The organism is Pseudomonas sp. S3_A09 (genome assembly GCF_054668065.1).
Genome location: NZ_CP162752.1, coordinates 5,302,329 through 5,417,671, shown reverse-complemented (window position 1 = coordinate 5,417,671; position 115,343 = coordinate 5,302,329). Strand labels below are relative to the sequence as shown.

94 protein-coding genes and 3 pseudogenes (2 of these 97 cut by a window edge) are annotated in these 115,343 nt (G+C 61.1%); 59 read left to right on the top strand and 38 right to left on the bottom strand.

The window, feature by feature from the left end; all coding sequences use genetic code 11:
- Positions 1 to 841 carry the 5' portion of a CDP-diacylglycerol--serine O-phosphatidyltransferase gene (gene pssA / locus AB4N92_RS25245; RefSeq protein WP_021491988.1) on the bottom strand. 503 nt of this gene lie to the left of the window's left edge, so 841 of the gene's 1,344 nt are visible here — the first part of the coding sequence; it begins with the start codon at positions 839 to 841; the stop codon falls past the left edge of the window.
- 125 nt (positions 842 to 966) lie between these two features.
- On the opposite strand from pssA, the gene AB4N92_RS25240 reads away from it, so the two are divergent.
- Both AB4N92_RS25240 and AB4N92_RS25235 read left to right on the top strand, forming a co-directional pair.
- Positions 967 to 1,530 (top strand): TetR/AcrR family transcriptional regulator, encoded by a 564-nt coding sequence (locus tag AB4N92_RS25240; RefSeq protein WP_021491987.1) that lies wholly within the window; start codon positions 967 to 969, stop codon positions 1,528 to 1,530.
- A gap of 53 nt (positions 1,531 to 1,583) precedes the next feature.
- On the top strand, positions 1,584 to 2,063 hold the full coding sequence (locus AB4N92_RS25235) for a nuclear transport factor 2 family protein (protein ID WP_021491986.1): 480 nt from the start codon (positions 1,584 to 1,586) through the stop codon (positions 2,061 to 2,063).
- A 32-nt stretch (positions 2,064 to 2,095) separates the two neighbouring features.
- Here AB4N92_RS25235 and AB4N92_RS25230 read toward each other — a convergent pair whose 3' ends face one another.
- On the bottom strand, positions 2,096 to 3,253 hold the full coding sequence (locus tag AB4N92_RS25230) for a PQQ-dependent sugar dehydrogenase (protein ID WP_010210611.1): 1,158 nt from the start codon (positions 3,251 to 3,253) through the stop codon (positions 2,096 to 2,098).
- A gap of 12 nt (positions 3,254 to 3,265) precedes the next feature.
- Positions 3,266 to 3,580, bottom strand: a complete 315-nt coding sequence (locus tag AB4N92_RS25225) for a hypothetical protein (RefSeq protein ID WP_010210612.1) — start codon at positions 3,578 to 3,580, stop codon at positions 3,266 to 3,268.
- A gap of 184 nt (positions 3,581 to 3,764) precedes the next feature.
- On the opposite strand from AB4N92_RS25225, the gene ku reads away from it, so the two are divergent.
- Both ku and ligD read left to right on the top strand, forming a co-directional pair.
- A complete protein-coding gene (gene ku / locus AB4N92_RS25220; protein ID WP_010210615.1) occupies positions 3,765 to 4,598 on the top strand; it encodes a non-homologous end joining protein Ku in 834 nt (277 codons plus the stop codon).
- 3 nt (positions 4,599 to 4,601) lie between these two features.
- Positions 4,602 to 7,061: a DNA ligase D gene (gene ligD / locus AB4N92_RS25215; protein WP_236267294.1), complete on the top strand. Its 2,460-nt coding sequence runs from the start codon at positions 4,602 to 4,604 to the stop codon at positions 7,059 to 7,061.
- A gap of 21 nt (positions 7,062 to 7,082) precedes the next feature.
- Here the strand turns inward: ligD and lpxO are convergent, their stop codons facing one another.
- Complete coding sequence (lpxO, locus tag AB4N92_RS25210) at positions 7,083 to 7,982, bottom strand: lipid A hydroxylase LpxO (protein ID WP_010210619.1); 900 nt, start codon at positions 7,980 to 7,982, stop codon at positions 7,083 to 7,085.
- 297 nt (positions 7,983 to 8,279) lie between these two features.
- On the opposite strand from lpxO, the gene AB4N92_RS25205 reads away from it, so the two are divergent.
- Positions 8,280 to 8,666 (top strand): TIGR03067 domain-containing protein, encoded by a 387-nt coding sequence (locus AB4N92_RS25205; RefSeq protein ID WP_010210620.1) that lies wholly within the window; start codon positions 8,280 to 8,282, stop codon positions 8,664 to 8,666.
- Positions 8,667 to 8,807: 141 nt separating this feature from the next.
- Here AB4N92_RS25205 and AB4N92_RS25200 read toward each other — a convergent pair whose 3' ends face one another.
- On the bottom strand, positions 8,808 to 9,620 hold the full coding sequence (locus tag AB4N92_RS25200) for a class I SAM-dependent methyltransferase (protein WP_044287142.1): 813 nt from the start codon (positions 9,618 to 9,620) through the stop codon (positions 8,808 to 8,810).
- 155 nt (positions 9,621 to 9,775) lie between these two features.
- Between AB4N92_RS25200 and AB4N92_RS25195 the strand changes: the two genes are divergently transcribed.
- The 3 genes from AB4N92_RS25195 to AB4N92_RS25185 all read left to right on the top strand — a co-directional run bounded on the left by AB4N92_RS25195 (position 9,776) and on the right by AB4N92_RS25185 (position 14,083).
- Positions 9,776 to 11,014, top strand: a complete 1,239-nt coding sequence (locus AB4N92_RS25195; protein WP_029529153.1) for an MFS transporter — start codon at positions 9,776 to 9,778, stop codon at positions 11,012 to 11,014.
- 142 nt (positions 11,015 to 11,156) lie between these two features.
- Positions 11,157 to 12,743 (top strand): ABC-F family ATPase, encoded by a 1,587-nt coding sequence (locus tag AB4N92_RS25190; protein ID WP_010210624.1) that lies wholly within the window; start codon positions 11,157 to 11,159, stop codon positions 12,741 to 12,743.
- Between the two features lie 164 nt (positions 12,744 to 12,907).
- Positions 12,908 to 14,083 carry an MFS transporter gene (locus AB4N92_RS25185; protein WP_010210626.1) on the top strand — a complete coding sequence of 392 codons (1,176 nt, stop codon included), beginning with the start codon at positions 12,908 to 12,910 and terminating at the stop codon, positions 14,081 to 14,083.
- On the opposite strand, the gene AB4N92_RS25180 is transcribed toward AB4N92_RS25185, so the two are convergent.
- Positions 14,077 to 15,114 carry an alpha/beta hydrolase family protein gene (locus tag AB4N92_RS25180; RefSeq protein WP_236267292.1) on the bottom strand — a complete coding sequence of 346 codons (1,038 nt, stop codon included), beginning with the start codon at positions 15,112 to 15,114 and terminating at the stop codon, positions 14,077 to 14,079. The genes AB4N92_RS25185 and AB4N92_RS25180 overlap by 7 nt on opposite strands.
- 228 nt (positions 15,115 to 15,342) lie before the next feature.
- A complete protein-coding gene (locus AB4N92_RS25175; RefSeq protein WP_010210629.1) occupies positions 15,343 to 15,954 on the bottom strand; it encodes an FMN-dependent NADH-azoreductase in 612 nt (203 codons plus the stop codon).
- 125 nt (positions 15,955 to 16,079) lie between these two features.
- Between AB4N92_RS25175 and AB4N92_RS25170 the strand changes: the two genes are divergently transcribed.
- Complete coding sequence (locus AB4N92_RS25170) at positions 16,080 to 16,988, top strand: LysR substrate-binding domain-containing protein (RefSeq protein ID WP_010210630.1); 909 nt, start codon at positions 16,080 to 16,082, stop codon at positions 16,986 to 16,988.
- Positions 16,985 to 17,341: an MmcQ/YjbR family DNA-binding protein gene (locus AB4N92_RS25165; RefSeq protein ID WP_042571187.1), complete on the top strand. Its 357-nt coding sequence runs from the start codon at positions 16,985 to 16,987 to the stop codon at positions 17,339 to 17,341. The genes AB4N92_RS25170 and AB4N92_RS25165 overlap by 4 nt, the downstream gene beginning before the upstream one ends.
- A gap of 384 nt (positions 17,342 to 17,725) precedes the next feature.
- Here the strand turns inward: AB4N92_RS25165 and AB4N92_RS25160 are convergent, their stop codons facing one another.
- Positions 17,726 to 18,109, bottom strand: coding sequence for a DUF1294 domain-containing protein (locus AB4N92_RS25160; RefSeq protein ID WP_010210632.1), 384 nt, complete (start codon positions 18,107 to 18,109; stop codon positions 17,726 to 17,728).
- A complete protein-coding gene (locus AB4N92_RS25155) occupies positions 18,106 to 18,936 on the bottom strand; it encodes an undecaprenyl-diphosphate phosphatase (protein WP_010210636.1) in 831 nt (276 codons plus the stop codon). Before AB4N92_RS25155 ends, AB4N92_RS25160 begins: the two co-directional genes overlap by 4 nt.
- A gap of 218 nt (positions 18,937 to 19,154) precedes the next feature.
- Here AB4N92_RS25155 and AB4N92_RS25150 point away from each other — a divergent pair, with 218 nt between their 5' ends.
- From AB4N92_RS25150 to AB4N92_RS25140, 3 genes are all read left to right on the top strand, one after another.
- Positions 19,155 to 20,789 carry a methyl-accepting chemotaxis protein gene (locus tag AB4N92_RS25150; RefSeq protein WP_021491978.1) on the top strand — a complete coding sequence of 545 codons (1,635 nt, stop codon included), beginning with the start codon at positions 19,155 to 19,157 and terminating at the stop codon, positions 20,787 to 20,789.
- A 104-nt stretch (positions 20,790 to 20,893) separates the two neighbouring features.
- Positions 20,894 to 21,457, top strand: a complete 564-nt coding sequence (pnuC, locus tag AB4N92_RS25145; protein ID WP_069673095.1) for a nicotinamide riboside transporter PnuC — start codon at positions 20,894 to 20,896, stop codon at positions 21,455 to 21,457.
- Entirely contained in the window at positions 21,454 to 21,972 is a 519-nt protein-coding gene (locus AB4N92_RS25140; RefSeq protein WP_021491977.1) for an AAA family ATPase, read from the top strand. Before pnuC ends, AB4N92_RS25140 begins: the two co-directional genes overlap by 4 nt.
- Positions 21,973 to 22,023: 51 nt before the next feature.
- Here the strand turns inward: AB4N92_RS25140 and ggt are convergent, their stop codons facing one another.
- Positions 22,024 to 23,748 carry a gamma-glutamyltransferase gene (gene ggt, locus AB4N92_RS25135; protein WP_236267290.1) on the bottom strand — a complete coding sequence of 575 codons (1,725 nt, stop codon included), beginning with the start codon at positions 23,746 to 23,748 and terminating at the stop codon, positions 22,024 to 22,026.
- 160 nt (positions 23,749 to 23,908) lie between these two features.
- Here ggt and AB4N92_RS25130 point away from each other — a divergent pair, with 160 nt between their 5' ends.
- Positions 23,909 to 24,556 carry a TetR/AcrR family transcriptional regulator gene (locus AB4N92_RS25130; RefSeq protein WP_021491976.1) on the top strand — a complete coding sequence of 216 codons (648 nt, stop codon included), beginning with the start codon at positions 23,909 to 23,911 and terminating at the stop codon, positions 24,554 to 24,556.
- A gap of 41 nt (positions 24,557 to 24,597) precedes the next feature.
- Here AB4N92_RS25130 and AB4N92_RS25125 read toward each other — a convergent pair whose 3' ends face one another.
- The 4 genes from AB4N92_RS25125 to AB4N92_RS25110 all read right to left on the bottom strand — a co-directional run bounded on the left by AB4N92_RS25125 (position 24,598) and on the right by AB4N92_RS25110 (position 30,424).
- On the bottom strand, positions 24,598 to 28,125 hold the full coding sequence (locus tag AB4N92_RS25125) for a molybdopterin cofactor-binding domain-containing protein (protein ID WP_236267288.1): 3,528 nt from the start codon (positions 28,123 to 28,125) through the stop codon (positions 24,598 to 24,600).
- A gap of 5 nt (positions 28,126 to 28,130) precedes the next feature.
- Positions 28,131 to 28,613: a (2Fe-2S)-binding protein gene (locus AB4N92_RS25120; protein WP_047543731.1), complete on the bottom strand. Its 483-nt coding sequence runs from the start codon at positions 28,611 to 28,613 to the stop codon at positions 28,131 to 28,133.
- Positions 28,614 to 28,785: 172 nt separating this feature from the next.
- On the bottom strand, positions 28,786 to 29,220 hold the full coding sequence (locus AB4N92_RS25115) for a MarR family winged helix-turn-helix transcriptional regulator (RefSeq protein WP_010210647.1): 435 nt from the start codon (positions 29,218 to 29,220) through the stop codon (positions 28,786 to 28,788).
- 151 nt (positions 29,221 to 29,371) lie between these two features.
- The gene (locus AB4N92_RS25110) at positions 29,372 to 30,424 is read right to left on the bottom strand and encodes a 2,5-dihydroxypyridine 5,6-dioxygenase (RefSeq protein WP_042571190.1); all 1,053 of its coding nucleotides are present in this window, start codon (positions 30,422 to 30,424) and stop codon (positions 29,372 to 29,374) included.
- A 308-nt stretch (positions 30,425 to 30,732) separates the two neighbouring features.
- Between AB4N92_RS25110 and AB4N92_RS25105 the strand changes: the two genes are divergently transcribed.
- The 6 genes from AB4N92_RS25105 (at position 30,733) to AB4N92_RS25080 (ending at position 36,811) form a co-directional block, all read left to right on the top strand.
- On the top strand, positions 30,733 to 31,866 hold the full coding sequence (locus AB4N92_RS25105; protein WP_010210651.1) for an FAD-dependent monooxygenase: 1,134 nt from the start codon (positions 30,733 to 30,735) through the stop codon (positions 31,864 to 31,866).
- Complete coding sequence (locus AB4N92_RS25100; protein ID WP_010210654.1) at positions 31,863 to 32,660, top strand: alpha/beta fold hydrolase; 798 nt, start codon at positions 31,863 to 31,865, stop codon at positions 32,658 to 32,660. The genes AB4N92_RS25105 and AB4N92_RS25100 overlap by 4 nt, the downstream gene beginning before the upstream one ends.
- Positions 32,661 to 32,674: 14 nt before the next feature.
- A complete protein-coding gene (locus AB4N92_RS25095) occupies positions 32,675 to 33,427 on the top strand; it encodes a maleate cis-trans isomerase family protein (protein ID WP_010210656.1) in 753 nt (250 codons plus the stop codon).
- A gap of 13 nt (positions 33,428 to 33,440) precedes the next feature.
- Positions 33,441 to 34,073, top strand: a complete 633-nt coding sequence (locus AB4N92_RS25090; RefSeq protein WP_044287083.1) for an N-carbamoylsarcosine amidohydrolase — start codon at positions 33,441 to 33,443, stop codon at positions 34,071 to 34,073.
- Positions 34,074 to 34,395: 322 nt separating this feature from the next.
- On the top strand, positions 34,396 to 35,706 hold the full coding sequence (locus AB4N92_RS25085) for an MFS transporter (RefSeq protein WP_460128549.1): 1,311 nt from the start codon (positions 34,396 to 34,398) through the stop codon (positions 35,704 to 35,706).
- A gap of 28 nt (positions 35,707 to 35,734) precedes the next feature.
- Positions 35,735 to 36,811 carry a nucleoside hydrolase gene (locus AB4N92_RS25080; RefSeq protein ID WP_460128546.1) on the top strand — a complete coding sequence of 359 codons (1,077 nt, stop codon included), beginning with the start codon at positions 35,735 to 35,737 and terminating at the stop codon, positions 36,809 to 36,811.
- Between the two features lie 64 nt (positions 36,812 to 36,875).
- On the opposite strand, the gene pdxR is transcribed toward AB4N92_RS25080, so the two are convergent.
- Complete coding sequence (gene pdxR, locus AB4N92_RS25075) at positions 36,876 to 38,303, bottom strand: MocR-like pyridoxine biosynthesis transcription factor PdxR (RefSeq protein ID WP_460128544.1); 1,428 nt, start codon at positions 38,301 to 38,303, stop codon at positions 36,876 to 36,878.
- Positions 38,304 to 38,434: 131 nt separating this feature from the next.
- On the opposite strand from pdxR, the gene AB4N92_RS25070 reads away from it, so the two are divergent.
- The 4 genes from AB4N92_RS25070 to AB4N92_RS25055 are packed head-to-tail and all read left to right on the top strand — an operon-like array spanning position 38,435 to position 41,146.
- Entirely contained in the window at positions 38,435 to 38,908 is a 474-nt protein-coding gene (locus tag AB4N92_RS25070; protein ID WP_010210663.1) for a carboxymuconolactone decarboxylase family protein, read from the top strand.
- The gene (locus AB4N92_RS25065) at positions 38,905 to 39,345 is read left to right on the top strand and encodes a GNAT family N-acetyltransferase (protein WP_042571192.1); all 441 of its coding nucleotides are present in this window, start codon (positions 38,905 to 38,907) and stop codon (positions 39,343 to 39,345) included. Before AB4N92_RS25070 ends, AB4N92_RS25065 begins: the two co-directional genes overlap by 4 nt.
- A complete protein-coding gene (locus tag AB4N92_RS25060; RefSeq protein WP_236267287.1) occupies positions 39,342 to 39,935 on the top strand; it encodes an FMN-dependent NADH-azoreductase in 594 nt (197 codons plus the stop codon). Before AB4N92_RS25065 ends, AB4N92_RS25060 begins: the two co-directional genes overlap by 4 nt.
- A gap of 59 nt (positions 39,936 to 39,994) precedes the next feature.
- Positions 39,995 to 41,146, top strand: a complete 1,152-nt coding sequence (locus AB4N92_RS25055) for a MalY/PatB family protein (protein ID WP_236267286.1) — start codon at positions 39,995 to 39,997, stop codon at positions 41,144 to 41,146.
- 189 nt (positions 41,147 to 41,335) lie between these two features.
- On the opposite strand, the gene AB4N92_RS25050 is transcribed toward AB4N92_RS25055, so the two are convergent.
- A complete protein-coding gene (locus AB4N92_RS25050; protein WP_003173733.1) occupies positions 41,336 to 41,551 on the bottom strand; it encodes a TOBE domain-containing protein in 216 nt (71 codons plus the stop codon).
- A gap of 317 nt (positions 41,552 to 41,868) precedes the next feature.
- Here AB4N92_RS25050 and AB4N92_RS25045 point away from each other — a divergent pair, with 317 nt between their 5' ends.
- From AB4N92_RS25045 to AB4N92_RS25035, 3 genes are read left to right on the top strand one after another with little or no spacing between them, the layout of a single operon-like run.
- Entirely contained in the window at positions 41,869 to 42,825 is a 957-nt protein-coding gene (locus AB4N92_RS25045; RefSeq protein WP_010210678.1) for an aliphatic sulfonate ABC transporter substrate-binding protein, read from the top strand.
- 10 nt (positions 42,826 to 42,835) lie between these two features.
- Complete coding sequence (locus AB4N92_RS25040; RefSeq protein ID WP_010210680.1) at positions 42,836 to 43,657, top strand: ABC transporter permease; 822 nt, start codon at positions 42,836 to 42,838, stop codon at positions 43,655 to 43,657.
- Positions 43,654 to 44,370: an ABC transporter ATP-binding protein gene (locus tag AB4N92_RS25035; RefSeq protein ID WP_047543719.1), complete on the top strand. Its 717-nt coding sequence runs from the start codon at positions 43,654 to 43,656 to the stop codon at positions 44,368 to 44,370. Before AB4N92_RS25040 ends, AB4N92_RS25035 begins: the two co-directional genes overlap by 4 nt.
- Positions 44,371 to 44,407: 37 nt before the next feature.
- On the opposite strand, the gene AB4N92_RS25030 is transcribed toward AB4N92_RS25035, so the two are convergent.
- The 3 genes from AB4N92_RS25030 to AB4N92_RS25020 all read right to left on the bottom strand — a co-directional run bounded on the left by AB4N92_RS25030 (position 44,408) and on the right by AB4N92_RS25020 (position 46,771).
- Complete coding sequence (locus AB4N92_RS25030) at positions 44,408 to 45,334, bottom strand: FecR domain-containing protein (RefSeq protein ID WP_047543716.1); 927 nt, start codon at positions 45,332 to 45,334, stop codon at positions 44,408 to 44,410.
- Positions 45,331 to 45,849: a sigma-70 family RNA polymerase sigma factor gene (locus AB4N92_RS25025; protein WP_010210683.1), complete on the bottom strand. Its 519-nt coding sequence runs from the start codon at positions 45,847 to 45,849 to the stop codon at positions 45,331 to 45,333. Before AB4N92_RS25025 ends, AB4N92_RS25030 begins: the two co-directional genes overlap by 4 nt.
- 292 nt (positions 45,850 to 46,141) lie before the next feature.
- The gene (locus AB4N92_RS25020; RefSeq protein ID WP_021491968.1) at positions 46,142 to 46,771 is read right to left on the bottom strand and encodes an LbetaH domain-containing protein; all 630 of its coding nucleotides are present in this window, start codon (positions 46,769 to 46,771) and stop codon (positions 46,142 to 46,144) included.
- Positions 46,772 to 46,884: 113 nt separating this feature from the next.
- Between AB4N92_RS25020 and AB4N92_RS25015 the strand changes: the two genes are divergently transcribed.
- Both AB4N92_RS25015 and AB4N92_RS25010 read left to right on the top strand, forming a co-directional pair.
- Entirely contained in the window at positions 46,885 to 47,850 is a 966-nt protein-coding gene (locus tag AB4N92_RS25015) for a threo-3-hydroxy-L-aspartate ammonia-lyase (RefSeq protein WP_236267285.1), read from the top strand.
- Positions 47,847 to 48,227 carry a RidA family protein gene (locus AB4N92_RS25010; protein ID WP_021491966.1) on the top strand — a complete coding sequence of 127 codons (381 nt, stop codon included), beginning with the start codon at positions 47,847 to 47,849 and terminating at the stop codon, positions 48,225 to 48,227. Before AB4N92_RS25015 ends, AB4N92_RS25010 begins: the two co-directional genes overlap by 4 nt.
- On the opposite strand, the gene AB4N92_RS25005 is transcribed toward AB4N92_RS25010, so the two are convergent.
- Entirely contained in the window at positions 48,215 to 48,841 is a 627-nt protein-coding gene (locus tag AB4N92_RS25005) for a helix-turn-helix transcriptional regulator (protein WP_236267284.1), read from the bottom strand. The genes AB4N92_RS25010 and AB4N92_RS25005 overlap by 13 nt on opposite strands.
- A 70-nt stretch (positions 48,842 to 48,911) precedes the next feature.
- Here AB4N92_RS25005 and AB4N92_RS25000 point away from each other — a divergent pair, with 70 nt between their 5' ends.
- From AB4N92_RS25000 to AB4N92_RS24990, 3 genes are all read left to right on the top strand, one after another.
- The gene (locus AB4N92_RS25000) at positions 48,912 to 50,009 is read left to right on the top strand and encodes a DSD1 family PLP-dependent enzyme (protein ID WP_236267283.1); all 1,098 of its coding nucleotides are present in this window, start codon (positions 48,912 to 48,914) and stop codon (positions 50,007 to 50,009) included.
- 286 nt (positions 50,010 to 50,295) lie between these two features.
- Positions 50,296 to 51,546, top strand: a complete 1,251-nt coding sequence (locus AB4N92_RS24995; RefSeq protein ID WP_005788524.1) for a ribonucleotide-diphosphate reductase subunit beta — start codon at positions 50,296 to 50,298, stop codon at positions 51,544 to 51,546.
- Positions 51,547 to 51,646: 100 nt separating this feature from the next.
- Positions 51,647 to 52,135 carry a DUF1289 domain-containing protein gene (locus tag AB4N92_RS24990; RefSeq protein WP_044287074.1) on the top strand — a complete coding sequence of 163 codons (489 nt, stop codon included), beginning with the start codon at positions 51,647 to 51,649 and terminating at the stop codon, positions 52,133 to 52,135.
- A gap of 77 nt (positions 52,136 to 52,212) precedes the next feature.
- Here AB4N92_RS24990 and mdeB read toward each other — a convergent pair whose 3' ends face one another.
- Positions 52,213 to 54,879 carry an alpha-ketoglutarate dehydrogenase gene (gene mdeB, locus AB4N92_RS24985; RefSeq protein ID WP_236267208.1) on the bottom strand — a complete coding sequence of 889 codons (2,667 nt, stop codon included), beginning with the start codon at positions 54,877 to 54,879 and terminating at the stop codon, positions 52,213 to 52,215.
- Positions 54,880 to 55,070: 191 nt separating this feature from the next.
- Between mdeB and AB4N92_RS24980 the strand changes: the two genes are divergently transcribed.
- The 3 genes from AB4N92_RS24980 (at position 55,071) to AB4N92_RS24970 (ending at position 57,810) form a co-directional block, all read left to right on the top strand.
- Positions 55,071 to 55,985 carry a class I SAM-dependent methyltransferase gene (locus AB4N92_RS24980; RefSeq protein WP_236267209.1) on the top strand — a complete coding sequence of 305 codons (915 nt, stop codon included), beginning with the start codon at positions 55,071 to 55,073 and terminating at the stop codon, positions 55,983 to 55,985.
- 149 nt (positions 55,986 to 56,134) lie between these two features.
- Positions 56,135 to 56,854 carry a phosphatidylcholine synthase gene (pcsA, locus tag AB4N92_RS24975; protein WP_010210698.1) on the top strand — a complete coding sequence of 240 codons (720 nt, stop codon included), beginning with the start codon at positions 56,135 to 56,137 and terminating at the stop codon, positions 56,852 to 56,854.
- A gap of 176 nt (positions 56,855 to 57,030) precedes the next feature.
- A complete protein-coding gene (locus AB4N92_RS24970; RefSeq protein ID WP_044287071.1) occupies positions 57,031 to 57,810 on the top strand; it encodes a TSUP family transporter in 780 nt (259 codons plus the stop codon).
- On the opposite strand, the gene nudC is transcribed toward AB4N92_RS24970, so the two are convergent.
- Both nudC and AB4N92_RS24960 read right to left on the bottom strand, forming a co-directional pair.
- Positions 57,778 to 58,611, bottom strand: coding sequence for an NAD(+) diphosphatase (gene nudC / locus AB4N92_RS24965; protein ID WP_137206270.1), 834 nt, complete (start codon positions 58,609 to 58,611; stop codon positions 57,778 to 57,780). The genes AB4N92_RS24970 and nudC overlap by 33 nt on opposite strands.
- 5 nt (positions 58,612 to 58,616) lie before the next feature.
- Positions 58,617 to 59,429 (bottom strand): crotonase/enoyl-CoA hydratase family protein, encoded by an 813-nt coding sequence (locus AB4N92_RS24960; RefSeq protein WP_137206272.1) that lies wholly within the window; start codon positions 59,427 to 59,429, stop codon positions 58,617 to 58,619.
- Between the two features lie 192 nt (positions 59,430 to 59,621).
- Here AB4N92_RS24960 and AB4N92_RS24955 point away from each other — a divergent pair, with 192 nt between their 5' ends.
- The 4 genes from AB4N92_RS24955 (at position 59,622) to AB4N92_RS24940 (ending at position 63,386) form a co-directional block, all read left to right on the top strand.
- The gene (locus AB4N92_RS24955) at positions 59,622 to 60,869 is read left to right on the top strand and encodes a chloride channel protein (protein WP_044287070.1); all 1,248 of its coding nucleotides are present in this window, start codon (positions 59,622 to 59,624) and stop codon (positions 60,867 to 60,869) included.
- Between the two features lie 97 nt (positions 60,870 to 60,966).
- On the top strand, positions 60,967 to 61,521 hold the full coding sequence (locus AB4N92_RS24950) for a UPF0149 family protein (RefSeq protein ID WP_460128530.1): 555 nt from the start codon (positions 60,967 to 60,969) through the stop codon (positions 61,519 to 61,521).
- A 186-nt stretch (positions 61,522 to 61,707) separates the two neighbouring features.
- Entirely contained in the window at positions 61,708 to 62,964 is a 1,257-nt protein-coding gene (locus tag AB4N92_RS24945; protein ID WP_010210707.1) for a 3-phosphoshikimate 1-carboxyvinyltransferase, read from the top strand.
- A 32-nt stretch (positions 62,965 to 62,996) separates the two neighbouring features.
- Positions 62,997 to 63,386 (top strand): hypothetical protein, encoded by a 390-nt coding sequence (locus AB4N92_RS24940; protein ID WP_010210708.1) that lies wholly within the window; start codon positions 62,997 to 62,999, stop codon positions 63,384 to 63,386.
- A 1-nt stretch (position 63,387) separates the two neighbouring features.
- Here the strand turns inward: AB4N92_RS24940 and AB4N92_RS24935 are convergent, their stop codons facing one another.
- Complete coding sequence (locus tag AB4N92_RS24935) at positions 63,388 to 63,987, bottom strand: NAD(P)H-dependent oxidoreductase (RefSeq protein WP_236267210.1); 600 nt, start codon at positions 63,985 to 63,987, stop codon at positions 63,388 to 63,390.
- Between the two features lie 69 nt (positions 63,988 to 64,056).
- On the opposite strand from AB4N92_RS24935, the pseudogene AB4N92_RS24930 reads away from it, so the two are divergent.
- Positions 64,057 to 64,649 (top strand): annotated as a pseudogene (locus AB4N92_RS24930) (TetR/AcrR family transcriptional regulator).
- 113 nt (positions 64,650 to 64,762) lie between these two features.
- On the opposite strand, the gene AB4N92_RS24925 reads toward AB4N92_RS24930, so the two are convergent.
- A complete protein-coding gene (locus AB4N92_RS24925; RefSeq protein WP_010210715.1) occupies positions 64,763 to 65,431 on the bottom strand; it encodes a GNAT family N-acetyltransferase in 669 nt (222 codons plus the stop codon).
- Between the two features lie 20 nt (positions 65,432 to 65,451).
- Positions 65,452 to 66,360 (bottom strand): LysR family transcriptional regulator, encoded by a 909-nt coding sequence (locus AB4N92_RS24920; RefSeq protein WP_154846843.1) that lies wholly within the window; start codon positions 66,358 to 66,360, stop codon positions 65,452 to 65,454.
- A 113-nt stretch (positions 66,361 to 66,473) separates the two neighbouring features.
- Between AB4N92_RS24920 and AB4N92_RS24915 the strand changes: the two genes are divergently transcribed.
- From AB4N92_RS24915 to AB4N92_RS24905, 3 genes are all read left to right on the top strand, one after another.
- Complete coding sequence (locus tag AB4N92_RS24915) at positions 66,474 to 67,688, top strand: MFS transporter (protein WP_236267211.1); 1,215 nt, start codon at positions 66,474 to 66,476, stop codon at positions 67,686 to 67,688.
- Between the two features lie 81 nt (positions 67,689 to 67,769).
- Positions 67,770 to 68,621: a CAP domain-containing protein gene (locus AB4N92_RS24910; RefSeq protein WP_236267212.1), complete on the top strand. Its 852-nt coding sequence runs from the start codon at positions 67,770 to 67,772 to the stop codon at positions 68,619 to 68,621.
- Between the two features lie 149 nt (positions 68,622 to 68,770).
- Positions 68,771 to 70,948, top strand: a complete 2,178-nt coding sequence (locus tag AB4N92_RS24905; protein WP_021491754.1) for a hybrid sensor histidine kinase/response regulator — start codon at positions 68,771 to 68,773, stop codon at positions 70,946 to 70,948.
- Between the two features lie 3 nt (positions 70,949 to 70,951).
- On the opposite strand, the gene AB4N92_RS24900 is transcribed toward AB4N92_RS24905, so the two are convergent.
- From AB4N92_RS24900 to AB4N92_RS24885, 4 genes are all read right to left on the bottom strand, one after another.
- The gene (locus tag AB4N92_RS24900; protein WP_021491755.1) at positions 70,952 to 72,118 is read right to left on the bottom strand and encodes a GGDEF domain-containing protein; all 1,167 of its coding nucleotides are present in this window, start codon (positions 72,116 to 72,118) and stop codon (positions 70,952 to 70,954) included.
- A gap of 51 nt (positions 72,119 to 72,169) precedes the next feature.
- The gene (gene glgB / locus AB4N92_RS24895) at positions 72,170 to 74,407 is read right to left on the bottom strand and encodes a 1,4-alpha-glucan branching protein GlgB (RefSeq protein ID WP_021491756.1); all 2,238 of its coding nucleotides are present in this window, start codon (positions 74,405 to 74,407) and stop codon (positions 72,170 to 72,172) included.
- The gene (treS, locus tag AB4N92_RS24890) at positions 74,404 to 77,751 is read right to left on the bottom strand and encodes a maltose alpha-D-glucosyltransferase (RefSeq protein WP_047543202.1); all 3,348 of its coding nucleotides are present in this window, start codon (positions 77,749 to 77,751) and stop codon (positions 74,404 to 74,406) included. Before treS ends, glgB begins: the two co-directional genes overlap by 4 nt.
- 141 nt (positions 77,752 to 77,892) lie before the next feature.
- Positions 77,893 to 79,875: an alpha-1,4-glucan--maltose-1-phosphate maltosyltransferase gene (locus AB4N92_RS24885; protein ID WP_236267213.1), complete on the bottom strand. Its 1,983-nt coding sequence runs from the start codon at positions 79,873 to 79,875 to the stop codon at positions 77,893 to 77,895.
- A 204-nt stretch (positions 79,876 to 80,079) separates the two neighbouring features.
- Here AB4N92_RS24885 and AB4N92_RS24880 point away from each other — a divergent pair, with 204 nt between their 5' ends.
- A complete protein-coding gene (locus AB4N92_RS24880) occupies positions 80,080 to 80,256 on the top strand; it encodes a hypothetical protein (RefSeq protein ID WP_010210726.1) in 177 nt (58 codons plus the stop codon).
- Here the strand turns inward: AB4N92_RS24880 and AB4N92_RS24875 are convergent.
- Positions 80,234 to 80,725: an MgtC/SapB family protein gene (locus tag AB4N92_RS24875; RefSeq protein WP_010210730.1), complete on the bottom strand. Its 492-nt coding sequence runs from the start codon at positions 80,723 to 80,725 to the stop codon at positions 80,234 to 80,236. The genes AB4N92_RS24880 and AB4N92_RS24875 overlap by 23 nt on opposite strands.
- 120 nt (positions 80,726 to 80,845) lie before the next feature.
- On the opposite strand from AB4N92_RS24875, the gene AB4N92_RS24870 reads away from it, so the two are divergent.
- The 4 genes and pseudogenes from AB4N92_RS24870 to AB4N92_RS24855 all read left to right on the top strand — a co-directional run bounded on the left by AB4N92_RS24870 (position 80,846) and on the right by AB4N92_RS24855 (position 84,420).
- A complete protein-coding gene (locus AB4N92_RS24870; protein ID WP_010210735.1) occupies positions 80,846 to 81,085 on the top strand; it encodes a DUF3203 family protein in 240 nt (79 codons plus the stop codon).
- A gap of 184 nt (positions 81,086 to 81,269) precedes the next feature.
- On the top strand, positions 81,270 to 82,679 hold the full coding sequence (ccoG, locus tag AB4N92_RS24865; protein ID WP_010210738.1) for a cytochrome c oxidase accessory protein CcoG: 1,410 nt from the start codon (positions 81,270 to 81,272) through the stop codon (positions 82,677 to 82,679).
- Positions 82,680 to 82,730: 51 nt separating this feature from the next.
- A pseudogene (gene mapR / locus AB4N92_RS24860) lies at positions 82,731 to 84,139 on the top strand (GntR family transcriptional regulator MpaR).
- Positions 84,140 to 84,222: 83 nt separating this feature from the next.
- Complete coding sequence (locus tag AB4N92_RS24855) at positions 84,223 to 84,420, top strand: hypothetical protein (RefSeq protein ID WP_236267214.1); 198 nt, start codon at positions 84,223 to 84,225, stop codon at positions 84,418 to 84,420.
- A gap of 11 nt (positions 84,421 to 84,431) precedes the next feature.
- On the opposite strand, the gene AB4N92_RS24850 is transcribed toward AB4N92_RS24855, so the two are convergent.
- The 7 genes from AB4N92_RS24850 to tpx form a co-directional block, all read right to left on the bottom strand.
- Positions 84,432 to 85,178: an SDR family oxidoreductase gene (locus AB4N92_RS24850; protein WP_044287062.1), complete on the bottom strand. Its 747-nt coding sequence runs from the start codon at positions 85,176 to 85,178 to the stop codon at positions 84,432 to 84,434.
- A gap of 54 nt (positions 85,179 to 85,232) precedes the next feature.
- A complete protein-coding gene (locus tag AB4N92_RS24845; RefSeq protein ID WP_047543196.1) occupies positions 85,233 to 87,329 on the bottom strand; it encodes a putative bifunctional diguanylate cyclase/phosphodiesterase in 2,097 nt (698 codons plus the stop codon).
- 278 nt (positions 87,330 to 87,607) lie between these two features.
- On the bottom strand, positions 87,608 to 89,017 hold the full coding sequence (locus AB4N92_RS24840) for an efflux transporter outer membrane subunit (RefSeq protein WP_226994555.1): 1,410 nt from the start codon (positions 89,015 to 89,017) through the stop codon (positions 87,608 to 87,610).
- A gap of 134 nt (positions 89,018 to 89,151) precedes the next feature.
- Positions 89,152 to 92,259, bottom strand: coding sequence for an efflux RND transporter permease subunit (locus AB4N92_RS24835; protein WP_021491763.1), 3,108 nt, complete (start codon positions 92,257 to 92,259; stop codon positions 89,152 to 89,154).
- Positions 92,256 to 95,357 (bottom strand): MdtB/MuxB family multidrug efflux RND transporter permease subunit, encoded by a 3,102-nt coding sequence (locus tag AB4N92_RS24830; protein ID WP_021491764.1) that lies wholly within the window; start codon positions 95,355 to 95,357, stop codon positions 92,256 to 92,258. The genes AB4N92_RS24835 and AB4N92_RS24830 overlap by 4 nt, the downstream gene beginning before the upstream one ends.
- A complete protein-coding gene (locus AB4N92_RS24825; protein WP_010210748.1) occupies positions 95,354 to 96,655 on the bottom strand; it encodes an MdtA/MuxA family multidrug efflux RND transporter periplasmic adaptor subunit in 1,302 nt (433 codons plus the stop codon). Before AB4N92_RS24825 ends, AB4N92_RS24830 begins: the two co-directional genes overlap by 4 nt.
- 232 nt (positions 96,656 to 96,887) lie before the next feature.
- The gene (gene tpx / locus AB4N92_RS24820; RefSeq protein WP_010210749.1) at positions 96,888 to 97,388 is read right to left on the bottom strand and encodes a thiol peroxidase; all 501 of its coding nucleotides are present in this window, start codon (positions 97,386 to 97,388) and stop codon (positions 96,888 to 96,890) included.
- Positions 97,389 to 97,546: 158 nt separating this feature from the next.
- Between tpx and AB4N92_RS24815 the strand changes: the two genes are divergently transcribed.
- From AB4N92_RS24815 to AB4N92_RS24765, 11 genes and pseudogenes are all read left to right on the top strand, one after another.
- Positions 97,547 to 98,836: a glycosyltransferase gene (locus AB4N92_RS24815; RefSeq protein ID WP_183701682.1), complete on the top strand. Its 1,290-nt coding sequence runs from the start codon at positions 97,547 to 97,549 to the stop codon at positions 98,834 to 98,836.
- Between the two features lie 72 nt (positions 98,837 to 98,908).
- Positions 98,909 to 99,856: an AraC family transcriptional regulator gene (locus AB4N92_RS24810; RefSeq protein ID WP_045792219.1), complete on the top strand. Its 948-nt coding sequence runs from the start codon at positions 98,909 to 98,911 to the stop codon at positions 99,854 to 99,856.
- Positions 99,857 to 99,979: 123 nt separating this feature from the next.
- Entirely contained in the window at positions 99,980 to 106,381 is a 6,402-nt protein-coding gene (locus AB4N92_RS24805; RefSeq protein ID WP_236267215.1) for a hypothetical protein, read from the top strand.
- A 272-nt stretch (positions 106,382 to 106,653) separates the two neighbouring features.
- Entirely contained in the window at positions 106,654 to 107,976 is a 1,323-nt protein-coding gene (locus AB4N92_RS24800) for an ABC transporter substrate-binding protein (protein WP_047543193.1), read from the top strand.
- Between the two features lie 177 nt (positions 107,977 to 108,153).
- Positions 108,154 to 109,047, top strand: a complete 894-nt coding sequence (locus AB4N92_RS24795) for a carbohydrate ABC transporter permease (protein ID WP_029529156.1) — start codon at positions 108,154 to 108,156, stop codon at positions 109,045 to 109,047.
- 10 nt (positions 109,048 to 109,057) lie between these two features.
- Positions 109,058 to 109,888 (top strand): carbohydrate ABC transporter permease, encoded by an 831-nt coding sequence (locus tag AB4N92_RS24790; protein WP_010210759.1) that lies wholly within the window; start codon positions 109,058 to 109,060, stop codon positions 109,886 to 109,888.
- 22 nt (positions 109,889 to 109,910) lie between these two features.
- Positions 109,911 to 111,014: an ABC transporter ATP-binding protein gene (locus AB4N92_RS24785; RefSeq protein WP_010210760.1), complete on the top strand. Its 1,104-nt coding sequence runs from the start codon at positions 109,911 to 109,913 to the stop codon at positions 111,012 to 111,014.
- Between the two features lie 18 nt (positions 111,015 to 111,032).
- The gene (locus tag AB4N92_RS24780) at positions 111,033 to 112,514 is read left to right on the top strand and encodes a mannitol dehydrogenase family protein (RefSeq protein ID WP_183701685.1); all 1,482 of its coding nucleotides are present in this window, start codon (positions 111,033 to 111,035) and stop codon (positions 112,512 to 112,514) included.
- 141 nt (positions 112,515 to 112,655) lie between these two features.
- Positions 112,656 to 114,137: a xylulokinase gene (xylB, locus tag AB4N92_RS24775; RefSeq protein WP_045792220.1), complete on the top strand. Its 1,482-nt coding sequence runs from the start codon at positions 112,656 to 112,658 to the stop codon at positions 114,135 to 114,137.
- A gap of 12 nt (positions 114,138 to 114,149) precedes the next feature.
- Entirely contained in the window at positions 114,150 to 115,088 is a 939-nt protein-coding gene (locus tag AB4N92_RS24770) for a carbohydrate kinase family protein (RefSeq protein ID WP_045792221.1), read from the top strand.
- A 143-nt stretch (positions 115,089 to 115,231) separates the two neighbouring features.
- A pseudogene (locus AB4N92_RS24765) lies at positions 115,232 to 115,343 on the top strand (hypothetical protein) (its annotated part continues 125 nt past the right edge of the window); the annotation flags it as partial.

Sequence of the window (115,343 nt, the reverse complement as noted above, 5' to 3'; positions counted from 1 at the left end):
TGATTTCGCGGGTGACCGGCAGCGGCAGGTTGAAGTACGGAGTACAGATGGTCAGCTGATGCTGGGCGCTGGCAATCAGTTCGAGGATCACCCGGTTCAGGGGGTTGTTCTTGCCGACCCCGAGCAAGGGGCTGACCGACAGTTGACCATTGGGCAACTGCCCCGCCGTGGTGTCGTAAGTCGCGTGTTTCAGGCGGCTGCGCAAATCGCCGATGTCGTTGCGCAGGCTACGGGTGGTGGGCGGATTGGGCAGGTCCAGGCGATTGACCGCCTTGGATGCCACCAGGCCGTGCTCCACCAGGTGCTGCATGGAATCGGCGAGCGCTTTGTTGTGGATCAGGTGGTAGCGGTCGAAACGGTACTTGTCGAATTTGTGCAAGTACACATTGTTCAGGCTGGCGCCGCTGTACAGCACCGAGTCATCGATCACGAAGCCCTTGAGGTGCAGCACGCCGAACAACTCGCGGGTTTGCACCGGCACGCCGTACACCGGCACTTCGCTGCTGTGGCGCTGGGTCATGGCCTGGTACCAGGCGCTGTTGCCGGGCTGCTTGCCGGCACCGATCAAGCCGCGCTGGGCACGCAACCAGTCAACCACCACCACGATGTCGAGTTCCGGCCGCGCAGCCTTGGCGGCGTGCAGGGCGTCGTAGATCTCCTGCCCCGCTTCGTCCTGCTGCAAGTACAGCGCGACGATATAGATGCGCCGGGTGGCCTGGGCAATCTTCTCCAGCAGGCAGCGACGATAAGCGTCTGCGCTGGACAGTACCTCAAGGGCGTCGGGACTGAGGGGGAAACCGCGCAGTTTGGGCAGCAGGGAGCGTTTGAAGAACGACGGCATAAGGCTCGCAATGGGTCGAATCCGAAGAGGCCCCGAGCTTACACCATGGGGGTGCTCAGGTCTCGCTGCGGCGCATGGAAAAATGTTAATTGACTATGAAGAACGATCGTTCTACTGTTAGCCACATGAACGAAATGAACCGCAATGAAACCCGCGACATTATTCTCGACGTTACTGAGAAGTTGATCTATCGCCATGGCATCGCCGCCACGGGCATGGACTTTCTGGTGAAGACCGCCGGTGTCTCGAGAAAAAGTATTTACCGCTACTTTGCCAATAAAGACGAATTGGTGATTGCCGCCCTGCAACGTCGCGATGAACGCTGGATGCAGTGGCTGCGCGATGAAGTCGAACGCCGTGAAGGCACGGGAGAACGCCTGCTGGCGCTGTTCAGCGCGCTCAAGGATTGGTTCGGCACCGCCGACTTCCGTGGCTGTGCCTTCATCAACACCAGTGGCGAAACCGGTGACCCACGCGACCCGGTGCGCCTGCTGGCCAAGGCCCATAAACAGAAACTGTTCGAGTACGCACTTGAACTGTGTCAAGCACATGGCACCCCCGACCCCGAGCGGCAGGCCGCGCAACTGCTGATCCTGATCGATGGCGCCATTACCGTTGCCCTAGTGATGGGCGATTCAACAGCTGCCGATAATGCGCAATGCATGGCGCGAACGTTATTGGGACTTTGAACCCGCTGGTAGGCGCAACTTCCGATAAACCTTATTCATTGAGGAACCGTCCAATGTCATCGACTGCAGAAACACGTCCGCCACTGCCGCCGTTCACTCGCGCGTCGGCCATCGAAAAAGTACGCCTGGCCGAAGACGGCTGGAACTCCCGCGACCCGCAGCGGGTGTCCCTGGCGTACACGCTGGACACCCAGTGGCGCAACCGCGCCGAATTCGCGCATAACCGCGAAGAAGCCAAAGGTTTTCTTACTCGCAAGTGGGCAAAGGAACTGGACTACCGGCTGATCAAGGAGTTGTGGGCGTTTACCGATAACCGCATCGCGGTGCGCTATGCCTATGAATGGCACGACGATTCGGGCAACTGGTTCCGCTCCTACGGCAACGAGAACTGGGAATTCGACGAGAATGGCCTGATGGCCAATCGTTTTGCCTGCATCAACGACCTGCCGATCAAAGAAAGCGAGCGCAAGTTCCACTGGCCGCTGGGCCGGCGCCCGGATGATCATCCAGGGCTGTCCGAGCTAGGGCTGTAAAACAGTTGGGGCCGGTTTGCCGGCCCCAACGCTTAGTCCTGGTTCAACCCCACTCGATACAGCACGCCATCCTCCTCATCCGTCAGTACATACAGAAAGCCATCCGGCCCCTGTCGTACATCGCGGATGCGCGCCTTCAGCCCACCGAGCAAGCGTTCCTCATGGATCACCTTGTCGCCATCAAACTGCAAGCGGATCAACTCCTGGGTGGCCAACGCACCAATAAACACGTTGTGCTGCCAGGGCTTGAAGCGATCCGCATCGTAAAACGCCATGCCGCTGATACCCGGTGATTTTTCCCACACGTGATGCGGCGGTACTGTGCCCTCCACCGTTTTGCCTTTGGCTTCGGGAATCGGTGTCAGCGAGTAGTTGATGCCGTGGGTTGCCAACGGCCAACCATAATTCTTGCCCCGCTCGATGATGTTGATCTCATCCCCCCCACGCGGCCCATGTTCGTTTTCCCAGATCGTGCCGCTCCACGGGTTAAGCGCCAGTCCCTGGGGGTTGCGCTGGCCGTAGGACCAGATCTCCGGACGTACGCCTTGCTGACCGACGAAGGGGTTGTCATCCGGTACGCGGCCATCCGGGTAGATGCGTACGACCTTGCCCTGCAGCTTGTCCAAGTCCTGGGCGGTCGGACGATCGTTGTTTTCCCCCAGGGTCACGAACAGGTAACCATCGCGGTCGAAGGCCAGGCGCGAGCCGAAGTGGTTGCCGGTCGACAGCTTGGGCTCCTGGCGCAGGATCACCTTGAAGTCGGTCAAGCCACTGAGGTCAGCCGCCAGGCGCCCTCGGCCCACCGCGGTGCCGGCGGTACCGTCCTTGCCGCCACCTTCGGCGTAGGACAGGTAGACCGTGCGGTCCTCCTTGAAGTCCGGCGACAAGACCACATCCAGCAAACCGCCCTGCCCTTTGGCCCAGACTTCAGGCACCCCCTTCAGTGGCGCGGACAGCTTGCCGTCGGGGCTGACAAAGCGCAGGTGGCCAGGGCGTTCAGTCACCAGGAAGCCTTGCTTGTCCGGCAGAAAGGCCACCGCCCATGGGTGGTCCAGGCCTTTGGCGATCGGCGTGGCGCTGATGCTGCCCTGTTCACTGGGGAACTGCTGGGCGTCGGCGGCGTAAGCTGCCGTCAACGGCAGCAGCGTGGTGGCGCAAAGGGCGGCTAGCAGGCTTTTGCGTAGAAACATAAGGCGGAATCCTTACCGGCGATTGCCGTTGGCATCATAAGTGGGGGCTTTGGTTTCGGTGGCTGGGCGGCTGGGCGCGGCATTGCGTTTGGGATAGCTATTGCCGATACCGCCGTTTTCCAGGGTCGGCGTGCGCGTAGTCGGCCCGGTCTGGATACCGCGGACCGCCGGAGCATTCTGTTGGGTACCCTGCATGCTATTGGGATTGGCCCGGTGGATCGGGCCGTTGTTGCCGTTGTTGTTACCGGGCAGGTTTTGCGCCTGGACCATAGGAACAAGGGCCAGACCCAACAACAGGGCTGCAACGTGACGCCTGCAACTGTTCATGACGAAGCCTCTCTGGGGCGAGGAGTACGTGCTTTCGATAACACGCTACGCCTTGGGTTCGGCTTTCGACACTAAATAGTTTCTCATCAGGTGTAACACGATCTGTCCGCGCATCTGACCGGAGAAACTTTTCCCGCCGCTTTCCAGTCACCAGAACACAGCCTCTTCGTAAGGAATCGCACTTATGCCACGGGCAATCTGGAAAGGCGCCATCAGCTTTGGCCTGGTACACATCCCGGTCTCACTGGTCTCGGCCACCTCCTCTCAAGGCGTCGACTTTGATTGGCTGGACAAACGCAGCATGGACCCGGTGGGTTACAAACGCATCAACAAGACCACCGGTAAGGAAGTGACAAAGGACAACATTGTCAAAGGCGTTGCGTTCGAGAAAGGCCGCTACGTGGTGCTCAGCGAAGAGGAAATCCGCTCGGCCCACCCCAAATCGACCCAGACCATCGAGATCATCGCGTTTGTCGCCAGCGACCAGATCCCATTGCAGAACATCGACACCCCCTACTTCCTCGCGCCGGATAAGCGTGGCGGCAAGGTCTACGCATTGCTAAGGGAAACCCTCAGGAAAACCCGCAAAGTGGCCCTGGCCAATGTCGTGCTGCACACCAAGCAGCACCTGGCGGCCTTGATGCCGTTGGACTCGGCACTTGTGCTGGTAATGCTGCGCTGGCCTGCCGAAGTGCGCAGCCTGGACGAACTGGAGCTGGGCAGCGACGTGACCAAGCCGAGCCTGGCCAAGGGCGAGCTGGACATGGCCAAGCGCCTGGTGGACGACATGAGCGCCGACTGGCAGCCCGACGACTACCGCGACAGTTTCCAGGAAAAAATCATGGCGCTGGTGGCCAAAAAGGCCAAGGCCGGCAAGATCGAGGATGTGGAAACCAGCAAAGACAGCGAAGAACGCAAGTCCGCCGATGTGATCGACCTGACGGAACTGCTCAAGCGTAGCCTGGCCGGCAAACCCACGAAGAAGCCTGCCGCGAAGAAATCCACCAAGGCCTCCTAAGTCATGTCCAAGCCCTTGAGCGAATACAACCGCAAACGTGATTTCGGGATAACCGCCGAACCGGCAGGCAGTGCGCCAGCAGGCAAACGCAAAGCCTCGGCGCTGTCGTTTGTGATTCAAAAGCATGACGCACGCAACCTGCACTATGACTTCCGCCTGGAGCTCGACGGCGTACTGCTCAGTTGGGCCGTCCCCAAAGGCCCGAGCCTGGATCCCAGCCACAAGCGCCTGGCCGTCCACGTCGAAGATCATCCCCTGAGCTATGGCGGCTTTGAAGGCAGCATTCCAGCGGGTCAGTACGGTGCAGGCGATGTCATCGTGTGGGACCGCGGCATCTGGCAGCCCCACGATGAGCCCCGCAAGGCCTACGCAGCCGGCAAGCTCAAATTCACCCTGGTCGGCGAGAAGCTCTCCGGTGACTGGGCGCTGGTGCGCACGCGCTTGAAGGGCAGCGGCGACAAGGAACAATGGCTGCTGATCAAGGAAAAGGACCCACAGGCGCGCTCGGCCGACGACTACGATATCGTCCAGGCCCAGCCGAACAGCGTGCTCAGCGATGCCTCAGTGGGCAAACCCAAGACGCGGGCCAAGGCCAGGAAAACCGCCCTCCCCGAGCAATTCACCCCACAATTGGCCACCCTGGTGGATCGTGCACCCGAGGGCGATTGGCAATACGAAATCAAGTTCGACGGCTACCGCATGCTCGCACGTATCCAAGCGGGTGAGGTGCGCCTGTTCACCCGCAACGGGCACGACTGGACCGAGTGTCTGCCGCGTCAGGTCAAGGCCTTGCAGGCACTGAAGCTCAAGGACAGCTGGCTGGATGGTGAGGTGGTCAGCCTCAATGGCGACGGCCTGCCGGACTTTCAGGCGCTGCAAAATGCCTTCGATATCGGCCGCAGCCTGGACATTGTCTACTACTTGTTTGACGCGCCCTTTCTCAATGGCGAGGACCAACGCCAGGCGCCGGTCGAGGAACGCCGCGCCGCCCTAAAGGAGGCACTGGCCGGTAGCCGCAGCACATTGCTGCGCTATTCCGAAGCGTTTACCGCGCACCACCGGGACATCTTTGAAAGCGCCTGCGACTTGGCCCTCGAAGGCGTGATCGGTAAGCGCCTGGGCAGCCCGTACGTTTCCCGTCGAAGTGCCGACTGGATCAAACTCAAATGCCGGCTGTCCCAGGAATTCGTGATCGTCGGTTACACCCGGCCCCAGGGTTCACGCAGTGGCTTCGGCGCGCTGTTGCTGGCGGTGAATAACGACACGGGCCTGGTGTACGCGGGCCGTGTGGGAACGGGTTTCGATCAGGCGGCGCTGAAAGCCATTTACGCACAGCTCACACCGCTGGAGTGCGAGACGTCACCCCTGGCGAAGCCACTGTCCAGCGCCCAAGCGCGTGGTGTGCATTCGGTCAAACCGACGTTGGTCGCGCAGGTGCAGTTTGCCGAGTGGACGCGCGAAGGCGTGGTCCGCCAGGCAGTGTTTGTCGGGCTGCGCACCGACAAGCCGGTGGCGCAGGTTGTTCATGAGCAACCACGCACGGTCCACTCAAAGAAGCCGGTGAAAAAAACCAGTCGCGATGTGAACATCACCCACCCAGACCGTGTGATCGATAAACAAAGCGGCACACAAAAACAGCAACTCGCGCAATTCTACGACACCATCAGCCAATGGATTTTGCCCTTCCTGCGCCATCGTCCTGTCTCACTGCTGAGAGCGCCCGAGGGTATCGAAGGCGAGCAATTCTTCCAGAAACACTCGGAGCGTCTGGCCATTCCCAACATCAAGCAATTGGATCAGTCTCTCGATCCTGGCCATGCACGCCTGATGGAAATCGACAACGTCGGCGCATTGATCGGCGCAGTACAAATGGGCAGCGTGGAGTTTCACCCCTGGGGCGCCACCTCGGACAAGATCGAAACCCCGGACCTGTTTGTGCTCGATCTCGACCCGGACCCGGCACTGCCCTGGAAAGCCATGCTGGAGGCCGCGCAACTCACCCTGTCGGTTTTGGATGAGCTGGGGTTGCAAGCCTTCGTCAAAACCAGCGGCGGCAAGGGCCTGCACCTGATCGTGCCGTTGGCGCGCCGAGACAATTGGGAGACCGTCAAGGCGTTCGCCAAGGGCATCGCCCAGTTCATGACCGAGCAGTTGCCCGAACGTTTTACCGCGACATCGGGCCCCAAAAACCGGGTCGGCAAGATCTTTATCGATTACCTGCGCAATGCCCGCGGTGCCAGCACCGTAGCGGCGTATTCCGTGCGCGCACGGCCTGGCTTGCCAGTGTCGGTACCGGTCAGCCGCGAGGAGTTGGAGGGGTTACGCGGTGCGCAACAATGGACCGTCGCCAATGTGCTGCAGCGCTTGAACGCTTTGAAAGCGGACCCCTGGGCGGGGTATGCCAATCGCCAGAAGATCAGCAAGAAGATGTGGGACAAACTGGGCGCCCATCCACCGGAATGAATGGCGCCCACAAAGCGATCCTCAGATCAGCAGGAAAATAGCTGCCAATCCAGCGAAGATCGCCCATTTTTCCAGGTAGTAGCGCGTACGATTGCGCTTTTTCAGTTCCTTGCCACGCAGGCGGATCTTGTACAGACGCGTGAAGGCGCGATTGAGCCCGCCGGTCTTGTCACCCGCATCGTTGGGCGAACCTGCAGCCGCCATCACGTTACGGCTGAACCAGCGGTTGAACGCAGCCGCCCAGCGGTATTTCATCGGCCGCTCGATGTCGCAGAACAGGATGATGCGGTTCTGCTGCGTGGTGTTTTCGGCGTAGTGGATGTAGGTCTCGTCAAACATCACCGGCTCGCCATCACGCCAGTAATAGTTCTCGCCATCCACATTGATGTAGCAGCCAGGATCGTTCGGGGTGTCCAGGCCCAAGTGGTAGCGGTACGAGCCGGCATAGGGGTCACGGTGGCGCACCAGCTTGGAGCCCGGCGGCAGCTCGGCGAACATCGCGGCCTTGATCGAACCGATGCTCTGCACCAGCTCAGTGGTGCGCGGGCACAGCTTCATCGCTGAAGGGTGACTGTCGCCATACCATTTCAGGTAGAAACGCTTCCAACCCGACTTGAAGAACGAGTTGAAACCCACGTCGTTGTACTGATCCGAGCGCTTGATCTCCCCGGCACGCATCAGGTTCTGGCCTTCCAGGCGAATTTCTTCCCAATGTTCCTGGAGCGGACTCAGGTCGGGAAAATCACTGGGTGACAGATACGGTCGGCTGGGCAGCTTGGAGAAGAGATAGAGAAAGCAGTTGATCGGTGCCAGGAAGGTCGAATGATCACTGAGCTGGCGACCCAGCTTGTGCCGCACCCGGCCGCGCAGATGTACATACGCAATCGAGGCAACGTAAAGAACAACAATGATGAGTTTCAAGGGATTTCGTCACACGTCAGAAGAGAACAGGCTGCTCCTGCGTGCCCACAACGGCCGAGGTTGGATAGCAGCACCTGAAATCACAATTCACACAGTCGGCACGACCCGTTTAGGTACAACGGGTTGATGGCCATTGGCAGTTATTTAGCCACAGGTTGTAACCAAAAGTTAACTAAGAATTGTGAAAAGCTGTCGCGTGAGTGTGTTGGGCGCAAGGGTCGACAAGTGTCAGCCTTGGCTATGCGCAGGCAACCATCCAGTGGTAAAAAGCAGCCCCAGCACCTAAAAGGAATGTGTATGCCCTCCCTGATAGACCCGGATGTTCAAGCCCTCCAAGGCGCCTGGGAGCAGACGTCATTGGAAGACAATGGCGTGCTCAACCCCGTCGACGCCCACAGCGCCCCCGGGGCACTGACCACGATTACCGACGACCGCTTTGAAGTGAGGACCACCTCGGGCGAAGTGTTGCTGGCGGGCCGATTCTCCCTCGACAGCAGCACCGTCCCTAAAACCATTACCTGGATCGATTCCATCGGCGAGGATGCAGGTAAGCACTTGCCCGCCAGTTATCGGCTCGACAGGGATGAGTTTGTTTTCATTGCAGCGGATGAAGGCATGCCCAGGCCGACCACATTCAGTACCGGTCCCGGGCAGACCATGCGCACGTTCGTGCGGCGCACCTGAGGGGCAGGCCCTACAAGTTTGCGACGGCATTTTCACGAAGCCTTCACTTTCGGACCTATAGGGTGAAACTTACCTACTCCAGTGAATCCCTTGGCCCGCCTCCCCTCGCGGGCCTTTTTTTGCCTGTGGCACCCCATGACGTTATCCGGGACGTTTGGTGGCGGTCAGCGTAAAACACATCGGCAATTGCGCAGGCTGGTGCTCGTACTGGTCGTACAGTTCTTCGCGGTTGGAGTGCGGATACTCCTGGAGGTTTGTGATCTGCAGGTCTGCGCGGATAGCGGCACTGACCACGTCGCCCAGGGTGTGCACGTACCAATAGGACGTTGGCCCGGCCACTTCGCCCTGCCCTTCGTAGACAATCGACTCCTGCAGCACAAACGGCTCGCGCTGAAAGTAGGAACTGGCCGGCAGGAAAGGGTTTGGCGCCCGTGGATCAAATACCTCCAGAAACGGATGGGTTTCATACATCACCAACGTGCCGCCGGGCTTCAAGGTGCTGGCAACATGACGCATGAACTGCTCCACATCCGGCATCCAGCCCAGCACGCCGATAGTCACCAGAGCGATATCGAAGCGCGCCTGCAAAGAGTGCGGCAACTGGTGGATATCACTTTCTATGAACTCAGGGTTGTGCGGTGAGACTTCGGCCAGTTCACGGGCCTGTTGCAGAAACGCCTGGGATTGATCCACGCCCACGACCGAACGCGCGCCCAGGCCGTACAACGAAAGGCTTTCCCGGCCATTGTTACAGCACAGTTGCACCACATCCTTACCGACTACCCCAACGTCTTGCAGCACGCCGGTAAGCGTGGGGTCCAGGCAAGAAAAGTCAGCGGCGCCGACACTGTTGAGCAGCACGTTCCAGGTGTCGCTGGTTTTGTGCAGGCTGGCGGATTGGTCCCAGGCGTCCTTGTTGCTGGCAATCGCCTGTTGAGCCGAGGGCATGTCCATTGCGTCTCCAGATATTCAATACAGCGGGGCTGCGAAAATAAGCCAAGTGCTCTCGGATTAAAACCCCGCGAAGCGGGCGAAACTTAACGCAGGCCCCACGGGTCATTATCGCAATGCGTGTTCTGCCCTTGAACGCCATCTCCGAAGACCTCGCCGTGGCCAAACACTCCGACCTGCGTAACGCCTTGTCCCTGGACAGCCTGAATTTCTTCCTCGCGGATGTGCGCGACGGCCTCGGCCCTTACTTGGCCATTTACTTGCTGGCCGTGCACAAATGGGACCCGGCCAGCATCGGCGTGGTCATGACCCTGGCCGGCATCGCCGCCTTGCTCACCCAGGGACCGGCGGGGGCGCTGATCGACCGCACCCGCAGCAAGCGCGCAGTGGTTGCGTTGGCCGCCATCGTGGTGACCGGCAGTTGCCTGCTGCTGCCCTTTGTCAGTTCCTTCAGCCTGGTGGCGTTGACCCAGGCCGCCAGCGCCGTCGCCGCGTCCGTGTTCGCTCCGGCAATCAGCGCAATCTCCCTGGGCATCACCGGGCCACGCGCGTTCACCCGCCGTACGGGGCGCAACGAAACATTCAACCACGCCGGCAATGCCGTCGCGGCGCTATTGGCCGGCGGCTTGGCGTATCTGTTCGGCCCAGTGGTGGTGTTCTACCTGATGGCCTTTATGGCGGTGGCCAGCGTCATCGCGATCAGTTGCGTGTCGGCTGAGGCCATCGACCATGACGTCGCCCGAGGTTTTGACCCGGAGCACCACACTGACCACGAACAACCCTCCGGTATCAGCGTGTTGCTGTCGAACCGCCCGCTATTGCTGTTCGCCATCTGCTGCGCCCTGTTCCACCTGGCCAACGCCGCAATGCTGCCGCTGGTCAGCCAGAAACTCTCACAGATCAATCTGCAGATGGCCACGCCGCTGACGTCGGCGTGCATCGTCGCCGCGCAATTGGTGATGGTGCCGATGGCTTGGCTGGTTGGGCTCAAGGCCGACATCTGGGGACGCAAACCCTTGCTGATGGCCGGGTTCATCATCCTGCCGCTGCGCGGTGTGCTCTATACGCTGTCCAGTGATCCCTATTGGCTGGTTGCCGTGCAGATGCTTGACGGCATCGGCGCGGGGATCTTCGGCGCGCTGTTCCCGGTCATCGTCAAGGACCTGACCCAAGGCACCGGGCGCTTCAACGTCAGCCTGGGCGCCCTCTCCACCGTATTCGGCCTGGGCGCGGCACTGAGCAGCAGCCTGGCCGGTTTCGTGGTGCAACAGGCCGGCTACAACGCCGCGTTCCTGACCCTGGCCGGCGTGGCGGCCCTGGCATTGGCGCTGTTGTGGCTGGCGATGCCGGAGACCTTGGCGAAACCTTCCTTCGCTAGACATACAACTGTCGCCTGACATATGCGACAATGCGCGCCAAATTCCAACACACATCCAAAATTTTCTGCTCAGCGACCGGGTTTCGCGCCTTGATGTCGCTGTTGACGCATGCCTGAAGGCGCCTGCCGACACGCTCGCAACCCATTGATAGGTAAAGTAATTGATCTCCACAGCTAACATCACCATGCAGTTCGGCGCCAAGCCGCTCTTCGAGAATGTCTCGGTCAAGTTCGGCGCCGGCAACCGTTATGGTTTGATCGGTGCCAACGGTTGCGGCAAGTCGACCTTCATGAAGATCCTCGGCGGCGACCTCGACCCGTCCGGCGGCCAGGTGATGCTGGAGCCGAACGTACGCCTGGGTAAACTGCGCCAGGACCAGTTCGCCTACGAAGAATTCACCGTGCTCGACACCGTGATCATGGGCCACGAAGAGCTGTGGAAGGTCAAGGCCGAGCGCGACCGTATCTACTCGCTGCCGGAAATGAGCGAAGAAGACGGCATGGCCGTGGCCGAGCTGGAAACCGAGTTCGCCGAGATGGACGGCTACACCGCCGAATCCCGTGCCGGCGAACTGCTGCTGGGCCTGGGTATTCCGTTGGAACAACACTTCGGCCCAATGAGCGAAGTGTCACCAGGCTGGAAACTGCGCGTATTGCTGGCCCAGGCGCTGTTCTCCGATCCTGAAGTGCTGTTGCTCGACGAACCGACCAACCACTTGGACATCAACACCATCCGCTGGCTGGAAAACATCCTGACCCAGCGCTCCAGCCTGATGATCATCATCTCTCACGACCGTCACTTCCTGAACAGCGTGTGCACCCACATGGCTGACCTGGACTACGGCGAGCTGCGCCTGTTCCCGGGCAACTACGACGAGTACATGACCGTGGCGACTCAGTCCCGCGAGCAACTGCTGTCGGACAACGCCAAGAAGAAGGCACAGATTTCCGAGTTGCAATCCTTCGTCAGCCGCTTCTCGGCCAACGCCTCGAAAGCCAAACAGGCCACTTCCCGTGCCAAGGCGATCGACAAGATCCAGTTGGCCGAAGTCAAGCCATCGAGCCGTGTGAGCCCGTTCATCCGTTTCGAGCAGAACAAAAAGCTGCACCGCCAGGCGGTCATCGTCGAGCGGATGGCCAAAGGCTTCGACGGCAAGCCTCTGTTCAAGGACTTCAGCTTCCAGGTTGAAGCGGGCGAGCGCGTAGCGATCATCGGCCCGAACGGTATCGGCAAGACCACCCTGCTGCGCACCCTGGTCAACGAACTGACCCCGGACGCCGGCAGCATCAAATGGACCGACGCCGCAGAGCTGGGCTACTACGCCCAGGACCATGCACATGACTTCGAAGACGACGTCACGCTGTTCGACTGGATGGGCCAGTGGACCCAAGGCGAGCAAATGATCCGTGGCACCCTGGGTCGCATGCTGTTCTCCAACGACGAGATCCAGAAGTCGGTGAAGGTGATTTCCGGTGGTGAGCAAGGCCGCATGCTGTTCGGCAAGCTGATCCTGCAAAAGCCAAACGTGCTGATCATGGACGAACCGACCAACCACTTGGACATGGAATCCATCGAAGCGCTGAACCTGGCGTTGGAGAACTATCCGGGCACGCTGATCTTCGTCAGCCACGACCGTGAGTTCGTGTCGTCCCTGGCCACCCGCATCATCGAGTTGAGCGCCACCGGCGTGATCGACTTCAGCGGTACCTATGATGATTACCTGCGTAGCCAGGGTGTGGTGTTTTAACAACAGCCATTCGTTTTTAGCTGCAAGCGGCAAGATAGAGCCCCGTCCTGTGTGACGGGGCTTTTTGCATGGGTATGCCGCACCCTCATTAATAGATAGCCTGCTTTCTTTTCCCTTGGGCCCTTGCCATGATGCACTCACCGCCCGCCCGCGAACGAGTGCCCATGTCTGCCGCCGCCCCCAGCTCCCTGTCGATCACCCTGCAGATCGTTTCCATCGTCTTTTACACCTTCATCGCGTTCATCTGCATCGGCCTGCCGATTGCGGTGATTCCAGGCTATGTGCATGAGCAACTGGGCTTCAGTGCCGTGGTGGCCGGAGTGACGATCGGTTCGCAATACCTGGCGACCCTGCTCAGCCGCCCCATGGCCGGGAGAATGTCGGATACCGTGGGCACCAAGCGTGCCATTGTCTTGGGCTTGGCAGGGATTCTGGTCAGTGGCGTGCTGACGTTCTTTGCGACCTGTCTACAGAGCATGCCTGCCTTGAGCCTGAGCATCTTGATTGTCGGTCGACTGTTGCTGGGCGTGGCCCAGGGTCTGATCGGCGTGGGCACCATCAGTTGGTGCATGGGCGCCGTCGGCGCCGAACACACGGCGCGCTCGATCTCCTGGAACGGCATCGCGTCCTACGGCGCCATCGCCATTGGTGCACCGCTGGGTGTGGTGATGGTGGCCGAATACGGCTACAACAGCCTCGGCATTGCGCTGGCGGTACTGTCCGCGCTGGGCCTGGTGCTGATCCGCAATAAACCCTCGGTGCCGGTGGTGCGCGGTGAGCGCCTGCCGTTCTGGGCGGTGTTCGGGCGTATCGCGCCATTCGGCGCCAGCCTGTGCCTGGCGTCGATCGGCTACGGCACCCTCACCACTTTTATCACCCTGTATTACCTTAATCGCGGCTGGGCCGGTGCGGCGTACTGCCTGACGGTGTTTGGCGTGTGTTTTATCCTGTCGCGGTTAGTGTTTATCTCTGCGATCAGTCGGTTTGGTGGCTTTCGTGCCGCAATCGCCTGCATGACTATCGAGACCCTCGGCCTGACGCTGCTATGGCTGGCACCGTCGACTGGCGTGGCGTTGATTGGCGCCGGGCTGACCGGTTTCGGCTTGTCGCTGGTGTACCCGGCGCTTGGCGTGGAGGCCATCAAACAGGTGCCCAACAGCAGCCGTGGCGCGGGGCTGAGTGCTTATGCAGTGTTTTTCGACTTGGCCTTGGCGATTGCCGGGCCGTTGATGGGCGCCGTGGCACTGAACCTCGGCTATGGCTGGATCTTCTTCTGCGCCGCGTTGTTATCGGTGACTGCGCTGGGCGTGACCCTTTTGCTCAAGCGGCGCGCTTACTGATCAGCCGTCTGCATTCCGGCGCGGGTGGATTGGCCGAGGGTGTGACTGAAAAAACGCCCCGCTTCGGAAATCAGGTCGCGGTGGATGCCCTCGCGGTCGACGCCATCGGCATCGGTGCAGATCGCCGGCATGGCCGCCAACTGATCACTGTCACACGGCGCCATGAACACGAAGTGCCCTGCCCCGGCTAACAGCTTGAAGTCCGGCGGTTCCGGCAGCTTGCGTGCAAGCGCCGCGGCGTTCTTGTCCACGGCCACCAACTTGTCGCCGTCGCCGCTGTAGAGCAGCACCGGCACATGCACGTCGGCCAGGGTGTGGCGGCCGAACATCAAACTCAACGGTGCCATCAACATCAACGCATGAATGCGCGGATCGGATTGCGGTTGCAGGTCGTGGCGGTCCACCACCAGTTCACCTTGAGTGGTGCAGGCGTCGCGATCTTCCGGCCGCTCCTGGCAGTAGCGGCGCAAGCGGTCGAAATCCGGCTTGGCACCCGCCAGGATCAACGCGGTTTCGCCGCCGGCCGAGTAACCGATCACGCCCACCTGGTCGACGTTGACGAACGGCGACAACATCGGGTCGCCCAAGGTCGCGGTGATCGCTTCGGAAATCTGGATGGGCCGGCCATACAGGTTACTCACCGTGCCCAGGCGGCTATGGTCCTTGTAGTTGTCGCCCGGGTGCAGCACCGCCACCACCACAAAGCCTTTGCGCGCCAGCGACGTCGCCAGGTCATGCAGAGCCAGCGGCGTACCCGTGTTGCCATGGGACAGCATCAGCATCGGAAAACGGCCGATGGCAATCCTGGCGTCTTCCGTGGCGGCGACGTGATAGGCGCCCAGCGGCGTGGTGTGTTCAAGCCCGGTGGAGGGATAAAAGGCAATGGCCTTCATCGGCTGCAAATCCAGCGGATCAAGGAACGTCATGCGATGAAAGCCCACACTCCAATGCGGGTGCGGCGCTGGCGCGGCGTGCACTGAAACCAGGCCACCGAGCAAGGAAAGAACCATAACCGCACAAAGACGCATCATGAGGATGTCCACCTTTGCTGCAAAAAAACCGGCATGTCGGGTTGAAAAGTCCATGTTCAAGGCGCTCGACCGGATGATAAACCCATGCGTGCATAACCTGGGCCAACGTATTGACCGCGGGTAAACGAAAAAAACTCCGTAGTCAGGTCGTTTTGAGGCGACCCAAATACAGAGTTTAGACGTCCCGTTTCATAATGAAACGGGGATCAGCACGGTTTTACCTAAGCTTTACGCAGCCGCGAACAATTGTTCGTTGATCAGCACATTGGCGTCGCTCAGGGACTTGCTGCGGAACTCGTCGCCATACGCCAGGCCGTGGGCGCGGACGAACTCGATGTCGGTGATGCCAAGGAAGCCCAGCAGCACTTTCAGATAATCTTCATGGGCCACACCGGTCGCTTGGCCGACATGCAGGCCGCCCGACGTCGACACAACGATGACTTTTTTGTTGCCGCACAGGCCTTCCGGACCCGCTTCAGTGTAACGGAACGTCTGGCCGGCGACGGCGATGCGGTCGATCCAGGCTTTCAATTGAGTCGGGATGGTGAAGTTGTACATCGGCGCGGCGATCACCACCGCGTCGGCAGCGAGGAATTCAGCCAGGGTCTTGGCGCTGAGCTCTGCTTCGTGCTGTTGCGCGGCACTGCGCTGGTCAGCCGGGGTACCCAGGGCGCCCAGGGTCGCGCCGGAAAAGTGGTTGAGGCCTTCGGCCGCCACGTCACGGTAGGTCACTTCCACGCCCGGCTCAGCCGCTTGCCATGCCTTGACCACACCAGCACTGAGCTGACGGGACGCCGAGTTGTCGCCGAGGATGCTGGAATCGATGTGCAACAGTTTCATGTGGGATCTCCGGTTGGGATCGTCAGGGGCGATCAGATGGTGGTGATGCTACGCATGAAACCAATAGCTGATAAGGCACCTGAAATGCGATAGTTTGTCCCACTGACAGGACAATAGGCTGACCCATGCAAGACCTCAACGACCTCTACTATTTCGCCAAAGTCGTGGAAGCCGGTGGCTTCGCTGCCGCCGGCCGGCTGCTGGGAATTCCCAAGTCGCGGCTGTCGCGGCGGATCGCCGAGTTGGAAGAACGCCTCGGCGCGCGCCTGCTGCAACGCACTACCCGCCAACTCACCCTCACGGCTGTCGGCGAGCGCTACCTGCGCCATTGCCAGGCGATGCTGCTGGAGGCGGAAATGGCCGATGAGGCGGTGGCCAGCATGTCCAGCGAGCCCCGTGGGAGGCTGCGCGTCAGTTGCCCGGTGGGCATGGCCCAGCACATCTTGCCGGAACTGGTGGCTGGATTTCTTGCGGCTCATCCCCAGGTGCAGCTGGAGATGACCCTGGTCAACCGCCGTGTCGACCTGGTCGCCGAGGGCATCGATGTCGCCCTGCGCGTACGCGAACTGGGCGATGAAGACCCGCTGCTGGTCACCAAGCGCCTGCGCCAGGCCCAGACCGTGCTGGTGGCCAGCCCCGCGCTCATGCTCGGTCGCCACGTGGCGACCCTTGAGGATCTCAAACAGTTACCGATCCTCGGCGCGCTGGAGGCGGATCGCCTGGTGCATCAACGCATTCTCGACCCTCAGGGCAACGCCCACGACCTGGCGATGGAGGCTCGCCTGGGTATCGACGATTTTATCGTGCGCAAAACCAGCGCCATCATGGGCCTGGGCTTCACCGTACTGCCGATGATGTACTGTGAAGAGGAATTGGCTAACGGCCGGCTGGTGCAACTGCTGCCGGAGTGGTCCTTGCCTGGCGGCTGGCTGCAAGCGGTTTACCCGCATCGGCGCGGTGTGCTGCCGGCGATCCGGGCCTGGATCGACTACTTGGAAGAAGGCTTCAAAGGCTGTGGAGACCGCTTGCTATGAAAATGACCGAAGAACAAGTCGCCAGTTTCTGCCTGAGTCTGCCCGGCGCGCGGGAAGACTATAAATGGGGCGGTGTGCGCGTATTTTCGATTGCCGGCAACAAGATGTTTGCCCTGCAGAACCTGCGCGGTGAATCGCTGGCGTTCAAGGTCGATAAGGAACTGTTCCTCGGCCATGTGGACCGCCCAGGCATCCACCCGGCGCCCTACCTGGCGCGCGCGCAGTGGATCATCATGAACACGCCCTACCCGCTGGGCGCTGATGAACTGCGTGGCTTGCTCCAGCGCTCCCACCAGTTGGTGGTCAGCAAGTTACCCAAGCGCACGCAGATCGGGCTGTTGCTGGGTGTTTGACGTGCTGTTGCACCCTAGGTATCTACATCAATTTTCGGTGTTGCGCCGGCCTGTGGCGAGAGAGCTTGCTCCCGTGACGGCCTGATAGTCGCCCGAGACCTATCCGATGTAAATCGATCAATAGGTGGGAGCTGGCTTGCCTGCGATTGCGGACTCCAAGCCGACCATGCGCTTGAGTTGGAATGAGTACATATCCATTCCGGCGGTAACCGCTACTTAGGGTTCCGCCCTTACGGCGGCTCACTTTTGGAAAGACCCAAAAGCAAGCAAACGGTCTTCGCCCTACCACTCGGCACCTCGCCTAGGCTCGGCGTGCCCTCACTCCGGCTTGAATCCGTGGGCCGCCGCACTGAGCCATCCTTGGCCCAGTGCGGATATCCGGGCCTAAAGCACTGAAACCAGTGTCCCCCCCAGAAACATCTGGTCCAGCCAGAACACTTGATGCAGCAGCACGATCACCCAGAACAGCACCTGGTAAGACACCTTGCGCGTCTTGTGGCGGAACACTTGCTGGGCAATCAACGCCCCCGGCCAGCCGCCCGCCAGTTCCACGGCGTGCAGGATGTTTTCCGGGGTGCGCCAACTGTCGGTACGGGCCTTGCGCTTGTCACTCCAGTAGAGGAAGAACGCGATCACGCTGACCACGCCATAGGCCGCCAGCGGGATCACGGTCTCGCCGCGCTGCCATACCAAGATTGAACCCAGTAACGGCGCTGCGCACAGCAGCAGGAAGATCGCCGCCTTCAGGCGTGGATGCTGGATCATCATGCCTTCGCGGCCGCCCAGTCGATCCAGCCGAACTGCCAGGTCGCCAGGATCAGTAGGCCGAATGCAATGCGGTACCAGGCAAACACGGCATAGCTGTGGCTGGCGATGAACTTGAGCAGGCCCTTCACCGCAATCATCGCGAAGATGAACGAGGTCACAAAGCCGATGGCAAACACCGGCAAGTCCGCAGGCTGGAACAGGTCGCGGTACTTGTAGCCCGAATACACAGCGGCACCCACCATGGTCGGCATCGCCAGGAAGAACGAAAACTCGGTAGCGGTCTTGCGCGACAGGCCAAACAGCAAGCCGCCAATGATGGTCGAGCCGGAGCGGGAAGTCCCTGGGATCATCGCCAGGCACTGGGCCAGACCGACCTTGAGTGCGTCTTTCCAGGTGATGTCATCCACGGTTTCGGCATGCACTTCATGCTCGCGGCGCTCGGCCCACAGCATGATGATGCCGCCCACCACCAGCGCCGTCGCCACGGTGATCGGGTTGAACAGGTAGTGGTGAATCAGGTCGGCGAAAATCACCCCCAGCACCACTGCCGGCAGGAAGGCGATCAGCAGATTGACGGTAAACCGCTGGGCCTTGCGCTGGGTCGGCAGGCCACTGACCACTTCGAAAATCTTGCCACGGAACTCCCACACCACTGCCAGGATCGCGCCCAGTTGGATGATGATATTGAACGCATTGAAACGGTCGCCGGTAAAGTCGAGCACGTCGGCGACGATGATCTGGTGGCCGGTGCTGGAAATCGGCAGGAACTCGGTAAGCCCCTCCACAACGCCAAGAATCAATGCCTGTATGGCGGTCCAAAAATCCATGCTTCCCCCAAAGGTCTTGCTCTATGGCAAGCCTTGTTGATCTTTTTAATGGTTCACTGACGACAAGATACGGTGTTGAGTTTCAACCCCGAGCTGCAAAAATCTTGTGAAATATCAGACAGTACTCAGGTTTTCCGAATGCAGGCCGAAAGCCTATCAGACGAGGCGGAAAAGTCGATGCAGCCCCACAATTATAAAAAGCACGGAGTGACAGGACCATGAACAGTTTGCGCAATATGTCGATCAGCCGACGCCTGTGGCTGATCCTGATAGTCGCCGTGCTGATGCTGTTGGCCCTGGGTATGCTGATGCTCAAGCAGATCCACGACGACCTGTACCAGGCCAAGCGCCAGCAGACTCAACACGTGGTCCAGACCGCCAGCGGGATCCTGACGTTTTATCACGGTCTCGAAACCACCGGCGTGATGACCCGTGAAGCCGCCCAGAAGCAAGCGTTGAGCGCGGTGCGTGGCTTGCGCTACGACCATGATGACTATTTCTGGATCAATGACCTCACTCCCGTGATGATCATGCACCCCGCCAACCCCAAGCTCGACGGCCAGAACCTCTCGGCCATCCGCGACCCCGATGGGTTTGCCGTGTTCAACGAGTTCGTGATCCTGGCCAAGGCCAAGGGCGCCGGCATCGTCAACTATCGCTGGCCGAAACCGGGCGCCGAAGCGCCGGTGGCCAAGACCTCGTATATCCAACTGTTCGAACCGTGGGGCTGGATCATCGGCTCCGGCGTGTACGTAGACGATGTGCAGGCCGAGTTCAGCAGCCAAGTCTGGAAAGCCTCGTTCATCGGCCTGGCTATCGCGCTGGTGATGGCGCTGCTGGTCTCACTGATCGCCCGCAGTATTGTGCGGCCGTTGCAAGCTGCAGTGAACGCCATGGGCAACATCGCCAGCGGCGAAAGCGACCTGACCCGCAGCCTCGACACCCATGGGCAGGACGAAGTCACCCAACTGTCCCGGCACTTCAACAGTTTCACCGCCAAGCTGCGCCAGGTAGTCGGCCAGTTGCAGGTGTGCGCCAACGCCTTGGGCCAATCCTCGCAGGAGCTGGGCAGCAACGCGACCCAGGCCCATGACCGTAGCCAGCAACAGTCCCAGCAGATGGAACTGGTGGCCACCGCCATCAACGAAGTCACCTACGGCGTGCAGGATGTGGCCAAGAATGCCGAACACGCCGCCAGCGAAATGCGCGACGCACAGGCCCAGGCCCAACAAGGGCAGGTGAATATCGACAGCAGCCTGCAGCAGATCGATCAGCTCTCCGGCACCATCAGTCAGGCGGTGGAAGTGATTCGCACCCTATCGGCAGAAAGCACCCAGATCGGCAGCGTGCTCGAAGTAATCCGCTCGATTGCCGACCAGACCAACCTGCTGGCCCTTAACGCGGCCATTGAAGCAGCACGCGCTGGCGAGCAAGGGCGTGGCTTCGCCGTGGTGGCCGATGAAGTGCGACTGCTGGCCCAGCGCACGCAAAAATCCACCGCCGAGATCCAGGGCATGATCGAGCGCTTGCAAGGCCACTCGGAAGCGGCGGTCAAGGTGATCAGCGACAGCCACAGCGCCTCACAGCTGACCATCGAACAAGCCGGCCAGGCCGGCGCCAGCCTGACCGCCATCGGCGAGTCACTGCGCAACCTCAACGGCCTCAACGCCTCGATTGCCAGCGCCACCCTGCAACAAGCGCATGTGGTGGAGGACATCAACCAGAACGTCACCGAGGCGGCCGGTTTGTCCCACAGCACGGCATTGGCGGCGGAGCAGTCGAGTGTGGCGAGTGCGCATTTGCGTGGTCTGAGCGAACAGCTCGACGGCCTGCTGCGTCAATTCAAGGTCTGATCCGGGGGTGAGCGGGCTAGCCCCGCTCACCCCATCAGTTAATTCCTACGCCAATCTTCTTTCGTTACAATCACCGCCCTCTCCCATTCTCCCAAGGAACCACCATGTCCGGGCTTGAACTGTTCGCCGCCGCCCTCGGGGTGATCGCTGTGTGGCTGACCGTCAAGCAAAACCCCTGGTGCTGGCCCATCGGCCTGGTGATGGTGTTGCTGTACACCTGGGTGTTCTTCGACGTGAAACTCTATTCCGACATGCTGCTGCAAGTGGTTTACGCCGCGTTGCAAGTCTACGGCTGGTGGCAGTGGACCCGTGCCGGCGAGGTCAAGCAAGGACGTCAGGTCACCAGCCTCGGTGTCCCGGCGATCATGGCCAGCCTGGCGGTGGGCGCAGTCGGTAGCCTGTTGCTCGGTGCCGCCATGGCCCAATGGACGGATGCTGCCCAGCCCTGGCTCGACGCCGCCCTTACCGGCTTCAGCCTGGTAGCGCAGATGTGGATGGCGCAGAAACGCGTGCAGTGCTGGCCACTGTGGATCGCCGTGGATGTCATCTTCGTCGGGCTATTCCTCTACAAAGGCCTGTACCTCACCGCCGCGCTCTACGCGCTGTTCACCGTGATCGCCGTGCAAGGCTGGCGCGAATGGCGCGCCGACCCGGCGTTGCACGCATGAAAGTGGTGGTACTGGCGGGCCCCGAATCCAGCGGTAAAAGCTGGCTGGCGGCGGAGTTGCAGGCGCATTTCGGCGGGTTGATGGTGGGTGAATACGTGCGTTATTTCATCGATCACCATCAACGCGACACTACCCTGGCGGACATCCCGGCCATCGCCCGTGGCCAGATGGCCTGGGAAGACGACGCCCGCGCCAAGCAGCCTGAACTGTTGATCCTCGATACACATCTGCTGACCAACAAGCTCTGGAGCCAGACCCTGTTCGGCGCCTACCCGGCCTGGCTCGACAGCGAACTGCTGGCCCGCCACTACGACCTGCACCTGTTGTTGTCACCGGAAGATGTGGAATGGACCGCCGACGGCCAACGCTGCCAGCCGGCACTGGCGGACCGCCAGGCATTTTTCCAGGAAAGCCTGGCGTGGATGCAGCAGCATCAGGAGACGGTTGTGGTGATCCGAGGGGACTGGGAAGCGCGTCGGAAAGCGGCATTCGCCGCAGTCGATAAAGTGCTGTAGGGGCGAGCTTGTGAGGTTTCGCGAGCACGCCCCTACAGCGATGAGCAGCGTTTAGTAGCCCAGCGACAGGCCCGTGTTACGACGCGGGTCATTTGCGCCGTAGAAACGGTTGTTACCCACCGGCTTGCCCCCCAGGGACGGCGCACCGACCAAAATCGCCGCCAAGTGGTTGGCATCCTGCGGACCGGCAAACGTGTGGCCCCAGATTTCGAGGATCTTCTGGGTGTCCGGGCTCACCGCGAAGGTTTCAAGGTTGGTGGTTTCCGGCATCCATTGCTGGTGGAAACGCGGGGCGTCCACGGCTTCCTGGATGTTCATCTTGTAGTCGATGACATTCAGGATAGTCAGCAAAGTCGCGGTAATGATGCGGCTACCGCCAGGCGTACCGACCACCATCACCGCCTTGCCGTCCTTGGTCACGATGGTCGGGCTCATCGACGACAGCGGCGCCTTGCCTGGAGCGATGGCGTTGGCTTCACCCTGGACCAGGCCGTACATGTTCGGCACGCCGACCTTGACGGTGAAGTCGTCCATTTCATCGTTGAGGATCACCCCGGTCTTGCTCGCCATCACGCCCGCACCGAACCAGTCGTTGAGGGTATAGGTGACCGACACCGCGTTGCCCCACTTGTCGACGATGGAATAGTGAGTGGTGTTGTTGCCTTCATGGGGCGACACACCCGGCTTGATCGCCTGGGAGTCACCGGCTTTTTGCGGTTCGATGGCGTCGCGCAGTTTCGCCGCGTAGTTTTTGTCCAGCAGGTGCTCAATCGGGTTCTTCACGAAATCCGGGTCGCCAAGGTAGCTGTTGCGATCCACGTAGGCATGGCGCATGGCTTCGATCTGGTAGTGCAGGCCCTGGGCCGAGTGATAGCCAAGGTCAGCCATCGGGTAGCCTTCGAGGATGTTCATGATCTGGCAGATCACCACGCCGCCGGAGCTTGGAGGCGGCGCCGAGACCACATGGTAGCCACGGTAGTCGCACTCGATAGGCGCCAGTTCGCGGGTCTTGTACTTGTCGAGGTCCGCCTGGGTGATGATGCCCTTGCCGGCCTGGCTGGAATCCACCAATGCCTTGGCGACCCACCCTTTGTAGAAACCGTCGCTGCCCTTGGCCGAGATTTCCTTGAGGGTCTTGGCCAGGTCTTTCTGCACCAGTTTCTGGCCGACCTGCATCGGCTGGCCGTTGTGCAGGAAGATCCCGCGCATGTCCTGGTCTTTCTCGAACTCGCCGGTAGCGGTGTGCAGCAGGTCGATATCACCCTGCTCCAGCTCGAAGCCGTTTTCCGCCAGTTTGATCGCCGGGGCGATGACTTGGGCGCGCTTGAGAGTGCCGTATTTGCTCAGGGCCAGCTCCATGCCCGAGACGGTGCCGGGCACGCCCACGGCCAAATGGCCCTTGGCGCTGAGGCCTTCGATGACATTGCCATCTTTGTCCAGGTACATATTGGCGGTGGCAGCCAGCGGGGCTTTTTCGCGGAAGTCAAGGAAGGTCTTGCGCCCGTCCGCCAGTTGCACGGTCATGAAGCCGCCGCCGCCCAGGTTACCCGCCGCCGGGTACACCACGGCCAGCGCGTAGCCCACGGCCACCGCCGCATCGACCGCGTTGCCGCCGGCCTTGAGCACATCCACGCCCACATGAGTTGCCAAATGCTGGGCCGTCACCACCATGCCATTTTCACCGCCCACCGGGGCCTGGGACGCGGCTTGCACACCACTGACCGTCAACACCAGAGCGGTGGCAATCAAGGTACGGCTGAAGGGTTGGTATTTCATCCATGGCTACTCTAGTTATTGAGACGCACCAAAATAGCCCGCCGCGGATTTAATCCCCAGCGCAATGGCGTTTTTATTACAGAACTTGTCGGTCATAGAACGGACGCGAAAAACCCCATGCTATATTTCGCGCCCTGACTGTCGTGCAAGGCGCTTTGATATGGCGATCAAGAAAACCGGTATCCGCGCCCAACAGGCTGACCAGACCCGCGCGCGTATTCTCCAGGCGGCGGTCAAGGTGTTCACCCGCGACGGTTATTCCGGCGGGCGGGTCGACAGCATCTCCAAGGAAGCCGACTCCAACGACCGCATGCTCTATTACTATTTCGGCAGCAAGGAACACCTGTTCGTCTGTGTGCTGGAGCACACCTACGAGCAGTTCAACCACGCTGAAAGCAAGCTCAAGCTGAACCTCGACGCACCGGAGCAGGCGTTGCGTGACCTGGTGGCGTTTATCTGGAATTACTACGTCAAGCACCCGGAGTTCGTGGCGATCCTCAGTATCGAGAACCTGCACCAGGGCAAGCATGCCCGGCAGTCCGGCGAGATGCGGCGGCTGTCGGGTGAAGCGGTAGGCGTGCTGCGGCCGATCATCGAGGCGGGTCAGGCCCAAGGCGTGTTTCGCCTGGATGTGGACCTCAAGCACGTGTATTTGATGATCGCCTCGCTGTGCTACTTCTATAACTCCAACCGCCACACGCTAAGTTCGTTCCTGGGCGAAGACCTGGCGGAAAAGGCGCAGCAGCAGGATTGGCTGGGGTTTATCAGTGATTTGGTGGTGCGGGGTGTAACACCGATTCCGCTGTAACAAGCCAGCGCCCCCATCTGCTCCTCATAGGCGTTGAACGATCAGTGCGTACCGGGGTTGGCGCGCAGGTGGGCAACCTTCTGTTCCAGCCCCTTCCACTGCGGCGCATTCGGCGCAAATTGCGCGCGCAGATACGCCGCCAGATCCGCCACCTGGCTATTGGACAAACTGTCCTTGAACCCCGGCATGTAACCCAGATCCTGGGTCGCCGGTTTGCTGATGCCTTGCAGAATCACCTTGATCAAATTATCCGGCTGGTCGCTGTGCACGTTGGTGTTGGTGGCCAACGACGGGCTCACCCCAAACAGTTTCGGTCCCAGGCCATCCGCATGGCAAGCCTTGCATGCACCTTCGAACACCCGACGGCCATCGGGATTCGGCACATTGGCCGCCGTAACCGCCGGGGCCTCGGCCGCCGCATCACCCTTGAGCGACGCCAGGTACACCGCCATCGCACGGATATCCGCCTTGGGCAGTTTCGACAACTCACTCACCACCGGCCCCATCGGGCCCGCTGCCACGCCATGGGCATCGGAATACCCGGTGCTCAGATAGGTAAACAGTTGGTCCTCGGTCCACGGCGTCGACGCGTTGGACAACCCATTGAGGGCCGGAGCCTCCCAGCCATCAACCGTACCACCGGCGAGGAACGACTTGCCGCCCTTCTCCGCTCCCATCAGGTTACGCGGCGAATGGCAGGCGGCGCAGTGGCCCAGGCCGTTGACCAGATAGTTGCCGCGGTTCCATTGTTCGCTGCGCTCAGGCTGCGGCGAGATCTCGCCACGCCGCAGGTTCAGGGCATTCCAACCCGCCATCAACGGCCTGATATTGAACGGAAAGCGCATGGCATTCGGCGTCGGCGCCTGGCTCACTGGCACCTGGGACATCAGGTAGGCATACAGCGCCTGCATGTCCGCCTCATTGATATTGCGAAACGCCGTATAGGGAAACGCCGGGTACAGGTTGCGCCCGTCTCGACCAATGCCGTCACGCATCGCTCGCTCGAACGCCGGGTATGACCAGGCGCCGATCCCGGTCTTCACATCCGGGGTGATATTGCTGCTGTACAGCGTGCCGAACGGCGTCTGCATCGCCAGCCCACCGGCATTGGTCGCGCCACCAGGCGCCGTATGGCACACCGCGCAATCGCCCACCGCCGCCAGCAACCGCCCGCGCTCCAGGGTCGCCTTGGACCAGGTGCCGGCGCTGGGTGGCGCTATCGGTGGAATTTCAGCGTGGAACGGCCAGGCCGTCGCCAGCACCGCGCCCAAGGTGGCAAACAGTGCGCCGAACCACCACTTCCGGCGTTTCTCAGGCGACTTGGCTGGCTCGCCCAGGGTGCCCGCATTCAATGCTGCCAGCACGCGTTCCGGGGTGATCGGCAGCTCGCGAAAACGGATGCCGGTGGCGTCATAGATCGCGTTGGCAATCGCCGCCGCACTGGGTACCGAGGCCGACTCACCGGCGCCCATGGGCGGCTGGTCCTGGCGCGGCATCATCATCACGTCGATCTTTGGCACTTCGGGGAACGTCAGGATCGGATAACCGCCCCACTCCTTACTCGCCACCGTCGACTCTTCAAACGTCACCCGCTCCTTCAACACACGGCTGGTGGACTGGATCACATTGCCGTGGATCTGATGCTGCACCCCGTCTGGGTTGATCATCATTCCCGAGTCATGCCCGATCACGACGCGGGTCACCGACACATCGCCGGTCTGCTTGTCGATCGCCACATCCGCCACCCACGCCGCCCAGGCCGCGCCGAAACCGGGGAACTTGCTGTGGATGTAACGCGCGTAGGCAAAGCCACGGCCACGCAGCAGATGGTCGTCGCTGGCGGTTTGCATCGGTGCGGTGCGCGGCGTCCAGTTGGCACGTTCGGCGGTGGATTTCACCAGGTCTATGGCGCGCTCGTCCTTGAGGTAGCGCAAGCGGTATTCCACCGGATCGACGCCAGCGGCGAAGGCCAGTTCATCGATATAGGACTCGTGGGCAAAGGTGTTGGGCAAGGCCGATACGCCACGCATCCATGAGGCGCGCACGATGGGCGCCATGTCGTTGATGGTCACGCGCATAGTGTCGATGTCATAGGGCGGAATCGAGGTGCGGTCGCCCATTTCGAACATCGCCGCCACCGGTTCCACACGTCCCGTCAGCAGCAATGCCAAAGTCGGTGCGCCATTGGACGGATAGCTGGTCTCAAAGTCGTAGGCGGCGATGCTGCCGTCGGCGTTGAGGCCACCGTCGACATCCATCAATTGTGCAGTGCCCTTGGGCTCCCATAGGTGTTCCTGTTCGCGGGTCAATTGCACGCGCACTGGTTTGCCGACGGCACGGGAGAGCAGCAAGGCATCGGCACACACATCGTCGGCGCAATTGCGCCCGTAACAACCGGCGGCCTCCAGGCGAATCACATCGATCAGCGCTTCATCACACGCCAACAACCACGCTAAGTCGGCCCGTAACAGGTGCGGGTTCTGGCTGCCCGACCACACCCGGCTGCCGGCTGGCGAGTAATCCGCCACACCGCAGGAGGGGCCGATCGACCCGTGCATCTGGTACGGCCAGAGATAACTGCGCGGCATGCGTTGGCTCGCGCCCCCCAGGGCTTCGTCGACATTGCCCTGATCCAGCACGGTGCGGCGTACGCGGGGATTGTCGCGGATAGCCTGTTCGACATCCGTCATGTCCGGTAACCCGTGGTTCCAGGGTTTCCAGTGCACCTGCAATTCACTGGCGGCCTTGACGGCCTGCTCTTCACGCAGTGCAACCACGCCGACAAAATCCCGGATCACCACCACCGCAACGATGCCGGGGACATGAGCGATAGACGATTCGTCCACACTCAGCAGGCTGTTGCCGACAAAGTCGCCGCAATCGAGCCCTGCGTACGGCGGACGAATGACCCGGCCATGGAGCATGCCCGGCACGCGCATATCGTGCACGTAAGTCAGCTCGCCAGTGGCTTTGCCGGGGATATCCACCCGAGCAGCGCCCTTGCCCACCAGGCGATAGTCCTCGATGGGTTTCAGCGGCGCATCACCGCTGATGCGCAATTGGTCATGCTGGCCGCTGACCAGTTCAGCATACGTCGTGGTACGCCCGTCTGCAGCGTGGATGACGCCGGCGTCGACCTTGAGGCTGGCAGTGCTGACACCCAGGCGCCCCGCCGCCCGCGCCAACAGGAAACGCCGCGCTTCGGCTGCCGCATTACGCAAGGGCACCGCTGATATCTGCAGGGTCGCACTGGCAATGGTTGCCCCCTGGTTGGGCACGCGCTCGGTATCGCCGAGCACCATCTTTACCTGCTCCATCGTCAGGTCCAGCTCTTCGGCGACGATCTGTGCCAGCGAAGTGCGGATACCGGTGCCCAGGTCCACATGACCATTGAACGCGTACACCAAACCATCATCGTTCACCGCAATAAACAGCCCCAGCTCCTTGGGCTTCACCGTAGGCGTGCCGCCCTTGGCCACCGGCCCCGAAGGCGGCAGGACATCGTCGATGATCAACAAAACGCCGGTCTTGGCCAGCCACTGGTCACGGGAAAGGGAAGTGTCGGTCATGGTCATCAATCCACAGTCATCAGGCGGGCCGCACGCAACACCGCGCGCAGGATTTCGATATGGGTGCCGCAACGGCAGAGGTTGCCCGACAGCTCGTTGCGCACCTGCGTTTCGCTGGGGTTGGGGTTGCGGTCGAGCAAGGCCTTGGTGGTCATGATCATGCCGTTGAGGCAGTAGCCACATTGCGCGGCCTGCTCGTCGATAAAGGCTTGTTGTACCGGGTGCGGCGCGTCGCGCGTGCCCAGGCCTTCAAGGGTGACAATCTCGCGGCCTACGGCCCCCGACAGCGGAAACACGCAGGAACGGGCCGCCACCCCATCGATGATCACGGTGCAGGCACCGCACTCCCCCAGGCCGCAGCCGTATTTGGGGCCATTGAGTTCCAGGTCATTGCGCAGCACCAGCAACAGCGGTGTGTCCGCCATGGCGCTGACGTCGCTTTTTCGCCCGTTGACTTCAAGCGTTACCGTGATGTGCTGGCTGATCATTCGCTTCGCCCGTAACAGTTGGTGAAGTAGGCACTACATGAAATAGTCAAAAAAAGCGTCGCGGACCTGAGGTCTCACGACACACTTGACTGATGAAGTGGCTACTACATCAACTCAGAGCAAATTCGGTGCCATATTCCTGTTTCACCCCCTTCTGCGGGGGTGTGGCATGTCAGTCCTGCGGGTCGTCGATCATCTTGCGCAACAGGAACAGCACCGCGACCCTTTCGGCCGGGTTGAGATTGCTCATGGTCAATTCGCTGATCTGCGCGGCGCGCGGCGCGGTCTGGGCGACCAGTTCGGCGCCTGCCGGGGACAGGTCGACCACCACTTTGCGTTTATCCTGCGGGTCGGGTTCCAGGCTGATCAATTCCTTGGCCTTGAGGCGCTCGACGATACCGCGAATGGTCGCCTGATCCACGGCAGTGGCCTTGACCAGTTCCGTCAGGGAGCTTGCACCGTGATCGCGCAGTGCACACAAGGTGACGAACTGCACGGCGGTGAGCTGCGAGTCGCCGACATTCTGCTGAAAGATCGCCAGGTGGCGCTGGTAGGCCTTGCGCAGCAGGTGGCCAACTTGTTCAGAAAAGACGTAGGAATCAGGCACGGCGGGGCTCGATGAGTGGCTGGCGATGGGGAAGCATGATGGCGGGCTTGCTGAACGGACTCAAGGCAATCGCTGAAGAAACCCTATCAAAATGTGGGAGCTGGCTTGCCTGCGAGCGCGCTCGCAGGCAAGCCAGCTCCCACCTGGATGTTCAGCGAGCCAGGGATTCCACGGGGGCAACCACATCCCCGGCAATCACCACCGCTTCATCATCCAGGTACACATCGCAATGACGCAGCGGAATATCCATATGGCACGGCGTCTTGCGCGTCCCGCCCACTTCGGTGTTCGGCCCGGTGGAGAACAGGAAATTGCCATAGAACGCCCGCGCATCCATGCACATGCCGTCGTTCTTGTCATGCAAGCCCATGGCCGTCCACTGTGCCCGTGGTTGCAGGCCCCAGCCGATATGAGAAATGCCGTACACCTCGGGATCGTTGAAGTACTTCATGTAATCACGCAGGTATTCGGCCTCGAAACCACCGTGGATCTTGGTAATGAAGCCCTTCTCGATCTCCAGGGTGATCTTCTCGCGGGTGTAGGTCTTGAACGGCAGCAAAATGTCGCCGATGTCCAGCACCAGCACGCCCTCGGCGGTTTCTTCGTTGGGCCAGGAGAACAGGAAGCCACTCGGCCAATGATCCCAGCGTCCAGGCTCGTCGGCAAAACCGTATTCCGTCACTGACGGGTATTGCCCCAAGGCGGCGCGGAAGTCGCTGCCAGCGCGGGACTTTACGTGAATCGAACGCGCCTTTTTCAGCAACTGCTCGGCCGCCAGCACGCGCACTTTGTCCGCTTCGGTGGGCAGCATGCGCGCCAGTACTTCCGGCGGTTCCACCGCCAGCAGAATGCGCGTGCCGGTCTTGAGAATCTGTTCCTGCTCCGGCGAGTGCAGCAGCATCATGGTGTCGACGATCAAGTCGGCGGCCTCCAGGGCACGCTGGGCGGCGATATTGCCGGTGAGCGCGGTGTCGCCGCAGTAGGCGGTCATGTCGTTGCCCATCGCCCTGGGGTGGTTGAACGACGGCAACTCCACCGCATACACCTTGGCTCCCAAGCGCTGCGCGGCGTCCATCGCGGCTCGCACGGTGCGGGGGTCCGAGTAATGGCTCTTGAGCACGGCGACGCTCTGGGTCGGGTCGACCTTGGACAACTTCAACACGTGCTCAAACATCTGGGTCAGTTCGCAATCGCTTACCGGCATTTTCCTGTCTCCTGTGGGCCTGCACCAAGTTCAGGCAGCACGCCTCACTCTAGTGCATTTTTTATAGCGTATACGCCATTTAATAACGATAAGACCCGAATTACAGTCAGACTGCAAGCGGCGCGCAAAAACGTTACCTATCGAAACATACCCAGTATTTACAGACACAATAACGTTACACAGGACAATTATGGCCAAAAAATAAATTTGCGAAGGCGGGCTTCCCATTTTAAAAAATGAGCGTATACACTTTAAAAACCTTGCGGACAGACGCCGCCGAAAATCAAAAAGAGAGAGGAACACGCCCCATGGGAAGCACTCAGAAAATCGCCATCGTCGGCGCGGGCCTGGGCGGCGCCGCCGCTGCCACCCTGCTACAGCAAGCCGGCTTCGACGTTGATGTCTATGAGCAAGCGCCGGAGTTTTCCCGGTTGGGCGCGGGGATCCACATGGGCCCCAACATCATGAAAATCTTCCGCCGCATGGGCATCGAAAAGCAGCTTGACCTGATGGGCTCGCACCCCGAGCACTGGTTCAGCCGCTGCGGAGAAAGCGGCGACTACCTGTCACGCATCCCCCTCACCGGCTACGGGGCGTCCTACATCACCGTGCACCGTGGCGACCTGCATGCGCTGCAGATGTCCACCCTCAAGCCCGGCACCCTGCACTTCAACAAACGCTTGGAAAGCCTTGAGGAAACCGACACCCAGGTACGCCTGACCTTCGCCGACGGTCAGGTGACTTACGCGGACATCGTGATCGGCGCCGACGGCATCAACTCCAAGATCCGCGAAGTACTGCTGGGCGTGGAAAAGCCGCTGTACAGCGGCTGGGTCGCGCACCGTGCGCTGATCCGTGGCGACCAGCTCGCCAAATACGACCTGAAGTTCGAAGACTGCATCAAGTGGTGGACCGAAGACCGCCACATGATGGTCTACTACACCACCGGCAAGCGCGACGAGTACTACTACGTGACCGGTGTGCCCCATGCCGAATGGGACTTTCAGGGCGCGTTCGTCGACAGCAGCCGCGAAGAGATGTTCGACGCCTTCCAGGGCTACCACCCCACCGTCCAAGCCCTGATCGAATCCACCGAAAGCGTGACCAAGTGGCCGTTGCGCAATCGCAATCCGTTGCCACTGTGGAGCCGTGGCCGCCTGGTGTTGCTCGGCGATGCCTGCCACCCGATGAAGCCGCACATGGCCCAGGGCGCCGGCATGGCCATTGAAGACGCCGCCATGCTCACCCGCTGCCTGCAGGAAACCGGCATCAGCGACTACCGCACAGCCTTTGAACTCTACGAGGCCAACCGCAAGGAGCGCGCGTCGCGCGTGCAGGCCGTGTCCAACGCCAATACCTGGCTGCGCACCCAAGAAGATCCGGCCTGGGTCTATGGCTATGACCTGTACGCCCAGGAACTGAAATCGGGGGTGGCCGCGTGAGTACCTTTCTCTACGGCGCCAACGTGCAGGCCAACGGTATTCGTCAGCACTACCTGCGTTATGGCGGCAAGGGCCCGGCGCTGATCCTGATCCCCGGTATTACCAGCCCGGCAATCACCTGGGGTTTTGTCGCCGAGCGCCTGGGGGCGCAGTTCGACACCTACGTGCTGGATGTGCGCGGTCGCGGCCTGTCCTCGACCGGTCCCGAGTTGGATTACAGCGCGGACACCTGCGCCGAGGACATTGGTGCCTTCGCCGATGCGCTGAACCTGGACAGCTACCACCTGATGGGCCACTCCATGGGGGCACGCTTTGCCGTGCGCAGTGCCGTCAAACACCCTGAAGGGGTGAAGCGCGTGGTGCTGATTGACCCTCCGGTCTCCGGTCCGGGCCGACGCGAATACCCGAGCAAGCTGCCATGGTACGTCGACTCCATCCGCCAATCCCTGGTCGGCATGGACGCGGAGGCGATGCGCGCCTTCTGCGCCACGTGGACACCGGCACAACTGCAACTGCGCGCCGAATGGCTGCACACCTGCTACGAACCCGCCATCGTGCGAGCCTTCAATGACTTCCACGCGGTGGACTTCCACCACGACCTGCCCCACCTCAAGGCCCCTGCCCTGTTGATGGTGGCCGGACGCGGCGGCGTGATCCTCGATGAAGACATTGCCGAGATCCAGGACCTGCAACCCGGCATCCAGGTCGCCCGCGTGCCGAACGCAGGACACATGATTCCGTGGGATGACCTCGACGGTTTCTTTCTCGCCCTCGGCGATTTCCTCGAACAATAACAATGGAGAGCACCATGCAGAAGCCTTACCGCATCGGCCAGATCGTGCCGAGTTCCAACACCACCATGGAAACCGAGATCCCGGCGATGCTCACCGCGCGCCAGGCGATCCGTCCCGAGCGCTTCACCTTTCACTCCAGCCGCATGCGCATGAAGCAAGTACGCAAGGAAGAACTGGCGGCCATGGACGGCGAGTCCGACCGCTGTGCCGTCGAGCTGTCCGACGCCAAGGTCGATGTGCTGGGCTACGCCTGCCTCGTAGCGATCATGGCCATGGGCCTGGGCTATCACCGCAACTCCGAACAACGCCTGCGCAAAGCCACGGCCGACAACGACGCCAACGCCCCGGTAATCACCAGCGCCGGCGCCTTGATCGAAGGCCTGAAAGTGATGGGCGCCAAGCGTATCGCGATTGTCGCGCCGTACATGAAACCGCTGACCGAGTTGGTGGTGAACTACATCCGCGAAGAAGGCTTCGAGGTGGTGGATTGGCGCGCCCTGGAGATTCCCGACAACCTCGAAGTGGCCCGCCACGACCCGGCCAACCTGCCGGCCATCGTCGCCGGGATGAACCTGGAAGGCGTCGATGTGATTGTGCTGTCCGCCTGCGTGCAGATGCAGTCGCTGCCGGTGGTGGCCAAGGTCGAGGCGCAAACCGGCAAACCGGTACTCACCGCCGCCATTGCCACCACCTACGCGATGCTCAAGGCCCTGGACCTGGAACCCATCGTTCCCGGTGCCGGCGCCCTGCTCTCCGGCGCCTACTGAGGGAAGTGAAACGATGAGCGAACAATCCGCCGACGCCAACTACCAGGGCGTGTGGGGCAACCGCATCGGCTTTGGCAAGAAAGCCGCGCTGCTGATGATCGACTTCATGCAGGGCTACACCACCGAAGGCGCGCCGCTGTTCGCGCCGGGTGTAGTCACGGCCGTGGCCGAAAGCGTGGAACTGCTGGCCACCGCGCGCCTGCACGGGATTGCAGTGGTGCACACCAATATCCGCTACCATCCCGGCCATTTCGTCGATGGCGGGATCTGGGTGAAAAAAGCCCCGGTGATGAAAGACATGGTCGAAGGCAACCCACTCGCCGCGTTCTGTGCCGAGGTGTTGCCACTGGACGAGGAAGTCGTCATCACCAAACAGTACGCCAGTGCGTTTTTCGGCAGCAGCCTGGCGCCGATGCTGCATGCACAGAGCATCGACACCGTGGTGCTGGCAGGCTGTTCCACCAGCGGCTGCATCCGCGCCACGGCGGTGGATGCGGTGCAACACGGGTTTCGCACCATCGTCGTGCGCGAATGCGTCGGCGATCGACACCCCGCGCCCCATGAAGCCAACCTGTTCGATATCGACAGCAAATATGGCGATGTGGTGAGCAAGCAGGAGGCGATGCGCAAGTTCAGGGAGCAATAAGACGTTATTAAGAACTGCGCCATAGAGCGCGGTCTTGCACAAAACTGAGGCCCGGCCTTGGAACGCATTCAAATGTGGCAACCGATCCCTGTGGGAGCCGGTCTGGCCCGCGATGCAGACGCTGCGGTGTATCAGTGACACCGCGCCGATGCCATCGCTGGCCAGCCAGCTCCCACCTAAGCCCGGTTTCCCTATGGATCGCCTCCAACAGGCCCTCCTCAGTCTTCTGACACTGCCTTTGGAAGTCGCTTCTACAGCACTCCGAAGTGCTGGAACAAAAGCGGCTGTATAAAAACCATAAGTCACCGCCAGGAGACACCCAATGCCCATTGCGAATGCAGCGCCCGCGACCACCGTCGCCGACCCGGTCAACACGCTTTACCACAAGATCACCTGGAAGCTGATTCCCTTCCTGTGCTTCTGCTACCTGGCCGCCTACCTGGACCGCATCAACATCGGCTTCGCCAAACTGCAGATGCTCGACCAATTACAGTTCAGCGAAACCGCGTTCGGTCTCGGTGCCGGGCTGTTCTTTGTCGGTTATATCCTGTTCGAAGTACCGAGCAACCTGGTGCTGGAACGGGTCGGCGCAAAGATCTGGATCGCGCGCATCATGATCACCTGGGGCCTGCTCTCGGCCTGCACCATGCTGGTCACCTCCACCATCCAGTTCTACATTCTGCGTTTTCTGCTCGGCGCTGCCGAAGCGGGCTTTCTGCCGGGTGTCCTGTACTACCTGACCACTTGGTTTCCCACCCACCGACGCGGGCGCATCATTGCGCTGTTCATGATCGGCCTGCCGCTCTCCAGCGTGATCGGTGGCCCACTGTCCGGCTGGATCATGGGCCACTTCGACCACATGGGCGGCCTGCGTGGCTGGCAGTGGCTGTTCCTGATCGAAGCGGTGCCCAGCGTCTTGCTTGGCGTGCTGACCTTCTGGGCCCTGCCCAACACCTACCAGCAAGCCAAATGGCTGTCGGATGAGGAAAAGGCCCTGCTGGACACCGAACTGCGCAAGGACGATGCCGAAGGCTCCGCCAGCAAGCACAGCTTCCGCGACGGCTTCTTCAACCTCAAGGTATGGATGCTCGGCGGTATCGACTTCTCGATCCTGCTCAGCGCCTACGCCATGGGCTTCTGGATGCCGACCTTCATCCGCAACGCCGGGGTCACCGACACGTTCCATATCGGCGTGCTCACCGCCTTGCCAAGCGTCGCCGCCCTGCTCGGCATGCTGCTGATCGGCGCCAGCTCGGACAAACACCGCGAACGCCGCTGGCACATCATCGTGCCGTTTTTCATCGGCGCGGCGGCCATGGCCACGAGCACCTTCTTCACCCATAACGTGGTGGCCACGGTGGTGCTGTTCGCGATTGCTTCGGCGGCGATCATCGGCGCCGTGCCGGTGTTCTTCAGCCTGCCGGCGACCTTTCTCAAAGGCACCGCGGCGGCCACCGGCTTCGCCCTGGCCTGTTCGGTGGCGAATATCGCCGGCCTGGTCAGCAACTCATTGATGGGCGTTGCGATCGACGTCACAGGCAGCAGCGCCGGTGCCTTGTGGTTTTTCGCGGGCTGCCTGATCCTCAGCAGCTTCCTGGTCATCGCCTTGCCGGCGAAACTGGTGAACCGTTGATAACAACAATTTTTTCGGAAGACTCACCATGCAAGGCTTCTTGAAACGCTGTGCGCTGCTTGTTGCGGTCGGTCTGTGTGCCGGCACCGCGCAGGCGGCGGAAAAGGTCATCTTCGATACCGATTTCAACGTACTCAACGATGACGGTCAGGCCTTCATCATGCTTGCCCAGTTGCATGCGCAAAAACGCATCGAGCTGCTGGGCATGACCCTGGTCAGCGGCAACGCCTGGGTCGATCAGGAGCAGGTCGACGCCCTGAAGGCCGTGGAACGCATGGGCGTGGATAAAGAGGTCGGCGTCTACTCCGGCGCCGCCTACCCGCTGCTGCACGACTACGCCACCTACGAGGCAGAAAAAGCGCTGTTCGGCTCCGGCTGGCCGGGGGCGTTCAAAAACCCGCGCCCCACATCACCCTCACAATTGGTCGCACCACCGGACGGCCTGGCCACCCACACGAAACTGCGCAAGGAGGCCGCCGCGCAGTTCATTGTCGACAGCGTGCGCGCCAACCCGCACCAGGTGACGATCCTCGCCGTCGGCCCGCTGACCAACGTCGCCCTGGCGATTCGTTCGGCGCCGGATATCGTGCCGCTGATCAAACGCATCGTGTACATGGGCGGCGCCCTGGAAATTCCGGGCAATACCACGCCGGCGGCGGAGTTCAACTGGTGGTTCGACCCGGAGGCGGCGAAGATCGTGTTGCGCTCGCCGATCGAACACGTGATTTTCCCCAATGATGTGTGCGAGAAAGTCACCTTCGACAAAACGGTGTACCAGCGCGTGATTGCACAGAAAGGCGCGATTGCCGACCTGTACACGCATGAGTTCGGGCCGTTGTTCGACAAGGACCCGAGCTACCACAGCTTCACCTGGGACAGCTTGCCGGCGCTGTACCTGGTCAACCCTGGGATCGTCACCGAATCCCGCGAGCTGTGGGTGGATGTGGACGCCACGTTTGGCGCGGACTACGGTCGCGCACTGGCCTACCCGAAAGGCGCGCCCGTGGGCACGCAGAAGGCCAAGGTGGTGTTCGGCGTGGACCAGAAGAAATTCTGGGATGGCTACGTCAACCTTGTGACCCTGCCGACACCGGTCAAGCACTGACCGGTTGCGCGCTCCCACCGTGCGTGGGAGCGCTGTTCTCGCAACCTGCCAGCGCGGGGCCGCCTTAGAGCCGACCGATTCTTTCTGACGAACCCGCCCCTGCAGTAGCCGTTGTTACCAGAGGAACGGATAGATACTCAGCAATCACCGCACGCAAAACCTGAGCAACCACCACAGCGTCCGAAGCAGAAGCCACATTCGTGAACCCCATCAACACCCCCTGCCCCTGCCCACCTTCCAACGTCCAGGCAGACAACGCCTTAACCCCCAACCCCGCCCGCTCAGCCGCCTCAGCCACCGCCCAATCCGGCACATCCACCACCAACCGCGCCAGCAAATTAATCCCTCCCGCTTGCTCATCCACCCGCAAGAACGCTCCGCAATGCAGCCGCAACGCCTCTACCAGATACCCCCGACGCTGCGCATACAACTGCCGCATCTTCTTCAAATGCCGAGTGAAATGCCCCTGCTCCAAAAAGTCCGCTGCGGTCAATTGCAACAACTGCGCACTCCGCTGTTGCAACACCCGAGCCCCCTGCTCAAACCTAGCCAGCAGCGCCGTGGGCACCACCAGACACCCCAACCGCAACCCCGGAAACAGCATCTTGCTGAAACTCCCGGCATAGATCACCCGATCATCCCCATCCTGACGCTTGAGTGCCGCCAATGGCTGCCCGCGATAGCGAAACTCACTGTCGTAGTCATCTTCCACCACCCAACTGCCCTGCTCCCGCGCCCACGCCAGCAACGCCCGTCGCCGCGCCGGGCTCAGCGCAACACCCAGCGGGCTCTGGTGCGCCGGTGTGACAACCGCCAACCGTGCCTCACGTCCGCGCGAAATACCCTGCTCAACATCCAGCCCATCACGGTCCACCGGTACCGGCACCAGCTCCACACCCTGATGAATCAACAACTGGCGCGCATGCAGATACCCAGGGTCTTCAAACCAGCACCGCTGCCCTGCCATCGCCAATGCTTCACACACCAGCGTCAGGCCCCCCGCGTATCCGGCACACACAAACACCTGTTGCGGCGTGCACTCCACGCCCCGGTACAACGCCAGGTAGCTGGCTATCGCCACACGCAGCGCCTGGGTGCCGCGCTCATCGCCCATCGCCAGGCTGTTCGCGTCGGTGCGGCGCACTTGCTGGGTCACCAGCCGCGCCCACAGCTTGCGAGGGAAAGCATCCAAGGCCGGCAGGCCCATTTGCAGCGGCAAAGGGCCCGAAGTCACTGGCAGCGCAGCCGGCATGGGTTTCATCGGTACCTGCGGCAGCGCCTCGGCAATCACCGTCCCCGCTTGCCCGCGCGCCTCGAAAAAGCCCTCGCTGACCAGCAACTGATACGCCGCCTCCACCGTGCCTCGCGCCACCTTGAGTTCCTGCGCCATCGCCCGCACCGAGGGCACGCGCTCGCCGGGGCGCAACTGGCCCTGATCGATGGCCTGGCGAAAGCGTCGGTAGATTTCCTGGTATTTGGGCAGTGACGACATCGCGATTGGCTCGACGGGAAGACAGCACGAAGTCTGATCATGTCCCAACCCACTTGTCCAATCATGCCCCTGTCCGCCCAGCCGACCCACCATGAAAATGGCGCATCCCTTCACCGTCACAAGGATCGCCCATGAACCACCGACTCGATTACGCCCAGGCCGCGCCCGCCGGCTACAAAGCCCTGGGTTCGGTGCACAGTTACATCCACGGCTGCGGCCTGGAAAAAGAACTGATCGACCTGGTGTACCTGCGCGTCTCGCAACTCAATGGCTGCGCTTATTGCCTGGACAGTCACTCCCGCGACTTGCTCAAGCTCGGCGTGAGCCTGGAAAAAATCATGCTGTTGGCCGCCTGGCGCGAAGGTCTGCCGCTGTTCACCCCACGTGAACGTGCCGCCCTGGCTTGGGCCGAGGTGGTCACCCCGGTGGCGCAAACCCAGGTGCCGGATGCGGACTATGCAGACGTCGCGGCGGCGTTCAGTGAGAAGGAAATCGCCGACCTGACCCTGGCCATTGCCTTGATGAATGCCCTGAATCGCGTCGCCATCAGCTTTCGCAAAGTACCGGCGGCGGTCAAGGCACACCTGGAGAACCAAAAACCATGAATGAACATGTCGAATTTGCCCAGATGGAAACCCAGGCCGATCTGATTGCCAGCTTCGCGGTGATGCAACAGCTGCGCCCTCACCTCACCGACGCCACGGCGTTTGCCGAGCAAATCCAGCGCCAACGGCAAAACGGCTACCGCCTGCTGGCCGCACGCGAAAATGGCAACGTGATGGGTCTGGCCGGCTACCGGTTGACCGAAAACACCCTGTACGGCCGGTTTATCTACGTGGATGACCTGGTGGTAGACGCCACATTGCAACGGCGGCGCCTGGGTGAACAACTGCTGGACCGGGTGCGCGAGGAATCCCGCGCCCGTGGCTATCGCTGGCTGGTACTGGACACCGGCATGCATATGGCCCTGGCCCAGCGCTTCTATTTCCGCCAGGGCCTACTGCCCCTGGGCATGCACTTTTCCCAGGACCTGAGCCAATGACCCGGGCCCTGCTCCTCAGTTTCAGCCCCCACGGCAAGGCCGCGCAGACCTTCAAACTGGCCCGTGCACTGTTGCGCGACCTGGTCCCCGACACCGAGGTGACCGAGCGCGACTATGGCAGCCAAGCACTGCCACCCTTGACCCGTGAATATGCCAACGCGCTGACCACACCCGGCGGACTCGGCAGCAGCGCCACGGCACTCTCGGAACAACTGATCGTTGAACTGGAGGCCTGCGACCTGCTGATCCTGTGCACTCCCGTGCATAATTTCACCGTGCCGGCGGCGCTCAAGACCTGGATCGACCATGTGGTGCGCATCCAGCGCAGTTTTACGGTGAATGAACAGTTCGCCAAAGTCGGCTTGCTGCAAGACCGGCGCACCTTTGTGCTGGTCAGTTCGGGTAACGCCCGCAAGGGTCATGAACCGGACTTTCTGACGCCGTACATGAGCACCATCCTGTCTACAGTGGGCATTCACGCGGTGGATTTCGTCTACCTGCCGGCCATGGTGCGCGGTGAAGAAGCCGTCAATCGCGCCCTGGAACAGGCACACCGGCAACTTGCGGTGGCAATCAGCTCTGGCCTATAAAAATAATGGCGCTAGAATCAGCGCCATTCCTGCACCTGACGCCTTGATACGAGCCCCCCATGAGCTTTGATTTCGACACGATCCACCCCCGCTTCGGCACCGGCAGCACCAAGTGGAGCCGCTACCCGCAAGACGTGCTGCCAATGTGGATCGCCGACATGGACATCGCCGCCCCACCCGCCGTGCTGCAAGCCCTGCACGCGCGCATCGACCAGCAGGTGCTCGGCTACAGTGTCGCCGGGCCGGATGTACGTGAAGCGATCACTGCCGACCTGTGGGCCAAGTACGCCTGGCGCGTGCAGCCGGATGAACTGCTGTTCCTGCCTGGCGTCGAGCCGGGTTTCAACATGGCGCTGCACGCGTTTGTCCAGCCGGGCCAGCCGGTGGTGCTGCAAACCCCCAACTACCGGCCGATCCGCCTGGCACCAGGCCACTGGAACCTGCCACGCATCGAAGTGCCCTTCGAGCAGGTCAACGGCGAATACCTCACGCCGATGCCCGCGATGCGCCAGGCATTGACCGGCGCCGGCGCGCTGTTGCTGAGCAACCCGCACAACCCCATGGGCAAAGTCTTCCCCCGTGAAGAACTGCTGGCCGTGGCCAACGCCTGCCTGGAAAACGGCGCGCTGATCATCTCCGACGAAATCCACGCCGAACTGTGCTTCGACGGCCGTCGCCACATTCCCACCGCCAGCCTCAGTCCCGAGATCGCCCAGCGCACCATCACCCTGATGTCGGCCAGCAAGGCCTACAACGTCGCCGGCCTCAAGACCTGCTTCGCGGTGATCCAGAACGCCGAGATCCGCGAACGCTTCAACAATGCCCGTTGCGGCATGGTCGACAGCGTCAGCCCTCTGGGCCTGGAAGCTACCCGCGCGGCCTACAGTCAGTGCAGTGATTGGCTCGACGCGCTGGTGCAGTACTTGCAGTCCAACCGCGACTACCTGCTCGACGCCGTGCAAACCCGCCTGCCTGGCGTGGTGATGCACGCACCGCAAGGTACTTACCTGGCCTGGCTGGATTGCAGCGCCCTGGGCCTGGACGATCCGCAGCAGTTTTTCCTGGAACAGGCCAAGGTCGGGTTGAGCGCCGGTATCGAGTTCGGTGATGACAGCCAGCAGTTCGTGCGCCTGAACTTCGGCTGCCCACGGTCGATGCTGGAAGAAGGCCTGCAACGCATGGAACGCGCCCTGCGCACCCGTCAGGCCTGACTCACAACTGTTCGCAACGAGTGCCGCACCCCTGCTGTTACTGTTTTTGCCGGCCGCCGCAACCGGCTACAGCAGGGGTTCCAAGGCACGCCGATGTTCAACCTGGAGGTGGCGGCCACACACCCGAGCCTCACCCACCAGGGGACTCAGGCCTGAAAAAGTCCAAGGCTTGCACCTATCAAGGTGTACTCACAACTTGGCGATGGACACTTCTGTCGATTTTACGAAGGCAATCACTTCACTGCCTACTTTCAACTCCAGATCACGCACCGAGCGGGTGGTGATTACCGAAGTGACAATGCCGGACGCGGTCTGTACGTCGATTTCCGACACCACTTCCCCCAGCAGAATTTCCTTGATCACGCCCTTGAATTGGTTGCGCACGTTGATCGCTTTAATGGTCATGTCGGCTTTCCTTTTGGTTGTTGGGTCAATCCGCACGAATGCCCAGGCCCTCAAAATGCGCCATCGACCAGAACATTAAAAGGAATATATAACTCTTTATTTATTCTTTATGGATATATGCGAACTGTTGCACCACCGACAGTGGATCAACAGTTTGCCTTCTCCCGCTACAACCACATTTCCCTAAAGCCCCGGAAACACACGTACAGGCTAGATGGCACAGAGACTGCATATTCCTGAAAAGCATGATGGAACATGCCATTTAATTTTTCTGAATATAAGAAAGCCTTCTCTCAATGCCTTGCCGGAGCTGTTCCATGAAACCCTTCACCCAACGCTTACTCGGCGCATGCGCCCTCGCCCTGTGCCTGCAACCACTGGCCCATGCCGCTGAAACCGACCCCGCTGAAGTCAATCTCGACTACGCCTATTACTCGCCCGTCAGTCTGGTGCTCAAGCACTTCGGCTGGCTGGAACAGGCCCTGCCGCACTCCAAGGTGGGCTGGGTATTGAGCCAGGGCAGCAACCGTTCCCTGGAATACCTCAACAGTGGCGGCGTGGATTTCGCCTCTTCCGCCAGCCTGTCTGCCGTACTCAGTCGCGCCAATGGCAGCCCGATCAAGTCGGTGTACGTCTATAGCCGCGCCGAATGGACCGCTCTGGTGGTGCGCAAGGATTCGCCGCTCAAGAGCGTCACCGACCTGAAAGGCAAGAAAATCGCCGCCACCAAAGGCACCGACCCGTACCTGTTCACCCTGCGCAGCCTGCAAAAGGCCGGGCTGAAAAAGGACGATGTGGAACTGGTGCACCTGCAACATCCGGACGGTCGTACCGCCCTGGAAAAAGGTGACGTGGACGCCTGGGCCGGCCTCGACCCGCACATGGCCGCCAGTGAAATCCAGGCCGGTTCGCGCCTGCTGTACCGCAACAAGGACTTCAACAGCTACGGCGTGGTCAGCGTCACCGAGCAGTTCGCCAAGGCGCATCCGCAGACCATCACCAAAGTACTCGGCGCGTATGAAAAGGCCCGCGATTGGGCGGTGAAGCACCCGGATGAATTCGCCAAGCTGCTCGCCGACGAATCCGGCCTGCCGTTGGAAGTGGCCAAGCTGCAACTGTCGCGTACCGACCTGAGCACACCCTTCCTGAACAGCAAGGACGTGGTGTCGTCAAAGGCGGCCGCACCGATCCTGGTGTCCGAAGAACTGGTGCGCAAAGGCGTGAACGTGGACCAGGTGATCGACCAGTTGATCGACACCTCGTTCGGCCACTAAGGAGCGCGTGATGACCAGCAAAACCCAAGCATTGCCCCTGGTCGAGCCGGTGGCGATCAATCGCAGTGCCTGGCCGAGGCGGCTCAAGGGCCTGGTGTTGCCGGTGCTGATCCTGCTGGTGCTGGAGGTGGTGGTTCGAGTGGGTTGGTTGCCGTCGTACCAGATGCCGGCGCCCAGTGAGATCGCCGTGACCCTCACGGACCTCGCCGAAGGCTCACTGTGGAAACACATCAGTGCCAGCCTGGGCCGGGTGCTGCTGGGCTTTGCCATCGGTGCCAGCCTGGCGCTGGTGTTTGCCGCCTGGGTGGGCTTGAGTCGTGAGGCCGAAGCCTACCTGGAACCAACTTTCGCCGGGCTGCGCTCGATTCCGAGCCTGGCCTGGGTGCCGCTGTTGCTGCTGTGGCTGGGCATCGACGAGACCTCGAAGATCGTGCTGATCGCCATCGGCGCGTTCTTCCCGGTGTACCTCAATGGTGTCGCCGCCATCCGCGACATCGATCGCAAGCTGGTGGAAGTCGGGCAAATGTACGGCTTCAGTCGGTGGCGCCTGGTGCGTCGCATCCTGTTGCCGGCCGCCCTGCCTGGCCTGTTCACCGGGTTGCGCAGTGGCTTGAGCCTGGCGTGGATGTTTCTGGTGGCGGCCGAGCTGATCGCGGCCACCAAAGGCCTGGGTTACTTGCTCAGCGACGGGCGCGAGACCTCGCGGCCGGATATCGTGTTGGCGGCAATCATCGTGTTGGCGTCGCTGGGCAAAGTCAGCGATGGCCTGCTCGCCACGCTGGAAAAGCGCTGCCTGGCCTGGCGCGATACGTTCCAGGGAGCAGGACAATGAGCGTGCAGCCACTGTTGGACATTCATGTAGCGCGTAAAAGCTTCGCCCACACCACCGTGCTGAAAGACGTGCGCCTGGCCCTGCAACCTCGGGAGGCCGTGAGCCTGCTGGGCCCCAGCGGCTGTGGCAAAAGCACCCTGCTGCGAATCGTTGCCGGCCTGGAAAAAGACTTTCAGGGCGAACTGCGCAGCCCCGATGGCGAAGTCGCCTTTGTGTTCCAGGAGCCTCGGCTGATGCCCTGGCTCACGGTGGAGCAGAACATCGGTTTCAGCGATGACAAGCACTACGACAAGGCCTGGGTCATGCAACTGATTGAGGAAGTCGGCCTCAAGGGATTTGCCCAGGCGCTGCCCAAGGCATTGTCCGGCGGCATGGCGCAACGGGTGGCGATTGCACGCGGACTGTATTCACGCCCGCAGGTGTTGCTGCTGGACGAACCCTTCAGTGCGGTGGATGCCTTCACCCGCATGAAGCTGCAGGACCTGCTGTTGCAACTGGCCAAACACCACGCGATCGCCTTGCTGCTGGTGACCCATGATGTGGACGAGGCGCTGTACCTGAGTGACCGCGTGCTGGTGATGGATAACCGTCCGAGCAGCATTCGCCAGGAACTCGCCGTGGACTTGCAGCACCCCAGGGACCGGCGTGACCCGATGCTGGCGCAATTCAAGGCACTGTCCTTGACCGAGCTGCAACGCGCCCACGTTATCTGATATCGCCTTCTTGGCCGCACCCCATTGAAAGGGGGTGTCAGGCCAGGGATTTGCGCGGTGTGAGGGTGACCCAATACCGCGTGCGTGCGTGCAACTCCAGCCCCAACGTCGAGGCCAGCAGGTTGAGGATGCGGTCGGTGTCGTCCAGGCGAAAACTGCCGGTCACCCGCAACGTTTCCAGGCTCGGTTCCCAACGTAACACGCCTGGCCGATAACGCTCGAGCTCCCGCAGGAAGTCACCCAGCGCCTGGTTCTGCGCAGTCAGCACACCGTCGCGCCAACCCAGCTGCACTACATCAAACGGCACCCAGGCCCCCAAGCCGCTGGCTTTCAGCGGCGCTTGCTGCCCGCCCTGCAGTGTCGTCATTTGACCGTTCAGGTCCCGCACCTGGACTGAGCCCTTGAGCACCGACACCAGACAACCGCTGGCCTGCTGCCTTACACACACATCGGCCTGGCTGACGCTCAACTCGCCGTAGCGCGTCCGCACGGTCACCGCCGCCGCGCCGGGTACGTTCAACGCCAACTCTCCGTCCACCAACGTGATGCGTCGCTGCGCCAGGTCCACGTCCACCGCCGTCGCGGTATTGAGCTGCAAGCTGCCGCCGTCGGCCAACGGGATGCGCTTGCGCTCGCCGGTCGCGGTGTGCAGGTCGGCACGCCAAGCCTCGATGGGCAGTTGACGGCTGATCAGCCAGGCGGTCGGCACCAATGCTGCAATTCCCAGGGCGCGCTTGAGCACGGCGCGGCGCCCAGGTTGCGGGCGATCGAGGCTGGCCATCGCCAGGGCCTGGGGCAAGTCGCTGAAACGCTGGCGCAAGGTCTGGGCTTTTTGCCAGGTCTGTTCGTGCTGGGGATGGCTGTCACGCCAATGCTGCAAGGCGGCGTGATCACGCTCGGTGGCGGCGCCGGATTCCAGCAGCGCCAACCACTGCGCCGCGGCGCGGGCAACGTCACGGCTCACAGGTCCACCAGCAGGCAATGTTCGTAAGCCTGGGCCATATAGCGTTTTACCGTGCGCTCCGACACGTCCAGGCGCTCGGCGATGTCCCGATAGCCCAGGCCTTCCAGTTGGCTCCACAGGAACGCACGGCGGACCAGCACCGGCAAGCCATCGAGCAATTCATCCAGGGCTTGCAAGGTTTCCAGCAGCAGCCAGCGTTGTTCGGGCGACGGCACGCAGGCTTCCGGCAGGCTGGCCAAGGCATTCAGATAAGCCTGTTCAAGACTGCGCCGCTGATGGAAATTCACCAGCAGGCGCTTGCCGACCGTCACCAGATAGGCCCGCGGCTCCTGCATCTGCGCGATCGGCTGAGCGCTGGCCAGCACACGCAAGAAGGTATCCTGGCTCAGGTCAGCCGCATCCCAGGCATTGCCCAGACGCCGGCGCAGCCAGCTTTCCAGCCAGCTGCGGTGGTCGCGGTACAGGCTCGACAAGGTCAGTTCGGGGGCGTGGGTCGGAACTACAACATCATTCATGGCGAGCGACCTGCGCGGCGCGAGTGAGTCTCAAATGAGATTAATTCTATTTAATATCGCGTCGACACACCATGGTCTTTTCAACATTGCCGCTTTAAACGATCTCTCGCCCGTTAACCATCGCGAGAGCGGATACTTCACTTATTGAAACCTCCTTGTTACAACATGGGAAAATCTGTAATCGTCGGTACAGATTCAAGAAGACCGCAGCTCTTCAGCCTCCGACTTAGATTCATGTAGCCACCACCAACGTCGTCAATCGTCTGGGCCTCGTGGAGGATGATTCCAGCCCTCAAGTGTATATGTCTGCATTGCTCTCGCAATCAAACACCCGCCCCCGGCCCACGACACTTCCAGCCTTTAGCAGCGCCCCCGGCGCCAACACTGCATTGGCGCCGATCCGACACTGGTCGCCGAGCAACGCGCCAAACTTGTCGCACCCCGTGCGCTGCAAGGTCCCGTCAACCCGTACCCGCACTTCCTTGTCATCGCGCTCGTTGCGGTAGTTGGCAACGATGCTCCCCGCCTCCAGGTTGATCCTATGCCCCAACACCGAATCGCCGACAAAATTGAAGTGCGCCAGCTTGCTGCCGCTGAACATGAACGAGGTCTTCAACTCGGCACCGGGACCGATGATGCAATGCTCATCCAGCCAGCATCCGCCCCGTAGCAGTGAACCACTGGCGATAAAGCAGTGGGCGCCGATGATCAGGGGTGGCTTGAGCAACGCGCCAGCCTCGACGGTGGCGGTACGGTGGATGGCGATTTCATCCTGGATGATGTACTCGTCGGCCGGGAGTCTGGCCAACAACTGGCGAACGACCGCAGGCGCCTGGGTTGCCAGTGCCCAGGGTGTAAGGTCAGCCCATGGCGCAAGGGCGGACCGGGAGAACTGGGCGATGTAGTCGGTGAGTCGAATCAACGTCGAATCCTCTAACGGTCAGAGAAGTTCGAAACGCTAGCATGGACATACGACACTTTACTATTTGTCTTTTTGTGGATATTTTATCCAGCATCAGACAACGAGGTCCGCTCATGCCATCGCCCACTTACCAAGACGTCATCGACGCCGCGCAACGCCTGGAAGGCGTTGCGCACGCGACGCCGGTGTTCACCTCGCGCACCCTCGACGCGCTGACCGGTGCACAGGTGTTCATCAAGTGTGAACACCTGCAACGTGCAGGCTCGTTCAAGTTTCGCGGCGCGTTCAACGCCCTGTCGCAATTTAACCCGCAGCAGCGCAAAGCCGGCGTGGTGGCATTTTCATCCGGCAACCACGCCCAGGGCATAGCGCTGGCGGCGCAGTTGCTGGGCATCCCGGCGACCATCGTGATGCCCACCGATGCACCGGCCGCCAAGGTTGCCGCCACCCGTGAATATGGCGCCAGCATAGTACTGTACGACCGCTTCACTGAAGACCGCGAGCAGATCGGCCGCAACCTGGCCACTGAACAGGGCCTGACCCTGATCCCGCCCTACGACCATCCGCACATCCTCGCCGGGCAAGGCACGGCTGCCAAGGAACTGCTGGAGTCCACCGGACCGCTGGATGCCTTGTTCGTTGGTCTCGGCGGCGGTGGCATGCTCTCGGGTACAGCGTTGTCGACTCGTGCCTTGTCGCCGGATTGCCTGCTGTATGGCGTGGAACCGGAAGCCGGCAATGACGGGCAGCGCTCGTTTCGCAGCGGCAGCATCGTGCATATCGACACGCCGAAGACCATTGCCGACGGCGCTCAGACCCAGCACCTGGGCAATTACACCTTCCCCATCATCCGTGACAACGTCAACGACATCCTCACCGTGTCGGATGCCGAGTTGGTGGCGGCGATGAAGTTCTTCATGCAGCGCATGAAAATGGTGGTCGAGCCTACTGGCTGCCTGGGCCTGGCGGCCTTGCTCAACGAAGCAGGCCGGTTCAAGGGCCAGCGGGTAGGCATTATCGTCACCGGCGGCAATGTCGATATCGAAAAGTACGCGGCCCTGCTCAGTGAGGCCTCATGAACAGCATCCACACTTCGACGGCTTCCCCGCCCGCCGGGCATTACGCCCAGGCCATCGCCCACGGCGACACGTTGTATATCTCCGGGCAATTGCCGGTCAGCTCGGACGGTCGGCATAACCTGTCGGCGACATTTGCCGAGCAGGCTCGGATCGCCTTGACCAATCTATTGCAAATCCTGAACGCCGCCGGTGGAACGCCGGCGGATCTGGTGAAGGTCACCGTGTATGTGGCCGGCGTTGAGCACTGGCCCGCATTCGACAGGGTCTACGCCGCCGCACTGGGTGAGCACCGCCCTGCCCGCGCCGTAGTGCCGGTGCCCGAACTGCATCACGGCTATCTCGTCGAGATTGAAGCGATAGCGCGTTACTTGGCGTAGGTGTAGACCGCCGCGCGCGAGACGCCCAGGTGCGAGGCCACGGTTTCCATGGCCCGGCGAATATCCAGGCAGCCGGAGTCTTTCAACTCCTGCATGAGTACACGTCGGTCCGCCGCCTTCAGCGCACGCGGGGTGGTGGCCAGGCGCGCTGCGAACTGGTCGATACGCGCACGGATGACATCGGCGCCGGATGGGTCCAGGGATTCGATGAGTTTGTCGCCGCTGACCGAGCCAAACTGTTCCAGCATGCCCTGCAAACCACGGAACAACGAGAGATCGACGTTCATGCATAAGGCCGCCACGTACTCGCCGCCAGCGCCCTTGATGCCGATCGACGTGCTTTTGACCTGGCGGCCGTCGCTGAACTGGTTCTGGTAATTGGCGATGACTTGCGGGTACCCGGGGTCGGCAATGCGCGCAAGGCCCAACTCGGTGGTCGGGTCGCCCGGCGCGCGTCCGGACAGGTTGTTATGGATCGCCAGAATCGAGTGCTGCGGGTCGCGCAAGTCGTGCAGCACCACTTCGCAGAACGGGCTGAAGGTCTTGCTCAAGCCTTCGGCGATCTGTTCGAGCTGGCTGATCAGGTGAGTATCGTTGGGAGAGGTATTTTTCATGCAAGACAACATATCCAGTCCTGGACAGGGCGTCAATTTACACCCTGCCCCTCATTGTGGAGCCCGCACCATGGAGACCCCTGCCGCCTTGATCGACAGCGTGAAAATGCAGCGCAATATCCAGCGCATGCAGCAGCGCGCCGACGCCCTGGGCGTGCAGTTGCGCCCCCATGTCAAAACCCACAAGTGCGCCGAAGTGGTGGCCGCACAAATCGCAGCGGGCGCCAGCGGCATCACGGTGTCGACGTTGAAAGAAGCCGAGTATTTTTTCGCGCTGGGTATCCATGACATCCTCTACGCGGTGGCCATGGCCCCGCACAAACTGCCCCAGGCCCTGACGCTGCGTCGCCGGGGCTGCGGCTTGACGTTGATCACCGACAGCTTGGCCGGTGCCCAGGCGATTATCGATTTTGGCCGCCAGCACGACGAAACCTTTGCAGTGATGATCGAGATCGATTGCGACGGCCACCGCACCGGGGTCAAGCCGCACGACCCTTTGCTGCTGGACATCGCCCGACTGCTCGGCGACACCCTCACCGGTGTGCTGACCCACGCGGGCGAAAGTTACGGCCTGGATACGCCCGAAGCCCTGCAAGCCATCGCCGAGCAGGAACGCGCCCGTTGCGTCGAGGCGGCCGAGCGGATTCGTGCCGCCGGCCTGCCCTGCGCCCAGGTCAGCGTCGGCTCTACCCCGACCGCACTCTCGGCCATCAGCCTGGAGGGTGTGACCGAACTGCGCGCCGGGGTCTACGCGTTCTTTGACCTAGTGATGCACAACATTGGCGTATGCAGCACCGATGAACTGGCCTTGAGCGTACTGACCACAGTGATCGGCCATCAGGCAGAAAAAGGCTGGATCATCACGGATGCCGGCTGGATGGCCATGAGCCGGGATCGCGGCACGCAATCGCAGAAAAAGGATTTTGGCTACGGCCAGGTCTGTGATGAGCGCGGTACGCCGATCGAGGGGTTGCTGTTGAGCAGCGCTAATCAGGAGCATGGCGTGGCGCATTTCCAGGGTGTGGATGTGGTCGCCCAATTCCCCTTGGGTACTCGGCTGCGCATCCTGCCAAACCACGCCTGCGCCACCGGAACCCAATTCGGCAGTTATACCGCGGTGTTAGCGAATGGCGACCTACAGGTATGGGAACGCCTGCGCGGCTGGTGATACACCGGTCACAGCCCGGCTTGGCGGCGATGGTGCCCGCAATGTCCATGCATGGTCCAAGGACCCAGGTGATGATCAGTGAAGATCGATGCCCGCTTGTGTCGTTGACCATCGTCACCACACACCATATAGTGTGCCCACAAACAGAACAGACCACTACATAGTGTGCAGTATCGGTATTTACCGACCACATTATGCGCAGTATTTCAATGCCTAGTAGCCTGCAAATTGCATATTTTTGGACGGGTTCACACGCCGTCAGAACAGATCAGGAAGGAGTATTTCAATGCTGAGTTGGGATGAAGTCGACAACGAAGACACCGGTGCAGCGGTGATCAAGGGCGCCAATGCCGGCCACGCCAGCGAAGCCAACATGGACCGTCTCGACGGCGCCGGCGCCGCCGCCGCGCTGGAAGCCCGTAACGTGACCGCCAACGACTCCGCCGCGATCATCCGCGCCAAGGCCGCCCTGGACAAACTCGACGTCGCCGAAGGCCTCGCCGAGCTGGAAGGCTCCGCCGCCCGCGTCGCCGTTGACGAAAAGCGCATGATCAACTGCCGCGCCGACCTCAACCAACTCGTGCCGTTCAAGTACGACTGGGCCTGGCAGAAATACCTCGACGGCTGCGCCAACCACTGGATGCCGCAAGAGGTCAACATGACCGCCGACATCGCTCTGTGGAAAAACCCCGAAGGCCTGACCGACGACGAACGCCGCATCGTCATGCGCAACCTGGGCTTCTTCTCCACCGCCGACTCCCTGGTCGCCAACAACCTGGTCCTGGCCGTGTACCGCCTGATCACCAACCCGGAGTGCCGCCAGTACATCCTGCGCCAGGCCTTCGAAGAAGCGATCCACACCCACGCCTACCAGTACTGCATCGAATCGCTGGCCATGGATGAAGGCGAGATCTTCAACATGTACCACGAGATTCCATCGGTGGCTAAAAAAGCCGCCTGGGGCCTCAAGTACACGCGCTCGATCTCCGATCCGAAGTTCGAAACCGGCACCGTCGAGACCGACAAGGAACTGCTGCGCAACCTGGTCGCCTACTACTGCGTCCTGGAAGGCATCTTCTTCTACTGCGGCTTCACCCAGATCCTGTCCATGGGCCGCCGCAACAAAATGACCGGCGTGGCCGAGCAGTTCCAGTACATCCTGCGCGACGAGTCGATGCACTTGAACTTCGGTATCGACGTGATCAACCAGATCAAAATCGAAAACCCACACCTGTGGGATGCCGAGATGAAAGAGGAAGCGACCCAGATGATCCTGCAAGGGACTCAGCTGGAGATTGAATACGCGCGCGATACCATGCCACGCGGTGTACTGGGCATGAACGCGGCGATGATGGAGGATTACCTCAAGTTCATCGCGAACCGTCGCTTGTCGCAGATCGGTCTTAAAGAAGAGTATCCAGGGACCACTAACCCGTTCCCGTGGATGAGCGAGATCATGGACTTGAAGAAAGAGAAAAACTTCTTCGAAACCCGTGTGATCGAGTACCAGACCGGCGGCGCGCTGAGCTGGGACTAACGTGTAGGAGCTGGCTTGCCGGCGATGGCGATCATGCGGGCGCCATCGCCGGCAAGCCGGCTCCTACAGGTTTGGTGTTGATACCCGTTAAATAGTTTTTATGCCCAATCAAACCATCAAGACGCCCTGCGTCGGCTTGTGTTCCACCGTTTACGGGGACTTGGTCTGCCGGGGCTGCAAGCGTTATCACCATGAAGTGATCCAGTGGAACGGCTACAACGCCGACGAGAAACAGGCGGTGTGGCTGCGCCTGGAGCAATTGCTGGTGCAGGTGATGGCCAGCAAGCTGGAGGTGTTTGATGCGCACCTGCTGCGTCAGCAACTGGAGAACCGCAAGATCCGTTTCGTCCCGCACCAGTCACCGTATTGCTGGGCGTACCAGCTGATTGCACGGGGTGCGCGGGTGATTTCCAAGCTGGATGCGTATGGGCTGGCATTGCTGCCAGAGTTTCGCGAACGCAGCCTGGCGGATCTTCGGGATGCGATTGACCGGGAGTTTTTCCTGCTGTCAGAGGCGCATTACGAGCGGTACATCGCCCCAGGTTTCCTGAAGGAAGCGTTTGGCCCCGCCCTGATCGCCACGCTCTGAAAAACACGGTGGGAGCCGGCTTGCCGGCGATGGCGACCTTACGGACGCCATCGCCGGCAAGCCGGGCTTTTACGGGTTCAGGCGTTCCAGGAAGCGTCGCGTTCCGCCTGCAGGCCGTAGCGCTCAATCGCCTGCTGACACACTTGCGGCGCCAGGCTGCCTTGCTCCGCCAACGCCGTCAGCGCTGCCAGCACCAGGTGATGGCGATCCACCTCAAAAAAATCCCGCAGCGCCGCCCGCGTATCGCTGCGCCCAAAGCCGTCCGTACCCAGTACGGTGTAGCGGGAACCCAAGTAAGAGCCAATCATCTGCGGCACTGCCCGCACATAGTCGGACACCGCAATCACCGGCGCGCCGTGGGGCAAGCATTCATTCACATGGCTGACCCGCGCCACTGCCTGCGGGTGCAAGCGGTTCCACCGTTCCACCTCCCGCGCATCCCGCGCCAGCTCGCTGAAACTGGTGACGCTGAACACCTCGCTCGCCACCTGCCAATCGTCCGCCAGCAACTGTGCCGCTGCCTGGGCTTCGCGCACCAGCGTGCCCGACCCGAGCAGGCGCACCTGGGCACCGGCCGCGCCTTGCAGGCGATACATGCCCTTGATGATCGCCGCTTCAACCCCTTCCGGCAGGCTCGGCTGCGGATAGTTTTCGTTCATCAGGGTCACGTAGTAGAACTCGTCCACATCCTGCTCCAGCATCTGGCGCATGCCGTGATCGAGGATCACCGCGAATTCCCCGGCGAACGCCGGGTCGTAGGCACGGCAATTGGGCACGGTGGCAGCGGTGAGGTGGCTGCTGCCGTCCTGGTGCTGCAAGCCTTCGCCCCCCAGGGTGGTGCGTCCGGCGGTGGCACCCAGCAGGAAGCCACGGGCGCGTTGGTCGGCGGCGGCCCAGATCAGGTCGCCGACGCGCTGGAAGCCGAACATCGAGTAATAGATGTAGAACGGCAACATGCGCAGGCCATGCACCGAATAGCTGGTCGCCGCCGCGACCCAGGAACTGATGGCGCTGGCCTCACTGATACCTTCCTCCAGGATCTGCCCGTCAGTGGCTTCGCGGTAGCTGAGGATCGAGCCAATGTCCTCCGGCTCGTAGCGTTGACCGACGCTTGAATAAATGCCGATCTGCTTGAACAGGTTGGCCATGCCGAATGTCCGCGCTTCATCGGCCACGATAGGCACGATACGTGGGCCCAGGGCTTTATCCTTGAGCAGGTTGGTCAACATGCGCACGAAGGCCATGGTGGTGGACATTTCCTTGCCGTCGGCGGCCGTGGCGAAGCCGGCGTATGCCGAAACCGCCGGCACGCCGACCGGGCTGGCGCCCTGACTGCGACGGGGCACGTAGCCGCCCAACGCAGTGCGGCGCTGGTGCAGATAGCGCAACTCCAGGCTGTCCTCGGCCGGTTTGAAGAAGCTCAGTGATTCGGTCTGTTCATCGGTCAGCGGCAACTGGAAGCTATTGCGGAAGGCGATCAACGCATCACGGTCCAACTTCTTCTGCTGGTGAGTGGTCATCTTGCCCTGCCCGGCCTCGCCCATGCCGAAGCCTTTCTTGGTCTGGGCCAGAATCACCGTGGGTTTGCCTTTGACCCGACGTGCGGCGTGATAGGCCGCGTGGATCTTGACCATGTCGTGGCCGCCACGCTTGAGACGGTCGATCTGCTCATCGCTCATGCCCTCGACCAGCCGGGCCAGGGATTCGCTCTGGCCGAAGAAGTGTTCACGGTTGTAGGCACCGTCCTTGGCGGCGAAGGTCTGGAATTGACCGTCGACGGTGTTGGACAAGGTGTTGACCAGCGAACCGTCAGCGTCATTGGCCAGCAACGCATCCCAGTCCGAGCCCCACACCAGCTTGATCACGTTCCAGCCCGCGCCGGCGAACAAGGCTTCCAGCTCATCGATGATTCGCCCATTGCCGCGCACTGGGCCGTCGAGGCGTTGCAGGTTGCAGTTGACCACCCAGGTCAAGTTGTCCAGGCCTTCGCGGGCGGCCAGGGTCAGGGCCGACATGCTTTCCGGCTCGTCCATCTCGCCATCGCCGAAGACGCCCCAGACGTGGCGGTCGCGGGTGTCCTGCAAGTTGCGATGCTGCAAGTAGCGCATGAAACGCGCCTGGAAGATCGAACTGATGGGGCCGATGCCCATGGATCCGGTGGGAAACTGCCAGAAGTCCGGCATCAACCACGGGTGCGGGTAGCTGGACAGGCCGCGTGCGCCATGCGCGGACCCGCCTATTTCCTGTCGATAGTGGGCCAGGTCGTGCTCGCTCAAGCGCCCTTCAAGGAACGCCCGCGCGTAGATGCCCGGCGCGGAATGCGGCTGATAGAACACCAGGTCGCCGCCAAACCCTTCGTTGCGCGCGCGGAAAAAGTGGTTGAAACCCACTTCGAACAAGTCCGCCGCACTGGCGTAACTGGCGATATGGCCACCCAGCTCGCCGTAGGCCTGGTTGGCGCGCACCACCATGGCCAAGGCGTTCCAGCGTACCAGCGAGGCCAAACGTTCTTCGGTAGCAAGGTCGCCGGGGAATGCCGGTTGCTGCGCCACGCTGATGCTATTGATATAGGGCGTGCCGTGGCGGGGTTTCCAGTCGATGTGCGCAGCACTGGCGTCTTGAGCCAGCAGGTCGAGGATCTGGCGCGCCCGCACGGGGCCGGCGTGGGTGACCAGGGAAGCCAGGGCGTCGCGCCACTCATCCAACTCTTGCTGATCAATCACCGCATTCGTGAAACCGTTCATGGGCACCTCCGGCGTTTTTTTCCAGTTTATGTCGGTGCTGGAGGATTTTTTGCCTGTTATCAGGCGTTCACCGTTGAATTTTGAGCATGAATCACTCCCAGGCTTCGTTTTACCAGCACGTTATGCTCCAGCAGGACGAAAGCCCGCAATTGTGTTTAAAATGCCGCCCGCTCAACGACCGACGCTTAACGATGACCCCAGACGTACTCGCCACCCTGCACACTCACCTGCTCACCGCCCTGGCGAACCCACCGGCTGAAACCCGTCGCCTGTTCCACGGCCGTGGCCGCTGCTGGCCGGGCCTGGAGCAACTGACGGTGGACTGGTTGCAAGGCGTGCTGTTGGTGGCGTTGTTCAAGGAGCCGGACGCTGCACAACTGGACGCCCTGAAACAGCTGCTGCAAACCGAGTTCGGTACGTACACCGTCGCCCTGCAACACCGCTACCTGCCGCAAAGCACCACTGAATGGCTGGCGGGCAACCCTGTCGACGAGCTGACCATTACTGAAGGCGGTCTGCGCTACCTGATCGACCTGGGTAAAAAACAGAACAGCGGGCTGTTCCTCGACATGCGCTACGGCCGCAACTGGGTGCGCGAGCAGGCCAAGGGCCAGCGCGTGCTCAACCTGTTTGCCTATACCTGCGGGTTTTCCGTGGCGGCCATCGAAGGTGGCGCGGACCACGTAGTGAACCTGGACATGGCGCGTGGTGCCTTGAGCCGTGGCCGTGACAACCATCGCCTGAATGGTCATGACCTGAGCAGAGTCAGTTTCCTGGGCCACGACCTGTTCAAGTCCTGGGCCAAAGTCACCCATAGCGGCCCCTATGACCTGGTGATCATCGACCCACCCTCGTTCCAGAAAGGCAGTTTCCTGCTGACCAAGGACTACCAGCGCGTGCTGCGCCGCCTGCCGGACCTGCTTGCACCACAAGGCACTGTATTGGCTTGCATGAACGATCCGGCCTTTGGTGAAGACTTCCTGATCGACGGTGTCACCCGCGAGGCTCCGGGCCTGCATTTTGTTGAACGGCTACAAAACCCGCCGGAATTTCCTGACATTGATGTGCAAAGTGGCTTAAAGGCGCTGGTGTTCCGCCAGGGCTGATGCCGAAACGTCCTACGCTTGCTACGCTAAGTGATACGCCGGGGTGGTGAACCTTCTTACCCCCTTCCCGGTCGATACCTGCATTCCCCGGCCAGACTCGACGGCGTCACGTTGTCGGCTGCCCCGTTTCACCTTTTGGAGAACCGCCCGTGATATCGACCCTGCATGTAGCCAGACTCAAAGCCTGGGGCGCCCACGGCTTTACCGCCACCGGTGTGGTATTGGCCTTTCTGGCTACCCTGGCGCTGCTGGAAAACTCACCCAAGGCCTGCCTGTTGTGGCTGGGCCTGGCGTTGGTGGTGGACGGTGTCGACGGTTCACTGGCGCGACGCGTGAATGTCAGCACGGTTTTGCCGAGCTTCGACGGTTCGGTGCTCGACCTGGTGATTGATTACCTCACCTACGTATTCATTCCAGCGTTGTTCATCTACCGCTACATCGACCTGCCGGACTTCACCCACCTGTTTGCGGTGTCGGTGATCCTGGTGTCGTCGCTGTTCTGCTTCTGCAACGTCAACATGAAAAGCAAGGACAACTACTTCGTGGGCTTCCCCGCCGCGTGGAATGTGGTGGCCTTGTGCGTCTATATCATCCAGCCGGAAGCCTGGGTCACCTTGCTGACGGTGATCGGCCTGGCCCTGCTGACCGTGACGCCGATGAAATTCCTGCACCCGTTCCGGGTGAAGCGTTTCATGCCGATCAATATCGCGGTGACCACGATCTGGCTGCTGTGCAGCTTTTTGATGGTGGTGGATTACCCGAATACCAACCCGTGGACGTTCGGGCTGTGGTCGTTAATGTCGGCTTACTTCCTGGGGATTTGTATCTGGCGCACGGCGCTGGAATGGATCGAAAAACGTCACGGTTGATCGCAGTTGAAGATGTGGGAGCGGGCTTGCTCGCGAATGCTGAGTGTCAGTTGGTACATCGGGTACTGATACACCGCATTCGCGTGCAAGCCCGCTCCCACATTTGGATTTGCGTCTAGCTGGCGAGTAAGATGGCGGCCTTTCGCTTAGCGCCCTGCCAATCATAAGCCCAGCCCATGCCCTTCGAACTCAGCGTAGACCTCACCACCCTCGCCATCCTGGCCGTTGTCGCCTTTATCGCCGGCTTCATCGACGCCATCGCCGGCGGTGGCGGTTTGCTCACCACCCCTGCGCTGCTCACCGCCGGTATGCCACCGCACTTGGTGCTGGGCACCAACAAGCTCAGTTCCACCTTCGGCTCGGCCACCGCCAGCTTCACCTTTTATCGCCGCAAGCTGTTCCATCCGCGCCAGTGGGTGCATGCCATCGTCGGCACGCTGGTCGGCGCCCTCACCGGCGCCGTAGTCGCCCACTACCTGCCCGCCGAAACCCTGAACAAGATGCTGCCGGTGATCGTGTTCGCCTGTGGCGTGTACCTGCTGTTTGGCGGCACGCCCAAGGCACCGCTGGACGCCGATGCGCCGATCAAGAAGAAATGGCAATCCACCCAGGGCTTCAGCCTGGGCTTCTACGACGGCGTGGCCGGCCCCGGAACCGGGGCGTTCTGGACCGTCAGCACGATGCTGCTGCACCCCATCGACCTGGTGAAAGCCAGCGGCGTGGCGCGCAGCATGAACTTCGTCAGCAACGCGGCGGCGCTGACGGTGTTTATCATCAACGGCTCGGTGGACTGGATCGTCGGCCTGGCCATGGGCATCTCGGTAATGTGCGGCGCGTTCTTTGGCGCACGCAGCGCGATCAGCGGCGGCGCCAAATTCATTCGCCCGGTGTTTATCACCGTGGTCCTTGGCCTGACAGTGCGCCTAGCCTGGCAGCACTGGTTCAGCGTGGCCTAGTCGACGGGCCAGGTAGAGGTCGATCAAGTAACGCGCAATCGAGCGAGAGGCCGGCAACGGCGGCAGGTCGTGGATGTTGAACCACTGCGCGTCCTCGATTTCGTCCGCCTGGGGCACGATGTCACCACCGGCGTACTCGGCATGGAAGCCCAGCATCATCGAATGAGGGAACGGCCAGCATTGGCTGCCCATGTACTGGATATTCTTGACCTCTACCTGCACTTCTTCGCGTACCTCGCGGATCAGACAGTCTTCGGCCGACTCGCCCGGCTCGGCAAAACCCGCCAGCGTGCTGTACACCCCCGTGACAAAACGTGGCGAACGCGCCAGCAGGATCTCGTCGCCACGGGTCACCAGCACGATCATGCTCGGCGAGATCCGTGGGTAGCTGCGCAAGTCGCAGGCCTCGCAATACATCGCCCGCTCGCGTGGCACCTGGACCATGGCCTGGCCGCAACGCCCACAAAACCTGTGTTCACGCGCCCAGGTACCGATCTGTGCCGCATACCCCAGCACTTTGTAAAGCGTGTGGTCGCCTTGCAGCATGAAGCCGCGCAGACCCTGCCAGCCGCAGCCCGGTACTTCAGCAGGGGCATCGAGTTCCAGCAGGTACACCGGTTCGCCATCAAGGTGGCCAATGCCGTGTTCGGCGAACACCGAGAGGTCCTGGCGCTTGAGCCACTCCCGGGGAAACAAGGGGCCATTGGTGTCGTGTAAAAAGCCCTCGCGGCTGCGGGCGACGGCCCAGCCACCGGGGGTGTCGTTGTCCAGCAACGTTGTGGTAATCCAGCCTGGGGTCATGTCAGTCAATCCACGAATTCGGGTTTCTGCTTACTCATGTGGGCCGCGATGGCCACGCGCAGGTCGTTGGATTGCAACATAGCCGCGTTCCAGGTGGCAACGTATTCCAGACCATCATTGACTGTATGGTCACGCATGTAGCTGATCATGGCCTTGGTGCCGGTGACGGCTATCGGCGACTTGACGGCGATTTCATGGGCGATTTCCATGACGCCGGCCAACAGGCTGTCCTGATCGGGATAGACGCGATTGACCAGGCCGATGCTGCGCGCCTCTTCAGCGCCAAACTGGCGGCCCGTGTAGGCAAGTTCGCGCAGCATGCCGTCGCCGATGATGCGCGGCAGGCGCTGCAAGGTGCCGACGTCGGCGGCCATGCCAATGTCGATTTCCTTGATGGAAAATTGCGCGCCCTCGGCGGCGTAGCGCATGTCGCAGGCGCTGATCAGGTCGATGGCGCCGCCGATGCAGTAACCCTGGACCGCCGCCAGCACCGGCTTGCGGCAGTTATCGACGGCATTGAACGAGGCTTGCAGTTCAAGGATCTTGCGGCGCAGCAGGCGCGCATTGCGGCCCACGTCCTTGCCGAACTCGTTGGCCACCGAGGCCAGCATCATCAGGTCGATGCCGGAGGAAAAATGCTTGCCTGCACCGCTAAGCACCACGGCGCGCACGGCGTCGGTGTCCTCGATCCATTGGAAGATGTCGATGATCTCGGTCCAGAACGCGGCGTTCATCGCGTTGATCTTTTCCGGGCGGTTGATCTGCACATGGGCAACGTTGCCGATGAGTTCGACGACAAAAGCGTGGTATTCGGACATGGCAGTGATCCCTGACTGGCGAGTGATAAGGCCCGAACTATAACAAGGGAACGTCACGGCACATCGGCCAAAAACGGGACAGGCCAATGTGATGGAATGTTGTGAGTGATCACTTCATGCAGCACCGATACATTTCACCCAAGGCGGCCGATTTATCGGCTATACAATCAGGGCCATTGCCTGGAGCCGCCTATGCCGACTACGTTTCGCTCAACCTTGATCCTGGCCCTGGTGGTCGTATTGACCGGTATCGGTGCCGGGTTGGGCGGGATGCTGCTGGCATTGCTCCTGCACGGTATTCAGCACCTGGCCTACGGCTATAGTCTCGACAGCCTGGTCAGCCATGAAACGTTCTTGCTGGGCGTCACGGCGGCTGCGCCCGAGCGGCGTCTGCTGGTGCTGGTGGTGTGCGGCCTGGTGGCGGGATTGGGCTGGTGGGCAATTTATCGCTATGGCCGGCCGCTGGTGAGCATCAAGCAAGCTGTCGCGGAAAAGATGCCGATCATGCCGCCCAAGACCACCCTCGCCCACGCCGTGCTGCAGATCATCACCGTGGCGCTGGGTTCGCCGCTGGGCCGTGAAGTGGCACCGCGGGAAATCGGGGCATTGGCCGCCACCTGGTTGTCCCTGCGGGCGCGACTCGACCCACAGATGCATCGCCTGCTCGTCGCCTGCGGCGCCGGGGCGGGTCTGGCGGCGGTCTACAACGTGCCGCTGGGTGGCGCGGTGTTTGTGCTGGAAGTACTGGTGGGCGCGTTCAGTTGGCCAGCGGCGGTGATTGCGCTGGCGACCTCGGCGATTGCGGCCTCGGTGGCGTGGATCGGGCTGGGTGCGCAATTACAATATGAGGTCCCGAACTTCGTATTGAGCCCTGAATTGATCGCTTGGGCGGTGGTTTGCGGCCCGCTATTCGGCGTGGCTGCGTACGCTTTCACCCGGCTCACCGGCAAGGCGCGGGCACAGGCTGCAAGAGGCTGGCGCTTGCCGGTGCTGGCATTGATCAACTTCACCATCATCGGCGGCTTGGCGATGGTATTGCCGCAAATCCTCGGCAATGGCAAAGGCCCTGCGCAGTTGGGTTTCGACAACGAGTTAAGCATCGGCCTGGCGGCTTTATTGCTGGTGGTCAAAGTGCTGATCACCACCAGCAGCCTGCGCGCCGGGGCCGAAGGCGGCTTGCTTACCCCCGGCCTCGCCAATGGCGCGTTACTGGCAATCATCCTCGGCGGCGCCTGGAGCCTGGCGTGGCCCGGCGTTCCCTTGGGCGCGTTTGCGATCATCGGCGCGGCGGCATTCCTGGCCGCCAGCATGAGCATGCCGTTGACCGCGATTGTGCTGGTGGCGGAGTTCACCCGAATCGACCACGACTTCCTGGTACCGATCATCCTGGCCGTGGTGGGTTCGATGTGTGTGAGCAAGCTGTGCCAACGGCGCTGGTAAAAACCCTGCAAAATGCTGGATAAAACCCGGCACACACGCCATCCTTCGCGCTTTAGGCCGCCCCATTCGCGGCGCTCGACGTTTAAAGGATATGCCCATGCACGCCCACCCCCTCACCCCTGCCGAATTCGAGTTCATCGAAAACACCCTGCTCAAGTACGGCGACGACCATTCGGTGCTGAACCTGGCCGAACTCGACGGCTACTTCACCGCCTTGGTGTCCAGCCCGGCGCAGGTGGATGTGGCTGAGTGGTTCCCGGCGATCTGGGGCGGCCAGAACCCGGAGTGGGACAACATGGATGAAGCGCAAACCTTCCTCGAACTGTGCGTGCGCCACATCAACACCCTGGCAAGCCAACTGGCCACCGATGCCCAGGGCTTCAAGGCTCGCTTCGACGAAACCGAACACCAGGGCCAGAACGTGACCCTGGCCGAAGAATGGTGTTTTGGCTACATCCGCGGCGCGGCCATCGGCAACTGGCCGGCACTGCCGGCAGAACAGGCAGCACTGCTGGAAAAAATCTCCTGGTGCGCCGAACAAGACAACTTCGAACTGCCCGCCGACCTGGACGTGCAAGCACACCAGCAACGCGTCAGCGAACTCGAACCGGCAGCACGAGCACTGCACGCGTATTGGTTGGCGAAGCGGTAAAGGACTGCTGGGCGTATCAGAGGGAGCGAGGCGCCTGCATCGCAGGCACGCCAGTTCCCACATACACCGAGTAAATATCAGCGGCCACGACCCCAAGCTCGACAAGCACGGCGTCTATGCCCGATTATTCCAGTCCGCCCGTCGGCCACTCCGTTCCACCTTGCCTTGAATCAGGAGCCTTGTACCTTGAGTTCGCAGAAAACCGTGACCGTTACACCGCCCAACTTCCCCCTCAATGGCAAGGTCGCGCCCCCCGGCTCCAAATCCATTACCAACCGCGCCCTGCTGCTTGCCGCGCTGGCCAACGGCACCAGCCGCCTCAGCGGCGCGCTCAAGAGCGACGACACCCGCCACATGTCCGTAGCCCTGCGCCAGATGGGTGTAACCATCGACGAGCCGGACGACACCACCTTCGTCGTCACCGGCCAAGGCAAACTGCAACTGCCGTCGCAACCACTGTTCCTCGGCAACGCCGGCACCGCCATGCGCTTCCTCACCGCTGCCGTCGCCACCGTGGAAGGCACCGTGGTGCTGGACGGCGATGACTACATGCAAAAACGCCCGATCGGCCCGCTGCTGGCAACCCTCGGCCAGAACGGCATCCTGGTCGACAGCCCCACCGGCTGCCCACCGGTCACCGTACACGGCGTCGGCAAGATCAAGGCCAAGCGTTTCGAGATCGACGGCGGCCTGTCCAGCCAATACGTATCGGCCCTGCTGATGCTCGCGGCCTGTGGCGAAGCGCCGATTGAAGTGGCGTTGACCGGCAAGGACATCGGTGCCCGTGGCTATGTGGACCTGACCCTGGACTGCATGCGCGCCTTCGGTGCCCAGGTTGAAGCGGTCGACGACACCACCTGGCGCGTGGCCCCCACCGGCTACACCGCCCACGACTACCTGATCGAACCCGACGCCTCCGCCGCGACCTACCTGTGGGCCGCTGAAGTGTTGACCGGTGGCCGCATCGACATCGGCGTGGCCGCCCAGGATTTCACCCAGCCGGATGCCAAGGCCCAGGCCGTGATCGCGCAGTTTCCAAACATGCAAGCCACGGTCGTCGGCTCGCAGATGCAGGACGCCATCCCGACCCTGGCGGTACTTGCCGCGTTCAACAACACCCCGGTGCGCTTTACCGAGCTGGCCAACCTACGGGTCAAGGAGTGCGACCGCGTCCAGGCCCTGCATGACGGCCTGAACGAGATCCGCCCGGGCCTGGCGACCATCGAAGGCGACGACCTGCTGGTGGCCAGCGATCCGGCCCTGGCCGGCACCTCGTGCAACGCGCTGATCGACACCCACGCCGACCACCGCATCGCCATGTGCTTTGCGCTGGCGGGGTTGAAAGTCGCGGGGATCCGCATCCAGGACCCGGACTGCGTCGCGAAGACCTATCCTGAATACTGGAAGGCCTTGGGCAGTCTTGGGGTTCAGTTGAGCTATTAAAGGGGTGGCGTCGGAATGGGGAGGCACTGCACATGACAATTCGCCAACCCTGCCCACCCGGCGCCTGCGTCTGCGACCGCGAGCAACTGCTGCAAGCGCCTGGTGCCGACCTGCGCATTCTCAACCTGACACGCCAGGAAGAGAAAAAACTGCTCGACCGGCTGGAAGACCTCAAGAGCCTGCAAGACCTGGAGCACATGCAGCAGCGGATGTACGAACTTTTAGGCATCCGCGTGCACGTGGCCCCCGGCCATACCGAGGTCAAGAGCATGCGCGGTATCCAGATCGTGATCGACGAGCTGCCGGGCATGTGCCGCAAGACCCGCCAATCCATCCCGGCAGCCATCCGCCGGGGCATGGAGAAACGTCCGGAAATCGCCTACCGCCTGCTTGACGCCCACGACCTGTTTCGCGAAGGTTGAATCAACCCGCCACGGTTTCGGTTTCGAACAGCCCTTTGCCCAAGGCCCTGGCCTCGTCCAGATGCGCCTGCGCCGCGCCGCTTTCCGACTCCAGCAACAACGCCGACGTCACCACCTGCGCGCCACAGTAATCAAAGATCCCGTAGTCAATTTGCGTGCGCATCGCGTTGGCGTAGCCGTGTCGATCAAACGCATCGGCGTCCGCTGCACCCAGCGCCAGCAGATGCACCCGCAAGTGCCGCAGCTTTTTCACCACCGGGGTGTCGGGGCCGTAATCGATGGCCCAGCCGTTGACGAAGACGCGGTCGATCCAGCCCTTGAGCAGGCCCGGCAGCGACCACCAATAAATCGGGAATGCCAGCACCAGCGCATCGGCGCGGTCGATGCGGGCCTGTTCGGCCAACACGTCGGCCGGAGGCGTGGCGCGGGTACGGTGCACTAAGTGATCGGCGGCGGCGTAGCGCGGGTCGAAACCTTCCGCGGCAATGTCGGCGATTTCGAAGGTGTGGCCCGATGCAGTAAGGCCGGCTGACACCTGCGCAGCCACGCTATGGGTGAGGGATTGCGGGTCGTGATGAGCAACAACGATGAGTGCGTGCATGACATTGACTCCCTTTGGGGTTAGCCTAGGCTTAAGTTACGATTAGTAAGTTACTTTTGGTATATAAGCATGTCGAGCAGCGAATCCACCTCCCCCGCCGTCGCCTGTCCCGTGAAGATCGCCTGCGCCAACTCTTGGAGGTGGCCTGGCAACTGGTGCGCGATGAAGGCACCGAAGCCCTGACCCTTGGCCGCCTGGCGGAGTTGGCGGGGGTGACCAAGCCGGTGGTTTACGACCATTTCGTCACCCGTGCCGGATTGCTGGCGGCGCTGTATGAGGACTTCGATGCGCGCCAGGATCAGGTCTTCGCCAACGCCATCGCGGCCAGTGGCGACACGCTGGACGAGCGTGCCTGGGTGATCGCCGAATCCTATGTGGATTGCGTGTTATTGCAGGGTTGGGAAATCCCGGGGGTGATTGCGGCCCTTAGCAGCTCGCCGGAGCTGGAAGCACTCAAGCGCCAGTACGAGGCGATCTTCCTCGATAAATGCCGCGACGCGCTGTCGCCCTTCGGTCGCGTGTCCCAGGCGGGACTGCGCGGCATGCTGGGCGCTGCGGAGGCGCTGTCCCAGGCGGCAGCCAGCGGCGAGATCAGCCGTGAAGAGGCGAAGCAGGAGTTGCTGGCGACCATCCTCGCGATGGTCAATCGCAGTCGCATGTGAATAACGTCTGACAGGCGAGGAATAAACCGGCACGGCGGGCGTGTCATTACCGATGACGGCGTTGGCGGCAACGGCAACCTCGCCAAGCCGTAAGGCCAATGCGGGATTGTCTTTCAGCCCCGATCCTGTAGAAACAGCTGCACCCGGCGCGCCAGTTGATCAAGGTGCCGATCGCGTTGTTTCTCGGCATCCACCATGGCGCGCTTGCCGTGCTTTTGCAGCAGGTAGGTATGAATCTGCCGCACTTCCAATGAGCGGTAGATCGACGCCACATCCAGCACGCCCATCAAGCCCTCCGTGCCGTAGTCCCGCGTGTTCATCAGCACCTGGGTACCCCGCGCGCCGCGCACTTGGAAACCCATGCCCTCGAACGCCGGCACCTTCTCCACTGAGCACGCCAGTTCCGCATGGGGATAGCGGCTCAACACGTCACCCATCATTGCGCGCGCCACACCTTGACGCCGGTAACCGACCTGTACCGCCATGAACGCAATGCCGCAGGCCTCCGGATCGTCCTTCACCGGCAGGTACAGGCAAAAGCCGATGAGTTTTTCCGCTTCCATCGCCACCACCAACTCGACGGCGATGCCTTTGGCGCCGTTCAGCGCCTCCAGGTAAAGATGCACCTCAAAGCCAATGGCATACTGGTAGATGTTGTACAACAGGTTGCTCGGCGGCAGCGCCACGCTGCTGATATCGGTGAGGTTGTCCACCACCATCTGCAGGATCTGAGCATTGATGGGCTCGGGGCACGGCGTGGTGTAGCGGGTAAGGCTGAACATGCAAATTCCTGGGTTTAACGTCAAGGCAGCGCCGATTGTACCTGTTGCAGCCCACACACCTCACGCAAACATCCGCGCAACCAGCGATGGGCCAGGTCGGCATCCAACCTGGGATGCCAGAGCATCGCCACGGTGAAGGTGGGCAACGTCAGCGGCAATGCAAAGCGGTGCAGGCCCTCGGTTTGATGGGCGGTGTAGCGTTCCGGCACGCTGGCGATCAAGTCAGTGTCTCGGGCCAAGGCGATGGCAGCGGCGAAACCGGCGACAATGGTAGTGATCTGTCGCGTGAGGCCCTGGGATTCAAGTAAGTCGTCGATCTGGCCTCGATCCTGGCCCCGTCGGGATACGTAGACGTGCTGACCTGCGGCATAACGCTCGACGCTGACGTCACCCCAGCTGAGGGGGTGGCCACTGCGCACAACGCCGACCAGGCGATCGCGAAACAGCGCCTGGGTCAGCACTTCCGGGCCGGCAGTGGGGTCGACCACCCCGGTCTCCAGGTCGACGCTGCCTTCGCGCAGCAAGGTGCTGTCCTTGTCGGCCTTGTGGATGAACCGCAAGCGCACGCCGGGCGCGTCCCTGGCGGCGCGGGCCAGCAATGCCGGACCGAAATTTTCGACAAACTCTTCGCTGGTACGCAGGGTGAAGGTGCGCGTCACCTGGTTCATATTCAGGGATTGCACGGGGCGCAGCACGGCATTGGCCTCTTGCACCAGACGACTGACCTGATCACGCAACTCCAGCGCCCTGGGCGTGGCCACCAGGCCGCGACCCGCGCGTACCAGCAAGGGGTCGCCGGTGGTTTCGCGCAAACGGGCCAAGGCTCGGCTCATGGCCGAAGGACTCAGACGCAGGCGTTTGGCCGCAGCCGCAACACTGCCTTCGGCGAGCAGCACATCCAGGGTGATCAGCAGATTGAGATCGGGCATCAGCACTCCTTATATGGCGTTGGGTGCACGTATTAACTGCACACCATGCGTCTTCCGCCATGTTAAGCCACACCGTAGATTTGTGACAGTTGCCTTCATTCAAGGAATTGTCCATGCAAAGCACCTCACGTGGCAGCCTCGTCAGCCTGTCCCTTTCCATGTTGCTGGCCTCCCTGGGCACCAGCATCGCCAATGTCGCGCTGCCCAGCCTGACACGGGCGTTTGATGCCTCTTTCCACGCCGTGCAATGGGTGGTGCTGGCCTATCTGCTGGCAATCACGGCGGTGATTGTCAGCGCCGGACGTCTGGGCGACCGGTTCGGACGGCGGCGGTCGTTGCTCGCCGGGTTGCTGCTGTTTGCCGTGGCGTGCGGGTTGTGCGGCATGGCGTCGTCCCTGGCGTGGCTGATTGCAGCGCGCGTCCTGCAGGGCCTCGGCGCAGCAGTGATGATGGCCATGGCCCTGGGCATGGTCGGTGACACCGTCACCAAGGCGCGTACCGGCCGGGTGATGGGTTTGCTGGGCACGATGTCGGCCGTTGGCACCGCGATGGGGCCCAGTGTCGGCGGCGTGTTGCTGAGTGTGTGGGGCTGGCAGGCGATCTTTCTGGTTGGCGTGCCATTGGGATTGGTGGCGGTCGCCCTTGCCTGTTGCTATTTGCCGGTTGATCGGCCCCACGCGCGCTCCTCGGCCGGCTCAGGTTTCTGGCCATCATTAAAAGATGCGTCGTTGCGCACCGGGTTGGTCATGAGTGCCCTGGTGGCCGCTGTGATCATGGCCACGTTTGTGGTCGGCCCGTTCTACTTGTCCCAAGGACTGGGACTCGATCCCGAATGGATGGGCTTGGTCATGGCGGTCGGCCCCTGCGTCGCGGCCATCACCGGCGTACCGGCCGGCAGGCTCACCGACCGCCTCGGCAGCCCGCGCATGACGCTGGCCGGCCTGGGCATGATGGCCTGTGGCGCCCTGCTGCTGGCCTGCGCTTGGGGTCTATTCGTCTATTTGGGCGCCTTGGTGATCCTGACCACCGGCTACAGCCTGTTCCAGGCCGCCAACAACACTGCCGTGATGGGCGACGTGGAGGGCGCGCGTCGTGGCACGGTGTCGGGCCTGTTAAACCTGTCACGCAACCTGGGGCTGATCGTCGGCGCCTGGGCATTGGGGGCGGTGTTCGCCTGGGCCAGCCCGGATGTCACCCGCGCCCTTCCCCAATCCGTGGCCTATGGCCTGCATACAACGTTCAGCGTGGCATTGGGCTTGATCCTGCTGGCCAGCGTGATGGCATGGCGCCGCTTTGCTGCTTTCAACGGCCTCCAGAACATCCATTGAGGCAAAAAAACAAAAAAGGCGTTGCGCCAGACCGGGTTACATCGCGCATCATGGGCACTTTCAAGCTCAAGGGTAACGTCCATGCGCGTTCTGTCATTGATGATGGGTCTTACGACGCTGGCCGCCAGTACGGTGTTCTGCGCCAGCGCGATGGCGAATGAAGAAAGTCAGTTGGTACAAGAGATCAACCAATACCGCAGCCAGGTGCAGCGCTGCGGCGGCCAGGGTTCCCAGGAACTGCCACCGCTGACCAGCGATACGCGGCTGGTGCTGCCGGCCACCAATGTCGGTGACCTGCAGCAGGCGCTGGCGCGGGCCGCGTACCCGATGGTCAACGTGCAGGCCATCAGCCTGTCCGGCCCCAAGGATGCCCAGGCAGCCATGAAGGCCGTGCGCGAAAGCTTCTGCCGCGTGGTGCTGGATCCACAATTTGTCGATATCGGCGTGAGCAACAGCGGCCAGGACTGGCGCATCGTGCTCGCCCGTCCACTGCTCACCAGCGGCCTGGGCGACTGGCAGACCGAAGGCCGGCAGGTGCTGAACCTGATCAACACCGCGCGTTCGCAGCCGCGCCAGTGCGGCACCCAGGCCTTTACCGCGACCACACCTTTGTCCTGGAACGAAGACCTGGCCAGCGCTGCCAACAGCCACACGCGCAACATGGCCAATGGCAATTTCTTTGACCACCTCGACCATGACGGCCGTACCCCTGGCGACCGTGCCGAACTGGCGGGATACATCGCGAAGAACATCGGCGAGAACATCGCCGCCGGCCTGGATACCCCACGCAAAGTCGTGGATGGCTGGCTGGCCAGCCCGGCCCATTGCGCCAACCTGATGAACCCGCAATTCCGTGAACTGGGCGCGGCGTATGCCATGGACCCGAAGAGTGATGCAGGGATTTACTGGACGGGGGTTTTCGGCGCGCAATAAGTCAATGTGCAGGTCGATCAAACGGTTGCAGCATCAAATCGCCATCTCATGGATAATGGCGCTGAACTTGGCAGCGGTCATTCCGGTCTGTTGATAGTTAACCTGACTTCAGGCGTTCGACAGGCGGTGGCAAACAAGGTGTTCTCGCGATGAATTGGCTGCAAAGCAGCAGCGACATGGCTGAGCGGGTTCGCCTGCATGATTGGGCAAGCTCGCCCCTGGGGCCGCTGGAGCAGTGGCCGGATGTGCTCAAGACCACCGTGGCGCTTTGCCTCGCCTCAAGCTTCCCCCAATCCATTGTGTGGGGGCCGCAGTTGACCATGCTGTACAACGACGCCTTCATCCCGATTCTGGGGGACAAGCCCTATGCGCTGGGCCGCCCGTTCAGCGAGGTGTGGCATGAGGCGTGGGCAGACATCGGCCCCATCGCCAATGCGGCGTTCGAGGGGCATGCCACCTACATCGAGAACTTCCCCCTGCTGATCGAGCGCGGCAACGGTTCCGAGCAGGCGTACTTCACCTTTTGCTACAGCCCGATCCGCGACCCTCAAGGCAGGGTCGTGGGCATGCTCGACACCGTTACGGAAACCACCGCCACCGTGTTCCTCGCCCGCCGCCTGGCCGTGCTGGATGCCGTGGGCAGTGCGGTGGCCAATGCCACCGACGCCGAAACCATCATGTCCACCACCACACGCCTGCTGGCTGAGCACTTGCAGGTGTCCAACTGCGCTTACGCGGACATGGACGCCGACGAAGACGGCTTCACCATTCGCGGCAATTGGGCGGCACCGGGCTCGCCCAGCATTGTAGGGCGCTACAGCCTCGCCTCGTTCGGCGCACGGGCAGTGCGGCAGTTGCGCGCGGGTGAGCCACTGGTGGTTGAGGACAACCGGGTGGAGTTCCCACCCGAGGAAGCCGCCAGCTATCAGGCCCTGGACGTCCTGGCGACGGTGTGTTTCCCACTGATCAAGGACGGCCGCCTGACCGCCTTGATGGCGGTGCATCACAAGAAGGCGCGCGTCTGGTCACCCTACGACCTGGCGCTGGTAGGCGAAGTCACCGAACGCTCCTGGGCCCATATCGAACGGGTACGCGCCGACGCCGCCGTACGCGAAGGCCTGGCGGCGTTCACCGAGCTGAATGCCACCCTCGAACAGCGTGTAATGGAGCGCACTGCCGCCCTCACCCAGGCCGAAGCCGCGTTGCACCAGTCGCAGAAACTCGAAGCCATCGGCCAATTGACCGGTGGCGTTGCCCATGACTTCAACAACCTGCTGACCATCATTCGCTCGTCGGTCGACTTTCTGCGCCAGCCCGGGCTTTCCGAAGAGCGGCGCCAGCGCTACATGAGCGCTGTTTCCGACACCGTCGAGCGCGCCAGCAAGCTCACCAGCCAACTCCTCGCGTTCGCCCGGCGCCAACCGCTCAACCCGGAAGTCTTCGATGCGGGCCAGCGGGTCAAGAACATTGGCGAAATGCTTGAAAGCGTCACCGGCGCACGCATCCACGTGCAGGTGCAACTGCCCGAGCACCCTTGCCATGTACGGGTGGACGCCAGCCAGTTCGAAACCGCGCTGATCAATATCGCCCTTAATGCCCGGGATGCGATGGAGGGTCAAGGCACCCTGACCCTGCGCGTGGTCACTGTCGAAGCAATGCCACGGATCCGGGGCGATGCGGAAGCCCGACAACCGTTTGTGAGCATTTCCCTGGCCGATACCGGCAGCGGTATTCCTGGCGACGCCGTCGAACGCATTTTCGAGCCGTTCTTTACCACCAAGGCCGTAGGCAAAGGCACCGGGCTGGGACTGTCCCAGGTATTCGGCTTTGCCAAGCAGTCCGGGGGCAACGTAGAAGTCGTCAGCACCCCAGGGCAAGGCTCGGTCTTTACGCTATACCTGCCAGAGGCGACGCCACAGGCGCTACCTGACGAGCAACCGCAGCAAGGCCCTGCGCCCACGCACGATGCCGCGCAACGCCACATCCTGATCGTGGAAGACAACCTCGAAGTGGGCCGCTTCGCCACCCAGATCCTCCAGGATCTGGGCTACCAGACCACTTGGGCCACCAACGCGGAGCAGGCCCTCGCCTTGGCCGGCACGGACGCCCTGGCGTTCGATGGCGTTTTTTCGGATGTGGTGATGCCCGGTATGACCGGCGTAGCCATGGCGAAAGTACTGCGGCAACGGCGCGCGGACTTGCCGGTGGTGCTTACGTCTGGCTACAGCGAGGAACTGGCCGACAGCGGTTACGAAGGGTTTGAGTTCCTGCCCAAGCCCTACTCCGCCGACCAGGTTGCCCGGGCGCTCGCCAAGGCGATGCCCTGAGCCCTACTCCGCCACTGCCACCTGATTGCGGCCCTGGGCCTTGGCGCGATACAGGGCCTTGTCAGCGGTGTTCATCAGGCCGTGCAAGTCCTGATCCTGCGCATGGGTGGACGCCACACCCAGACTGGCGGTCAACCCATGCACCGGCTCGGAGGCCAATCCCGAAATGGCCTTGATCAACTGCTCGGCAATATCCCGCGCGGTTTCCAGCGACGTATTGGGCAGCAACACAGCAAACTCTTCGCCGCCCAGGCGCCCGTACACATCGGCTTGGCGGAACGACGTGCTGATCACCCCGCCGATCTGACGCAACACCTGGTCACCAGCCTGGTGGCCGTAGGTGTCGTTGATTTCCTTGAAGTGGTCCATGTCCATCATCAGCGCACACAGCGGTTGCCGGTTGTGACGGCATTGGGCGTACAACACCTGGGCATGTTCAAAGAAGGCACGGCGGTTCATCAGGCCGGTGAGTTCGTCGGTCTGTGCGGCGCGGGTGGAAATGTTGTGGGCACGCTCCATCTGCCGGGTCAGGCGAAAGGCCTTCTCCAAAGCATCCGAGAGCTTGCGCGTGGCGCTGACGACAAAGGTGGAGAACACCAGCACCGCAACGGCTACGCCCACTTGCATCGACGACGGCTGGAACAGCAGCCATAGCGTGCACGGCAACAGCACCACGGCCATGGAAGCCAGCGTCATGTAGCGATAAGCCGAGTAACAGGACACGGCGCTGACCGACATGCCCACGGTAAACAGCATCACCAGCACCTGGGACAACCGATCATCGGTGGGCATCACCGCCAAGGCGCCGAGGCCCCAGGTTGCGGCAGACAGCAGCAACGTAACCCAGTAACGGCGTTCCCAGCGGTCTGGAGTGCGTTCGGCATTGGGGCAGCGAAACCACTTCATGAACATCATGATGCGAATCAGCGACGTCGCCGCCAATACCACCAGCCAGACCAAGATAACCTGATGGTCAAACCGCTCCCAGCACAGCCAGCACAGCATCACCGCAGCCAGGTAACTGCCGAATATCGCAGCGAATGACTGCCGGAACAGCTGGTGCAAACGATCGGTTCGCACCTGCTCCTCTATGAAGCAATCATGGTCCTGCCCACGCTCAAGGCCATTCATGAAATTCGCCCGATCCGACTGCCACGACAAAGGCGCCATTGTGGCACCCTGCCAGTAGTGCGGACAACAGAATCCAGCACGGTAGAGCCTTTAAAGCGGTTCCGGACGCAGAATCAGTACGCCAAGCGGCGGGAGATTCAACGACAGCGATACCGCCTGTCCATGGTGCGGCTCATCCTGGGTAAATATCTCCCCTCCATTTCCGTAATTGGAGCCGGCGTACATGTCCGCGTCGCTATTGATCACTTCGCTCCAGCGCCCGCTGAACGGCACGCCGACTTTATAACCCTCACGCGGCACCGGGGTGAAGTTGGCCACCACCAGCACTGGCCTGCCGTCCTTGCTCCAGCGCAGCCAGGCGTAGACGCTGTTGATCGCATCGTCACCGATCAGCCACTGGAAGCCTTGGGGCGCGTCGTCCTGCTCATGCAGGGCGGGTTCCTCGCGGTACAGGCGGTTAAGGTCGCCGACCAGCCTTTGCACGCCTTTGTGCTCAGCATACTGCAGCAAGTACCAATCCAGCTGCTGGTCGTGGTTCCACTCGCGCCATTGGCCGAATTCGCAGCCCATGAACAACAGTTTTTTGCCGGGGTGCATCCACATGAACGCCAGATAGGCACGCAGGTTGGCAAACTTCTGCCAGCGGTCGCCAGGCATCTTGTCGATCAGCGAATGCTTGCCGTGCACCACCTCATCGTGGGAGATCGGTAGGATGAAACGCTCGGACCAGGCGTATACCAGGCCGAAACTCAGCTCGTTGTGGTGATGGGCGCGATACACCGGGTCCTGCTGGATGTAATGCAGGGAATCGTGCATCCAGCCCATGTTCCATTTGTAGTTGAAGCCCAGGCCGCCCTGCTGGGTCGGCTGGCTGACGCCGGGCCAGGCGGTGGATTCCTCGGCGATCACCAGGGCGCCAGGCGCCTCGATGGCGACCACATCGTTCAGGTGACGCAGGAAGTCGATCGCTTCCAGGTTTTCGCGGCCGCCATGACGGTTCGGTACCCACTCGCCGGCCTTGCGCGAGTAGTCGCGGTAGAGCATCGAGGCCACCGCATCCACGCGCAGCCCGTCAATGTGGAAATGTTTGAGCCAGTGCAGCGCCGAAGCCAGCATGAAACCATGCACTTCGGTGCGGCCCAGGTTGTAGATCAGCGTGTCCCAATCCTGGTGGAAACCTTCCAGCGGGTTGGCATATTCGTACAGCGCGGTGCCGTCAAATTGCGCCAGGCCGTGGGTATCCGTGGGAAAGTGCGCCGGCACCCAATCGAGGATCACGCCGATATCGGCCTGATGCAGTGCATCGACGAAATAGGCGAAATCCTGCGGCGAGCCAAAGCGTGCCGTCGGTGCGAATTGTGACAAGGCCTGATAGCCCCACGAGCCGCCGAACGGATGCTCCATGATCGGCATCAACTCGATATGGGTGAAGCCCAGTTGCTGCACATAGGGAATCAGACGTTCGGCCAGCTCGCGCCAATTGTACTGGCGTGCCACTTCGCCCGCCTCGTCCAGCTCGGCCTGCCAGGAACCCACGTGCAATTCATAGATCGACAGCGGCGCGGTGGTCTTCTGCTTTTCCACCCGCGACTGCATCCATGCGTGGTCCTGCCAGTCGACCTGCAAGGGCTCGGCGACCTTTGACGCAGTGTCCGGCGGCAATTGGGTGGCCAGCGCCACAGGGTCGGCCTTGAGCGGCAGGATCCCGTTGGCGCCGAGCACTTCGTACTTGTAGGCGGCGCCCGGCTGCAGGCGTGGGATAAAGATCTCCCACACGCCGGAAGGATGGCGCAGGCGCATCGGGTGTCGGCGACCGTCCCAGATATTGAAGTCGCCCACCACCGACACCCGCCGAGCATTCGGTGCCCACACCGCAAAACGCACACCTTGCACGCCGTCGACGCTGGTCACCTGGGCACCGAGGCAGCTGCCAAGGTCGCGGTGATTGCCTTCGGCGAACAGGTACAGGTCCATTTCACCGAGCAACAGTTGCTGGAAGCTATAAGGGTCTTCCGTGATCTGCTCGCCACCCGCCCACTGGATTTTCAACAGGTACGCCTGGCGCGTGTGAAAGTGCCCGACAAACAGACCGGGCACCTGGCTCGCGTCCAGGCTACCGATCTGCTCGCCACTGTCGCGGGCCAGTACCTGGACACTCAACGCTTCAGGCAGGAACGCACGGATAAACTGGCCGCCGTGATCATCATCGTGTGGCCCGAGAATCGAGAACGGGTCATGGTGTTCGGCGCGTACCAGCGCTTCGACGTCCTTGGACGCCGGCAATGCCGTCAACTTCGGTTGCAGCGGTTCTTTATTTGTAAAGCTCATGACGTCTCCCCACCGCGTGCAGTTTTCGATATAGGCGCAAGCCCGCTCAACAGTCCGTGCAACCCTTGCAGGGGCACTGGCAACCAGGTCGGGCGGTTTTCCGCTTCGTAGGCCACTTCATACGCGGCCTTCTCCAGGCTGAACAACGTCAGCGCTGCGTCCTGGCCTTTGGCATCCTGCCAGTCATGCGCCAGTGTAGACGTAGCGGACTGATAGGCCTGGATAAAGGCCTGGCGTGCTTCTTTCAGGTAACGGTCAGTCACGCGTTTGCGCGCCTGGTCCGCCTCGGGCGAGTGATCCACCCCTTGTACATTCAAGGCCATGGCCGCTGCATAGTCGAAGGAACGCAACACGCCGCTCACATCTTTATACGGGCTGTGCTTGCCGCGTCGCTCATGCAGTGGGCGCGCCGGCTCACCTTCAAAGTCGATCAGGTAGGCATCGCCCTTGACCACCAGCACCTGGCCCAGGTGCAAGTCACCATGGACCCGAATACGCAATCCGCCGGCCGTGGCTTTCGCCAGGGCCTGCACATGGCTGGCGATGGCTTTTTTCTGCGCCAGCAATTCACTGACCAGCGCTTGATCCGCCAGGTTCAACTGGCTTTGATGAAGTTTGAGCAGTTGCAACGCGCGGTCCAATTGCGCGCCGACATCCTTGGCCCAGGCCTGGGTGTCCTTGACAGTGGTGACTTCCGGCTTGAAGTCCTTGTTGGTGGTTTTCGCGCCGAGCACCCGGTGCATCTCGCCCAGGCGTTGGCCAAGCAACCCGGCAAAGTCAGCCAACTCGCCGAGGGCGTTGTAGTGCTGTTCCTGTTCGGACATGGCTTCGGCCAGTTCGTCGCGGATCGCGCGCTCCAGGTTATTCTGGGTCCAGCCCCAGGCGTCGCCCTGGTTGCTCAAGTAGCCTTGGGCAATCATCAGCAGGTTGTCCTGGCCCTCGGCGTCGTGGCGAATCATCGAGCCCAGCAACGGCGAGATATTCGGGTAGCCGGCTTCGGTCAGGTAGGCGCTCATTTCCAGTTCCGGGTGCACGCCGGAGGCGACTTTGCGGATCAGCTTGAGCACCAGGCTCTCGCCCACCACCACCGAGCTGTTGGACTGCTCGGCCGACAGGTAGCGCACCTCGGACTCATCCGTCAGTTGCAGCTTGGCCAGGTGCGGGGTGGCCGCAAAGCGCAGCTCGCCTTCATGGGTGTTGAGCAGGGTACCCGCCTGCAACCCCTGGATCACGGCGCGGACAAAGTGTTCGAGGCTGAAGGCATCGGTCACCAACCCCACCTGACGCACGCGCCGCACACGGGCCAACGCCAATTGCTGCGGCAAGGCGCTGGTGAACTGATCTTCGCCGAGGAAACCGAACGGCAACTGATAACGACTGACCTGTCCACCGGCCGTCACTTCCAGTTCGCTGAGCAACACCGGGTGTTGCGGGTCGCCAAAGCGCACGCCATAAGCAATGCGCACGCTGTCGATGGCCGTGTCCTTGCCGGCGAACCAGCGGCGCTTGGGCAGCCAGGCTGGCAGCACGGTCTGTTCCAAAGAGGCGCGGCACGGTTCGTCCAGCAGTTCTTCCATACGCTTTTTCAACACCAGCGTGGTGAAGTCCGGCATGCTCTGGGCCGGCTCCACGTGCCAGCTGGGCATCTGGTTTTCCGGCGCCAGCACGAACCAATAAAAGCCATAGGGCGCCAGGGTCAGCAGGAAATTCAACTGGCCGATGGGCGGGAAGGCATTACCGCCCAGCATCTCCACCGGCACCATGCCGGCGAATGCCGACAGGTCCAGCTCGGCCGCCTGGGCACTGCGCGACACGTTGGCCACGCAGAGGATGATCTCGTTGCGCCCATCTTCGCCGGTGAATTCACGGGTATAGGCCAGGATGCGGCGGTTGCTCGGCGAGAGCATTTTCAAGCTGCCACGACCAAACGCCTTGGACTGCTTGCGCACCGCCAGCATGCGCCGGGTCCAGTTCAGCAGCGAATGGGGGTCCTGGGCCTGGGTCTCGACATTCACCGACGGGTAGCCGTATTGCGGGTCCATGATCGGCGGCAGTACCAGGCTGGCCGGGTCGGCGCGAGAGAACCCGCCATTGCGGTCGATGGACCATTGCATCGGCGTGCGCACGCCATCGCGGTCGCCGAGGTAGATGTTATCGCCCATGCCGATCTCATCGCCGTAGTACAGGGTGGGCGTACCGGGCATCGACAGCAACAGGCTGTTGAGCAGCTCGACTCGACGACGGTCGCGCTCCATCAACGGTGCAAGACGGCGACGAATACCCAGGTTGATCCGCGCGCGACGGTCAGCGGCGTAGTAGTTCCACAGGTAATCGCGCTCCTTGTCGGTGACCATTTCCAATGTTAGCTCATCGTGGTTGCGCAGGAAGATCGCCCACTGGCAGTTGGCCGGAATTTCCGGAGTCTGACGCAGGATGTCAGTGATCGGGAAGCGATCTTCCTGGGCCAGCGCCATATACATGCGTGGCATCAGCGGGAAGTGAAACGCCATGTGGCATTCATCGCCGTCGTCGCCCTTCTTGTCACCGAAGTACAGCTGCGTGTCTTCCGGCCACTGATTGGCTTCGGCCAGCAGCATACGGTCAGGATAATGGGCGTCGATTTCGGCGCGGATCTGCTTGAGCACATCGTGGGTTTCAGGAAGGTTTTCGTTGTTAGTGCCGTCGCGCTCGATCAGGTACGGGATGGCGTCGAGGCGCAGGCCGTCGATGCCCATGTCCAACCAGTAGCGCATCACCGACAACACGGCTTTCATCACCTGGGGGTTGTCAAAGTTGAGGTCGGGCTGGTGAGAGTAGAAACGGTGCCAGAAGTATTGGCCCGCGACTGGGTCCCAAGTCCAGTTGGACTTCTCGGTGTCGAGGAAGATGATGCGCGTGCCGTCGTATTTCTGGTCGTCATCCGACCACACGTAGAAGTCCCGTGCCGCCGAGCCGGGCTTGGCCTTGCGTGCGCGCTGGAACCAGGGGTGCTGGTCGGAGGTGTGGTTGATCACCAGCTCGGTGATCACCCGCAGCCCGCGCTTGTGCGCCTCGGCGATGAAGCGCTTGGCGTCGGCCATGGTGCCGTAGTCGCTGTGCACGCCACGGTATTCGGCAATGTCATAGCCATCGTCACGGCGTGGCGAGGGATAGAACGGCAGCAACCAAATGGTGTTCACGCCCAGATCGGCGATGTAGTCGAGCTTGGCGATCAGGCCGGGAAAATCACCGATACCGTCGTTATTGGAGTCGAAATAGGATTTGACGTGAACCTGATAAATCACCGCGTCTTTGTACCAGAGCGGGTCTTTGATAAAGGTGGCAGCGTTGGGTTTCTTCGCCATTGGAAACTCCTGAAAACACTAAAATTCTGTGGCCGGAATACGATCCAGTGCGGGCGCTGGCTTGCTTGCGATAACGGTCTGTCAGTACCTGAACTGACACATCGCAATCGCAGGCAAGCCCGCTCCCACCGGGGATCTCCATCAGGCTGGGGAATGGCTGATACGCCAGATTCCAAAGGGCATCTGTGGGTCCAGTCGCGTCCACTGGTTCTTGCCATACCAGGTCCAGCGATGGCCGTTCATCAAGTCTTCGCCCTGGGTCTGGGCGTCGTCCGGCAGGCCCAACTCCCATAGCGGCAACTCGAAATGGGCTTCCTGGGCGTTGAATGGGTCAAGGTTCACGGCCACCAGGATGAAGTTGCTGCCATCCTCGCTGCGCTTGCCGAAATACAGGATGTTGTCGTTCCAGGCGTTGTAGAGCTTGAGCCCCAGGTGCGTCTGCAGCGCCGGGTTCTGCCGGCGGATGCGGTTGAGCTGGGCGATCTCGGCGATGATATTGCCGGGCGCCGTGTAGTCCCGTGGGCGGATTTCGTATTTCTCCGAGTCCAGGTATTCCTCTTTACCCGGCACCGGGGCCGATTCGCACAATTCGAAACCTGAATACATGCCCCAGAGCCCTGAGCCCATGGTGGCCAGTGCCGCACGGATCAAGAAGCCGGCACGGCCGGATTCGTGCAGGAAGGCAGGGTTGATGTCCGGCGTATTGACGAAGAAATTCGGCCGGTAGCACTCGCGCCACGGTGATTCGTTCAGCTGCGTCAGGTATTCGCTCAACTCGGCCTTGGTGTTACGCCAGGTGAAATAGGTGTAGCTCTGGGAATAGCCGACCTTACCCAGGCGCGCCATCATCGCCGGGGTGGTGAAGGCTTCGGCGAGAAAAATCACCTCGGGGTACTTGGACCGGACATCGCTGATCAGCCATTGCCAGAACGGCAGCGGCTTGGTGTGGGGGTTGTCGACGCGAAAGGTCTTCACGCCCTCTTCCACCCAGCCCACCACGATGTCGCGCAGTTCCGTCCACAGGCTCGGGATGGCATCTGCGGCATAAAAGTCGACGTTGACGATGTCCTGATACTTCTTCGGTGGGTTCTCCGCGTATTTGATCGTGCCGTCCGGGCGCCAGTTGAACCAGCCGGGATGGGCCTTGAGCCATGGATGGTCCTGGGAACACTGGATCGCGAAGTCCAGGGCAATCTCCAACCCATGCTCGGCGGCCGCCTGGACCAGGCGACGGAAGTCATCGCGACTGCCCAGTTGCGGATGGATGGCTTCATGGCCACCCTCCTCGCTGCCAATCGCGTAAGGGCTGCCCGGATCGTCCGGGCCGGCGGTCAGCGAGTTGTTCTTGCCCTTGCGGTGGCTACGCCCGATCGGGTGGATCGGCGGGAAGTACAGCACGTCGAAGCCCATGTCATGGATCATCGACAGCCGCGAGTGCACGTCATTAAAGGTGCCGTGACGCGCAGGATCGTCAGTGATCGAGCGTGGAAACAGCTCATACCAGCTGGCAAACAGCGCCGCCTCACGCTCCACATCAATCGGGTAAACCGTGCTGATGCTCAAATAGGCGCGATGATCGGCCTGGGTCATCAGGTGTGCACTGTCTTCGTGCAGGAACTGCGCGACCTGCTCGGTTTCCAGCAGCCCGGAGAGTTCATGGTGCAGCAACATCAGGCGATCGCGCAGCTCATTGTAACTGCGCTCGGCGGCTTGCAGCACCAGGCTACGGCCTTCCTGCAACTCCAGGCTGACCGGCACGCCGGCCTCATGTTTCTTGCGTAGCTCATAGCAAAAGCTGGCGAAGGTATCGATCCAGGCCTCGATGCAGTATTCGTGAGGGCCTTGCTGGGTCACGGTAAACGTGCCCTCCCAGCCGTTGTTGCCCACGTCGGTCATGACCACGCTGTGCCAGCTTTCATCCTGCAGCGGGCGCCAGCGGATCAGCACGGCGAGCTTGTCATGGCCATCGGCGAACACTTTGCTGGTGACATTGACCTGTTGGCCGACCACGGCCTTCACGGCAAATTCGCCGCCATCAATCACGGGGGTGGTGCTTTCGATCGCAATCCTGGGCAGCAACAGTGCCTGGGACAGTGGTAACAAAGATTCTATTTCAGCAGTCATCGAGCATCTTCCCCTTACGCCCTGTGGACGCTCTTTGCTTGATCCGAATTCTGAGGCGGCCGCGCTCTTCCTGAGCATGACCGTAATAGGTCCGAGCCTGGGCTCCGGTTAAAAGTTCAGCTGGATATGCCGCCATCGGGCGGGGAATCAATTCGCCCCGGCGGCTGTCCACCGATAGAGCAAAGCACAAAGGAGGCCACACCGATGAATATCCCGATCCCGGCAGAAACGCCGGACCCGAATATCGACAAACCGACCCTGCCGCCCACCGAACCGCAGCCCATTCCGGAAAAAGAACCACCCGAAAATGAGCCACCGCCGGTGGAGGAACCCCCTACGACCATGCCGCCAGTGATCGTCAGTCCTTCTCGAAACGCTTGACGATCTTCGGCATCACGCTGAACACCACCAAGGCCAGTAACGTACTGAGTACCGCTGTCGATTCCCGGCCCAACCCGGCCGACACCCCGATCGCAGCGGTCATCCACAAACCGGCTGCGGTGGTCAGGCCTTTGACGTGGCCCTCTTCATCATCCTTGCCCTTGATGATCGTGCCCGCGCCCAGGAAGCCGATCCCCGCAATCACACCCTGCACCACCCGGCTCATGGCATCCGCCTGGTTGCCGGACATTTGCGGCACCATCACAAACAAAGCCGCGCCCAACGCCACCAGCATGTGGGTGCGCACCCCGGCGGCCTTGCCCTTGCTCTCTCGCTCAAAGCCAAGGATGCCGCCCAGGGTCGCCGCGATCAGCAGGCGCACGGTGATCTGGGTGAGCTGCTTGGCGTCGCCAATGTCGGCGAATTCAGCCTGCAGGGTTTGCCACACTTCAAGCCACCAAGCGTCCATCGAAGCTGTCCTTTGTCATGGTTGGTAAAGGATGGACAGCGGTGACCGCCAGTCAGTTGCCTGGAACCCCCACACATTGCTGCCCCCTAATCCTCATAGCCCATGAATAAGGAGAACGGCATGCCCATTCGTATCGAAAACCACCTGTGCTACTTCATGCTCGATGACAACGGCCAGGAACAGAGCGTGCCGGCGACTCGGGTCAATATTGTTACCGACCTCGACAAATCCATGTCCTACGTGGAATTGGCCGCCGAACGGATCTACATCACTGAAGCGGAGGCCGATGCCCTGACCGTGGCCGGCGCCCATGACGGGCGTCAGCACGTGAAGGCAGAAGAACCTGGTTCGCTGATTTAATTGATCTGTGTCAGCGCATTCAAAATAACGCTGCACCCCTGACGCCACGGGGTGCAGCACATTGTCGCAGCGATCTTCCCGCGCACCTTCTGATCCGCTTTTTATCGCCATACCTGAGTCTGTTATGCAAACAGCGTCACGCGCATAGTTCATCCGCCTGATGGAGGCTGATGAGCGAATGACCATGAGCGAACACATCCCAACCGTGGAAATCTTTGAGCCCACACACCCAAAGAAGGTGAAGGCCAAATCCAGTGACAACCTGATTCATACCCGCAGTTTCACCGGGCTGTTCCGTACCTTGCGCGTGAGCGGTGCGGGCTTCCTGTTCCTGGCCTTTTTCGGCACCGTGTGGCTGAACTGGGACGATCGGCAGGCGGTGCTGTGGGACCTGGCTGAAAGCAAATTTCACATCTTCGGTGCGACGTTCTGGCCGCAGGACTTCATCCTGCTGTCGGCGCTGCTGATCATCTGCGCCTTCGGCCTGTTTGCGATCACGGTGTTCGCCGGTCGCGTCTGGTGCGGCTACACCTGCCCGCAAAGCTCGTTCACCTGGCTGTTCATGTGGTGCGAAAAAGTCACCGAAGGCGAGCGCAACCAGCGCATCAAGCTGCAAGCCGCACCCTGGAGCCTGAACAAATTGGCGCGACGCTCGGCCAAGCACACGTTATGGCTGGGCATCAGCGTGCTGACCGGTCTGACGTTTGTCGGCTATTTCACGCCGATCCGCCCCTTGGCGGCCGAACTACTGACCTGGCAGATGGGCGGCGTCAGCCTGTTCTGGGTGCTGTTCTTTACCGGCGCCACCTACATCAATGCCGGCTGGCTGCGTGAAGCGGTGTGCATGCACATGTGCCCGTATGCGCGGTTCCAGAGCGTAATGTTCGACAAAGACACACTGACCATTTCCTATGACGTGGCACGCGGCGAACAGCGTGGCCCGCGCAAACGTGAGGTCAAACCCGCCGACGTCGGCCTGGGCGACTGCATCGACTGCCAGCTGTGCGTGCAGGTCTGCCCCACTGGCATCGACATCCGCGACGGCCTGCAAATGGAGTGCATCGGCTGCGCGGCGTGCATCGACGCCTGCGATTCGATCATGGACAAAATGGGCTACCCGCGCGGCCTGGTGAGCTACACCAGCGAACATCAACTGCAAGGCGGCAAGACGCACCTGCTAAGGCCGCGTCTGATCGGCTACAGTGCCGTGCTGCTGGTGATGATTGCGGCGCTGGTGGTGGCGTTGGTGGAGCGGCCAATGGTGTCGCTGGACGTGACCAAGGACCGGGGCATGTTCCGCGAGAACGCCCAGGGTTTGATCGAAAACATCTACAGCCTCAAGGTGATCAACAAGACGCAGCAGCGCCAGGACTATCGCTTGGAGCTGGTGGACGCCGAGGGCTTCCAGTTGCAAGGCAAGACCGAGATCAGCCTGGCGCCGGGGGAAATCAGCGATGTACCCGTGTCGGTGGCGTTGCTGGCAGATAAACCTGCGAGCAGTTCGCAGACCTTGCGCTTCAAGGTGACGGATGTGGATGAACCATGGATCTACAGCGCTGCCGACAGCCGTTTTGTCGCACCGCTGAACCGCTGAACCCTCGCAACCTGTAGAAGCCGGCTCCTACCGTAAATCTTTTGGATATTCATGAAACGCTACGAAAAATTCGCCGACGACATTGCAGAACTGATCCGCTCCGGCGTGCTGGGCCCCGGCCAGCGAGTGCCCTCGGTGCGCTATGCCAGTCAGACCTACGGCATCAGCCCGTCCACGGTGTTCCAGGCTTACTACCTGCTGGAGCGCCGTGGCCTGATCCGCGCGCGGCCACGCTCCGGGTACTTCGTCAATACCCATGCCCCCAGCCCGTTTTCCGAGCCGGTGGTGAGTGAGCAGGTGCATGAGTCCACCGAAGTGGATGTGAGCGAACTGGTGTTCTCGGTACTCGATTCGATCAAGGACCCGAACACCGTACCGTTCGGCTCGGCGTTCCCCAGCCCTATGCTGTTTCCACTGCCGCGCCTGGCGCGCTCCTGGCCAGCGCCAGCCGTGAGATGGACCCGCGCCTGGTGGTCACCGACATGTCGCCGGGCAACCCGCAACTGCGCCGGCAGATTGCCCTGCGCTACATGGTCGGCGGGTTGATGCTGCCGATGGAAGAGCTGCTGATCACCAACGGCGCGTTGGAGGCTTTGAACCTGTGCCTGCAAGCCGTCACGGAACCCGGTGACCTGGTGGCCATCGAAGCCCCTGCGTTCTACGCCTGCCTGCAAGTGTTGGAGCGATTGAAACTCAAGGCAGTGGAAATCCCCGTGCACCCGCGCGATGGCATTGACCTCAACGCGCTCGCGCAAACCCTGGAGCGCTACCCGATCAAGGCCTGCTGGACCATGACCAGCTTCCAGAATCCCATGGGCGCAACCCTGCCGGAAGCCAAGAAGCAGGCACTGGTGGAGCTGTTACGCGGCCATCAAGTGCCCTTGATCGAAGACGATGTGTACGCCGAACTGTATTACGGCCAACAGGCGCCGAAACCCGCCAAGGCGTTCGACACCGAAGGCCTGGTGATGCATTGCGGCTCTTTCGCCAAGAGCCTGGCCCCCGGCTATCGCGTGGGTTGGGTGGCCGCCGGGCGCTTTGCGCAAAAGGTTGAGCGCCTGAAGTTGATGACCTCGCTTTGCCCTTCAATGCCCGCCCAGGCGGCGATTGCCGATTACTTGCAGCACGGCGGTTATGACCGGCACCTGCGCAAATTGCGCTATGCCCTGGAGGAACAGCAAAGCGCCATGCTGACGGCCATCGCCCGCTACTTCCCGGCGCAGACGCGCGTCAGCCAACCCGCCGGCGGGTATTTCCTGTGGCTGGAGCTGCCGGAGCAGACGGATTCGTTAAAGTTGTTCCAGATGGCCTTGGCGCAAGGCATCAGCATTGCGCCGGGGCCGATCTTCTCGGCGACCCAGCGCTTCAGGAACTGCATTCGCCTGAATTACGGCAGTCCGTGGACCGAGGCATCGGAGGAAGCCATGGAAACATTGGGGCGTATTATCCGATCGTTTTGAGCAGGAACCCCACTCCACAAGAGGCCACACAAGAACGCGCACGCAACAGCTACGCGAAATGCAAGCGCCAATGGGGCGCCCTGTTGGCGATCGACCTGGACAAGGTATTGCGATTTCTCGATAACGCAGACGATCGTTACTTGTATGCCAGCCATCGCCGTAATGGACAGATAGAGGGCTCGGCCAGCAACGGTTACAGCATTCCGGACAATTCCGAAGCCAGCCTGCTCCAGGCGTTCTCCCGCAAGGGTTACGACGTGCTGCGCCATCTACAGACGTAAGCAGCAGGGGCTTAACGACCACCGCCCAAATCGAGGAACGTCCCGGTGGCATAAGACGCCTTATCCGAGAGCAACCAGATAATCGCTTCCGCCACTTCATCCGGGCGCCCGCCTCGGGCCATGGGAATACCGGATTCCAACTTGCTGACCCGGTCGGGGTCGCCGCTCAGGGCATGGAAGTCGGTGAAGATGTAGCCAGGCCGCACGGCGTTGACACGAATACCCTCACCCGCCACCTCTTTGGACAAGCCCAGGGTGAAGGTGTCGAGTGCGCCTTTGGAGGCCGCGTAGTCGACGTATTCACCCGGCGAACCCAAGCGAGCCGCCACTGACGACACGTTGACGATGCTACCACCCTGCCCGCCATGCTTGGGCGACATGCGCAGCACCGCATGCTTGGCACAGAGGATCGGGCCGAGCACGTTGGTCTTCATGACTTTCAGGATGCGGAATTCGGACATCTCATCCACGCGGGATTTATGCCCCACCGTGCCGGCATTGTTGACCAATGCGGTGACACGGCCCAACTCGGCGTCCACCCGATGGAACAGCGCGATCACTTCATCCTCGATGCTCACATCCGCGCGCACGGCAATGGCCTGGGCACCCAGCGCCCGCACCTGTTCGAGCACACGATGGGCTGCGTCTTCGTCGGACTGGTAGTTGATGCAGATGCGATAGCCCTGGCGGGCGGCCAGCAAGGCCGTCTCGGCGCCAATCCCACGGCTGCCTCCGGTGATGATGACGACTTTGTCCATGGGTGCGGTCTCCTGATTCAACCTGATGCTAAGGGTTGGATCCAAGAATAACCGTCACGCACGGCTTTTGTCAGGCGCTACCGCCTCTTCGGCGCGCTGGATGTCCGTCATGAACCCCTCCGCCGGCAACGGATGGCCCAGCAGATACCCCTGCAGGGAGTTGCACCCCAGTCGGGTGAGGAAACTCTGCTGCACATCGGTTTCCACGCCTTCGGCGACAATGCGCAGCCCCAGGGCCTGGCCGAGGGCGACAATGGCGGAAACGATGGCGGCGTCGTCGCTGTCGTGTTCCAGGTCGCGTACAAAACCCCGGTCGATCTTCAGCTCGTTGGCCGGCAGGCGCTTGAGGTACATCAGGCTGGAATAACCGGTGCCGAAGTCGTCGATGGACAAATCGACGCCCATGTCCGACAGCTGCTGCAACACGGTCATGCTCGCATCGGCGTCGGTCATGGCAGTGGTTTCGGTGATTTCCAGGGTCAGGTTATTAGCCGGCAACTGGTGCCGCTCCAGGGCGTCGGCCACGCTCTTGACCAACCCGGCGTGGCAGAACTGCAACGCCGACAGATTCACGGCAATACGCCAGTCTTCGTAGCCCTGGGCGTACCACAGGCTCATCTGGCGACAGGCCTCGTTGAGCACCCATTCACCGATCGGAATGATCAGGCCGGTCTTTTCCGCCAGCTCGATAAACATCGCCGGCAGCAGTAGCCCTTGTTGCGGATGCTCCCAGCGCAGCAGGGCCTCGGCCCCCACCGGGATACCGCTGACCGCGTCGCACTTGGGCTGGTAGTACAAGCGGAATTGCTCCTGCTCCACCGCATTGCGCAAGTCCTGCAGCAGTTGCAATTGCTTGCGTGCATTGGTGTTCATCGAGGCATCAAAGAAGCTGTAGCCATTCTTGCCCATGCCTTTGGCGTGGTACATCGCGGCGTCGGCGTTCATCAGCAATTCCTGGGGGTTGTGGCCGTTGCCCGGGAACATGGCGATGCCCACGCTGGCAGAGATCTTAAGCTCATGCTCGGCCACCTGGAACGCTCGGTTGATCAGGATCACTTGGCGCTCGGCAAGGCCAAGGGCATCGTCCGGCTGAGTCAGTTGCACCAGCAACACGAACTCATCGCCGCCAATGCGCGCCAAGGTGTCCTGACTGCGCAAGTCTTCGCGCAGGCGCAGGCCGACCTCACGCAACAATTGGTCACCCATGTGATGGCCAAACGCATCGTTGACCGGTTTGAAGCCGTCGAGGTCGATAAACATCAGCGCGAAGCAACCGCCCTGCTCTTTCACGACCTGCATGGCCTGTTGAATGCGATCGGCCAACAAGGTGCGATTGGGCAAACCCGTGAGCATGTCGTGCAGGGCCAGGTGGGTCAGTTCCTGGTTGGCCAGGGTCAGGGAATCGGCCAGCACTGCAGTACGCGCTTCCAGGCGTGCATCGAGCAACGAGGTGAGCAAGGCGATGGCCAGCACGGCCAGGGTGGTCACCAGCACCAGGTTGTCCAGCCCCTTGCCGCTCAAGCCGTTCAGTGCAGCACCGCAAACGCTGTCATCGGCGAAACGTGCCGCGGCCATCCCCGTGTAATGCATGCCGACGATGGCAAAGCCCATCACCACCGCGGCGCCCCCACGCGCAAGGCGCACATACGGCGCGTTACGACGCAAGTTATGGGCGATCCACAGCGCAGCGCCAGACGCCGCGACGGCGATCAACAACGAAGCGCCAAACAGAGTGGGGTCATAGTCAATGCCCGGCGTCATGCGCATCGCGGCCATGCCGGTGTAATGCATACACGCAATGCCGGTGCCCATGACCAGCGCGCCAAACGCCAGTTGCCAGGCAGGTAAACGCGGCTGACTGATCAGCCACAAGGCAAAGCCGCTCGACAACACCGCGATCAACAACGACAGCGCCGTGATCCCCAGGTCGAAGCCCAAGGCAAACGGCAAGCGCAACGCCAGCATGCCGATAAAGTGCATCGACCAGACCCCTACGCCCATCGCGATGGCGCCGCCGGTTATCCATAAATAGACAGCGCGGCCATTGGCGGTGGCGATGCGTCCGGACAGGTCCAGCGCGGTGTAGGAAGCCAGGATCGCCACGAACAGCGAGATCACGACCAGGGAGGGTGAATAACTACCGATGAGCATGGGACTTCTCGTGCACAACGGGACTAAGACGCCCGTACCAGGTGGCAAAGCGGGCGATTGTAGCGAGAATAATTATTGAACAGTTGATTAATTATCAGAGCGCCATTAGTGGCATTTTGACGTCAATCATATGGCTCAACAGCTACTCGAACCCGAGGGTCAGTTGCGGCCGAATGTGGGAGCGGGCTTGCTCGCGAAGGCAGTGAATCATCAAATGTTCAGTGACTGACACTCCGCATTCGCGAGCAAGCCCGCTCCCACAATGGCTCGGTTTATGTTTATTTTTTGTCCGCGATCGGTGTCTGCCCGTCCCAACCGCCGCCCAATGCCGCGATCAATTGCACGCTGGCAACCAGGCGCGTCTGCAGCAAGGTCAGCACCGTGCGTTCGTTGCTCAAGGCCGTGGCTTGCACGGTGACTACGTCCAGGTAGGCAATCAGGCCGGCCTTGTACTGATTCTGGGTCAGGCGCAGCGATTCACGTGCGGCCTCCAGCGCTTCGTTGCTGACCACCGCCTCGTCTTCCAGCACCTTGAGCTGCACCATGTAGTTTTCCACTTCGCGGAAACCATCCAGCACGGTCTGGCGGTACTTGGCCACCGTCTCATCATAGGAGGCCACGGTACGGTCGACTTCCGCCGAACGCTGGCCACCGTCAAACAGGGTCATGGCGAGTTTCGGCCCCACCGACCAGAAGCGATTCGGCAGGCTGATCCAGTCGGCGTAGGTACTGCTGGAGTAGCCGCCGGCCAAGCTCAGGCTCAGGTCCGGGTAGTAGGCCGCCTTGGCGACACCGATATTGGCGTTGGCGGCGATCACCGAGCGTTCGGCCGAGGCGATGTCCGGACGGCGTTCCAGCAATTGCGACGGCAGGCTCACCGGAATCTGCGGCAGTGCCGGGATATCCTTGCTCACCGCCAGGTTGAAGTTGGCCGGTGCCTCGCCGATCAACACGGCAATCGCGTTTTCCAATTGGGCACGCTGCCAGATCAGGTCGATCAGGCTGGCCTGGGTGGTCTTGAGCTGGGTTTGTGCCTGGGCCACCGCGTCCTTGCCGGAGACCCCGGCCCGGTACTGGTTTTCAGTCATTTGCAGGGAGCGTTGATAGGTCTCCAGCGTGGCTTGCAGCAAGCGCGTCTGTTCATCCATGACGCGCAGTTGCAGGTAACTTTGCACCAGTTCCGATTGCTGGCTCAGGCGCATCGCCGCCAGGTCCGCCGAGCTGGCTTCGGCGCTGGCTTCGTTGGCTTCCAGGCCGCGACGCAATTTGCCCCAGATATCCGCTTCCCAGCTCACGCCCAACTGGGCATTGAGGGTGTCGCGAATGCCGCTGCTGGAACTGCTCAGGCTCGCGTTGCTGCTGCCGGTGCCCTGACTGGCGCGGGTTTTCCCCACGCTAAGGTCAACGGTGGGGTAAAAAGCGCCACGGGAACTGCGCGCCAGCGCCTGGGCCTGGCGGAAGCGCGCCTCGGCCTGGGCCACGGTCTGGTTGGCCGTGTTCAGGCGCATCACCAAGTCGTTGAGCTGGCGGTCGCCGTACAGTTCCCACCAGGCGCCACGGGCCAGGGAGTCACTAGGGGTAGCCTGACGCCAGCCCTGGGCTTCCTTGAACTGCGCCGGTTCCACGACTTCCGGGCGCTGGTAGTCGGGGCCAATAGCGCAAGCACTGAGCAACAACGCCAATCCCATTGTAGGAGCGAGCTTGCTCGCGAAGGTCGTCAACGAAAACGCGCACAGCCTGAAAGTACGCGGTAACGGTGAGTTTTTCGCCAGCAAGCCGGCGCCTACAGGGGACTGCGGTGCATTGGCGTTGATTGAATCGGTCATAGCGCAGTGTCCAGGGCAGCATCGGTACGCACGCCGCGCCAGGCGTTGAAGCGATGGCGCGCGCGGTCGAGATAGAGGTAAACCACCGGGGTGGTGTAGAGGGTCAGGATCTGGCTGAACACCAGGCCGCCGATAATGGTCAGGCCCAAGGGGCGACGCATTTCCGCGCCATCGCCCGCGCCCAGCAGCAACGGCAACGCACCGAGGATGGCTGCCAGAGTGGTCATCAGGATCGGCCGCAAACGCAGCAGGCAGGCACTGCGAATCGACTCCAGCGGGCTCATGCCGTCGTGGCGCTCCAACTGCAAGGCCAGGTCGATCATCAGGATCGCGTTTTTCTTCACCACGCCGATCAGCAGGAACAGCCCCAGCAGGGAGATCAGACTGAACTCGCCACCGGTCAGGTAAATCGCGAGCATCGCGCCGACGCCGGCTGACGGCAAGGTCGAAAGAATCGTCAGCGGGTGAATGTAGCTCTCATACAGAATACCCAGCACCAGGTACACCGCCACCAACGCCCCCAGGATCATGAACGGCTGGCCCTTCTGCGTGGCCGCGAAGGCATCGGCGGTGCCGGCCATCTTGGCGATCACGTCTTCCGGCAACCCGACCTTGGCAATCGCCCGCTCGATGGCGGCCGTACCCTGCTCCACCGTCACCCCGGGGGCCATGTCAAAGGCGATGTTTTCCGAGGCGAACTGGCCTTCGTGGCTGACGCGATCGTCGGCCAGGCTGTTCTCATAGTGGGCAATGGTCGATAACGGCACCCGCGCGCCATCGGCAGTGATCACCTGCATTTGATTAAGTGTGATCGGGTCCTGGGCGTATCTAGGATTGACCTCCATCACCACCTGGTACTGGTTGAGGCTGTCGTAGATGGTGGAAATCTGCCGCTGGCTGTAGGCGTTGTTGAGCACCGCCGTGACCATGTCCATGTCGATGCCCAGGCGCTTGGCCTGGTCACGGTCGACAATCAGCGTGACCTGCGCCGCACCCCGGCCTTCGCGGGCGTCGATGGCGGTGAGTTCCGGCAGCTCGCGCAAGGCGGCCACCACTTTCGGGTACCACAGGCGCAGTGCCGCCAGGTCGCCGCTTTGCAGGATGTAGGAATACTGGGCGCTGGTCTGGTCGCGGCTACCGCCGAATTGCAGGTCCTGGTCGGCCATCAGGAACAGCCGCCCGCCCGGCACCAGCGGCACGTCCTTGCGCAGGCGCTCGATCACCGCCTGGGCGGAAATCTTGCGCTCGCTGATGGGCTTCAGACGCACCAGCATCACCGCATTGTTGGTGCCGTTGTTGCCGCCGATGAAGCCGGCCACGCTGAGCACCGCCGGGTCCTTGAGCACCGCCTTGCGGAAGGTTTCCATTTTCGGCTGCATCACGCTGAACGACAGCCCATCGTCGCCGCGCACAAAACCGATCAACTGGCCGGTGTCCTGCTGCGGCATGAAGGTTTTCGGCACCACCACGTACAGCGCCACATTCAGGCCGATGGTCAGCAACAGGCTGAGCAGGGTCAGGCGACGATGGCGCAGCACCCAGTCCAGGCTGGTGGCGTAGCCTGCGACCATGCGGTCGTTGATCTTCTGGCTCCAGCGCTGCAAACCGGTCATCTGGCCTTTGACATGGGGCTTGAGCCAGCGTGCGCAGAGCATGGGGGTCAGGGTCAGCGAGACGATCAGCGACACAATGATCGCCGCCGACAAGGTGATGGAAAACTCGCGAAACAGATTGGTGACGATCCCGCCCATAAACAGGATGGACAGGAACACCGCCACCAGCGACACGTTCATCGACAGCAAGGTAAAGCCGACTTCCTGGGCCCCCAGGTACGCGGCCTTCATCGGCGGCACACCCTCGTCGATATGCCGGGAAATGTTCTCCAGCACCACGATGGCATCGTCCACCACCAGGCCGGTGGCCAGGATCAACGCCATCAACGAAAAGTTGTTCAACGAAAAACCGTACAGGTACATCACCGCAAAGGTACCCACCAGCGACACCGGCACCGCCAAGGTAGGAATCAGCGAGGCGCGGAAGTTACCCAGGAACAGGTACACCACCAGGATCACCAGCCCGACGGCTATCAGCAAGGTCATTTCGGCTTCGTGCAACGTGGCGGTGATCACCGGCGAACGGTCCATCGCCAGGCTCAGCTTGACGCTGGACGGCAACACCGCCTGCAACGCCGGCAGCTGCGCCTTGATCTGCCTGACCGTCTCGATGATGTTGGCGCCAGACTGGCGGTTGATCACCAGCAGCACCGCCGGTTCGTTATTGAAGAAGCCGCTGTTGTAGCGGTCTTCGACGCCGTCGCTGATCTTGGCCACATCGCCAAGGCGCAACGCCGCGCCATTCTGGTAGCGAATCAGCAGCGGCTCGTAGTCCTTGGCCTTTTCCAACTGGTCGTTGGCCTGGATCTGCCAGTTGCGCTGGCTGTCCTCCAGTGAACCTTTGGGCCGGCGCTGATTGGCGTTGGCGATGGTGTTGCGCACGTCGTCGAGGGCCACGCCGTACTGGTCGAGGGCCTTGGGCTCCAGCTCGATGCGCACTGCCGGCAACGAACTGCCGCCGATCTGCACTTCGCCCACACCGGGCACCTGGGACAGGCTTTGCGAAAGGATGGTCGAGGCCAGGTCGTACAACTGGCCCTTCTGCAGCACGTCCGAGGTCAGCGACAGCACCATGATCGGCGCCTGGGACGGATTGATCTTTTTGTAGGTCGGCATGCTGCGCATACCGCTGGGCAGCAGGTTGCGCGAGGCATTGATTGCCGCCTGCACTTCCCGCGCTGCGCCGTTGATATCACGGTCGGAGTCAAATGCGAGGATTACCCGAGTAGAGCCCTGGCTCGACGAGCTGCTCATGGTGGTAATGCCGGCAATCGAGCCAAACGAGCGCTCCAGCGGCGTGGCCACGGTAGACGCCATCACCTCAGGGCTCGCGCCGGGCAAACTCGCCGATACAACGATTACCGGGAAGTCGATCTGCGGCAGCGGCGACACCGGCAGCAGGTTGAAGCTGACACCGCCCAGCAACATGATCGCCAGGCTCAGCAGCATGGTCGCTACCGGCCGACGAATGAAAGGTCCGGACAGGTTCATGACTCAACCGGCTCCAGGCTTTGCGGCTCTTTACGCCAGCGACGGCCAAGGCGATCGAAGTACAGGTAGATCACCGGCGTGGTGAACAGAGTCAGCACCTGGCTGACCAGCAGACCACCGACCATCACCAAGCCCAAGGGTTGACGCAATTCGGCACCGGATCCCGTGGCGAGCATCAACGGCACCGCGCCAAACAGCGCAGCCAGGGTGGTCATCAGGATCGGCCGAAAGCGCAGCAGTGCCGCCTGGTAGATCGCGGTCTGCGGGTCGAGGCCCTGGTTGCGTTCGGCGTCGAGGGCAAAGTCGATCATCATGATCGCGTTCTTCTTGACGATACCGATCAGCAAGATAATGCCGATGATCGCGATCATGCCCAGGTCATTGCCACTGAGCAGCAACGCCAGCAAGGCGCCCACGGCCGCCGACGGCAAGGTCGAGAGAATGGTGATCGGATGGATATAGCTCTCGTAGAGCACGCCCAACACGATGTACATGGTGACCACCGCCGCCAGGATCAACAACAAGGTACTCGACAACGAGGCTTCGAAGGCCTGGGCCGCGCCCTGGAACTGGGTCTGCACGCCCACCGGCATGCCAATGTCTTTCTGGGTCTGGTTGATCAGTTCCACCCCTTTGCCCAGCGCAACGCCGGGGGCCAGGTTGAACGACATCATCACTGCCGGGAACTGACCGATATGCGCTATCGCCAATTGGGCCTGACGCTGTTCCACATGGGCCAGGCTGGACAGGCGCACCTGGCCACCATCGGTGGTTTTCACATGGATCTGGTTCAGCGCCTCCGGCCCCAGGGTTTCGCCGGACTGGGCCTGCAATACCACACGGTACTGGCTGGCCTGGGTGTAGATGGTGGAAATCTGCCGCTGGCCGAACGCGTCATACAATGCGTCGGTGATGGTCGACACGCTGACGCCCAGGCGCGAAGCCGCATCGCGGTCGATCACCAGGTACACCTGCAAACCCTTGTCCTGCAGGTCGCTGGCAACGTCGGTGAGTTCGGGCAACTGGCTCAACGCGTGCACCAGCTTGTCGCTCCACAACGCCAGCAACTCGGCATCGGGTGAGGACATGCTGAACTGGTACTGGGTGCGGCTGACGCGGTCTTCAATGGTCAGGTCCTGCACCGGCTGCATGAACAGGCGGATACCCACCAGCTTATCGATTTCCGGCTGCAAACGCGTGATCACCTGGGCAGCGCTCAAATCGCGCTGGCCGTGGGCCTTGAGGTTGATCAGCAGGCGCCCGCTGTTGAGGGTCGCGTTATCGCCGTCCACGCCAATGTAGGAAGACAGGCTTTCCACTGCCGGATCGGCCAGGATGATCTTGGCCAATTCCTGCTGGCGCTGGCTCATAGCGGCGAAGGAAATTGACTGCGGCGCTTCGGAAATACCCTGGATCACCCCGGTGTCCTGCACGGGAAAGAAGCCCTTGGGCACCACCAGGTACAGCACCACGGTCAGGCCCAGGGTGGCGATGGCGACCAGCAGGGTCAGCGGCTGGTGCTTGAGCACCCACTGCAACATGCTGCCGTAACGCGCGATCAACCAATCGATCCAGGCGCCGCTGGCCTTGTAGAAACGGCTTTGTTCTTCTTCCTTGGGTTCGCGCTTGAGCAAGCGTGCGCACATCATTGGCGTGAGGGTCAGCGACACCACCAGGGAAATCAGGATCGCCACCGCGAGGGTGATGGCGAACTCACGGAACAAGCGCCCCACCACGTCAGCCATGAACAGCAGGGGAATCAGCACCGCGATCAGCGACAGGGTCAGGGAAATCAGGGTGAAGCCGATCTGCTTGGCGCCCTTGAGTGCGGCGGCCAGCGGGGTCTCGCCTTCTTCGATGTAACGGGAAATGTTCTCCAGCATCACGATGGCATCGTCCACCACAAACCCGGTGGCGATGGTCAATGCCATCAGCGTCAGGTTGTTGATGGAGAACCCCGCCAGGTACATCACGCCAAAGGTGCCCACCAGGGACAGCGGTACGGCAATGGACGGAATGAGCGTGGCGCTGACCCGGCGCAGGAACAGGAAGGTCACCATCACCACCAGGGCAATGGCGATGAGCAATTCATGCTGTACGTCTTTTACCGAGGCGCGGATGGTCTGGGTGCGGTCGGTGAGCACCGTCACATCGAGGCCGGCCGGCAGGTTGTCGGTGATGCTCGGCAGCAGCGCCTTGATGCGGTCCACCACCTCGATCACGTTGGCCCCTGGCTGGCGCTGGATATTCAGCAGCACGGCCTGGTTTTGGTTGGCCCAGGCGGCGAGGCGTTCGTTTTCGGCGCCGTCGACGATCTGCGCCACGTCCTTGAGGCGCAGCGGCGCGCCATTGTTGTAGGCGAGGATCAGTTCGGCGTATTGCTGGGGCGAGACCAACTGGTCGTTGGCGTCGAGCATCGACACCCGCGTTGGGCCGTCGAAGTTACCCTTGGGCTGATTGACGTTGGACGCCGCGATCAGCGTGCGCACGTCCGACAGGTTCAAGCCATTGGCTGCCAGGGCTTCGGGGTTGACCTTGATGCGCACGGCCTGGCGCTGGCCGCCGGCGATGCTGACCATGCCGACGCCGCTGATCTGCGCAATTTTCTGCGCCATGCGCGTGTCGACCAGGTCATTGAGCTTGGGCAGCAGCATGGTCTTGGAAGTGATCGCAAGGGTCAGCACCGGGGTATCCGCCGGGTTGACCTTGTTGTACACCGGCGGCGCCGGCAAGTCCTTGGGCAGCAGGTTGGTGGCAGCGTTGATCGCGGCCTGCACTTGTTGCTCGGCGACATCCATATTGATGTCGAGGTTGAAACGCAGGGTCAGCACCGACGCACCGCCGGAGCTGGTGGAGGCCATCTGCGTGAGGCCCGGCATTTGCCCGAACTGGCGTTCCAGCGGCGCGGTGACCGCACTCGTCATCACGTCCGGGCTCGCGCCGGGGTACAGGGTCATCACGCGGATGGTCGGGTAATCCACCTGGGGCAAGGCCGACACCGGCAGCAAGCGGTACGCGATGATGCCGGCCAGAACAATGGCCAGCATGCTCAGCGTGGTGGCGACCGGGCGAAGGATAAACAGCCGCGACAGGTTCATGAACCGACCTTTTGCGCCTTGCCAGCGGTGGTGCCGGTCTCCCCTTTCGCCGCTGGCTTGCCTTGCAGGTGTTCGGTCGGGGTGGTCGGCACTTCGCTGCTGTCGTTCACCACTTCGATCTCGCTGCCATCCTTGAGGCGGTCGGTACCTTCCAGGACCACGCGGTCGCCGGCTTTGAGGCCTTCTTTGATCACGGTGTTGTCGCCGTCGGTATCACCCACCACCAGGGGCTGCACCTTGACCTTCTTGTCACCGTCGAGCACGTAGACGAAGGTACCGGTGTTGCCGAACTGGATCGCCGCCGACGGCGCCAGCACTACGTTGTGCAAGGTATCGGCCAGCAGGTGCACATTGACGAACTGATTGGGGAACAGCGCCTGGTCCTTGTTATCGAAGCGTGCCTTGAATTTCAGGGTACCGGTGGTCACGTCGATCTGGTTGTCCAGGCTTTGCAGCACACCCACGGCCTGTTGCTTCACATCACCACGGTCCCAGGCTTCCACCGGCAGCTTGTTGCCGGCGTGGTAGCGGGTGAGCACGGTTTCCAGGGTGTTTTCCGGCAGCGTGAAGGCCACGCTGATCGGCTGGGTCTGGGTGATCACGGCCAGGAACGTGGTGTCGTTGGCCGCCACCAGGTTGCCGACGTCCACTTGACGCAGGCCGACACGGCCGCTTATGGGCGCGCGGATCTTGGTGAATTCGAGGTTGAGCTTGGCGTCATCCACCGCACCCTGGTTGGTCTTGACCGTACCCTGGTATTGCAAAACCAGCGCTTCAGCGGTGTCCAGGGTCTGCTTGGCAATACTGTCCTGGGCATACAGGTCGCGGTAACGTTGCACGTCGACCTGGGCGTTTTTCAACTGGGCCTGATTCTGCATCAGCGTGCCCTGGGCCTGGAGCAAGGCGTTCTGGTAGCTGCGCGGGTCGATCTCGGCGAGCAGATCCCCAGCCTTGACCATTTGCCCTTCTTCAAAGGCGATCTTCACCAGCTCGCCGCCCACCCGGCTGCGCACATTGATGGTGTTGAGTGCGGTGACCGTGCCCAACGCCTTGTAGTACACCGGAAACTCGCCCAGCACCGCAGGCGCCACACGCACTGGCACCGGGCCGGTGGATCCACCGAAGCCTGGGCGCATCATCCCCGTTTTGCCGGCATGCCCCGCGGGCTTCTCGGCGCCGTCTTTATGGCTGCCGGGCCAGAATTTCCAGCACAGGCCGGCGATAACCAGCAACACAAGCAGGCCGAACAGCCAGCGGCGGGACTTACGGGGGGAGGATTGCATGGAGTGATCAACCATTGGGCGCGAGAGCTTCTTCTTGGGGAGGCTGAAAGATAAGCACTGGGGCGCATTTAGAAAAGCGCCTTTACCGGCTATTTACCTTGGGCTTACAACTTTTAACTTATGCGACTTAGTCCTACGGCGGTTTCGCTAAGCATCTGAGCTACAAATAAAAACGGCCTGGACTAGGCCAGGCCGCAATCTTGCATCACGCGTGTTACTGCAAAACGACAGTAACGTACCGAAACAGTTACTTCAAAACAGCCAGGGCTGCTTCGTAGTTAGGCTCTTGGCCGATTTCAGGCACCAGTTCGCTGTGCAGCACGTTGTTGTTTTCGTCCAGCACCACCACGGCGCGGGCGGTCAGGCCTTGCAGCGGGCCGTCAGCCAGCGAAACGCCGTAGTCCACTGCGAAGTCGGCGTTGCGGAAGTCCGACAGGCTCAGCACATTGTCCAGGCCTTCAGTGCCGCAGAAACGCTTCTGGGCAAACGGCAGGTCAGAGGAAATGCACAGCACGACCGTGTTGCTCAGGTCGTTGGCCTGGGCGTTGAACTTGCGCACCGAAGTGGCGCAGGTCGGGGTGTCAACGCTTGGGAAGATGTTCAGGACCTTACGCTTGCCGGCGAAGGTTTCCAGGGACGCTTGCGACAGGTCGACAGCAACAAGGCTGAACTCAGGAGCGGTGGAACCGGTTTTCGGCAATTCGCCTTCAACCTGGACAGGGTTACCACGAAGGGTGACTTGAGCCATGAACGGAATCCTTATGCTGATGTGGGTTTAACGAATTCGAGAGGTCGAAGTTAACCACAAACTACGGTGTCTACCTACCGCCAGCGATAAATTGTCATGCCTTCGGTTATGGTTTAATTGCGCGCTTTGCGCCCAGCCCTTCAAGGAAAACGATGTCGATGAATGCCCCTGCCACCAAAGTCCTGGTCATTGGATACGTCTGGCCGGAACCCCGCTCCTCGGCCGCAGGCGGGCATATGATGCAGATCCTTGAAAGCTTTCTTGCACAAGGTTGGGACATCACCTTCAGCAGCCCAGCGACGATTGGCGAACACAAGGCCGATTTGCCTGCCCTGGGTATCGCCGAGTGCGCCATCGAGCTCAATAACAGCAGTTTCGATGATTTTATCCGCGATCTGGCCCCGGATATCGTGTTGTTCGACCGTTTCATGATGGAAGAACAGTTCGGCTGGCGCGTCGAGAAATGCTGCCCAAGCGCCCTGCGCGTGCTGGAAACCTCCGACTTGCAGAGCCTGCGCGACGCACGTCACCAGCGGTTCAAGGATCACTTGAAGGCGCACCCCGACAGCGACGACTTCAGTGCCTTGTTCTCCCCGGCACTGCAGGCAGAGTTCACACTGATGGCCGATACCGACCTGGCCAAGCGCGAGATCGCGGCCATCTACCGTTGCGACATCAGCCTGATGATTTCCGACGTGGAAATCCGCCTGCTCACCGAGCACTTCAAGGTGCCACCCGCCCTGCTCCACTGGTGCCCGCTGATGGTGGAGCCACCGACCGAAGCCTTCGCGCCGTTTGAAGACCGCGCGCACTTTCTCAGCATCGGCAACTTCCGCCACGCGCCCAACTGGGATGCGGTGCTCTGGATGAAAAACAGCCTGTGGCCGCTGATCCGCCAGCAGTTGCCGGGGGCGCAGTTGCACATCTATGGCGCCTACACCCCGCCCAAAGCCACCGCCTTGCATAACCCGACGCAGGGTTTTCATGTCATGAACTGGGCCGAAGATGCCTTGCAGGTGATGACCGCCGCGCGTATCTGCCTGGCGCCCCTGCGCTTCGGCGCCGGCATCAAGGGCAAACTGGCGGACGCGATGCTCTGCGGCACGCCGAACGTCACCACGCCCATCGGCGCCGAGGCCATGGGTGATGAACAGCCATGGCCGGGCATGATCGAACACAGCGCACCTGCCTTGGCGGCGGCTGCCGTGGCGCTCTACCAGGACCGCGGACGCTGGACCCTGGCCCAAGAACATGGCCGTCAACTGCTCGCCCGCCGCTATGACCAGGCCATGCATGGCCCGGCGCTGGTGGCCTGCCTGGAACAGTGCCGCAGCCATCTGAATGCCCATCGCCGGGACAACTTCACCGGCAGCATGCTGCGCCATCACGCCCATAAAAGTACGCAGTACATGTCCCAGTGGATCGAGGCGAAAAACCGCATCGTATAAACACGAGTGCTGGCGAGGTCGCGTGCGAGGGGGCATTATCCAAGGCAGCAACCACAATAAAGCGACGGCAGCATGACCCGAGCAACGCGAATCACCGACCCTTCCTACGAGCTGATGGACGACCACAACGGCCTGTCCATCATCTATCGCCAGCACGGCTTCCCCTGCCCGCTGGTGCGCTGGCACTTCCACAAGGAATACGAACTGCACCTGATCGTCGCCAGCTCCGGCAAGGTGTTCATCGGCGACTACATCGGTAACTTCTACCCGGAAAGCCTGTTTCTCACCGGTCCCAACCTGCCCCACAACTGGATCAGCCAAGTGGAGGAAGACGAGGTGGTGCCCAAACGCGACATGCTGGTGAATTTCACCGATGAGCTGTTTGAAGGTGGCAGCCAGATCTTCGCCGAACTCAAGACCCTGGCGCCGCTGCTGGAGCGTGCGCAGTACGGTATCGAGTTTCGCTGCAAACGCACGATTACCCAGGCGATGACCTTGATGCAACGCATCGAGGACGCCCAGGGCATGGCGCGCCTGGGGCACTTCTTTATCCTGCTGGAAGCCTTGAGTGCGTGTGAGGACTACCAGTTGCTGTCGGGTGCCACTACCCCGCAGCTGGCCGACGAGCACAGCATCGACCGCACCAACCGCGCGGTGGACTACATTTTCGCCCATTACGCCCGTGAGTTGCCGCTGGAGGAAGTGGCGGAATATCTGGGAATGAAACCCACCTATTTCTCCCGGGTATTCAAACAGGCCACCGGGCGCACGTTTATCGAATTTGTGAACCGGTTGCGCATCAGCAAATCATGCGAATTGCTGGCAGACGGCGACAAGGCCGTGACCGATGTGTGCTTCGAATCGGGCTTCAATAACATCTCCAACTTCAACCGGCGCTTTCAGCAACTCAAGGGCATGACACCCTCCCACTACCGACGCCTGGCAGTGCAACGGCTCACCGAAGAAAACCGCGGCCAGCACCTTACGACACCAGCAAACGGCTACAGATCAGGGCCTTAAACCGTGGCCTTCACGCAATGGAACCTTACGAAGTGCCAAGCCACTTAGTGAACACACGCCCAACACTTCTTTTTCATTCGTTGGATGGCGTATGTTCACACACAGATATAAGGCCCTCCACTTATGACTGGCGTTCACCGCGTTCGCTTGGCCACCTCTATTACGCCCACGGCCCCCACACTACAAAGCCTGCACGCAGCCGATGAACATTCGGTGGCCTCCAACGTCATCAGACTTTTTCAGGCTCGTCAAAACAGGCATAGAGACCGCCCGCAGCCCGAATACGCAGTCGATATGCCGAAACACGCCCCGCAGCGAATACTTGACCTGCTCAGATACACGGTGACCGACGAGCAGCCAAGTCTGGCCGAACAGATCAGTCAATTGATACAAGGCGCCGGTGAGACACTCACAGACGAAAGAGCACTGCACAACGAAGTCGAACGGCTCCTGAACCAGCCGAGCGCGCTCAATCCGCAAAAAACCTACACCCAACTGATTGACGACATACTCCAAAGCCCGGCGCGTGCCATGCCCAACAACGGCATTGGTTTTTCTCGAGTTCGCCGAGACCTGCAAAACGCCCACCCTGCGCAAAACGCGGGTAACACCTCGATCCAGCAGTTCGCCAATGCTCTGGTTGAAGACAGCGACAGCCAACTGGCGATTAATTTTGCCAATTATTTGATCCGCATTCGGGTGGATGCAATCCCATACAACCCTGCTCGTGCAGTCCCAATTGCTGTACCGCCCAGCTCAACGTTCGGCCTCGCCTGGAACGAACTGGCTGACGCGCTCGACGCGGTGCCTTTCAAAACCTTTGCCCAAACCAAAGGCATTGATATTTCCAGTCTTGTCATTAAGGCCAATGGAGACCTGACCGGCCAGAGGAACAATCAAACCTTCAGCTTCTCTTTGGCACAAAATCCTGAATGGGCCGCCGCTTCATCTGCGGTTTTGACTGCGGCAAGAAAAATGCGCGGGGACATCACGTTCCACGACCGCGAGCATGCACCCGCGGAGGACGTCGCAAGCTTTTATCTGGAGCGCGCGCCCCGCTACAACAGCGACGACACGCTGATAGCGATCGACTGGCTGATGAAAGAGAGAAACTTCCATTCGATAAGTAACACCGATACCTACTACGCGGCTCAATACGCCCCAGTCCAACAGCGCCAAAGAGAGGCAAAACAACACGTCGCAAACCTGCCACCGCCTCAGTTGAGCCGACTACTGGCCGGTTTCGAGCCCGCATCGGTGGCACAAAAGGTCAAGGACGCCGATCAGGCCCTGGCCCGCCTGAGCAGCCAAGCGATGGGCAAGTTGTTTGGGATCAAGATTGAAGAACTGCCCGAATATTCGACCTTCAACCTGGTACGTAACAACCTTAAGGATGTGCTGAACGGCGTTGCTTTTACAGCGTTCGCACAGGAAAAAAATCTTGAAGTGTCGAGCGTCCGGATCAATGCGGCGGACGGGGCCTTAAAAGGCACAGTCAATGGCGTCGAAACCACATTCGTGTTGAACGACCTCTCCGGTTGGTCCGAGGTCTGGCCGCAAGTACAACTGGCGGTAGAACGTATGGCGACAGGCTCAGGCGATTACGTCTTCTACCCGAGTGCACACTCTGCAGAGGTTTCAGAGGTGCTGCGTTTTTACGCGGAAGAAGGACCGCCTCAAAATGACGCTCCTAACCCTGGCTGGGCGCGAAGAGCGCGCGAAGGGAGTCTGCGCAGAAGTGCCGAAATCACCCAAGTCGACGGCTTCAAGGCATTGGTGGGTACACCCACTGACGATGCCCGCTCGCTCAGCGTGCGCGAGGTGCAGCAGGCCGTCATCTCACAGCTCACTGGGAAGCCAATGAACCTTTCGCCGCTTGAAACCCTGGCGGCGGCAGCCAAGGTCAATGTGCCACAGAGCGACCCCGCACCGCCCGTAAACGCGGCACCAGACCTCGACACCCCAGAAGACATCCTGGCACGCGCCGAAGGCGAACTGGTCGGCACTGCGCATCGCGTGATGCTTGAGCTCAAGAGCGACCCGACGCCCCCTGCCTCAAAAAAGGTTGAGCCGGTCCCGGCCAACAGCCTGTTCGGACAATGGCGCGCTTACTTGGACAAAGCCCTGAAAAGCAGCGGCTTTACCGAGTGGGCCGCGAAACAGGGCATCGACCTAAGTACCTTGCGCTTTGACCCAACGGACCGCGCACTGATCGGTAAGGTCAACGGCGTTGAGCAACGCTTTACAGCCACTGATTTTACGAAAAGATACCCGGAACAGCATTTTGACGTACTCACCCCAGTGTTGACCGCTGCCGAGGCATTCACCGCACATGGAAAACCGATCACGCTGGCTCAGGCCAACGACAGCAGCGCATCCTTTGAATGGTTGGCCAATTTTTATTCCATCAGTACCGACTACGACAGCGAGGCGTTCACACGCCATACGGAGCTGATGGGCCGAACATTGGCATTTCCAACGCCACCTGAAAACCCAGGGAAAATCGTGAGCTGGTTGAACCAGCGCAAAATCGCGTTAGGCGACAGCAATGACAGGCATGCGCTGATTCATCAGCTTAAATTCGGGAATGTTGATAACGACGCCACAACCCGCTTTACGGTGGATCCGGACTCTAGCCACCAGCCCAAGGGCACCACGACACTCCAGAAGTTTCTGTCAGACCACGGCTGGTATGGCGCCACGTCGGCCGCACAGGTCGATAATTTGTTACAGGCGTTGCAAACCCAGATCCCGCAGGCACCTGCCCTGGGCAACCAATGGGGCTTCTTGTCCACTGACTTACCGTTGAGTGCTGAGCAACGCAGCGCGGTGGGTGAGCTCGTCAAAACGTCTATTGGAAACCACAGCACCCTTCTCAGCTTCTTGAGTTCCGGCGTTTCCAACCTGAGCAGCGACCCTGATCAGGCACTGCAACAACTTCTCTCCAGTGACATCGCCCTGGAGCTCGCCACACACTTGCAAACCGCAATGAAGGGCGCTGCTACCCCAACCAGCCTAAAGCAATGGCTATTGACCGCGCTTGTGCTAGCGCTTGATCCAACGGCCGGCACCCAGCGCAATCGCGTTGCAGGTTTCGACTTCATGTGGCCTGCGAACTGGGGCTTAGGCGCTGGCAAGCTCAGTGAGCTTTTAAGCCAACATTTGGCTGATACCCAACAGGTCCCGACCCACCTTCGTCCGGCAGTCACCCGCCTATTGATGTCCGGTGCAGCGCCACATTTGCTGGTCAAAGACCTACCGTCGACGTTGAAGCTTGGTTCCCCAGAATGGGTCAACTTTTCAAGTGCTGTAAATCGAATCGAACTGATAGCCGCCGGTGCCAGCGCGAACATGACTTACCAGCAAGTCATGGACTTTCATAACATCAAGCCCATTTCAGCAGAGGAAAACCGCCTGCAGGCCGTCGCCCAACTGAACCCAGTGATTGATTGGGCCGTCATCAATAACCATCTTGGGAAAAACAACAACGACGAATATAGCCTCGAGCAGCTGAACGACAGCCAGGAAAAACTCAATACTCAGATCAATGAGACCTCGCAAGCCAAACGTTACCTGCGAACCGTCGCCCCCCCAAGCAGAAGGGCCATGGCCCTGGCGCCATTGAAAGAAAAGTTTGGCGCAAGCATCGATTTTGAGAGGCCGGTTCTATGGGAAAAAGTGGCGGGCGGGATCTTTTCCGGTATTAACGCAAGCATCGTCGAGGTCTATGAGGCTGGCCGCCTGGGTGAAAGTTGGAGTACACAACAACCAGGCCTGAACGTCGAAGACCTGCGCAAAAAAGCACACGAGTTGCCAGATATCAACGCGCAATTCGACAACGCCATCCAGGAAGACTTCACCCCGCGCAGGCGCCATACGATTTCCCTGTTCAAAGACATGCTCAGCAAGTTGCCGTTGGAGGAGCGCAATAGCCTTAACTTTGGAACGGTGGAACTTCTGCAAGTGGAAGGGACCGCCAGTGGCATCATCATCACGTCCGTCTACGAAGGCGTGAGGCGGGATTTCGCGGTCTATCCGGCAACCGGGCAAATAGTCAGAATTCCCGACATTGATCCATCAACGCCGCTAGACAAAAAAGTCAGCGTGGCTCTCGACATGGATGCGCTCAAAAACGGCACGGAGCCCAAACAGGGCGTCACCTCCGATGTTGTATTAAGGGAAAGCGAACAATTTATCCTCAACGAGACCACAGACGGTGACAAACGCCCTGAGTTACGTGAAAGGCGCTTCCTTGAACGCAGTGCAAGTGACGCATCTTCCGTTTACGACAGCAACAGAATGGAGGACCTCGCCAAGGTGCTGGTTGACACGGTCTACCTGCGCAAAAGTACGTTTGTCGGTAGCCACCGTGGATTGCACAATGCAGTTGAACATGGCGTAGAACCCAGCGACTTCTTCAAAGGCCTCTTACGCGCCATTCCAGGCAGCAGCAGCCTTGAAGATCTTTATCACGGTGAATACGCCAAAGCAGCAGGTGACCTGCTCGTTGATATCGCGCTCTATGTGGCTACCGAAGGCGCTGGGAAAATATGGACGCTAGCAAAAACAGGTGCTGCGTGGGCGACGGCCAAGGTCTCTGCCAAGTTTGTCGAAAAGTTTGGCGCAGATGAAGCCGAGGACATTGCTCTCAAGGATATAACTGCCGCCAGCACCTCGAATTCGATCAACGCATTGAGCCGAATGCAGGAAAGCCACCTTGCAGCGCAAACGGCAGATATGGCCGAGGGCAGGGTCATACGTTCCGGCACCCACAACCAAGTCAAGGTCAGCACGGTATTCCAAGACGGTAATTGGTACGCCTACGACGCCAAGACACAGGCGGCTTATGGCCCCGCCCTGGAAGGTTTTATCTCGGATACATCAGCCCCCCTGCATAAAGAGACGTTCTCCAGTGGCACTCAAGCCCTGGTCACTGAAAAGCCCCTGGCCGCCGATGCGTACACCCTCCCCCGCGCCAATGGCTTCGACCTGGTCAATGAGGGCAAGGTATACCGTTACAACGCCAAAAATCCCAGTGTGCTCACGGACTTGGAGTCGGCCGACCACTTTAGGCCCTTGGATAATTTCGAGGCGATCTGTGAGGCACCGTCCGTCGGCGGCAGAATCAAACGTGGCGCCAATGACACCTGCTTCTCCAAGATCGTTGAAAACACGCCCAACGAATTGACCCAGGAGCTGCAAGCGCTTGAGCACGTGCGCTTGTTCCCCTCGCCGTCGAAGTTTCTGAGAAAGGATCAATTTGTCGTCTTCGAACGACGCCGCTACAAAGTGATTGATGGCGAAACGGGGCCACACCTTCACCCGACCTTGGACAAGCAGCCCATCACTTACAAATCGCTGATCACCGGCAGCATCAAACATGATCCACAGTTTGGCTTTTACGTTGGGCAAACCAACGAAGCACTGAACCAGGAAACGCGTGTTATCAAGCTCAACAGCATCAGCGATATAAGTGACGACAAGCGCGAAGTTCGTGCGGTCATTGTTAACGGTCGAACGCCTGGGGACTCCCAAAAATACCTGGTGATCGAGGCGGACACCGCACAGTTTTATTACGCAAAGCTGAATACAGCGTCATCCGGCGAACTCAAATTCTTTAAAACCACACCCAACGACATATCGCTCGTCAATGGTTATCGGAATAAATTCAGCATCCGCCAAGGCGTGTCCAGAACACCACTGGATGCCGAATTCATCGCCCTGCCCAAACTGGACTCGGCGCTGGCAGAACTCAAGCGGTCGGGTTACCAGAAAAAAGATGTCGATGAGTTAGGGGCCTTCGTTAAAAACATGACGAAGGAGCAACAGCGCGAGGTGCTCTATCAATTGCAACGTAGCGAAGCGATTGGCAAGACGAATATCGCCCTGAAGCCAAATCGAGTAACCGCTTTGACAACTCCCGCGAACTTCTCGACCTTAACAGCCGAGCAGCAGAACAAATTCCTGGCGCAGCAGGTAAAAGACACGGTGACCCGTTCCATGACGGCCACCGGGCTAGGCCCAGGCAATCAGATACGCTCAGCATCGGATATTGCGCGCGCAGACGCCGCCAACCAGACCGTCGAATGGTTGCGTCGAAGCATTCCCAGCAGTGCGCGGAATCGCTCTGACATAATTTTGAAAGCCGGCGCCGGCAATTGCGGAGAAATGGCCCTGCTGTCGAGGGACATCATCAAAAAGAGCGGTGGCAATGCCTACGAATGGAAAGCCTCAGACGCTCATGCATTTACCGTGGTAGGCGGCCCGTCCGCAATACCTGCAGGAACAGTCGACTTCTCGGAACCCGAGTGGGCGGATGCCTGGGTTGTCGACCCGTGGGCCGGTATTGCCAGCCCCGCTCGGGAGTACACGCAAAAACTGAAAGAGGTCATGACTCAGTGGGAGCGTGAAGGCATAAAAATAGTGGAGGGCAACACGCCTATAAGCCCACTGGAAAAGAACTGGATGGATGCCCTTATCGCGAAACCGAAGACCCCCTATCCTCACGGCTATATCAACCCCTGACCGCCTCGCCGGGCGAAAAGTGTACGCAGTCCGATTGCAGCGCTTTTTGCCCAGGACTGCCGGGCCTATGCCTTCGGCTGAACAATCAGTGAAACGTTTTACCCAAGCCCGAGGGAAGTGCAAAAAAGTATCAGTACCAGTGTTCCCAAGGATTTGTCACATCGTCTTGAGAAGGCTGTAATCAACGCACACTCTTCCTGACAACCCGTAGGAAGACACAACAACAATAACTGTCCTTCTGTAGCCCCCTGGGCGCGGAAATGGAGTGCGCGATGAAGTTCACAGCAAAAGCACTGCTTGCCTCTACCTGCATGATGACCTGCATGACCCTCAGCGCCGTCAGCTTTGGCGCGCAGACCCTGACCATTGCCACCGTCAACAACAGCGACATGATCCGCATGCAAAAGCTCTCGAAAACCTTCGAGGCCGAGCACCCGGAGATCAAGCTGAACTGGGTGGTGCTCGAAGAAAACGTGCTGCGCCAGCGCCTCACCACCGACATCGCCACCCAGGGCGGGCAGTTCGATGTGTTGACCATCGGCATGTACGAAGCTGCACTCTGGGGCGCCAAGGGCTGGCTGGAGCCGATGAAGGATCTGCCGGCGTCCTACGACCTCGATGATGTGTTCCCTTCGGTGCGTGACGGTTTGTCCGTCAAGGGCTCGCTGTATGCCCTGCCGTTCTACGCCGAAAGCTCGATCACCTATTACCGCACCGACCTGTTCAAGAACGCCGGGCTGACCATGCCTGAGCATCCGACCTGGACGCAGATCGGCGAATTCGCCAGCAAACTCACCGACAAGACCAAAGAGCAATACGGCCTGTGCCTGCGCGGCAAAGCCGGTTGGGGCGAGAACATGGCGCTGATCACCACCCTGGCCAACGGCTACGGTGCGCGCTGGTTTGACGAGAAGTGGCAACCGGAATTCAACGGTCCTGAATGGAAAGACGCGCTGAACTTCTACGTCGACAATATGAAGAAATCCGGCCCGCCGGGTGCTTCCAGCAACGGTTTCAATGAAAACCTGGCGCTGTTCAACAGCGGCAAGTGCGCGATCTGGGTCGATGCCAGCGTGGCCGGCTCATTCGTCACCGACAAGACCCAAAGCAAAGTGGCTGACCATGTCGGCTTTACCTTTGCCCCCCACGAGAAGACCGACAAAGGCACTTCGTGGCTGTACTCCTGGAGCCTGGCCATTCCGACCAGCTCCAAGGCCAAGGATGCCGCCAAGGTGTTCACCAGTTGGGCAACCTCCAAGGAATATGGCGAGCTGGTGGCCAAGACCGACGGCATTGCCAACGTACCGCCAGGCACGCGCAAATCCACCTACAGCGACGAGTACATGAAGGCCGCGCCGTTTGCCAAGGTGACCCTCGAATCGCTGAAAGTCGCAGACCCGACCAAGCCGACACTCAAGCCGGTGCCGTATATCGGTATCCAGTTGGTGACCATTCCTGAGTTCCAGGCGATTGGTACCCAGGTCGGCAAGTTCTTCTCGGGCGCACTGACCGGTCAGCAGACGGTGGATGCAGCATTGACCGCCGCACAGACCACCACCGAGCGTGAAATGAAGCGGGCGGGTTATCCCAAATAGTCCAGGCTCACCACCATAAATGTGGGAGCAGGGCTTTTGTGGGAGCTGGCCTGCCTGCGATGCAGACAACTCGGTCTGTCAGTTACACCGAGATGATGCCATCGCAGGCAAGCCAGCTCCCACATTTGATCGCGCTCCGACTCTGGTTCTGCATGTAATCGACTGGCTTTGATCACCATGAATACAACCACACCCAAAAACCGCCTGGCCAACCCCGGCTGGTTCCTCGTCAGCCCCTCGGTGGCCTTGCTGCTGCTGTGGATGATCGTGCCGCTTGGCATGACCCTGTACTTTTCGTTGATCCGCTACAACCTGCTCTACCCCGGCGAAAACGAGTTCGTGGGGCTGGAGAACTTCACCTATTTCATCACCGACTCGGGGTTCCTGCCCGGCGCCACCAATACCTTACTGCTGGTGGGCAGCGTGCTGCTGATCAGCGTGGTGTTCGGCGTGTTGATCAGTGCCCTGCTGGAGGCCAGTGAGTTCCTCGGCCGCGGCCTGGTGCGGGTGTTGCTGATTTCGCCGTTCTTCATCATGCCCACCGTCGGTGCGTTGATCTGGAAGAACCTGATTTTCCACCCGGTCTCGGGGATTCTCGCCGCCGTCTGGAAGTTCTTCGGCGCCGAGCCGGTGGACTGGCTGGCGCACTACCCATTGCTGTCGATCATCATCATTGTGTCGTGGCAGTGGCTCCCCTTCGCGATCCTGTTGTTGATGACCGCCATGCAGTCCCTCGACCAGGAACAAAAGGAAGCCGCGCGCCTGGACGGTGCCGGCGCCATCGCGATCTTCTGGCACCTGACCCTGCCGCACCTGGCCCGCCCGATTGCCGTGGTGGTGATGATCGAGACGATCTTCCTGCTCTCGGTGTTCGCTGAAATCTTCACCACCACCAACGGCGGCCCCGGCTACGCCTCGACCAACCTCGCCTACCTGATCTACAACCAGGCGCTGGTGCAGTTCGACGTGGGCATGGCTTCGGCCGGCGGCTTGATTGCCGTGGTCATCGCCAATATCGCGGCGATCATCCTGGTGCGGATGATCGGCAAAAACCTGACTGACAAGCCTTGAGGGCCGCGCCATGACGCTTCAACAATCCCGCCGCCTGCAAAGCCTGTTGCTCGGCACCCTGGCCTGGGCCATCGCGATCCTGATTTTCTTCCCGATCTTCTGGATGGTGCTGACCAGCTTCAAGACCGAAATCGACGCGTTCGCCACGCCGCCGCAGTTCATCTTCACGCCGACGCTGGAGAATTACCTGCACATCAACGAGCGCAGCAACTACTTCAGCTATGCGTGGAACTCGGTGCTGATTTCCTTCAGCGCAACGGCGCTTTGCCTACTGATCTCGGTGCCGGCCGCCTACTCCATGGCGTTCTACGAGACCCAGCGCACCAAAGGCACGTTGCTGTGGATGCTGTCCACCAAGATGCTGCCACCCGTGGGCGTGCTGATGCCGATCTACCTGCTGGCCAAGAGCTTTGGCCTGCTGGATACACGCATTGCGCTGATCATCATCTACACCCTGATCAACCTGCCGATTGTGGTGTGGATGGTTTACACCTACTTCAAGGACATTCCCAAGGACATCCTCGAAGCCGCCCGCCTGGATGGCGCGACCCTGTGGCAAGAGATGGTCCGCGTACTGTTGCCGATTGCCAAAGGCGGCCTGGCGTCCACCGTATTGCTGTCGCTGATCCTGTGCTGGAACGAGGCGTTCTGGTCGCTGAACCTGACCTCCTCCAGCGCCGCGCCGTTGACCGCATTGATCGCCTCCTACTCCAGCCCCGAAGGCTTGTTCTGGGCCAAATTGTCCGCCGTCTCGACCCTGGCCTGCGCACCGATCCTGATCTTTGGCTGGATCAGCCAGAAACAGCTGGTGCGCGGTTTGTCCTTTGGCGCCGTTAAATAATAATTCCTAGCGGAGGCTCATCATGGCCAACCTGAAAATCAAGAATCTGCAAAAAGGCTTCGAAGGCTTCTCGATCATCAAAGGCATCGACCTGGAAGTGAACGACAAGGAATTCGTGGTGTTCGTCGGCCCGTCGGGCTGCGGTAAATCCACCCTGCTGCGCCTGATCGCCGGCCTGGAAGAAGTCAGCGAAGGCACCATCGAACTGGATGGCCGCGACATCACTGAAGTGACCCCGGCCAAGCGTGACCTGGCGATGGTGTTCCAGACCTACGCGCTGTACCCGCACATGAGCGTGCGCAAGAACATGTCGTTTGCCCTGGACCTGGCCGGTGTCGACAAGAAGCTGGTGGAGAGCAAGGTCAGCGAGGCGGCACGCATCCTGGAACTGGGACCGTTGCTGGAGCGCAAGCCCAAGCAGTTGTCCGGTGGCCAGCGCCAGCGTGTGGCCATCGGTCGCGCGATTGTGCGTAACCCAAAGATCTTCCTGTTCGACGAACCGCTGTCCAACCTCGACGCCGCCCTGCGCGTACAGATGCGCCTGGAACTGGCGCGCCTGCATAAAGAGCTGCAAGCGACCATGATCTACGTGACCCACGATCAGGTTGAAGCCATGACCCTGGCCGACAAGGTGGTGGTGCTGAACAGTGGCCGTATCGAGCAAGTCGGCTCGCCGCTGGAGTTGTACCACCAGCCAGCCAACCTGTTTGTGGCGGGTTTCCTCGGCACGCCGAAGATGGGTTTCCTCAAGGGCAAAGTCACCCGTGTTGAAAGCCAAAGCTGCGAAGTGCAGTTGGACGCTGGCACGTTGATCAACCTGCCGCTGAGTGGCGCCACCTTGAGCGTGGGCAGTGCAGTGACCCTGGGCATTCGTCCGGAACATCTGGAAATTGCCTCCCCGGGCCAAACCACCCTGACCGTCACCGCCGACGTCGGCGAACGCCTGGGCAGCGACACCTTCTGCCATGTCATCACCGCCAATGGCGAACCGCTGACCATGCGGATTCGCGGCGACATGGCCAGCCAGTACGGCGAGACGCTGCACCTGCACCTGGACCCGGCGCACTGCCATCTGTTCGACACCGACGGTGTTGCCGTGGCCCGCCCACTGCGCGCTGCCGCCTGATTTCGCGAGACTTTGCTGATGAAACTGAATAAACAGAACCTCGCCCAGTTGGCACCGCAAGTGAAGCTGCCCACCTATGAGATCGCCAGTACCACGCAGGGCATCGCCCATATCGGCGTCGGTGGCTTCCATCGCGCACATCAGGCGTATTACACCGACGCCCTGATGAACACCGGCGTTGGCCTGGACTGGAGCATCTGCGGCGTCGGCCTGCGGGCCGAAGACCGCAAGGCCCGCGACGACCTGGCCGGCCAGGACTACCTGTTCACCCTGTATGAACTGGGCGATACCGATGACACCGAAGTGCGTGTGATCGGCTCGATCAGCGACATGCTGCTGGCCGAAGACGGCGCCCAGGCGTTGATCGACAAGCTGGCTGACCCGGCAATTCGTATCGTCTCGCTGACCATCACCGAAGGCGGCTACTGCATCGACGACAGCAACGGTGAGTTCATGGCCCACCTGCCGCAGATCCAGCATGATTTGGCGCACCCGAGCGCACCGAAAACCGTGTTCGGCTTTATCTGTGCCGCGTTGACCAAACGCCGCGCCGCCGGCACTCCGGCATTTACCGTGATGTCCTGCGATAACCTGCCGCACAACGGCGCCGTGACGCGCAAGGCGCTGCTGGCCTTCGCCGCCCTGCACAATGCCGAACTGCACGACTGGATCAAGGCCAACGTGAGTTTCCCGAATGCCATGGTCGACCGCATCACGCCGATGACCAGCACCGCGCACCGCCTGCAATTGCATGATGATCACGGCATCGACGATGCCTGGCCGGTGGTGTGCGAACCCTTTGTGCAATGGGTGCTGGAGGACAAGTTCGTCAACGGTCGCCCGGCCTGGGAAACGGTCGGCGTGCAGTTCACCGATGACGTCACCCCCTATGAAGAAATGAAGATCGGCCTGCTCAACGGCAGCCACCTGGCGCTGACCTACCTGGGGTTTCTCAAGGGTTATCGGTTTGTGCACGAGACCATGAACGATCCGGTGTTTGTCGCCTACATGCGCGCCTACATGGACCTGGACGTCACGCCGAACCTGGCACCGGTGCCGGGCATCGACCTGACGGACTACAAGCAGACGCTGGTGGATCGCTTCTCCAACCAGGCGATTGCCGATCAGTTGGAGCGCGTGTGTTCGGATGGCTCGTCGAAGTTTCCCAAGTTCACCGTACCGACCATTAACCGGTTGATCGCCGATGGCCGCGAGACTGAGCGCGCCGCGCTGGTGGTGGCGGCCTGGGCGTTGTATTTGAAAGGTGTGGATGAAAACGGGGTGAGCTACAAGATCCCGGATCCGCGGGCTGAGTTTTGCCAGGGGCTGGTGAGTGATGACGCGCTGATCAGCCAACGCCTGTTGGCGGTGGAAGAGATTTTTGGTACGGCTATTCCCAACTCGCCTGGGTTTGTGGCAGCTTTCGAGCGCTGCTTTGTCAGCTTGCGTGACAACGGCGTCACCGCAACACTGCAACATCTACTGAAGAAACCGAATTAAATAGGTGGGAGCTGGCTTGCCTGCGATAACGATCTATCAGTCACATCATGGCTAACCGGACCACCGCCATCGCAGGCAAGCCAGCTCCCACCGTTGATAGGGTTTCCACTCCAAAAAAACAATACTGCTGAGCAAATCCTCATGACCCAGCAAAACCTGTTTCTCGGCATCGACTGCGGCACCCAAGGCACCAAGGCCATCGTCCTCGACGCCTCCAGCGGCAAGGTACTCGGCCTGGGCGCTGCGGCGCACACGCTGATCAGCGGCGCCAATGGCCGTCGCGAGCAGCACACCCAGGAATGGCTGGACGCCTTTACCGAAGCCACCCACCGCGCCCTGCAACAGGCGGGCGTGGATGGCCAGGACATCCTCGGCATCGGCGTTTCCGGCCAGCAACATGGTTTGGTGCTGCTGGATGACCAGGGCCGCGTACTGCGCCCGGCCAAGCTGTGGTGCGATACCGAGACTGCGCCGGAAAACGAGCGACTCTTGCAGCACCTGGGCGGCGAAAGCGGCTCTCTGGAACGCCTCGGTGTGGCGATTGCCCCGGGCTACACAGTATCCAAGCTGCTGTGGACCCGCGAACAGCACCCGGACATTTTTGCGCGTATCGCGCATATCCTGCTGCCCCACGACTACCTCAATTACTGGCTCACCGGTCGCGCCGTCGCGGAATACGGCGATGCGTCAGGCACCGGCTACTTCAACGTGCGCACCCGTGAATGGGATGTGGCGCTGCTCAAGCACATCGACCCGAGTGGGCGCCTTGAAAACGCCTTGCCGCAACTGATCGAGGCCGATCAAAGCGTCGGCACGATTCTTCCGGCAATTGCCGAACGCCTGGGCATCAACCCCAATGCCATCGTTTCCAGTGGTGGTGGTGACAACATGATGGGCGCCATCGGCACTGGCAACATTGCGCCTGGCGTGATCACCATGAGCTTGGGTTCATCGGGCACTGTGTATGCGTTTGCCGACCAGCCGAGCGTAAGCCCGCAGGCGTCGGTCGCCACGTTCTGCTCATCCAGCGGTGGCTGGCTGCCGCTGATCTGCACCATGAACCTGACCAACGCCACCGGGGTGATCCGCGAACTCTTCGATCTGGACCTGACCGCGTTCAATGCCTTGGTCGAGCAAGCGCCGATTGGCGCGGACGGCGTCAGCATGCTGCCGTTTCTCAACGGCGAACGCGTGCCCGCCCTGCCCCACGCCACCGGCAGCCTGCACGGCCTGACCATGACCAACCTGACCCGCGCCAATCTGTGTCGCGCGGTGGTCGAAGGCACGACCTTCGGCCTGCGCTACGGCCTGGACTTGCTGCGTCAGACAGGGTTGCAAAGCCAGAGCATCCGCTTGATCGGTGGCGGTTCGAAAAGCCCGATCTGGCGGCAGATGGTCGCCGATATCATGAACACCGAAGTGGTCTGCACCGAACAAAGTGAAGCCGCCGCGCTGGGCGCCGCGATTCAGGCGGCCTGGAGCCAGTCCGGCGAGTCACTGGCCAGCCTGTGCGACAAGTGCGTGAGCGTTGACCCGGCCAGCCGTACGCTGCCGGTAGCGGCCAGTGTCAGCGCATATCAACAAGCCTACGAGCGCTATCAGCAGCTTGTGGCAACCCTTTAAGAGCGAACGACTATGTATCTGGTGTGTGGTGAAGCGCTGTTTGATTTTTTCAGCGAGGAAGATGCCAGCGGGCAGGCGTCCAAGGTCAATTACAAGGCGATTGCCGGCGGTTCGCCGTTCAACGTCGCGGTAGGCTTGCGCCGCCTGGGTATCGAGGCAGGCTTGCTCGGCGGTTTGTCCACTGACTTCCTTGGTCGCCGCTTATTGCAGGTGCTCAAGGATGAGGGCGTGAGCGAGCAGTTCCTGGTGGAATTTGCCGCGCCGACCACCTTGTCGATGGTCGCCGTGGGCGCCAATGGCTCACCGCAGTACAACTTCCGTGGTGAAGGCTGCGCCGACCGACTGCTGGAAGTCGCCCATCTGCCTGAGCTGGGTGATGACATTCGCGGCCTGCATATCGGCTCGTTCTCCCTGGTGGTGCAACCCATCGGCGACACCCTGCTGAGCCTGGTCAAGCGCGAAAGCGGCAAGCGCCTGATCAGCCTCGACCCCAACGTGCGCCTCAACCCGCAGCCGGATATCCAGCTGTGGCGCGACCGCGTGGCAGAGTTGGTCAAGCATGCCGACCTGATCAAGGTCAGCGACGAAGACCTGCACCTGCTCTACCCCGAACAGTCCCCGGAAAGCGTGTTGCAGGGTTGGCTGCAGCACCGTTGCCAGTTGGTGTTCCTGACCCAAGGCGGCGATGGCGCCAGTGTGTTCAGTCGCCAGCACGGCCACTGGTCACAACCGGCCGTCAAGGTGGTGATGGCCGATACGGTGGGGGCCGGCGATACCTTCCAGGCCGCGTTGATTGCCTGGTTGACCGAGCAACAATTTGACTCGATTGACGGCCTGCAGCAGCTCAGCCGCGACCAGATCGACGCCATGCTGGGCTTTGCGATTCGCGCCGCGGCATTGACCTGCACCAAGACCGGTCCAGACCTGCCTTACCGCCGCCAGGTGAGTTGAACCCAGCAGCAACATGAGCAATGTGCCACCACGCAGGCCACGTATTCCGTGGCCTGCGCGCGTTTATACACACATTGCCAAGCGGGAAAACTGTGCTAAACCCAAAACAGGAGCAGTAATTACAACAAATGCAGGAAAGACCCATGCAAAAAAGCAACGGCTTATCAACCCGCGCCGTTTTAGCTGTCGGCCTTCTCTCACTGCAGTACACCACACCACAACAGTCCTACGCTGCCTGCGCACTCACTCCCGGCC

Excerpts from the sequence above, each read along its gene's own strand:
- AB4N92_RS24960 (WP_137206272.1), bottom strand. The coding sequence starts at position 59,429 with ATGTCCGAATACCACGCTTTTGTCGTCGAACTCATCGGCAACGTTGCC.
- AB4N92_RS24915 (WP_236267211.1), top strand. The coding sequence starts at position 66,474 with ATGCAAAGCACCTCACGTGGCAGCCTCGTCAGCCTGTCCCTTTCCATG.
- AB4N92_RS24880 (WP_010210726.1), top strand. The coding sequence starts at position 80,080 with ATGAATATCCCGATCCCGGCAGAAACGCCGGACCCGAATATCGACAAA.
- AB4N92_RS24850 (WP_044287062.1), bottom strand. The coding sequence starts at position 85,178 with ATGGACAAAGTCGTCATCATCACCGGAGGCAGCCGTGGGATTGGCGCC.
- treS (WP_047543202.1), bottom strand. The coding sequence starts at position 77,751 with ATGGCGAAGAAACCCAACGCTGCCACCTTTATCAAAGACCCGCTCTGG.
- AB4N92_RS25010 (WP_021491966.1), top strand. The coding sequence starts at position 47,847 with ATGAACAGCATCCACACTTCGACGGCTTCCCCGCCCGCCGGGCATTAC.
- glgB (WP_021491756.1), bottom strand. The coding sequence starts at position 74,407 with ATGAGCTTTACAAATAAAGAACCGCTGCAACCGAAGTTGACGGCATTG.
- AB4N92_RS24955 (WP_044287070.1), top strand. The coding sequence starts at position 59,622 with ATGCCGACTACGTTTCGCTCAACCTTGATCCTGGCCCTGGTGGTCGTA.
- AB4N92_RS25045 (WP_010210678.1), top strand. The coding sequence starts at position 41,869 with ATGAAACCCTTCACCCAACGCTTACTCGGCGCATGCGCCCTCGCCCTG.
- AB4N92_RS24980 (WP_236267209.1), top strand. The coding sequence starts at position 55,071 with ATGACCCCAGACGTACTCGCCACCCTGCACACTCACCTGCTCACCGCC.
- AB4N92_RS24790 (WP_010210759.1), top strand. The coding sequence starts at position 109,058 with ATGACGCTTCAACAATCCCGCCGCCTGCAAAGCCTGTTGCTCGGCACC.
- AB4N92_RS25120 (WP_047543731.1), bottom strand. The coding sequence starts at position 28,613 with ATGATCAGCCAGCACATCACGGTAACGCTTGAAGTCAACGGGCGAAAA.
- AB4N92_RS24815 (WP_183701682.1), top strand. The coding sequence starts at position 97,547 with ATGAATGCCCCTGCCACCAAAGTCCTGGTCATTGGATACGTCTGGCCG.
- AB4N92_RS25170 (WP_010210630.1), top strand. The coding sequence starts at position 16,080 with ATGCAAGACCTCAACGACCTCTACTATTTCGCCAAAGTCGTGGAAGCC.
- AB4N92_RS24795 (WP_029529156.1), top strand. The coding sequence starts at position 108,154 with ATGAATACAACCACACCCAAAAACCGCCTGGCCAACCCCGGCTGGTTC.
- AB4N92_RS24925 (WP_010210715.1), bottom strand. The coding sequence starts at position 65,431 with ATGTTCAGCCTTACCCGCTACACCACGCCGTGCCCCGAGCCCATCAAT.
- AB4N92_RS24990 (WP_044287074.1), top strand. The coding sequence starts at position 51,647 with ATGCCCAATCAAACCATCAAGACGCCCTGCGTCGGCTTGTGTTCCACC.
- ccoG (WP_010210738.1), top strand. The coding sequence starts at position 81,270 with ATGAGCGAACACATCCCAACCGTGGAAATCTTTGAGCCCACACACCCA.
- AB4N92_RS25025 (WP_010210683.1), bottom strand. The coding sequence starts at position 45,849 with ATGAATGATGTTGTAGTTCCGACCCACGCCCCCGAACTGACCTTGTCG.
- AB4N92_RS24905 (WP_021491754.1), top strand. The coding sequence starts at position 68,771 with ATGAATTGGCTGCAAAGCAGCAGCGACATGGCTGAGCGGGTTCGCCTG.
- AB4N92_RS25160 (WP_010210632.1), bottom strand. The coding sequence starts at position 18,109 with ATGATGATCCAGCATCCACGCCTGAAGGCGGCGATCTTCCTGCTGCTG.
- AB4N92_RS25105 (WP_010210651.1), top strand. The coding sequence starts at position 30,733 with ATGGGAAGCACTCAGAAAATCGCCATCGTCGGCGCGGGCCTGGGCGGC.
- AB4N92_RS24845 (WP_047543196.1), bottom strand. The coding sequence starts at position 87,329 with ATGCTCATCGGTAGTTATTCACCCTCCCTGGTCGTGATCTCGCTGTTC.
- AB4N92_RS25150 (WP_021491978.1), top strand. The coding sequence starts at position 19,155 with ATGAACAGTTTGCGCAATATGTCGATCAGCCGACGCCTGTGGCTGATC.
- AB4N92_RS25240 (WP_021491987.1), top strand. The coding sequence starts at position 967 with ATGAACGAAATGAACCGCAATGAAACCCGCGACATTATTCTCGACGTT.
- AB4N92_RS25095 (WP_010210656.1), top strand. The coding sequence starts at position 32,675 with ATGCAGAAGCCTTACCGCATCGGCCAGATCGTGCCGAGTTCCAACACC.
- AB4N92_RS25050 (WP_003173733.1), bottom strand. The coding sequence starts at position 41,551 with ATGACCATTAAAGCGATCAACGTGCGCAACCAATTCAAGGGCGTGATC.
- AB4N92_RS24970 (WP_044287071.1), top strand. The coding sequence starts at position 57,031 with ATGCCCTTCGAACTCAGCGTAGACCTCACCACCCTCGCCATCCTGGCC.
- AB4N92_RS25140 (WP_021491977.1), top strand. The coding sequence starts at position 21,454 with ATGAAAGTGGTGGTACTGGCGGGCCCCGAATCCAGCGGTAAAAGCTGG.
- AB4N92_RS25005 (WP_236267284.1), bottom strand. The coding sequence starts at position 48,841 with ATGAAAAATACCTCTCCCAACGATACTCACCTGATCAGCCAGCTCGAA.
- AB4N92_RS25000 (WP_236267283.1), top strand. The coding sequence starts at position 48,912 with ATGGAGACCCCTGCCGCCTTGATCGACAGCGTGAAAATGCAGCGCAAT.
- AB4N92_RS25070 (WP_010210663.1), top strand. The coding sequence starts at position 38,435 with ATGAACCACCGACTCGATTACGCCCAGGCCGCGCCCGCCGGCTACAAA.
- AB4N92_RS24950 (WP_460128530.1), top strand. The coding sequence starts at position 60,967 with ATGCACGCCCACCCCCTCACCCCTGCCGAATTCGAGTTCATCGAAAAC.
- AB4N92_RS25130 (WP_021491976.1), top strand. The coding sequence starts at position 23,909 with ATGGCGATCAAGAAAACCGGTATCCGCGCCCAACAGGCTGACCAGACC.
- tpx (WP_010210749.1), bottom strand. The coding sequence starts at position 97,388 with ATGGCTCAAGTCACCCTTCGTGGTAACCCTGTCCAGGTTGAAGGCGAA.
- AB4N92_RS25015 (WP_236267285.1), top strand. The coding sequence starts at position 46,885 with ATGCCATCGCCCACTTACCAAGACGTCATCGACGCCGCGCAACGCCTG.
- nudC (WP_137206270.1), bottom strand. The coding sequence starts at position 58,611 with ATGACCCCAGGCTGGATTACCACAACGTTGCTGGACAACGACACCCCC.
- AB4N92_RS24805 (WP_236267215.1), top strand. The coding sequence starts at position 99,980 with ATGACTGGCGTTCACCGCGTTCGCTTGGCCACCTCTATTACGCCCACG.
- AB4N92_RS25090 (WP_044287083.1), top strand. The coding sequence starts at position 33,441 with ATGAGCGAACAATCCGCCGACGCCAACTACCAGGGCGTGTGGGGCAAC.
- AB4N92_RS25180 (WP_236267292.1), bottom strand. The coding sequence starts at position 15,114 with ATGATGCGTCTTTGTGCGGTTATGGTTCTTTCCTTGCTCGGTGGCCTG.
- AB4N92_RS24840 (WP_226994555.1), bottom strand. The coding sequence starts at position 89,017 with ATGGGATTGGCGTTGTTGCTCAGTGCTTGCGCTATTGGCCCCGACTAC.
- AB4N92_RS24940 (WP_010210708.1), top strand. The coding sequence starts at position 62,997 with ATGACAATTCGCCAACCCTGCCCACCCGGCGCCTGCGTCTGCGACCGC.
- AB4N92_RS24885 (WP_236267213.1), bottom strand. The coding sequence starts at position 79,875 with ATGACTGCTGAAATAGAATCTTTGTTACCACTGTCCCAGGCACTGTTG.
- ku (WP_010210615.1), top strand. The coding sequence starts at position 3,765 with ATGCCACGGGCAATCTGGAAAGGCGCCATCAGCTTTGGCCTGGTACAC.
- AB4N92_RS25225 (WP_010210612.1), bottom strand. The coding sequence starts at position 3,580 with ATGAACAGTTGCAGGCGTCACGTTGCAGCCCTGTTGTTGGGTCTGGCC.
- pnuC (WP_069673095.1), top strand. The coding sequence starts at position 20,894 with ATGTCCGGGCTTGAACTGTTCGCCGCCGCCCTCGGGGTGATCGCTGTG.
- AB4N92_RS24830 (WP_021491764.1), bottom strand. The coding sequence starts at position 95,357 with ATGAACCTGTCGCGGCTGTTTATCCTTCGCCCGGTCGCCACCACGCTG.
- AB4N92_RS24870 (WP_010210735.1), top strand. The coding sequence starts at position 80,846 with ATGCCCATTCGTATCGAAAACCACCTGTGCTACTTCATGCTCGATGAC.
- AB4N92_RS25110 (WP_042571190.1), bottom strand. The coding sequence starts at position 30,424 with ATGCCGGTAAGCGATTGCGAACTGACCCAGATGTTTGAGCACGTGTTG.
- AB4N92_RS24910 (WP_236267212.1), top strand. The coding sequence starts at position 67,770 with ATGCGCGTTCTGTCATTGATGATGGGTCTTACGACGCTGGCCGCCAGT.
- AB4N92_RS24785 (WP_010210760.1), top strand. The coding sequence starts at position 109,911 with ATGGCCAACCTGAAAATCAAGAATCTGCAAAAAGGCTTCGAAGGCTTC.
- AB4N92_RS25235 (WP_021491986.1), top strand. The coding sequence starts at position 1,584 with ATGTCATCGACTGCAGAAACACGTCCGCCACTGCCGCCGTTCACTCGC.
- AB4N92_RS25185 (WP_010210626.1), top strand. The coding sequence starts at position 12,908 with ATGTCTGCCGCCGCCCCCAGCTCCCTGTCGATCACCCTGCAGATCGTT.
- AB4N92_RS24900 (WP_021491755.1), bottom strand. The coding sequence starts at position 72,118 with ATGGCGCCTTTGTCGTGGCAGTCGGATCGGGCGAATTTCATGAATGGC.
- AB4N92_RS25060 (WP_236267287.1), top strand. The coding sequence starts at position 39,342 with ATGACCCGGGCCCTGCTCCTCAGTTTCAGCCCCCACGGCAAGGCCGCG.
- AB4N92_RS25230 (WP_010210611.1), bottom strand. The coding sequence starts at position 3,253 with ATGTTTCTACGCAAAAGCCTGCTAGCCGCCCTTTGCGCCACCACGCTG.
- AB4N92_RS25085 (WP_460128549.1), top strand. The coding sequence starts at position 34,396 with ATGCCCATTGCGAATGCAGCGCCCGCGACCACCGTCGCCGACCCGGTC.
- AB4N92_RS25200 (WP_044287142.1), bottom strand. The coding sequence starts at position 9,620 with ATGGACATGCCCTCGGCTCAACAGGCGATTGCCAGCAACAAGGACGCC.
- ligD (WP_236267294.1), top strand. The coding sequence starts at position 4,602 with ATGTCCAAGCCCTTGAGCGAATACAACCGCAAACGTGATTTCGGGATA.
- AB4N92_RS25055 (WP_236267286.1), top strand. The coding sequence starts at position 39,995 with ATGAGCTTTGATTTCGACACGATCCACCCCCGCTTCGGCACCGGCAGC.
- AB4N92_RS25035 (WP_047543719.1), top strand. The coding sequence starts at position 43,654 with ATGAGCGTGCAGCCACTGTTGGACATTCATGTAGCGCGTAAAAGCTTC.
- AB4N92_RS25040 (WP_010210680.1), top strand. The coding sequence starts at position 42,836 with ATGACCAGCAAAACCCAAGCATTGCCCCTGGTCGAGCCGGTGGCGATC.
- xylB (WP_045792220.1), top strand. The coding sequence starts at position 112,656 with ATGACCCAGCAAAACCTGTTTCTCGGCATCGACTGCGGCACCCAAGGC.
- ggt (WP_236267290.1), bottom strand. The coding sequence starts at position 23,748 with ATGAAATACCAACCCTTCAGCCGTACCTTGATTGCCACCGCTCTGGTG.
- AB4N92_RS24810 (WP_045792219.1), top strand. The coding sequence starts at position 98,909 with ATGACCCGAGCAACGCGAATCACCGACCCTTCCTACGAGCTGATGGAC.
- AB4N92_RS25125 (WP_236267288.1), bottom strand. The coding sequence starts at position 28,125 with ATGACCGACACTTCCCTTTCCCGTGACCAGTGGCTGGCCAAGACCGGC.
- AB4N92_RS25080 (WP_460128546.1), top strand. The coding sequence starts at position 35,735 with ATGCAAGGCTTCTTGAAACGCTGTGCGCTGCTTGTTGCGGTCGGTCTG.
- mdeB (WP_236267208.1), bottom strand. The coding sequence starts at position 54,879 with ATGAACGGTTTCACGAATGCGGTGATTGATCAGCAAGAGTTGGATGAG.
- AB4N92_RS25165 (WP_042571187.1), top strand. The coding sequence starts at position 16,985 with ATGAAAATGACCGAAGAACAAGTCGCCAGTTTCTGCCTGAGTCTGCCC.
- AB4N92_RS24770 (WP_045792221.1), top strand. The coding sequence starts at position 114,150 with ATGTATCTGGTGTGTGGTGAAGCGCTGTTTGATTTTTTCAGCGAGGAA.
- AB4N92_RS25155 (WP_010210636.1), bottom strand. The coding sequence starts at position 18,936 with ATGGATTTTTGGACCGCCATACAGGCATTGATTCTTGGCGTTGTGGAG.
- AB4N92_RS24935 (WP_236267210.1), bottom strand. The coding sequence starts at position 63,987 with ATGCACGCACTCATCGTTGTTGCTCATCACGACCCGCAATCCCTCACC.
- AB4N92_RS24780 (WP_183701685.1), top strand. The coding sequence starts at position 111,033 with ATGAAACTGAATAAACAGAACCTCGCCCAGTTGGCACCGCAAGTGAAG.
- AB4N92_RS25205 (WP_010210620.1), top strand. The coding sequence starts at position 8,280 with ATGCCCTCCCTGATAGACCCGGATGTTCAAGCCCTCCAAGGCGCCTGG.
- AB4N92_RS25065 (WP_042571192.1), top strand. The coding sequence starts at position 38,905 with ATGAATGAACATGTCGAATTTGCCCAGATGGAAACCCAGGCCGATCTG.
- AB4N92_RS24800 (WP_047543193.1), top strand. The coding sequence starts at position 106,654 with ATGAAGTTCACAGCAAAAGCACTGCTTGCCTCTACCTGCATGATGACC.
- AB4N92_RS24835 (WP_021491763.1), bottom strand. The coding sequence starts at position 92,259 with ATGAACCTGTCCGGACCTTTCATTCGTCGGCCGGTAGCGACCATGCTG.
- pdxR (WP_460128544.1), bottom strand. The coding sequence starts at position 38,303 with ATGTCGTCACTGCCCAAATACCAGGAAATCTACCGACGCTTTCGCCAG.
- AB4N92_RS24995 (WP_005788524.1), top strand. The coding sequence starts at position 50,296 with ATGCTGAGTTGGGATGAAGTCGACAACGAAGACACCGGTGCAGCGGTG.
- AB4N92_RS24875 (WP_010210730.1), bottom strand. The coding sequence starts at position 80,725 with ATGGACGCTTGGTGGCTTGAAGTGTGGCAAACCCTGCAGGCTGAATTC.
- AB4N92_RS24920 (WP_154846843.1), bottom strand. The coding sequence starts at position 66,360 with ATGCCCGATCTCAATCTGCTGATCACCCTGGATGTGCTGCTCGCCGAA.
- AB4N92_RS25175 (WP_010210629.1), bottom strand. The coding sequence starts at position 15,954 with ATGAAACTGTTGCACATCGATTCCAGCATCCTCGGCGACAACTCGGCG.
- AB4N92_RS24825 (WP_010210748.1), bottom strand. The coding sequence starts at position 96,655 with ATGGTTGATCACTCCATGCAATCCTCCCCCCGTAAGTCCCGCCGCTGG.